The organism is Streptosporangium sp. NPDC050855 (assembly GCF_044456585.1).
GTDB classification, from domain to species: Bacteria; Actinomycetota; Actinomycetes; order Streptosporangiales; family Streptosporangiaceae; genus Streptosporangium; species Streptosporangium longisporum.
In genome coordinates, this window is sequence record NZ_JBITFY010000006.1 from 56299 (window position 1) to 170967 (window position 114669).

The window sequence follows — 114669 nt, forward strand, 5'->3', positions numbered from 1 at the left end:
TGCTGCTGGTGCGGCTGGGCGGTCACGCGGCCGGGATCTTCCAGGGGGAGGAGCTGGTCTCCTCCAAGGTCGGCTCGCGGCAGGTGCACGGGCGCAGCGCCGCGGGCGGCTGGTCCCAGCGCCGCTTCGCCCGGCGCAGGGAGAAGCAGGTGGACCAGGCGCACGAGGCCGCGGCCGAGGTGGCGCTGCGGATCCTGGTCCCGTACGCGGACGGGCTGGAGGCGGTGGTGCTGGGCGGTGACCGGCGGGCGGTGGACGCGCTGCGGCCCGACCGCAGGCTGGCGCCGGTCTTCGCGCTGGAGGCCGAGCCCTTCCTGACCGTCCCGGACCCGCGGCTGGTGGTGCTCAAGGACACCCCGGCCCAGTTCCGCGCGGTCCGCATCCGGGTGACCGACCCCGCCTAGCCCTCGCCCGGCCGGGTCCGCACCGGGACGACCGGTCCCGTAGGGCCGGGGCCGCGCGGGGACGGCCGGTTCCGCGTGATCGGGCCGTGTCCGGGTGAGGGCCTCCGCTTAATGGGGGGAAGAGGGCCGGTGACGCGCCGTACACTGATCGGTATGCGCACTCCCGATTGACCGTCGTCCGACGAAGGCGAGACGGCCGAGCCGAGAGCCGGGAGACACAGGGCGCGGCGGGTTCGGCCACAGTGAAGCGGACCTGTGTATTTCCTGCTGGGAGTGTTCTCCAACCATGATCGTAGCTTCTGACATCGAGCTGAGGGCCGGCGCGCGGCTGCTCATCGAGGGTGCCTCGTTCCGGGTCAACCCGGGCGACAAGATCGGGCTCGTCGGCCGCAACGGGGCCGGCAAGACGACGCTGACCCGGGTGCTCGCCGGGGAGGGGATGCCCGCGAGCGGCACGGTCTCCATCACCGGCGAGGTCGGCTACCTGCCCCAGGACCCCCGTACCGGTGACCTGCACGTGCTGGCCCGCGACCGGATCCTGTCGGCCCGCGGGCTCGACCAGGTGCTGAACGAGCTGCGCGAGGCCGAGCTCGGCATGTCCTCGGCCGACGACCGCACCCGGGACCGCGCGGTGCGCGCCTACGGGCGCCTGGAGGACCGGCTCCACGTGCTGGGCGGGTACGCCGCCGAGTCCGAGGCCGCCTCCATCGCCTCCAGCCTCGGCCTGCCCGACCGGGTGCTCGGCCAGCCGCTGGAGACCCTGTCCGGAGGGCAGCGCAGGCGGGTGGAACTGGCCCGGATCCTGTTCAGCGGGGCGGAGACTCTCCTTCTTGACGAGCCGACAAACCACCTAGATGCAGACTCAATCGGGTGGCTTCGTGATTTTTTACGATCTCACCAGGGCGGCTTGATCATTATCAGCCACGACGTGTCACTTCTTGAAGCGACGGTAAACCGCGTCCTGCACCTGGACGCCAACCGCGCGGTGATCGACACCTACAACGTCGGCTGGAAGGCCTATCTGGCCCAGCGGGAGACCGACGAGAAGCGCAGGCGTCGTGAGCGCGCCAACGCCGAGAAGCAGGCCTCGGCCCTGATGTCGCAGGCCGACAAGATGCGCGCCAAGGCCACCAAGGCCAAGGCCGCGCAGGACATGCAGCGCCGCGCCGAGCGCCTGCTCTCGGGCCTGGAGGTGGAGCGGCGCAGCGACAAGGTCGCCAAGCTGCGCTTCCCCCAGCCCGCCCCGTGCGGGCGCACGCCGATCATGGCCGAGGGGCTGTCGAAGTCGTACGGCTCGCTGGAGGTCTTCACCGACGTCGACGCCGCGGTGGACCGGGGGAGCCGGGTCGTGATCCTGGGCCTGAACGGCGCGGGCAAGACCACCCTTCTGCGCATCCTGGGCGGGATCGAGCAGCCCGACACCGGCGCGGTCAAGCCCGGCCACGGTCTCAAGCTGGGCTACTACGCCCAGGAGCACGAGACCATCGACCCCGAGCGCACCGTGCTGGAGAACATGCGCTCGGCCGGGGGAGAGCTTCCCGACGTGGAGCTGCGCAAGGTCCTGGGCTCGTTCCTGTTCACCGGCGACGACGTGGACAAGCCGGCGGGGGTGCTGTCCGGCGGGGAGAAGACGCGGCTGGCGCTGGCCACGCTGGTGCTGTCCGCGGCCAACGTGCTGCTCCTGGACGAGCCCACCAACAACCTCGACCCGGCCAGCAGGGAGCAGGTGCTTTCGGCGCTAACGTCCTATTCTGGGGCGATTGTGCTCGTCACGCATGATGAGGGTGCTGTGGAGGCTCTACGGCCCGATAGGGTGATCTTGCTGCCTGACGGAATCGAAGACGCGTGGAGCGAGGAATTTTCCGATCTTGTGGCACTTGCCTGATCTTAATTTGAGCGGGTACGGATCTTTTCCCATGGAGTAGGTAGCCGATCTCGCTGAAATGACTGATCATGGCGTGTGTAACGCTGCGGAAGTCTGGCACTACAGGAGGTACTCGTGGCCGACACACTGAAGAAGGGCACCCGGGTCACCGGGGCCGATCGTGAAAAACTGGCCTCCGATCTCAAGAAGCGATACAGCGCAGGTGAGAGCATCCGCGCCCTGGCCGCTTCGACCGGCAGGTCATACGGGTTCATCCACCGCATCCTGAGCGAGTCCGGTGTGACTCTGCGCGGGCGCGGCGGAGCCACCCGAGGCAAGTCAAAGCGCTGACCCCGCCTCGGAACGCGCGACCGCAGCCGCTCGATCCCCCACACGCCGACGCCGTCCCCGCCCGGACCTGTAGAACCTCATTCTGGAGAGTCGATAGGCTCGGGCGAGGCGGAGACGGAAGGCGGGAGAAGAGGCGATGGTGGGAGTGTCGTTCGGGGGGAGTGCGGAGGAGATCTCTCTGAAGGAGGTCGGTCTGCGCTACGAGGTGGACGGCGAGATCGCGACGATCACGCTGGACCGGCCGGACAAGCGGAACGCTCAGACGTTCGCGACCTGGTCGGCCCTGGCGGACATCGGTGACGGCCTGCCGCAGCAGGTGAGGGTCGTCGTGATCAGAGGTGAGGGGCCGTCCTTCTCGGCGGGGATCGATCTGAGGATGTTCACCCCGGAGGGGGTACCGGGGCAAGGGTCGTTCGCGTCCTCGGCGGCACTCGGAGAGGCGACGTTCGCCGACCGGGTGACGCAGGCCCAACGCGGTTTTCTCTGGCTGAGGCGTCCCGACATCGTCTCGGTGGCAGCGGTTCAGGGCCACGCGATCGGTGCGGGGTTTCAGCTGGCGCTCGCCTGCGACCTGCGGGTCCTGGCGGACGACGCCAAACTGTGCATGAAGGAGCCCGCCCTGGGACTGGTCCCCGACCTGACCGGCACCAAGCCGCTGGTCGACCTGGTGGGACTGTCCAGGGCCATCGAGATCTGCCTGACCGCCCGTGTCGTGGGGGCACAGGAGGCGGCGCGGATCGGGCTGGCCGAGCTGGTCGTGGCACCGGAGGAGCTGGACGAGGCCGTACGGGACCTGAGCGCCGCGCTGCTGGCCACGAACCGTGACGCCGCGACGGCGACCAAACGGCTGCTTCAGGGCGCCTCCGGCCGCACCCTGACCGAGCAGGCCGCGGCCGAGGGCCGCGAGCAGGCCGCACGGATCAGGGCGCTCTTCGGGGAGGGGGGCGGCAAGGCCCCCGCGTAGGCCCCGCGTGGCCCCCGGACGGGTACGGGGGGTCGCGTTCCCACCGGCTCCGGGTGTTCGCCCGGAGCTGATCGGGGAATGGGCGTGCCCCTCGCGGTGCTCGCATCGACGAAGGAGGCCGGATGACGATGATGGGCGGGGGCTTCGGGCCCCAGATGATGCGCTCGCTGCGGCGCGACAGCTCGGTGACCAAGGAGCGTCTGGCACCCGGCACCGTCCGGCGCATCGCCCGCTACGCCCGTCCCTTCTCCCGGCACATCGCGGCCTTCCTCGCGCTGGTCGTGGTCGGCTCGGTCATCGTCATCGCCAACCCGCTGCTGATGAAGGCGATCATCGACGACGGCATCGGTACCAAGCGCACCGGGGTCGTGATCGCCCTGGCGCTGGTCATCGCGGGCCTGGCGGTCGCCGACGCGGCGCTCACCCTGGCCCAGCGCTGGTTCTCCTCGCGGATCGGCGAGGGCCTGATCTACAACCTGCGCACCGAGGTCTTCGACCACGTCCAGCGGATGCCCGTGGCCTTCTTCACCCGCACCCAGACCGGCGCCCTGGTCTCCCGGCTCAACACCGACGTCATCGGCGCCCAGCGGGCCCTGACCAGCACCCTGTCCTCGGTCGTGGCCAACGTGGTCATGCTGGTGCTGGTGCTCGGCGCCATGCTGGTGCTGTCCTGGCAGATCACCGTCGTCGCCCTGGTGCTGCTGCCGATCTTCATTCTGCCGGCCAAGTGGGTCGGCAGGAAGATGTCCGGCCTCACCCGCGAGCAGATGGAGCTCGACGCCGAGATGAGCTCCATGATGACCGAGCGGTTCAACGTCGCCGGGGCCATGGTCGCCAAGCTGTACGGCCGCCCGGCCGACGAGGCCGCGGCCTTCGCAGGCAAGGCCGGCCGGGTGCGCGACGTGGGCGTCACCGTCGGCATGTACGGCACGGTCTTCCGCGCCGCCCTCGGCCTGGTCGCCGCGCTGGCCACCGCCCTGGTGTACGGCGTGGGCGGCGTGCTGGCCGTCTCCGACGTCTTCGAGCTGGGCACCCTGGTGGCGCTCGCCGCCCTGCTGATGCGCCTGTACGGTCCGCTGACGAGCCTGTCGAACGTGCACGTGGACGTGATGACCGCGCTGGTCAGCTTCGACCGGGTCTTCGAGGTGCTCGACCTGCGGCCCATGGTCGCCGAGCGGCCCGATGCCGAGCCGATCCCGCCGGGACCGGTCTCGGTCGAGTTCGACGACGTCCGCTTCACCTACCCCTCGGCCTCGGAGGTGTCGCTGGCCTCGCTGGAGGCGGTGGCCCGCCCCGACACCGGGCCGGGCCACGAGGTGCTGCGCGGGGTCACCTTCACCGCCCGTCCCGGCGAGATGGTCGCCCTGGTCGGCCCCTCGGGCGCGGGCAAGACGACCATCACCGCCCTGGCCTCCCGGCTGTACGACGTCTCCTCCGGCGCGGTCCGCGTCAACGGCCTGGACGTGCGCGACGCCACCCTGGCCTCGCTGCGCGACACCGTCGGGGTCGTCATGCAGGACGCCCACCTGTTCCACGACACCATCGGGGCCAACCTCCGCTACGCGCGGCCCGAGGCGAGCGAGGAGGAGATCTGGGACGCGCTGCGGGCCGCCCAGATCGCCGACCTCGTCCTGGACCTGCCCGACGGGCTGGAGACCGTGGTCGGCGACCGCGGCCACCGGCTGTCCGGTGGCGAGAAGCAGCGGCTGGCGCTGGCCAGGCTGCTGCTCAAGGCCCCCCGCGTGGTCGTGCTGGACGAGGCCACCGCCCACCTGGACTCCGAGTCCGAGGCGGCCGTCCAGCAGGCCCTGAAGGTCGCGCTGGCCGGGCGGACCTCGCTGGTCATCGCCCACCGGCTCTCCACGATCCGCGAGGCCGACCAGATCCTGGTGGTCCAGGACGGCCGGGTGGCCGAGCGGGGCCGCCACGAGGAGCTGCTGGCCATGGGCACGGTCTACGCCGAGCTCTACCGCACCCAGTTCAGCGAGACCTCCTGACGGGACCGGGACGCCGCCCGCCGTCCGTGCCCGGTCGTCCGGGCCCGTCCCGGACGGCCGGGCACGGCCCTGAGTGGATCTTCAAGCGCCGATGGTGTAGATCATGGGGTCGTGGAAGACCGCCTGAGACGCGATGACCTGACCGACGACGAGTGGGAGTCCCTGGCGCCGCTGCTGCCCGCTCACGCCCGGCAGGGAAACCGGTGGGCCGACCACCGCACGATCATCGACGGGGTGTTCTTCCGCACCAGGACCGGCTGTTCCTGGCGCAGCCTGCCGGAGACGTACGGGAAGTGGAAGACCGTCTACAACCGCCACCGCCGCTGGACGCTGGACGGCACCTGGGAGACGATCCTGAAGGTCCTGCACCCCGGCGGCGGAAGTGCCGGGAGCGTGGGAGGTGTCCCCGCCGCCCGGACGGGGCGCCGGTCCGTCCCACCGGAGGACATCCGGCCCTGGGCGACGTTCGAGGTGCCGAACCGGTGAGCGTCCCGCCGGACGGAGGGGGGCCGGACCGGTGGGCGTCCCGCCGGGCGGGCCGGCCCGGTCTCAGGAGGGCTGCACGTAGCCCAGGCGGGCGAGCTCCTCGCGGGCGACCTTGGAGACCAGCTCGGTGTCGGCCTCGCGCAGCCGGGTGCGCCAGACGCCGACCTTGGGCACGTTCCTGCCCAGCAGGGCGACCTTGGGCACCCTGGTCTCCAGGAAGCGGGAGAGGCCGTCCACGGTCTCGGCGGGGGAGGAGACCAGGTCCTCGTACCGCAGGGTGAGCAGCTGGTCGCGGGGCAGCTCGTGGTGCAGGGTGGCCGAGAGCCGGACCGCGCTGCGCCAGCGCAGCGCGCACTTGCCCGCCGTGGGCATCGCCTTCCAGCGCTCGCTGTGCTCGCCGGAGTTGACGCCGAGGAACGGGTTGGGGAACTCCGTCTCCTCGCTCAGCATGGAGGGCTTGAACCAGGCCAGGGAGGCGGGGTCGGCCAGCATGTCGGCGGCCACGTCGCGGCCGTCCCTGATCAGCTGGACGAAGCGGGCGTCGGGGAAGGCCTGCAGCAGCACCGAGGCGCTGTAGATCAGGTCGGGGCTGGCGTCGCCGAAGCGGGCCACGGCGTCCGAGGTCGTGCACGGGCCCGCCCCGGTCACGCCGCCGGCCTCCCGGCAGGGGGGCGGGCACTCCTCGCAGGCGCCGGGCAGGAGCTGCCAGGACTCGGCCAGGGCGTCGCGGAGCACGCGGGTCGCCCCCATGCCCCGTCCGGCGATCGAGGGACGCCGGGCGAAGGCGTAGACGACGTTCGCCACCGCCGCCCGCCCCATGGTGACGTGGAAGCCTGGGGAGCGTTTCAGGGCGCGGGCCAGCAGGTCCGCGCCGGAGTGCGGGGCGGCGAGCACGAAAACCGGCCGGCGGACCTTGATGCCGTTGACCACCAGGATGTGGGGCGGAGGTCGCATATGAAAGCCCAGTGTGGCACCGTTTGCGAGGTGAACGAACCGGCCGCCGGGTCACCGCTCCCACCCCCGCCGCGCCCGGGGGACACGGTGGCCGTGGTGGCGCCGTGCGGCCCCCCCGACCCCGAGCGGCTGGCGCGCGGCGTCCGCGTCCTGGAGGACCTGGGCCTGAAGGTCCGCGTCGGCCCGCACGTGCTGGAGCGGGACCGCTATCTGGCGGGCCCGGACGCCGCCCGCGCGGCCGACCTGCGGGACGCCTGGTGCGACCCCGAGGTGACCGCGGTGTTCTGCGCCCGCGGCGGCTACGGCGCCACCCGGATCCTCGGCCTGCTGGACTGGGACGCCATGCGGGCCGCCGGGCCCAAGGCGTTCGTCGGCTCCAGCGACGTCACCGCGCTGCACGCCGCCCTCGCCACGGAGCTGGGCATCGCCTCCTGGTTCGGCCCGATGCCGGCCTGCTCCACGATCAGCGACCCCGAGGGGCCCGAGCCGCGCACCTTCGAGAACTTCACCGCCGCCCTCGCCGGGACGCCACCGCGGATCACCGGTGACCGGGTGATCAGCGCAGGCACCGTCACCGCCCCGGTGACCGGCGGCAACCTCAGCCTGCTGGCCGCGCTCTGCGGCACCCCGTACGCGCTCTCGGCGCGGGGGAGGATCGTGCTGCTGGAGGACGTGGCCGAGGCGCCGTACCGGATCGACCGGATGATCACCCAGCTGTTCCAGGCGGGCTCGCTGGACGGGGCCGCGGGGTTCGTCCTGGGCTCCTGGGTGGGCTGCGCCGACCCCTATCCGGTGCTGGAGGAGCTCCTCGGGCCGCTCGGCGTGCCCGTCATCGCCGGTCTCCCGATAGGTCATGGAATGCCACAATTTTCCGTATTACTAGGGACACTTGGTGTTATTGATGCAGAATCGTGCTCTCTGGCCTACTCAACCGGGGGCGCGGGCACGGCACTCTAGGTGCGAACCTAGGAGGAAACCGGCAGAGGGGGCGCACGCGTGAGATTGTTTCGGCGGCACCGCGACCGGAAGACCGAGACGCCCAGGCGGCCGGTCGAAGACGTCGATCTCGACTCCCTGCTCGCCCTGGTCGCGGACAATCTCGGCTACGCCTGCGCCTTCGACCCGGACGGCGCCGCCCTGACGCTCACCGGCCCGCGCCGGCTCACGGTACGCCTGGCCGGGCTGCGCGCCGAGGCCCTGCGCCGCTCCCGCGAGGACTGGCCGGTCCTGGTCTCCGGCCACCTGACCCACGCGCTGGCCACCGCCGACGAGCCGTTCGACGCCTGCGACCTGAGGCAGGTCCGCCCGCTGCTGCGGACCCGCATCCAGCTCGACGACGACCTCGACCCGGCCCACGTGGTCGGCCGTCACCTCACCGCCGACCTGGTCGAGGTGCTCACCATCGGCCCCGCCGCCACCGCCCCCACCGCCACCGCCCCCACCGCCCCCACCGGCTCGGCCGCCCGCCCGGTCCGCCCGGAGGAGGTCGGCTGCTGGCCGATCACCGCCGGGCAGGCGCTCGACCTGGCCCTGGAGAACGCCCGCAGGGACGAGCGGCTCTCGGTCACCGAGGGCGACCTCGGCGGCGTGGCGGTCCGCAGGCTGACCGGCCCCACCGAGGGCGCCGCGGCCCACCTGCGCAGGCTGGGCGACTACCTGCCCGTCCCCTCCGACGGCGTCCTCGTCGCTCTGCCCGACCCGGCCACGCTGATCGTCCACCCGGTCGAGGGCATCGGCGTGGTCCGCGCGATCGAGCGGCTGCGGCTGTTCGCCCAGCGGGAGTTCGAACGACGGGCCGGGGCCCTCAGCCCGCAGGTCTACTGGTGGCACGCCGGCCGTCTCTCCCTGATCAGGGCCGACCTGATCGACCAGGACGGGCAGACCCGGCTGGTGGTCGCGCCCCCGCCGGACTTCGCCCGCGTCCTGGCCGCCCTGGCCGTACGGTCCGAGGGCGGCGCGGAGGGCTGAACCGCCGCGCGGCGGGCCCCGATGGACCCCGCGGTGGTCCCGGTTGGGTTCCGGTGACACCGGTGGTCCCGGGTGGGTTCCGTGGTCGTCCCGGCTCCCGCCGTACCGGATCCCGGACCGGTCCGCGCCTGCCCGCACGGTCCCGCACGGCCCCGGACGGGGGTGCCGGATACGGGATGATGGGGGCGGGATCAACGAGGGGTGGGACATGGCGCAGTGGTGCCTCGGTGTCGATCTGGGGACGAGTTTCTCCGCCGGGGTGATGGCGACCGAGGGGCGCTTCGACGTCCTGGAGGTCGAGGGGGAGCGGCGGATCCCCTCCGCCGTCATGCTGGACGAGCGGGGGACGCTCGTGGCGGGCCGGATCGCCCAGCGCGGCATCGCGATCAGCCCCGAGCGCGTCGAGCGCAACCCCAAACGCTATGTCGGGCGCGGCCGCATGCTGCTGGGCGGCGTCCCGGTGGACGTGGCCGACGCCCTGGCGGCCCTGCTGGAGCCGTTCGTCACCGAGGGGCGGCGCCGGTTCGACGGCGCCGACCCCGACTGCATCGCGCTGACCCACCCGGTGGCCTGGGGGGCCGACCGCAAGGCCGTCCTGCTGGCCGCGGCCAGGAAGGTCGTCCGCGGGGTGCGGATCGCGCTCGTCGACGAGCCCGTCGCCTCGGCCCGCTACTACGCCTCGGGCGGGTGGGCGGCCGGTGGGTCGCGGCTGGCCGTATACGACCTGGGCGGGGGCACCTTCGACGCGGCGGTGCTCGCCGAGGACGGCGGCGACTTCGCGGTCGTCGGCGAGCCGGGCGGAAGCGACGAGATCGGCGGGGAGGGGTTCGACGAGCAGGTGTTCGCGTTCCTCGGGAGCCAGATCGAACGGTTCGACGCCGACTGGTGGCTGCAGGTGACCACCAACCCCGAGCGTCGTTACGTGAGCTACGCCGCCGATCTGCTCACCATGGCCAGGGAGGCCAAGGAGACGCTCTCGACGTTCGACACCTCCTCGCACTACGTGGTGGGGATCAACGAGGACGTGCACATCACCCGGGCCGACCTGGAGGACCTCATCGGGGAGGAGATCGCCAGGACGGTCGGCATCCTGGAGCGGACGGTCCGCGGTGCCGGGGTGGAGCCGGACGAGCTGGCCGCGGTGTTCATGACCGGCGGTCCCAGCCGGATGCCGCTGGTGCAGAAGGCGGTGCGCGACCGGTTCGGCGACCGGGTCAGGACCTACGACGACCCGAAGGTCGTGGTCGCGTACGGTGCCGCGCAGCTGGCCTGGAAGCTGAAGGTGGAGCGCCGCGAGCCGGGCGCGCCGGTGCCGGGCGTTCCGGCCGGTGGGCACCGGGCGTCCGGCGGAGGCGGTGGGGGCGCCACCGGAGGGCACATGGTCACCGCTCCCGGGCTCGGTCCCGGTATCGGCGGTTACCGCGGCCCCGTCGGCGGAGGCGTCGCGGGGGCCAGGGGTGCGGCGGACGGGCCCGTCGTCCAGGGGATCGAGAAGGTCATGGACGGCGTGCTGGAGGCGCGCGTCGCGGCGGGCCGCGTCCTCGTCCACCAGGCCTTCGGCAACGGGCACGTCCTGCGCAGGCTCGACGGGATCGGCGGCCGTCACGACCGGGAGCTCGCCTTCGGCAGGCTCGTGGAGTGGGACGCCTCCCCGGAGGGCGTCGTGGCGGTGGAGCGGGTCGGGCCCGCCCAGGTGCTGGTCCGTACCCTCACCCCCGACCTGGCCGTCCGCGCCACCCACCCGATGCAGATGTGGGGCGACCCGGCCGTGATCGCCCACGGCCGTACCGCCTGGGTCTTCTTCCACTCACGGCCGGCTGTCCCGGTCGACGCCTCGGTGGGCCTGCCCTGGGGCGAGACCGGGCAGCTCGCCATGATCGAGCTCGACCTGGGCGGGGGGTTCGCCTTCCAGGCCCCCCGGCGGCACGAGCTGGGCCCGTACGCCCGGTGGTTCCTGAACGAGGGCGACAGGCGGCGCCGGTTGGTCGACCAGGAGGCGCCCAGCGGTACCGAGCCGTCGTCCTCGGTGGGCGCGCCGGGCTGCGCCGTGGTGCTCGGGCAGTTCAGCGGCGACAAGCCGGTGTTCCAGAACGCGCACCACGGCTTCCGGCCGTGGCAGGTGCTCTGCCTGATCGATCCCGGTGGCGTGGTCCGCCCGACGGTGCGGGAGCCGGGACGCGCCTGGCTGCACCAGGTGGTCCTGCACCGGGGCAGGTGGTTCACCTCCGGCTCGGCGGGACTGGAGGCCGACACCGCGGACGGCAGGACCCGGCTGGTCATGCCGCGCCCGCGCGGCGGCGCGCTGCGCTGGTTCCCTGCGGGCAACGAGATCTACGCGGTCGGCGCCGACCAGGTGAGTCCCGCCAGGGGCTGGTCGGTCGGCGTCTTCGACCGGCGCTCCCAGAAGCCGGAGTTCCTGATGGGCAAGCAGTCGGCGACCCTGGCGGGCCACCTCACCTCCCGGCACCGCCGGGAGCGTCCCCGGCTGGTCGCCGACGGCGACTCGATGTGGATGACCATGCTGGACGCGGGCCGCAGCAGGCTGCTGCACGTCACCCCCGCGGGAGCACGCGAGGTGCACCGCACGCCCGGCACGTTCGAGCCGGTCGTCCGGGTCCCCACCGGCCTGCTCTGCCTGCACCGTCCCGCCGATGCGGCCGGTGCCACCCGCGACCACCCGGCGACCCTGGTGCACCTGCCGCTCTGACGGCCCCGCGCCCGCCCTCGGTCTCCGGGAAGGTCGTTCCCGAGGGGGCGCACGCGAATGCGGGCCCCGGGGAGGGAGTCTCCCCGGGGCCCGCGTCCGACGACGCGCGTCCTGCGGCCGGTGCTCAGCCCTCGTCGGCGCGCAGCGAGGACACCGGGTGCGGGCCCTCCGTCTCCAGCCGGTACTCCCGGCCGGACTTGCTGCGGTTCTCGTCGATGACGATCTCGCTCGGCGGCTTCTCGCCACCGTGGATGGCCGCCTGCCAGCCCTCGAACCGCTCGTGCATGTCCCTGACGTAGCCGGTGCCGATCGTGGTGAAGTCGATCGTGTCGGTCAGCAGCTGGCGCAGGTACGCCTTGTTCGGCTCGAAGGTCACCGGCGCCGGCAGGACCGGTGCCAGGACCTGCTCGGGCTCGCGCCCGTCATGGCGCTTGAACATCTCCGCCGCGAGGCGCAGGTGCTCCAGCTCCATGTTCAGGTGCAGCTCCCAGATGGCCTTGACCTTCGGGTCGGACTCGGTCTCCATGAACGAGTGGTAGAGGTAGCACTCGTTGTACTCGTGGGTGAGCAGCTGCTCCCACCAGGTCTCGCCCGGGTCGACCAGTGACTCGTAGTGGGTGACGTGCTCCTCCTCGATCAGCCCGATCTCCTGGTACAGCTGACGGGCGATCGGCTCCATGTAGGTGGGGCCGACGTTCATGTAGAAGTTCATGGTCTGCTGCTCGGCCGCCATGATCGTCAGCGCGTGCAGCCGGGAGAGCGGGTCGACGACGTTCTTGTCGTAGGGCTCGCGCACGTTGTCGACCGGGTGGCGGTGGTGCAGGTAGGTCGGCCGGCCGGGGGTGACCTCGGTCAGGTTGTCGACGATCTTCTCGGCCTTGCGGTGCTCGATCATCTCGTACAGGTTGGCGTACCGGTACAGGTGGTCGAAGTCCTCCAGGACGCCGAACTCGTAGGCGCGCTTGAGGTAGGGGTCGGGCTCCATCCGGGCGACCCAGGCGGTCAGGTCCACCGCGACCTGCTCGTAGGCGATCGTGGTCTCCAGCACCGACGCCAGGCCGGGCAGCAGCCAGTTGACCACCTTCTGCTGCTGGGCCTCGATGTAGCGGACCTCGGCCAGCTGCTGCTTGACGGCCGGGTCCGGGCAGTGCCGGGCGAACTGGTGGCTGAACATGATCGACTCGACTTCGATGCCGTTCAGCGCGATGATCCGGCACCGGGTGTACGGGTCGCCGTGATCGGGGTCTATGGGGGTGACGTTGAGTTCACGCCAGTTGCGCAGTTGCCTGTCCAGCGGGATGCCCCGCTCCTGCAGGGGGTTGAAGGTCATACGTGCTCTCGCTCCTTCTAAAGCAGTGACGAGTGCGGAGAGCCTCCGATACCCCTCTTCTCAAGGGCCAATCCGGTTTCCGCAAAGGATGATTCGACGTGGCCCTCACGCTGGGGGTCAGCGGCCGAAGTCAGGACGCGCCGGTGACGGGGCAGCGGACCCGGGCCGTTCCGGGCATGCTCCCGACGGCCTTCCCGACGGTCTCCCGGCGGTGCTCCCGTCGTCGTGACCGCCCCCGGATCCACCCCCGGACCCCCTCGGGATCAAGGCCCGGACCAAGGACCGGATCAGGGGCCGCGCCGTCGGGCAGCGGTGCGAGCGGACACCGCCTCTCCCCGCGCCGTCGATGGTTTGGCAGGTCAGACACGGGGGAGTGCGACGCCATGACATACGACGTGGTGGTCGTCGGAGGCGGAGCCGCGGGGCTCAACGCGGCATCGGTGCTCGCTCAGGCGAGGCGGCGCGTTCTCGTGGTCGACGCCGGGACGCCTCGTAACGCCCCGGCCGCGCAGATGCGCGGCTACCTGTCCCGGGAGGGGACCAACCCCGCCGAACTGCTGAGGACGGGCCGCGAGGAGGTGCGCTCCTACGGCGGCGAGGTCATGGAGGAGACCGTCACCGGGATACGGCGGGACGGGGAGGACTTCCTGGTGGACCTCAAGGGCCGGGCGGGGGTGCGGGCACGGCGGCTGCTGGTGGCGACCGGCCTGCGTGACGAGCTCCCCCCGGTGCCGGGCCTCGCCGAACGCTGGGGCAGGGACGTGCTGCACTGCCCCTACTGCCACGGCCACGAGGTGCGCGACGAGCCGATCGGCGTGCTCGGCACCGACGAGGAGGGGCCGGAGCACGCGCTGATGCTGCGGCAGTGGTCGGACGACGTGACGCTGCTGCAGCAGGTGCCGATCGGTGACGAGGACCGGCGCAGGCTCGACGCCCGTGACGTGTCCGTGGTGGAGGGCCCCGTCACGGAGCTGGTGGTCGAGGACGACCGGCTGACCGGTGTACGCGTCGCCGACCGGGACGTCGTCCCGGTCGCCGCGATGTTCGTCACCCCCGGCTCCGCGGCCAACGACGACCTGCTGACCGCCCTGGGATGCGAGATGGACGAGAACGGCTGGGTGCGGACCGACCCCGACGGCCTGACCAGCGTGCCCGGCGTGTGGGCGGCCGGGAACGTCGCCCATGACACGGCGCACGTCATCACCGCCGCGGGAAACGGCCTGGTCACCGCGATCGCCATCAACGCCGACCTCGTCGAGGCGGACGTGCGGGCCGCGCTCGCCGCCCGGGCCGCGGCCTCGGCGGAGCAGGACGGGAGAAGGGCGTCCTGACCGCCGCGTCGCTCGCGCGACGGCCGTCTTCGTTATATTCAGAAAATGGTGAAATTGGATCGGCGCCTCACGATGACGACCGCGGACATCGCGTTCGCGGACCGGGGAGCCGGACGGCCCGCCGTGGTGCTCACCCACGGCGCGGGCGTCGATCATTCGATGTTCGACGCGCAGGCCGCTTCGCTCGATCGAAGAGGCGTCCGCGTGATCCTCTGGGACATGCGCGGGCACGGGCGGTCGGCGCTCGCGGACGGCACACGGTTCACGGCCGCCGACGCACTCGGGGATCTCGGCGCGCTGCTGGTCGAGTGCGGCGTCGACGCTCCGGTACTGGTCGGACATTCCCTCGGGGGCAACCTCGTGCAGGCCTTCGCCCGGAAGCACCCGGAGCGTGTGGGCGGGGTGATCGTGCTCGACTCCGCCTGGAACACCGGCCCGCTGTCGGGGCTCGAGCGTCTCGCGCTCCGGCTCGCCGCGCCGGTGCTCTCCCTGATCCCGGAGAGCGCTCTTCCCCGTCTGATGGCACGGGCCTCGGCCGAGTCTCCCGAAGCGATCGCACGCGCCGAAGCGGCGTTCGCGCGCATGCCCAAGCCCGTGTTCCTCGAAGGGTGGGGGCTCCTGCCCGCGCGACCGGAGGGGAACCCGCTGTGACCCCGGAGCAGGAGCGGTTCGTGAACGCCATGGGCGACACGCTCGCCGGATGGCGGCTTCCCCGGGCCACCGGAAGGATCTACGGGTACCTCCTGCTGCGCGACGGGCCTTCCGGCTCCGAGCAGCTGCGCGCCGACCTGTCGCTCAGCTCGGGGGCCGTGAGCACCGCGATCCGCGAGCTCGTGTCGTGGGGGCTGGCCCGTACGATCCCGCAGCCGGGCAGCCGTCGCCTGCTGGTGGAAGCGGCCGGTGGGTTCGAGCAGCTCCTCGCCGCCAGCCACGAACGCGCCCGGACCTTCATCCGCACGTTGCGTGCCGCCGAGGAACTCACCGAGAACGCCCGGGCCGCGACGCGCCTTCGCGACGTCACGAGCCTGTTCACCTCCTACGTCGACGCCGGTGAACACGTCCTCCGGGAACGCGCGCGACGGTGAGCCACGGCGACGTCCCGGCCTCGTGCGGCTAACCGCCGAGGAATCCCTCGACGGCCTCGGCGAAGGCCTCCGGAGCGGTGACCCAGGGGTAGTGGGCCCCGGGCAGCACGACGCTGGTCCCGCGGGGGAAGATCCCGGCCAGCTCGGCCGCGTGCGCGGGCGACGGTCCCGGGTCCTGCTCTCCCGCGATCACCAGGACCGGCGCGGTGACCTTCGCCAGGCCCGCCCGGGTCCGCTCGGGGGCGGGCATGCCGGTGTGGAAGCGCTTCGCCGCCTCGGCCGAGCGTTCGGCGAACCGTGTGGCGTGCGCCTCGGCGGTCTCGTTCCAGGGACTGTAGAAGAACGGCTGCGCCCTCAGGCGCCGGCTCTCGTCGCCCGCCTCCCACGCCTTGAGGTCCACCAGCCTGCTCTCGTACCAGCTCTCACCGGCCCGGCTCTCGATCCGGGCGCACCACTGCTCGTCGGTGATCTCGATCCCCGCCGGGTGCACGCTCGGTGTGACCAGCACCAGGTGCCCTATCCGTCCGGGGTACCGGGCCGCGTACAGCAGCGCCAGCCCTCCGGCCGCCGAATGCCCGAGCAGGTCCATCCGCTCGAACCCCAGGCGCACCCGAAGCGCCTCGACGTCCGCGACCATGCGGTCCATCGCGTACGTGTCCGGATCACGGGGCACCGCGGATTCGCCGGTTCCCCGGTTGTCCAGCAGGAGGAGCCGGCGCCGGGCCGACAGGCCGCCGAGATCTCCTAAGTATCCCGAGGACCGTCCGGGCCCGCCCGGCAGGCAGACCAGCGCCGGTCCTTCTCCCCGCTCGTGACAGACGAGCGCGGTCCCGTCGTACGACGTGAAACCGATCATTCCCTCATCCTCGCATCGCGGCCCGGGAGCCGTGATGCCAGGATCTCGATCTTCGGTCCGGAACCGGCCGGACGACCGCCTGCGCGCCTCGCCGCGATCGCGCACCGACTCGTTAAGGTGGTTCCGTCCATGTCGCGCGCTCAGTGGCGTCCGGCATGAGTGATCTTCCCCCCGTGTGCCGACATCGACGCCCGGGAGAGAAGTCATGGTCCGCAGGCCCGTCCTTGCCGCCGGATGCGTTCCGGTGATCGTCGCGCTCGCCCTCGGGGCCGTTCCGGCCCGCGCCGACCGGCCCGGCGGAGTCGTCCTCGCCCCGGCGGCCGCTCCGGCCGCTGCGGCCGTTTCGGCCGTCAAACCGCCGCCGGGCATGCTGGAGGCCATCGAGCAGGACCTGAACATGAGCAGGGAGGAGGCCGAGACCCGTCTGATCAACGAGAACCGGCTGCTCGCGGTCGCGGCCCGGCTGAGGGAGAGGCTCGGCGTCCGCTTCGGCGGTGCCTGGCTGCGCACCAAGACCGCGCACACCCTGGTGGTGGCCACCACCAGCGCCGCCGACATCCCCCAGATCATCGTCGAGGGCGCCCAGGCCGAGGTCGTCCCGCGTTCGCTGGCACAGCTGGTGGCGATCAGGAAGAAGCTGGACGCCGCCCTGCCCCCGGATCCGCTGATCTCCAGCGTGCGCTACGTCGACGTCAAGCGCAACAAGGTGATCGTCCTGGCCCCCACCCCCCAGCGGGTCGAGATCTTCGTGCAGAAGGCCGGCGTGAACCGGGCGGCGGTGACCGTGCTGCCCTCCGTCGAGGTCCCCCTGCCCCTGAGCGCCCCCGCATACGAGCTGGTGGGCGGCGCCGCCTACTACGTCGGCCCGGTCAACCGCTGCTCGGTCGGCTTCTCGGTGCTCAAGGGCACCCGGCCCGGTTTCGTCAGTGCCGGCCACTGCGGCAGGCAGGGGGACGTCACCACGGGCTTCAACCGCGTCGCCCAGGGCGTCTTCCAGGCTTCGACGTTCCCCGGCAGCGACCACGCCTGGATCACCGTCAACGAATCCTGGAGGACGATCCCCGCGGTGGACAGCGGCGCGGGCTCCACCGTGCCCGTCTCCGGTGCCCGGCCGGCGGTCGAGGGCGCCTCGGTCTGCCAGTCCGGCTCCACCACCGACTGGCAGTGCGGCCGTCTCCAGCAGCTCAGCGCCAGCGTCACCTACCCCGGGGGCGTCGTCAGCGAGCTGACCCGTACCAGCATCTGCGCCGAACCCGGCGACTCGGGCGGCCCGATCATCTCCATCGACCAGGCGCAGGGCGTCACCTCCGGAGGCTCGGGCGACTGCGCCTCGGGCGGGACCACCTACTTCCAGCCGATCGCCGCGATCCTCACCGCCTACGGCCTGACCCTGAAGACCACCGAGGACGACCTGCTGCCCGGGGCCTCCCGGACCTGCACGGGGTACCCGCGGCAGGTGACCGGCACCCTGGTCAAGGGACAGGACGACTACCAGCCGGCCGAACCGTACCGCTCGGCCGTCGCGGGCCTGCACGTCGGGTGCGTGGACGGCCCGGAGGGTGCCGACTTCGACCTGTACCTGGAGAAGTGGACGGGCCTGAAGTGGCTGACCGTGGTACCCGGTGACAGGGTGACCTCCGACGAGATGGTCAGCCACCAGGGCACGCCCGGCTCCTACCGCTACCGGATCACCGCCACGGTCGGCTCCGGTCCCTACGTCCTGGGATTCACGGCGCCCTGAGCCTCCGGCTCCGCGGGTGCCGCCGGTGGTGCCGGTGCCGCCGGTGGTGCCGGTGGCGCGGTCTCGCGGCCCGTCCCGGCGTCACACGGGATTCCCCGGACCGTCACGGCCGACCTATACTCGCCTCGACGACTCATGACGACATACGCCGACTCCTCACCGGACGCCTTCGCGAAGCTGCCCGACGTGTTCAGGGCGCTCGCCAATCCCGTGCGGCTCCAGGTGCTCCAGTGGTTGCGCGACCCCGAGCGTCATTTCCCGGTGGAGGGCGCGGTCGCGGACGAGGTCGGCGTGTGCGTGAGCCACATCCAGGCCAAGACCGGGCTCGCGCAGTCGACCGTCTCCGCCTACATGGCCGAGCTGCAGCGTGCCGGGCTGGTCCGCTCCACCCGCGTCGGGAAGTGGACGCACTACCGGCGCGACGAGGAGCGCATCGCCAGGCTCGTCGACGAGCTCGGACGCTCGCTCTAGCGGCATGTGACCCGCGGGGGAGACCCCGGTCCGGCCGGACCCGACTTGCTTCATATCGACATTATGCGATACTTCGATTCACTTGGAGATCACGAGAGACGGTCCCGGACCGTCGTCCGGGAGGGGAACATGGGCGCGATCGAGGGGATGGACCTGGGCCGTTTCGGGGTCTGGACGTTCGACTTCGAGGACCAGCCGGCGAGCATGATGCGGGACTCCGTCCAGGAGCTGGAGGAGCTCGGCTGGCGGGCGTTCTGGATCCCGGAGCGCGACGGGCGCGAGGCGATGACGCACGCCGGGTTCCTGCTGTCCTGCACCGAGCGCATGACCGTCGTCAACGGCATCGCGCAGATCTGGTCCCGGGGGGCGCGGTGGACCCGGGGCGCGGCGACGCTCCTGGCCGACGCCTACCTCGACCGCCACCTGCTCGGCCTCGGCTTCGGGGGCGAGCGCCCCGGGGTCACCAGCCCGCTGCGGGCGATGGGCGAGTACCTGGACGAGATGGACGCGGCGACGAGCGCCAACCCCGCGCCGCGGGCACCGATGCGGCGCCTGCTGGCGGCGTACGGGCCGAAGATGCTCGAACTCGCCCGCGACCGGGCCGAGGGCGCCCACACCTACCACGTGACGGTGGAGCACACCGCGCGGGCGCGCCAGGTGCTGGGGGAGGGCCCGTTCCTCGGCGTCGAGCACGCGGTGCTCTTCGAGACCGACCCGGCCAGGGCGCGCGAGATCGCACGCGAGCACCTGCACGTCTACTTCGGCACGACGTACAACATCGCCAAGTTCCTCCGCCTGGGCTACACCGAGGCGGACATCGACGGCGGCCGGGGCAGCGACCGGCTCGTCGACGACCTCGTGTTCTGGGGGGACCTCGACACGATCGCCCGCAGGCTGCACGGCCACCTCGACGCCGGGGCCGACCACGTCGGCGTCCAGGTCATCGGCGTCGAGCCCGGCCGGTCGGCCATGCCGCAGTGGCGGCTGCTCGCCGAGGCGCTGCGGCCCGGACCGGCCGCGGGGTAGGGGCGACGGCCCGCCCGGAGTCCGGGCCCACCCGGCTCCGGGCGTCCGGGGCCGCGGCCGGTCCCGCCTCCCCGGCGAGTCGGCCGCGCGAGCCTGTGAGGTCACGGCCCGGGATGGAACAATCGCCGTATGCCACGCTTCACATGTCTCACCGTCGAGGAAGCACGGACCCTGAGCCGTAACCAGCTCCTTCCCCGCATCGAGGACGAGCAGAAGTACTGGTACGGGCGGATGAACCGCGGGGAGATGCGCGTCGGCGACGACGAGGCGTTCAAGACCTTCAACCGGATCCTGCACGTCGTCACCGGCCCCGGCCGTTCCGCCGCCGACGCCGCCGACGCAGGGTCACTGCTCGACGACGACCCCCGCGACCGGGACCACTGGACGAAGCCGCTCGGCGAGCTCGGCGACCTGTAGACGGAACGCCGGAAAGCCGGAAAGCCGGAAAGCCGGAACGGCCGCGGGCCCGGCAAGGTCCCTAGAGTCCCTCAGGCCCCCTGGGGATGACGCCGGTGGAGCAGGCAGAACTCGTTGCCCTCGGGGTCGGCCAGCACGACGAAGCCCTCCTCGCCCGTCTGGCCGACGTCGACGCGGGTGGCGCCCAGCCCGACCAGCCGCTCGACCTCGGCCTGCACGTCGCCTCCGTCGGGGACGTGCAGGTCGGGGTGGTTGCGGTTCTTGTCGCGCTTGGGGGCGTCCGTCTGCTGGAGCCAGACGGTGAGCGAGCCGCGCGGCGCGTCCGCCGGAGGCCACAGGTGCGGGCTCTCACCGTCGTGCTCGATCTCGTACCCCAGCGCCGCCGACCAGAACGCCGCCATCCTCCGGCTGTCGTGCACGTCGAGTGTCCACTGCGCGAACCGGCTCGTCACGTGTCTCCTCCTCGTGGTCCCTGCTGATCCCTCGTGTTCCCCCGCAGTCCGGCCTACCCGGAGGCGCCGGAGATATCTGCGCGCCCGGCGCCCAGGGCGGCCACCGCGGCGGCCAGCTCGGCGCGGAGCTCCCGTCCCCGGGTGGTGAGGGTGCCGATCGCGGCGATGCGGTCCTGGCCGGACCGCCGGGCCTTGAGACGGTCGGCGGCCGAGCGGGCCGAGGCGGACCTCAGCTCGGCGCGCCTGGTCTCCAGCTCCTTGCGCCGCCGGGCCAGGCTCTCGTCCGCGGTCTGCTCGACGCCCACCCGCCAGGTCGCCACCATGCGCTCCAGGTCGAGCGTCATCTCCCGGGCGACCACCGAGAACTGGTCGCGCAGCGCCCCCCTGATCGCGGCCTGGCTGCGCTGCACCTTCTCCATCGAGCGGCGTCCCATGAAGATGGCCGCCCCGATGGCCGGGGCGACCAGGACGAAGCCCACCGGGCCGAGCAGCGCCGTGGCGAAGCCGCCCAGCGAGAGGCCGATCGAGGCCGAGGGCAGCACGTCCCGGATCAGGTCCACGTCGCCCGCGTCGTCGGCCGCCAGGTCGCCCCTCACCTGGACCTGCGACAGGCCCGGCATCGCACGTCCCCTTCCGGCCAGGTCGACCGGGTCCATGCCGAGGTCGCGGGCGAAGGCGTCCAGGGTGGTCCTGGCCAGCCTCTCCACGTCGTGGACGATCTGCGACCAGGCGGCCTCCAGGGAACGCTGGACGCTCTCGGGCAGCTCCGCCATGTACCGGTCGATCTGGTCCTGCTTCTTCAGCGTGGCGATCGTGTTCTCGTACGGCCGGCGGATCTCGGCGACCCGCGCGGCCACGATGCCCGCGACCTCGCGTCCGAGGAAGGTGTTGGCCACCGCGCCCGCCCTGCGGCGGCCGGAGAGCTCGGCCAGCTCGACCAGCCCGGCGTCCACCTCCGCCAGGCGCGCGGCCACGTCGCCCTCGTCGTCGGAGCCCGCGGCGACGTCGTCCCCGGCGCCGGTCGCCAGCGTGCCCAGCACCGACAGGGCGGCGGCGACCACCGTGGCACCGCGCGCGGAGTCCCTGCCTTCGGCGAAGCCGCGCAGGTGGCGTTCGAGCGCGTCCATCCCGCTGCGCGCCCGCAGCGAGTCCGCCCGTTCGGCGCGTCCCTCGCGCCGCTTGGCCTCGGCGGCCTCGGCCAGCTTCGCGCTCACCGGGAACCAGGGCGCCTCCAGCAGCGGCGCCAGCGTCGCCGCCCTTCCGGGATCGGCCGCGATCGCCTCGGTGACGAACGTCCTCAGCCGCGTCCTGTTCTCCTCCATCAGGCTCCGCCAGTTGGCCGAGTCCTCCACCTTGGTCAGCACGAACGCGATCGCCTGCACCCGCTCGGCCGCCTCGGCGAGGAACTCCAGCTCGTGCCGGAGCACCGGCTGGTCCTGGGCGCTGAGCGTGAACAGCAGCGCGTCGGCCCGCTGCAGCATGGCCACGGTCACCTGCCGGTGCCCCACCGTCAGGCTGTCCACGCCCGGGGTGTCGAGCAGCCGCAGGCCGTCCAGGAGGGGGGAGTCCACGGTGACGTCGACGCTGACGACGTCGCGGCGCCTGCCCGCGTCGCCGCGCATCGAGGCGTGGTCGGGGATCGACTCGACGGTGATCGGCGTCCGGACCGGGCCCGCGCCGGTGCTGCGGTGCACGACCGCGGTCAGGCGGGGGCCGCGCCGCAGCGACAGGAAGCAGTTCGTGGCGACGTCGGCGTCGACGGGCAGCAGGTCGGGGTGGCCGACCAGGGTGTTGAGCAGGCGGCTCTTGCCGCGTTTCTGCGCACCGGCGACCACGACGTCGGTGCACTCGTCCTGCCAGCGGCCCGCGCAGGCGGCCAGCACCTCCGCCAGGTCCGGCCTGCCGCACCGCCCGGCCAGCGCGTGGACCTCGTTGGCGTAGCGCAGCAGCCGGGCCACCGGGCCGTTCGGGTCGGGGCTCGTCATCGGACACCTCCAGCGTGAGGGGGCGGGACCTCGGTCCCGGGGAAGGGCGGCGGGCCGCGGGGTGGGGTCGCGGGGCCGGGGGAGCGGCGGCCGGGCGGGCGCGTCCCGGGGACGGCGGCTCAGGAACCGGTCCCGTAGCGCGACCAGATGGTCTCGTACGCCTCGCAGAGGGTCTCCGCCGCGCGTCGCTGCCGCAGCGGGAGCGGCCGGTGGGTGAGGATCCGGAACCGGGCGCCCAGGGCCGCGGCGTGACCGGCGACCTCGACGGGCGGCGCGCCGGGCGGTGCGCCGAGCTGGGTGGCCAGCTCGGTCCCGGTGACCAGGAGCTCCAGTGCCCGCCGGTCGTCGGCCGGGACCAGGGGGGAGGCGCGCAACGCCTCGATCGCGGCCGGGTCCACCCGGACCGCCGGAAGCGGCCCGCCGTTCCCGGGTCCGCCACCGGGGCCGTTCCCGGGGAGGCCGTCGGCGTCGTCGGCGCCGTCGGCGCGCTCCCGCTCGTCCAGCGCCGCCGCGACCATGTCCTCCAGCACGGTCAGCACGTCCCGGGCCCGCTGCCCGCCGGTGCGGCCCTCGCTCATCATGGCGAGCGTGCGCCAGCGCATCGCCGCCGCCGTGGCCGCGGCGGCGATCTCGTCCGGGGACGCCTCGGCGGGCAGGCCGAGCCGCCCGGCGGGCTCGTCGTGACGGGCCAGGCGGAGCAGCTCGCCGGTCATCTCCTCGTTCAGGACCAGCGTCCCGCGGCCGAGCGCCTCGGCGGCGGTGAAGATCCGCAGGCCGCCCAGGGCGGTCGCGATCGGGCGGTTCTCGTCGAGCTGGGCCGCCAGCGCGTCCAGGGTGACGCGGTCGGACCCCAGTGCGGGCGTCCGGGCGATCGCGCGCAGCCGGGTCAGCGCGTCGAGCGCCTTGAGCTGGTCGGCGCGGCGGGCGAAGTGGGCCAGGCCCGCGGCCACGGAACCGGTCGCGGCCCGTCCGGCCGAGGCGTACCCCGAGCGCTCCAGCAGCAGCGTGGTGAGCGCCCCGGGATCGGCGGTCCCGGCCTCGCGCACCGCCCGCACCGCGACGGTGAGGCCGTAGCGGTGCAGCCGCTCGACCAGCCGGTGCCGCACCCTCGCCGGTACGGGCAGCTCGGGCGCCGTGCGGAAGTCCTCCAGGTCCAGCAGGTGGTCCTCCAGGTCGTCCTCGTCCATCGCGGCCAGCGCCTCCAGCGCGGCCGTCTCCTCGGCGTCCAGCGGCCGGGCCCGCGCGGTCTCGGCCAGCAGGCCGATCACCGGGACCACGTCGAAGACCGAGGTGCGCAGGTCCCGGTACCCCTGGGCGGCCAGCCTCCTGGCGGTCGGCCAGGGGTCGTCCTCGTCGCCGCGCCGGTCGACCTGGCCGAGCACGGCCAGGGTGTTGACGCAGCTCATGCCGGAGGCGTCGGTCAGCGCGCGGAACTCCGCCAGGGTGGCGTCGTCGAACCTCTGCACGTAGCGGAGCACGTAGATCATCGCCTGCGCGCGGTCGTCCTCGTCACCGGAGCCGAACAGCATGCTCCTGGCCGCCCGCTCGTTGGCCGCCGTCACCGTGTTCATGCCCGGGGTGTCGACGACGGTGACCGTGCGCAGCGAGGGCAGGTCGAGCGCGACCCGCAGCCTCCGGATCCGGGACACCTCGACGCCGAGGTCGGCGGGGAGACGATGGCCGGACAGCAGCCGGGAGTGGGCCACACCGCCGTCGGTGAGCTCGATCGTGATGCGGCCGTCGTCCTCGCCGTACTCGTACCGGGTGACCACGAACGTGCACTCGCCGGCGTCCACCGGTGCGACGGGCAGCCCGAGCAGCGCGTTCACCAGCGTGGACTTGCCGCTGCTGACCGCGCCCGCCACCGCGACCCGTAGCGGCGCGTCCAGGCCGGCGCGCACCTGCGCCACCCGCTCGCGCAGGTGCGAGCCGGCCAGCCGGGCCGCGGTGGTGTCGCACAGGCGGCGCAGCAGCTCCGCGGGCCCGGTCCTCATGGTGTCTCCATAATCAGCCTGAATCCAGGATTGTTACGGTCCAATATCATGACGCGGTACTTCGCGCCCTATGTCATGGGACGTGGTGTCATTAGCTGATTTTTCGCCCGGTGAGAAGGGACGACCGGATGACGACCGTGGCGCCGGGCGCCACCGTGGCCGACGACCTCCCCGCCGGGACATGGACCGGAGCGGGGAGCGGGACATGGACCGGAGCGGGGAGCGGCGCGGTGGCCGGGGCCGAGGAGGTCCTGCTGCTCGTCCGCGCGAGGGCGGGTGACGAGGGCGCCTTCCGCGCGCTCTGGGACACGGCCCAGCGCCAGGCGTCCGGCCTCTGCCACCAGCTGACCGGCAACCGGGCCGACGCGCTCGACGCGCTCCAGGAGACGCAGTTCGCGGCCTGGCGCGGCCTCGCGGCCTTCGAGGGCAGGTCGTCCTTCCGCTCCTGGGTGATGGTCATCGCGCGCAACGCCGCGTACACGGTGGTGCGGCGCCGCTGTCCCGCCGGGGTGGTCTTCGCCGAGGTGGACGAGGCGTCGGCCGTCACCGAGCCCTTCGAGGACTCCGTGGCCCGGCTGGCGGACCTGCGCCGGGCGATGGACGCGCTGCCGCCCTCCCAGCGCCAGGTGCTGCTGCTGTGGGCGGGCGGCCTCACCTACGAGCAGGTGGCGGTCTCGCTCGGCGTGCCGCTCAACACGGTACGGGTCTGGATCCACCGGGGCAGGCGGCGGCTGCGGGCCGGGCTCACCGACGGCTGACCACCCCTCCGGCCCGCCCGGGACGGGACGGCTCACCGCTCCGCCCCCGTGGAGGGCGGGGAGAGCGGGGCCGGGCGGCTCCGGTGCCACAGGTACGGGCCCGCGGCCACGGCGGCCGGCACGACCACCACCGCCACGGGCGTCAGCGGCAGCGGGAGCGGCAGGGCGAGGAGCGCGCCTCGGTCCCTCATCGGTCGCCTTCCTGGTCGACGGCCCGCGTGACCCCGGTCCGGGTTCCCCCCTCGGTGCGGGTCGGGCGGGCTCACGCCGGTTCGCGTGATCGGACGGTCGGGTCAGACGGCCGGGAAGGGGCCCGCGGTCTCGGTGTAGTCGGAGACGCCGTCGCCGTTCAGGTCGACCCGCGTCTCGTCGACGTAGCCGTCACCGTCGTTGTCGAGGTAGACGACGTCGGTGACGCCGTCGCCGTCGGTGTCGTAGCGCTCCTCGTCGGCGAGACCGTCCCCGTTGACGTCGATCAGCTGGGCATCGGTGCCCCCGTCGCCGTCATAGTCGATGAAGTCCGTGGTCACGTCGAAATCGCTCATTGGTCCGTCCCTTTCCGGTGGTGTTCCACCGGATGAGAGTCGCGATCGCCCCGGATTGTTGCGGCCGTCCGCCGACTTTTCCGCATGATTTTTCCGAAGGCCGGTCCTGCCGGTCCCCCCGGCCGGGGGAGACCGGCCCTCCCGGCCGCGTGACCGCCCGCGGGCCGCCCCGGACGGCTCAGCTGAGCGCGCGGGCGGTGTGGATCAGGGGCACGTGGCTGAACGCCTGCGGGAAGTTGCCCACCAGCCGCCTGTAACGGGGGTCGTACTCCTCGGCCAGCAGGCCCACGTCGTTGCGCAGCGCGAGCAGGCGCTCGAACAGCTCGACGGCCTCGTCCTTGCGGCCGATCATCGCCAGCGCCTCGGCCAGCCAGAAGCTGCACGCCAGGAACGCGCCCTCGCCGCCGGGCAGGCCGTCCACGTCGTTGTCGGGGGAGACCGGGTAGCGCAGCACGAAGCCGTCGACCATCAGCTCGCGCTGGATCGCCTCCACCGTCCCGACCACGCGCGGGTCCTCCGGGGGCAGGAAACCGACGATGGGGATCAGCAGCAGCGCCGCGTCCAGCTCCTGCGAGCCGTACGACTGGGTGAAGGTGCCGCGTACCGGGTCGAAGCCCTTGTCGCAGATCTCGGCGTGGATCCGGTCGCGCAGCTCCTTCCAGTGCTTCAGCGGGCCGGGCTTGCCGAACGCCTCCACCTGCCGGACGGCCCGGTCCAGGGCGACCCAGCACATGACCTTGGAGTGCACGAAGTGCCGGCGCGGCCCGCGGACCTCCCACAGCCCCTCGTCCGGGTCCCCCCAGTGCTGCTCGACGTAGGAGATCAGCTCGAACTGCAGGGTCCACGCCCGCTGGTCGGCCTCCAGCCCGGAGACGCGGGACAGGTGCAGGGAGTTCATCACCTCGCCGTAGACGTCCAGCTGGAGCTGCTCCACGGCGCCGTTGCCGATCCTGACCGGCCGGGAGTTCTCGTACCCGGGCAGCCAGTCGAGCTCCAGCTCCGTCAGCCGCCGCTCCCCGGCGACGCCGTACATGATCTGCAGGTCCTGGGCGCGGCCGGCGATGGCCCGCAGCAGCCACGAGCGCCAGGCGCGGGCCTCGTCGAGGTACCCGGCGCCGATGAGCGCGTCCAGGGTCATGGTGGCGTCGCGCAGCCAGCAGTAGCGGTAGTCCCAGTTGCGGACGCCGCCGATGTCCTCGGGCAGCGAGGTGGTGGGGGCGGCGACGATGCCGCCGGTGGGGGCGTAGGTGAGCGCCTTGAGCGTGATGAGCGAACGGACCACGGCGTCCCGCCACGGCCCCCGGTAGGTGCACTTCTCCACCCACTCGGCCCACAGCGCCTCGGTCTCGGCGAGCTGGTGGTGCGGGTCGATCTCGTCGGGCCGGGGCTCGTGCGAGGGGTGCCAGGTGAAGACGAAGGCCATGCTGTCCCCCTCCGACACCGTGAACGTGGCGTGGTGGGCGTAGTCGCCGCCCTCCAGCGGGACGGGGGAGTGCAACCAGACCGAGTCGGGCCCGCCGACGGCCTGCAGGATGTCCCCGTCACGGCGCACCCAGGGCACGATCCGGCCGTAGTCGAAGCGGATGCGGATCTCGGTGGCCATCTCCACCGCCCCCGACACGCCCTCGACGATCCGTACCAGATCGGGGTTGGTGTGACGGGTGGGCATGAAGTCGGTCACCCGGACGGTGCCGGTCGGGGTGTCCCACTCGCTCTCCAGGACGAGGGTCTCCCCCCGGTAGCGCCGCCGGGTGGCGCGCGGGCGCTCGGCGTGCGCCGGCCCGATCCACCACTGCCCGTTCTTCTTGTCGCCCAGCAGCGCCCCGAAGCACGAGGGCGAGTCGAACCGCGGCAGGCAGAGCCAGTCGATGGAGCCGTTCCGGCCGACCAGGGCGGCCGACTGCATGTCGCCGATGAGCGCGTAGTCCTCGATCCACATGCCTCGACGCTAGTGCCTCACCCGAGGTGCGCGCTCCCCCCGGAGGGGCGTCAGGGGGACGCGACGGCCCGTTCCGCCGGATGCTCGCGCATCATCGCGTGCAGCCGGCCGGCGAACGCCAGCAGCACCAGCGACGCCACGATGGCGATGCCCGCCAGCGTGAGGAAGTACGCGGGCTCGGACATGTACCGTCTCAGCCGCCAGGTCTGCCCGCCCACCGCGTCGCCCACCGAGAACGAGATGAACCACAGTCCCAGCATCTGGCTCTTGAACGCCTCGGGGGCGAGCTTGGTGGTGACCGAGAGCCCGACCGGGCTCAGCGCCAGCTCCCCGAAGACCTGGACGAAGTAGACCAGCACCAGCCACCACACCGAGATCCTGCCGCCCAGGGCCAGCCGCGCGGCCAGGGCCATGAGCACGAAGCTCACCCCGTTGAGGAACAGGCCCGCGGCGAACTTCTGCGGGGCGCTCACCCGGTTGCCCAGCCTGACCCACAGGGCCGCGAAGACCGGCACCAGGAGCATGATGAAGAACGGGTTGAACGCCTGGGTGGTCGCGGGGGTGATCCGCAGGCCGAACAGCGACAGGTCCGTCCTGTTCTGCGCGAAGAACAGCAGCACGGTCGGCGCCAGGTCGTAGATCATCCAGAAGATCGCGGAGGCGATGAAGAGCCAGACGTAGGCCTTCACCCGCGAGCGCTCGTCGCCGGTCAGGTTGTGGCTGCCGAGCAGCACGTAGCCGAAGTACAGCACCGGAACGGCCACGATGAACAGCGTCATCACCAGCGCGAAGGCGTCCAGCGTGAACGTGCCGGACGCCACCCAGGCGGCCAGCGCGCCGGCGACCACCACGACGGCGACGGCGACGGCGATCAGGAAGTGCCCGCGCTCGGCCGAGGTCATCCGGTGCCCCGGCCGCTCGCCCACCCCCCGCAGGTGGCGCCCGCCCAGCACGTACTGCGCCAGGCCGAGCGCCATCCCGACCGCCGCCGCGCCGAAGCCCAGGTGCCAGCGGTCCCCCGAGGCCAGCCAGCCGACGACCAGGGGGGCGACGAAGGCTCCGATGTTGATGCTGAGGTAGAAGATCGAGAAGCCCGCGTCCCTGCGCCCGTCCTCGTCCGGCGGGTACAGCCTGCCGACCATCGTGGAGACGTTCGGCTTGAGCAGGCCCGTCCCGACGATGATCAGCAGCAGCCCGAGCACCACGAAGACGCCGCCCCGCACCGGGACGGCCATGCTGATGTGACCGAACATGATCACAAAACCGCCCCAGAGCACCGCCCTGCGGGCCCCGAGCACCCGGTCGGCGATCCAGCCGCCGGGCAGGGCGACCAGGTAGATGAGGGCGCCGTAGATGCCGATGACCGCCTGCGCGGTCTGCTCGCTCAGGCCCAGGCCACCGGTCGCGGGGGAGGCGGCCATGAAGGTCGCGAGGATGGCCCGCAGCCCGTACCAGCTGAAGCGCTCCCACAGCTCGGTGCCGAACAAGGTGGCGAGGCCGCGCGGATGCCCGAAGAAGGTCCTCTCGCGAGCCGGTCCCTGCGATGACATGCGCCCCCCTGACGATGTGTGATCGAATGGACACTCTACGTACGAGATCCGGCGACACGCGGGCGCGGCCGGGCACGGTGGCGTTTCTTCTCCCTTTCAGGGGCTTGTCCGGAGGGAACGGCGTGTGGTGCGATGCATGCCACTTGCGCAAGCGAACACTTTCTGGAGGAGCGCCATGGCCGGTGTCCTTGATGAGCGCGCGGAGATCGAGCGGGAGATCGCGGGCCGCACGGTCTGCGATCAGCTGAAGGAGGCCGCCGACGGCAATCCCGACGCCCCCGCCTACTCTGACCCGGTCGAGGGGGGCTGGTCGACGCTGACCTACTCGCAGGCGCGGCAGCGGGTCCTGGAGATCGCCGCGGGATTCGCCGCCCTCGGGCTGGAGCCCGGCGAGGCCGTCGCGCTCATGATGGTCAACCGCAGCGAGCACGTGCTGGCGGACCTGGGCGCGGTGCACGCCGGCGCGGTGTCCTGCTCGGTCTACTCGACGTTCGCCCCCGAGCAGGTCGCCTTCGTCGCCTCCGACGTGCAGGCCAGGGTCGCGGTGCTCGGCGGCCCGGCCGAGCTGTCCAGGTGGGAGCCGGTCCTCGGCGACCTCCCCGAGCTGCGCACGATCATCATGCTGGACGGCGCCCCGGCCGGTGACCGCTTCATGAGCTGGGACGACTTCCTGGCCCTGGGCCGCGAGCGGCTCGCCGCCGACCCCGGGGCCGTCGACGCCCGCTGGCGGGCGGTGAACGCCGACGACGTCCTCACCGTGCTCTACACCTCCGGCACCACCGGCAACCCCAAGGGCGTGCCGCTGACCCACGCCAACGTGTTCTTCGAGGTCGTGGCCACCAACCGGATGGCCGACCTGCCGGTTCGGGGCACCCAGATCTCCTACCTGACCTACGCGCACATCGCCGAGCGGGTGCTCAGCCTCTACCTGCCGCTGTTCAAGTTCTCGCACACCCACTTCTGCACCGACCTCGCCCAGCTCGGCGCCACCCTCGGGCAGGTCAAGCCGGTGCTGTTCTTCGGCGTCCCGCGGGTGTGGGAGAAGATGATGGCCCGCCTGCAGGCGCTGCTGGCCACCCAGTCCGAGGAGCAGCAGGAGAACGTGCGCGCGGCCATGGCCGCGGGACTGGCCTACGTCGAGGCCAACCAGTACGGGCGCACCCCCTCGCCCGAGGTGACGGCCGCCTACGAGCAGGCCGACGCCTCCCTGCTGGCGATCATCCGGTCGATGATCGGCTTCGAGAACGCCGGCTGGCTCGCCACCGCGGCCGCCCCCATGCCGCTGGAGGTGCAGCGCTTCTTCGCCGGTCTCGGCCTGCGGATCCTGGACGTGTACGGCATGACCGAGACCACCGGCGCGTTCACCGCCAACGCCCCCGAGCGCTTCAAGCTCGGCACGGTCGGCCAGGCAGGGCCGGGCGTCGAGGTCCGCATCGCCGAGGACGGCGAGATCCTCACCCGCAGCCCGGCCAACACCCGCGGCTACCTGCGCCGTCCCGAGGCCACCGCCGAGCTGATCGACGCCGACGGCTGGCTGCACACCGGCGACGTGGGCTCCATCGACGAGGACGGCTTCGTCAGCATCGTCGACCGGAAGAAGGAGCTCATCATCACCGCCGGGGGCGAGAACATCTCCCCGGCCAACATCGAGAACTACCTCAAGGAGCACCCGCTCATCGGCCAGGCCCTCGCCTACGGCGACGGCAGGCCGTACCCGGTGGCGATCCTCACCCTCGACGGCGAGGTGGCCCCCGGCTGGGCCCAGGCGAACGGCATCACCTTCACCACCCTGGCGGACCTGGCCGAGCACCCCGACGTGCTCAAGGCCGTCGAGGGCGCGATCGCCGTCGCCAACGAGAAGCTGGCCCGCGTCCAGCAGATCAAGCGCTGGCGGCTGCTGCCGGTGGAGTGGACGGCCGAGACCGCCGAGCTCACCCCGAGCCTGAAGCTCAAGCGCCGGGTCATCCACGCCAAGTACGCCGAGATCATCGACGAGATGTACCGCGACTGACCGCGGCCCGCCGCGCGCCACCCCCGTGAAGGGGCCCGCCCGCGAGGGGTGGCGCGTGGCGGGGGCGGGGACAGGGGACGCCGGGCGGGGCGCCGTTTTGCCCAACGGGGCGTGTGTCCTCTACCCCCCTGTTACCGCCGTCCTCCTAGCGTCGTGATCATGACGATCAGAGTTCTTCTCGCCTCCCTCGCGGCGGGGGCCGCGGCCCTGCCGGCCGGGGCCGTGCCCCCGGCGCCCCCGGCGCCCCCGGCTTCCCAGGCTTCCCCGGCTTCCCAGGCATCTCCGGCCCTGACCGGCGCCCCGGCCGCCGCCGTCGAGGACCTGACGATCCGCTCGGTGACCCTGCGCCCCCCGGCCCCGGTGGTCGGCCCCGCCGACTCGGTGCGCATGGTGGTGGAGGTGGTGGCCCGGGGCGTCGCCGGCCCCGAGGGAGTGACGATCAAGGTCGAGCCGGGCCTGCCGCCCGGCTCGGTGGACACCTTCTTCCCCCTCACCGCTCCCCACCGGCAGGCCCGTCCCGGCAAAACCCCCGCGCCCCGCCCGGGAGGCGGCCCCGGCGGCGCGCCCGGTCCCGCACCCCGGCCGGGCCACGGTCACGGTCACGGTCACGGTCACGGCCATGACCGGGGCCCGGCCCTCGCGCCCGGTCCGGCACCCGTCCGGCCCGCCCCCGCGCGCCTGGCCCCCGCCCGTCCCGGCACGGGGACCGGCGCGCCCGCGCCCGGTGAGGGCTGGGAGACCTGGCGCTTCGTACCGGAGAAGAGCCTGAGCCGCTGGTACCCGGCCGGGCCCTGGACGGTCACGGTCAACGCCGGCGCCGCCGACGGCACCCGGCTCACCGGCTACCGGGGATTCCTGCTGAAGCGCCTGACCAGGTTCGGCGGGGTCCAGGTGGCCAGGCAGGGACCGGCCGTGCGGGTGACGGGCGTGCTGAACCGGGTCGATCCGCAGGGGGACCTCGACTACGCGCCCTTCCCCGGCCAGCCCGTCGAGATCCTGCACCGGCCGGGACGGGAGCACGACTGGACGACGGTGGCCGAGGTGATGACCGACGACCACGGGCGCCTCGCCCGGACCGTGCAGGGCCGCACCGGCGGCGAGTGGCGGCTCCGGTTCGAGGGGACGAGCCGCTACGCCCCCAGGGTGGGCGTCGTCCACCGGGTGGCCGCGGGATAGCGTCAGGCCAGCGCGTGGACCGCGGCGCCGAACAGCGCGGGCATCCGCCGGGCGGCCGGGACGATCAGCCGTCCCGCCGTCCGGTAACGGCGGGTGCCCACCAGCGCTCCGGTGAGCATCCGGTGCCGCCGGGACAGGCGCCGCCAGGCCGGCTCGTACGCCTCCGGGGTGCCCGCCCGCAGGCAGTCCACCAGCAGCCGCGCGGACGTCAGCGCGAGCGACACCCCCTCACCGGTGAGCGCGTCGACGTACCCCGCCGCGTCGCCGACCAGCAGCACCCGCCCGGCGACCCGGGAACGCACCCGCTGGCGCAGCGGCCCCGCGCCGCGCACCGGGGTCGCCGCCGGGCCGTCCAGCCGTTCCAGCAGCGCGGGGAAGTCCGCCAGATGCTCGGGGTAGCCGCGCCGCCGCGAGCTCAGCACCGCGACGCCCACCAGGTTCTCGCCCACCGGCGTCACGTACGCCTCGCCGTCGGCCGCCCAGTGCACCTCGACGAAGTCCGTCCACGGGGCGATCGGGTAGTGCCTGCGCAACCCGTACCTGCGCGGCCCGTGAAAGGGCAGCTCCAGGCCCAGCCGGGCGCGCAGCGGGGAGTGCAGGCCGTCGGCGGCCACCATCCAGCGGGCCCGCAGCCCCGCGGCCTCGACCAGGTCGCCGTCCTGCCGTACGTCCTCCACCCTGCCGCGCACGACCCGCACGCCCAGCTCCCGCGCCCGCAGGGCCAGCCCGGCGTGCAGCGTGGTCCGCCGCACGCCCAGGCCGAACCCGTCGCGGAACTCGGCCTCGACCGCGTGACGCCGGTCGAGGTAGCGGATGCCGCGCAGCGGCCTGCCCTCGGCCAGCACGCCCAGCTCCCGCAGGGCCGCGGCGCCGCTGGGCATCAGCCCCTCGCCGCACGCCTTGTCCACCGGTACGGGCCTGGGCTCGACGACCACCGCCTCCATCCCGGCCATGGTCGCGTGGATGGCGGTGGCCAGCCCGGCCGGTCCGCCGCCCGCGATCAGGACGTCGATCACCCGGTTTCCCGCCCGCCGGCCGGTGCCGACGTGCCGGGCGACGCGCCCGATGACGCGCCGGCCGGCGGGCCCGCCGACGCGGCCAGGGCCTCCTCCTCGCAGCGGATCCGCACCACCATCAGCGCGGCGTTGAGCACGGTGAAGGCCAGCGCGGTGATCCACGCGCCGTGCACCAGGGGCAGCGCGGCGCCCTCCACGGCGACCGCGACGTAGTTGGGGTGGCGCAGCCAGCGCAGCCGGTAGGGGCCGCGCTCCACCAGCGGCATCCCGGGGACCACGACCACCTGGGTGTTCCACTGCGGCCCCAGCGCGGTGATGCACCACCAGCGCAGTCCCTGCGCGGCCACCACCAGGGCGAACATCGGCCAGCCGAGCGCCGGGACGAAGGGCCGGTCGGCCAGCCCCGCCTCCAGCAGGCATCCGGCCAGCAGGCCGGTGTGCAGGGCGACCATCCACGGATAGTGGCCCCGCCCGTAGGTCACTCCGCCGCGCTCCGCGCTCCAGCGCGAGTTGCGCCGGGCCACGACCAGTTCGGCGACGCGCTCCAGCCCGACGAGCAGCAGGAGCAGCAGGTACCAGGACGACAGATGCCAGGACATCGGGCTCCTACCAGCGCAGCAGTACGAGTTCGGAACAGAAGCCCGGCCCCATCGCCAGCAGGAGCCCCGGGGTGCCGGGCGGCGGCGGCCGCAGGGCCAGGGTATCCCGCAGGACGTGCAGGACCGAGGACGAGGACAGGTTCCCGATCGTGGCGAGCGAGCGCCAGGTGAGGTCCAGCGCGCCCTCCGGGAGCTCCAGCGTCTCCTGCACCGCCTCCAGCACCTTGGGGCCGCCGGGGTGGCAGACCCACGCCGTCACGTCCGCGCCGGTCAGCCCGTGGTCGGCCAGGAAGTCGCGCACGTCGTCGGCCAGGTAGGTGCGCACCACCTCCGGGACGCTGGCGTCCAGCACCACGCGGAAACCGCTGTCGCCGACGTCCCAGCCCATCACGTGCTCGGACCCTGGATACAGGTGGCTGCGCGAGGCCACCACCTGGGGACCGGGCGCCGGGGACGCGGCCGCGGCCGCGGAGAGCCGGGACGTCCCGGACGCGGGGGAGGTCCCGGCGGGACCGGAGGGGCCGGGTGTCCCGGGCGCCCCGCTCGCCGGGGAGGACCCGGCAGGACCGCAGGGCCGGGTCGTGGCCGCGGTCACCGCGCCGGTGCCCGCGCCTGTGCCTGTGCCCGCGGCACCGGACGGCTCGTCCTGGCCGGGGACGCCCGCGGCGTCCGTCCCGTTCCCCGGGGACGACACCGGCGCCGACGGCGGGCCGTAGAACACCCCGGCGCGGCGCGGACGCCACTCGTCGCCGCAGGCCACCACGGCCGTCGCGCCGTCACCGAACAGGGCGCTGGCCACCATGTTGGCGATGGAGGCGTCGCCGCGCTGCAGGGTCAGCGAGCACAGCTCGACCGAGAGCAGCACGGCGAGCTGGTCCGGCCAGCCGTGCAGGTAGTCGTGCAGGCGGCCGATCCCGGCTGCGCCCGCGACGCAGCCGAGCCCGAAGATCGGGGTCCGCTTGACGTCCGGGCGCAGCCCGAGCCGGCCGGCGATGCGCGCGTCCACCGACGGTGCCGCCAGGCCGGTCACCGAGGTGAAGATGATCATGTCCACGTCCTCGGGCGCCACCCCGGCGTCCTGGAGCGCGCCGCTCACCGCCTCGACGCCCAGTTCCATCGCCGTCTCGACGAAGGCGGCGTTGGCCGCACCGAAACCGTCCAGCTTGGCGTACCGTTCCAACGGCAGCGCCAGGTGGCGGGACTCCACCCGCGCGGAGGCGTGCAGCCGGTCGAGCAGCAGGCGGCTGGATCCCTCGGGCAGGCACGCCCGCGCGAACGCGTCGGTGATGTCCGCCTGGGAGTGCCGGTTCGGTGGAAGCGCGCCGCGGACAGCGACGATTCGCGTCATCTGAACAACCACCCCCGGCTTACGAAACATAGACACCTCCCTTTTGCCCAGCCGAGTCCTTCGCATGCGTGGCGACGACCGCGATGCCCGCTTTCCGGGACGGCCCGGCTTACCATCGGTCCGTGACGACGAGCCGGTCCTCGAATCCGCGCCCGGGGCCGGTGCTCCGGGCCGCGCCGGCGTTGCTGCTGGCCTGCCACCCGGTGCCGACCGTGGCGGTGACCGTCCTGGTGACCGCGCTGGCCGTGGCGAGCGGGCGCGACGCGGCCGGGTGCGTCCTGGTGGCCGCGGCCGTGCTGACCGGGCAGCTCTCGGTCGGCTGGTGCAACGACGCGGTGGACGCGGCGCGCGACGCCGCCGCGGGCCGTACCGACAAACCCGTCGCCGGTGGCGCGGTGAGCGGGCGCGCGGTGTGGGCCGCCGCGTTCACCGCGCTGGCGCTCTGCGTGCCGCTCTCGCTGGCCTCAGGGCCGGTGGCCGGCGCCGTCCACCTCGTCGGCGTCGCCGCGGCCTGGGCCTACGACCTCGGGCTCAAGGCGACGGTGCTCTCCTGGCTGCCGTACGCGGTGGGGTTCGGCTCGCTGCCGGCGTTCGTGACGCTGGGCCTGCCGGGACAGCCCTGGCCGGCCTGGTGGGCGATCCCGGCCGCCGCGCTGCTGGGCTGCGGGGCGCACCTGGCCAACGTGCTCCCCGACATCCCGGCGGACCTCGCGGGCGGGATCCGGGGCTGGCCGCAGCGGCTGGGCGCCGCCCGCGTCCGCGCCCTGATCCCGGTGCCGCTGCTGGCGGCGACGGCCCTGCTCGTCCTGGGGCCCGGGGGATCGCCGGGGCCGGGAGGCTGGGCGGCCCTGGCCGTGGCCGGGGCCTTCACCGCGGGCGGGCTGGCACTGGGCCGCGGCTCACCGCGCGTGCCGTTCGCCGCGGCGATCGCGGTCGCCGCGGTCGACGTCGCGCTGCTCCTCGCCGGCGGTACCGCCCTCACCGCTGCCTGACCCGCGCCCCGGCCCCCCGGGCTTCCGCTCCCGGGGCTTCCCGCTCCCGGGTCTCCCGGCCCGTTCCCCGGGCCCCCCGCCCCTTCCCCCCGCCCCTTCCCGCCTCCCGTTCCCGCTTCCCGCTTCCCGGGCTCCCGGGCGGGAGAGCGCTCAGCGCGCCGCCGTGGACACCGGGGTGTCCCAGGAGACGCGGTAGTCGTACATCCAGGCCATCGCGTTCCCCTTCGCCACCTGACGCATGACCACCGGCAGCACGAGGTCGCGGACGAAGGCGCCCGCGACCCCCGGGGCCTTGCCGCTCCCGTTCCGCCTGCCCTGCGCCACGATCCGCTCCACCCGGTCGCGGCGCAACCGCTCGAAGGCGGCGAACGCGTCCCGGGTCCCGGGGACGTCGCGCAGGCACGTGGCCAGCACGACCGCGTCCTCGATCGCCATGGAGGCCCCCTGGCCCGCCGAGGGCGAGGTGGCGTGCGCGGCGTCGCCCACGATGACCATGCGGTCGTTGAACCAGCGCGGCACCGAGGGGAAGTCGTAGGTGTTCCAGGCGGGCGGGATGTCGCCGGCCGCGCGGATGATGTCGAGCATCGGCCCGGTGTCGTCCCGGAAGAGCTCCTCCAGCCGGGCGCGCCACTGGTCCGGGGTGATCGCCGCGAGCTCCTCGCGGGTCGGCTCCCTGGGGCTCGGCGGGTTGGCGAACCACCACACCTGGCCGTCGGGGTGGACCAGGTAGCCGAAGAAGCACTTCTTGCCGAAGATGAAGTGGCTCGTCCCCGGCTCGCCCGGCACGGTGACGCCCGTCGCGAAACCGCCGGTGTTCAGCAGCCCGACGTGCCGCGCACGGGGAGCGCCCGGGTCGATGAGCGTGCGGGTGCGCGAGCGCAGCCCGTCGGCGCCGATCAGCAGGTCGCCCTCGGCCGTGCCGCCGTCGGCGAAGACCGCCCGCACCCCGTCGCCGGTGATCGAGGCGTCGACCAGGCGCCTGCCGTAGGTGATGCGCACGCCGCGCCGTACGGCCTCGTCGCGCAGCGTGCGGTAGAGGTCGGCGCGCTTCACCGTCCGGCCGGGCTGCGCCAGGGAGGCGAGCCGCCTGCCGCGGCTGTTGAAGATCAGCATTCGGGGCGAGTCCATGCCCAGGGAGGCGACCTGCTCGCGCAGGTCGAGGACGCGCAGGGCCTCGAGCCCGTTGATCGCGATGGTGAGGAAGGCCCCCACGCTGTCGGAGCCGCGGTCGTAGGCCTCGAAGACCTCCACGTCGAGGCCGGCCCGCTGCAGGGCCATGGCCGTCACCGGGCCGGCGATGCCGCCACCGATGATCAAAGCTTTCTTAGTCATGAGATGACTATACATAGAATGACTATGGTTCGTCGCCCCGTACGATGGGTCCCATGTCCACGAGGCGCTCACCCCTGGCCATGGCCCTGCTCTCCCTGGTCTCCGAGGCGCCGATGCACGCCTACCGGATGCAGCAGCTGATCAAGGAGCGGCACAAGGACGACGTGGTCAACGTCGCGCAGCGCAACAGCGTGTACCAGACCATCGACCGGCTGCTGCGCGACGGCCTCATCGCGGTGCGCGAGACCCTGCGCGAGGAGAACCGCCCCGAGCGGACCGTCTACGAGCCCACCGAGACGGGGCTGGAGACGCTGCGGGCGTGGATGCGCACGATGCTCTCCACCCCGGCCCGGGAGTTCCCGGAGTTCCCCGCCGCGCTCGCCTTCCTGCCCGTGCTGCCGCCCGACGAGGTCCGGGCCGCGCTCGACGAGCGCCTGGAGGCGCTCGCGGCGCAGCTGGCGAGGCTGGAGGGCGACCTGGTGGAGGGGGCGGCCTTCCTGTCCCGGGTGTTCCTGGTGGAGTCGGAGTACCAGCGTGCCGTGCTGCGGGCCGAGCTCGACTACGTCCGCGAGCTCGCCGACGACCTGCGCGCCGGGCGGATCACCTGGCACCGCCCGCAATAGGAAAGGGCGTTTCGGATAGCCGTTCGGTCGTCATCCGGCTGGAAACAAAAGCGGATCGGCGGGCCCGCCGACGTCCGGAAAGCTTTTTCTCAAACCGTGTTAAGGGAATGACCGAAACGCCGGGTCAAGGGCGGGAAGCGCCTACTTCTCTCGCCGGGAATGCCTTTTCTCGCCATTCTCCTATTTCGTTATTGGTTTTGTGGGTTTTCATGGCGAGACCGGCGTCCCGGCGTCGGCCTGCATCCTTCCTGCGGCCGGACGGCCGCGTATCCGCGCCGCTCCGGGGCGTGACCGCCCTGTGGGCGGGGAACGAGGCGCAGGTGGCCGCGGGCGTTCCGGGAGGCCGCTCGTCCGCCCCGGACCAATGATATTTCCCCCCATTGACACCTTCTGGACATTTAGGGAATATGCAGAAGGTTTTCATTCGGCCCCCACATGATCGAAAAACTCGCCGGGTCTTCCGGACGGGTTCCTGAAGCGATTCAGTCCTCTTTTCCGACCGATGCGGGCCTTTTCCGGTCCGCCGACCTTCCGTGCCCGCGACGGGCGCCCTCCACGTTCACCGCCGCCACCCCCGACGCCACCGGCACCGCGTGACCGCGACCGCGCCGGTGGTGTGACCGCGCCTGCCCCGACGCCCCCGACGCCCCGACGTTTCCGACGAGAAGACCAGCCAGCCCAGCACCGAGGAGCCCGACGGTGAACACAGACGAGGAGGGGGCGGCGCCCACCCTGCCGTCATCGCAGACCCCGCAGACCGGGAAGGCCCGCCTGGCCCTGCACGGCGGTGACCCCGTCCGGCGCACCCCCTGGCCGACCTACGACAAGGGGGCCGTCTTCGTCCACCCCGAGGACGAGGAGGCGGCACTGCGCGCCATCCGCAGCCACCTGTACTTCCGCTACGACTACCGGGCCCAGCACGACACCGAGTGCGGCAGGTTCGAGGAGGACCTGTGCCGCTACCTCGGCAGCAGGCACGCGCTGGCCGTGTCCAGCGGCACCACCGCGATCGCGCTCGCCATCATGGCGGCCGGCATCCCGCCCGGCTCCCTGATCGCCTGCCCCGGCTTCACCTTCGTCGCCACCCCCAGCGCCATCGTGCTCGCCGGATGCACCCCGCTGCTGGTGGAGGTGGACGAGAACCTGCAGATGGACCTGGACGACCTGCGCCGCCGCTGGACGCCCGGGATCAAGGGGATCCTGGTCGTCCACATGCGCGGTTTCGCCGCCGACGTGGAGGCGCTGACGCGCTTCGCCGCCGAGATGGGCGTACCGCTGTTCGAGGACGCCGTCCCGGCCTTCGGCGCCGAGCTGAGGGGCCGCAAGCTCGGCACCTTCGGCCTCGCGGGCGCCTTCAGCACCCAGTCCGACAAGTCGCTCAACTGCGGCGAGGGCGGGTTCCTGGCCACGGACGACAGCGTGCTCTTCGCCCGCGCGGTGGTGCTCTCCGGAGCGTACGAGGGGCGTTTCCGCAGGCACTTCCCGGACGGCGACCCGCCGATCGCCACCGACCTGGACCTGCCGCTGCTCAGCTTCCGGATGGACGAGATCCGCGCGGCCCTGCTGCGCGCGGAGATGAAACGGCTGCCGCTCCGGCTGGAACGCTTCCGGACCAACTACGCCTACGTGGCCCAGGCGCTCGCCGACCTCCCGCAGATCGCCATCCGCCGGCCCGTGGCGCCCGGGGCCTACCTGGGCGAGGCGTTCATCTTCCGGGTCCCCGGCGCGGACGCCGGGTGGTTCGCCCGCGCCCTGTGCTGCGAGGGCGTCGACGCGCGCAACCTCGGCTCCGACAAGGACACCAACGTGCGGGTCTTCTGGAACTGGCGGTTCCTGTTCGGCGACCAGGACGTCGAGGAGATCAAGGCGCTGCTGCCCGCGACCACCCGGCACCTGCGGGAGGCGGTCGACGTCCCGCTCTCCTCCAGCCTCTCGACCGAGGACTGCGACCACCTGATCAGGGCGGTCCGCAAGGTCGCGGGCGCACTCGGCACGAACCGTCACGCGCCCGATCCGGTACGCCCCGATCCGGTAGGCCCCGATCCGGTGCGGTCCGGGCCGGTCGGCACCGCTCCCGCCGGGCAGTAGCGGTGGACGCCTCCGCCGGGGGGAGCCGGATCCCGCGCCTGGCCCTCTTCGGGGTCTTCGGCGGCCTGTTCTGCGGCTACCTGGGACTGACCGCGGCGATCCCGGTGCTGCCGGGCTTCGTCCGGGAGCGCTTCGGCGCCGGGGACCTCGCGGTCGGGCTGGTGGTCACGGCGACGGCGCTGACCGCGCTGCTGGTGCGTCCCGTCTCCGGCCACCTGGCCGACAGGTACGGCCACCGGCGCGTCATGGGCGCGGGCGCGCTGCTCGTCGCCGCGGGCGGCCTGCTGTACTTCCTCCCGCTCGGCCTGGGCGGTCTCGTCGCCGTCCGCCTGCTGGTCGGCGTCGGCGAGGCGTCGCTCTTCACCGCGGGCGCCGTCTGGGTCGTGTCGCTCGCGCCGCACGAGCGCCGCGGGCAGCTGATCGGCCTCTACGGCGTCAGCATGTGGGGCGGGATCTCGGCCGGGACCTTCCTCGGCGCGACGCTGCTGAACCTCGGCTACGGCGCGGTCTGGGGTTTCACCGCCGCCGCCGCCCTCCTCGGCCTGCTGCTGATCCTCTCCGTCCCGGCGGCCACCCGCACCGGCCGGCCCGCCGCGCAGGCACCGGCCGCGCGGGCACCGGGCGACGGGAGGGGGCGGCCGGGCCGGTGGCAGACCCTGCTGCCGCGCCCGGCCCTGCTGCCCGGCCTGGCACTCGCGCTCGCCTCCGCCGGATACGCCGGCGTCGCCGCCTTCGTCGTCCTGCACCTGCAGACCAGGGGCGTGGGCTCGGGCGTCGTGGCGCTCAGCGTCTTCAGCGCCGTCTACGCCGGCACGCGGCTGGTCATCGGCCACCTGCCGGACCGGCTCGGGGCACGCCGGGTCGCGACCTGGTCCGGCGTCGGCGAGGCCACCGGGCTCGCGATCATCGCCCTGGCACCGAACCTGCCCGTCGCCGTGCTCGGAAGCGTGGTGATGGGGGTCGGGTTCTCCCTGCTGCACCCCTCGCTGGCCCTGATGGTGATGGACCGCGCCGACCCCTCCGCGCAGGGGGCCGCGCTCGGCGCCTACACCTCCTTCTGGGACCTGGGCCTGAGCGTCTGGGGACCGCTGACCGGGGTGGTCGCGGCCGTCTTCGGGTACCCCGCCGTCTTCGTCGCCGGCGCCTGCTGCGCGCTGGCGGCCGTGGCGGTGGCGCTGAGCGTACGCCCGCCGGACACCGAGCCGGCGGCGGTGAGTCGAGTCAGGAGCACGCCTTGAACACATCGGACCGGTCACCGCTCACGATCCTGTGCATCACCGGCTGGTGCCGCAACGGCAGCACCATCATCGGCAACATCCTCAACGAGGTCCCGGGGGTCTTCCACGTCGGGGAGCTGCACTTCCTGTGGAGGAACTCCGTGGGCAGGGGCGCGAACGGTTCCTGCGGCTGCGGCAGGCCGCTGACCGAGTGCGCGCTCTGGTCGGAGGTCCTGCGGACCGTCCGGCCCGACGGGCTCTCGGCGAAGGCCCACGCCGACGCCGTCATCCGCCGCCAGCGCTCCTGCGTGCGGACCCGCCACACCTGGCGCGTCCTGCGCCGCGGCCTGTACCGCGACGACGTCCGCGAGCACGCCGCCCTGATGACACGGACCTACCACACCGTCGCCGGGCTGACGGACGCGCGCGTGATCGTCGACACCACCAAGATCCCCGGCGAGGCGGCCCTGCTGCCGTACCTGGACGGGGTGCGGCCCTACTACGTCCACCTGGTACGCGACCCGCGCGCGGTCGCCCAGTCCTGGAGCAGGGAGAAGGACTACTGCTACGTCATGTCGTCCCCGAAGAGCACGGCCTACTGGCACGGCTTCAACGTGGCCTCGCAGGCCATCCTCCGGCACCACCGGGAGCGGTCGGTGTTCCTGCGCTACGAGGACTTCATCGCCGACCCCGAGACGACGATCGGCAGGCTGCTCCGGTTCTGCGGCGCCGACCCGGCGGGCAACCCGGTGCGCGGCCGGACGGTCGAGCTGCACACCAACCACACGGTCACCGGCAACCCGGACCGCTTCAACACCGGCACCACCCTCATCAGGGACCGGGACGACTCCTGGACGACCCGGCTGCCCCGGCGGGCCCGGCTGGCCGCGACGACGCTGTCGTGGCCGCTGTTCGGAAGCTACGGCTACACCCGGGGCGGCCCGCTCCACGCCGTCCCGCGTACCGGGACCACCAGGCCACCGGTGAACGAGGAACGCCAGAAGGAGGACGGTTGGACCTGGGACTGAACGGCAGGGTGGCGCTCGTCGCCGGTGGATCGAGCGGGCTCGGTCTCGCCGCGGCCATGGAACTGGCCCGGGAGGGCGCGCACGTCGCGATCGGCGCGCGAGACCCCGGCCGGCTCGCCGAGGCCGGGCGAAGGCTGAAGGAGGTGGCGCGCGGACGCGTCCACACCACCGTCGTCGACATCACCGACGAGGCTGCGGCCCGCCGCTGGGTCGGCGACGTCGCCGCGGACCTCGGCGCGCTCCACGTCGTCCTGGTCAACGGCGGCGGCCCGCCGATCGGCACGGCCTCCCGGTTCGAGCCGTCCGAGTACCGGGAGGCCGTCGACAGGGTGCTGCTCCCGGCGGTGACCCTCGCCCTGGCGGCGCTGCCGCACCTGCGGGCCGCGCGCTGGGGACGGCTGCTGTTCGTGACCTCGGAGACGGCGAGCGTCCCCGTCGCCCAGCTCGCGCTGTCGGGGGTGACCCGCGCCGCCGTCGTGCGCTTCGCCCAGTCCCTCGCCACCGAGGTCGGCCGCGACGGGATCACCGTCAACGTGCTCGCGCCGGCCGCCACCCGTACCCCACCGGTGGAGCGGGCCGCGGCCAGGCTGGCCGGGGACGGCGGCGACCCCGAGGCGGAGCTGCGCGCCATGGGACGGCACAACGCGCTGGGCCGCATCGCGACCCCGGAGGAGTTCGCCGCGGTCGCCGCCTTCCTCGCGGGGGAGCGGGCCTCGTTCGTCACCGGCGTGGTCCACCTGATCGACGGCGGCGCCAGCGTGACGGGGGCCGAACCGGACCACCTCACCTCCGCCACCAAGGACACCTACACCTGACGCCCGGCACGCCCGCCGGGTCCCCGCGAGGGTCCTGGCGGGCGCCGGACCGCGCGGCACCGAGAACGAGAAAGGAACCCGTGATGTCAGCCACCGGCCACGTGTACACCGAGAGGGACGTCGAGGACTTCTTCGACGAGACCCTGCACACCTACCTGAGCTTCTGGGACGGCGACGGAGTCCTGCACACCGGGTACTTCGCCGGCGACACCGACGACGACTACCGCGCCGCCGCCGAGCGGACGTCGGAGATCCTGGCCGCGGACGCCGGGATCGACGGCTCGTCCCACGTCCTGGACGTCGGCTGCGGCTGCGGCAACTTCCTGTTCCACCTGGCCGGGCGGTTCGGCTGCCGAGGCGAGGGACTCGACCTCAGCGCGGAGCGCGTCGCGTTCGCGCGGCAGGCGCTCGACGCGCGCGACGGCCTCGACCTGGCGTTCCGCCAGGGATCGGTGACGCGGATGCCCTACGAGGCCGGCACCTTCAGCCACGTCGTCAGCCAGGACGCGCTCTGCCTGGTACCGGACAAGCCGGCCAGCCACGCCGAGATCCACCGCGTCCTGCGGCCCGGGGGGATCTTCGCCTTCTCCGACTTCCTCCAGCCCAGGGAGGAGATCGGCGAGCGCGCCCGCAGACACGTCTACGACCGGGTGAGGTGGAACGGGGGCTACTCGTTCGTCGGGTACCAGGCGGCCCTGGAGCGCGCCGGTTTCGAGATCCTCCTGGCCCGCAACCTGGAGAGCCACATCCGCCAGACCTACCGCGTCCTGGGAAGGACGGCCGCCGAACGCGCCGAGGCGACCACGGACACCGCGGCCCGCGACTGGATGCTGGCCTTCTCCGAGTCCTGCGCGGAGATCCAGGTCGCCATCGACGACGGCGAGTTCGGCTGGGGCATGTTCGTCGCCCGCAAGCCGCGCACCGCCACGCCCTAGTGCCGGAGACAGTGCCGGAGACAGTGCCGGAGACAGCGACGGGAACGGCACCGGAGACGGTGCCGGAGCAGTGCCGGAGCAGTGCCGGAGAAGCGCCCGTCAGTACCTGCCGCACCGGTGCCCGCCGGTGCCCGACCACCAGTGAGCGAGGAAGCCATGCAGCGCGCCGAAGGCGTGAAACGGACGATGGCCGAGGTCGTCGCCCAGCGGAAGAACGAGATGTCACCGGGCCGGATGTTCGTGGAGGCCTGCGCCGCCAAGGGACTCGAGGCCTCCGTCGAGTACGACGTGACGATCACCGACTCACTGACCAGCTCGCGCAGGAAGCCCCGCTACCCGGCGCGCAACATGCTCAAGGTCGTCGACCTGTCCAGGGACCCCCGGCGCTTCTACTGGCACGAGAGCCCGCCCCGGCCGGGCGACCCCGAGGTCGACGACGCCGACCTGAGGCGGGAGGCGGCCAACCGCTTCCACCGGTCGCCGATCCCGGAGCTGTGCACCACCACCGCGTGGGTGCAGGTCCCGCCCGACCTGTGGGAGGACCCCGAGACCTTCGAGTCCTTCATCAACTACCGGCTGATCGTCCGGCTCGGCACGGCCGAGAACCACACCATCATCCGCGGTGAGGGCGGGCTGCTGAACATCCCGGGAATCCCGCGCATGACGTCGAGGGGACCGTTCGGCTCGACGATCCTCGCGGCCTGCAACGAGGCGGAACAGATGGGCGGCACGGCCGACGGGCTCATCATCAACCCCGTCGACTACTACCGGTTCATGGGACAGGGCGGCCTGATGGACGACCTGGAGAGGAACGGCGTCTTCATCGTCCGGACCCGCCTGGTCGACCCGGGGACCGCCATCGTCGGCGACTTCGGGCACGGCGCCCAGCTCTTCGACGCCGGACGCTCGGTGATCCGCTTCGACGAGCCGCCGCCCGGCACGTTCGCCGAGCCCGGCATCGCGCTCAAGGCCGAGATCTACGAGCGGGTCGTGGTCAACCTGCTGACCAACTTCTTCATCGTGACCCTGTAGAGGACGCCACCATGCCGGCGATGCCCGCCCCGAACACCCCCGTCCCCCTCCGACACGACCCGGACGTCCTCGTCATCGGCGGCGGCATCGTCGGCCTGTTCTGCGCCTACCACCTGCGCCTCGCGGGCCTGAGCGTGACCGTCGTGGAACGCGGGCCGGTCGGTGGCCCGCAGTCCTGCTCGTACGGCAACACCGGCTTCGTCGGGACCCAGGGCTCGCTCCCGCTGGCCGAACCCGGCGTGATGGCCCAGGGGCTGCGCTGGCTGCTCGACCCGGAGAGCCCCTTCCACATCAGACCCCGCCCGGACCCCGCCCTGCTGTGGTGGCTGTGGCACTTCCGCCGCGCCTGCAACGAGCGGGACGCCCGGGCGGGGTTCCGCGTGCTCGTCGACATGAAGAAGCGGAGCCTGGACATCCTCCGCGAGCTCTGCTCCTCCGGCGACCTCGCATCGGCCTTCACCGCCCAGGGCATGCTGCTCACGTACCGGACCCGGCAGGGGTTCGAGAAGGCGTGCCGGTCGGTGCCCGCGACGGTGGCCGGTGGCGTGCCGCTGCGCGTGCTGGAACCGGGGGAGCTGCGCGAGCTCGAACCGGACACCGAGTTCGACGTCCACGGCGCCCTGTACAACGAGGAGGGCGCCTACCTGCGCGTACCCGAGTTCCTCACCGGCCTGGCCCGCACGCTGCGCGGGATGGGCGTCGAGATCCACGAGCGGACGGAGGTCGTCGGCTTCGGGACCGGGGGAGGCGAGGTCAGGCGGGTCAGGACCACGCGCGGAGACCTCACCCCCGCCGAGACGGTCGTCGCCGCGGGAACGTGGTCGGCGGAGTGCGCCCGCGGGCTCGGCGTCGGCCTGAACCTCCAGCCCGCCAAGGGCTACTCGATCACGGTCAAGGCACCGGCCGGCGGCCCCCGGCTGCCGGTCCTGCTCGGCGAGGGAAAGGTGGCGCTCGTACCGCTCGGCGACCGCCTGCGCTTCGGCGGGACCCTGGAGCTGTCCGGCATGGACGCCACCGTCTCCCGCCGCCGGGTGGACGGCATCCTGCGCACCGTCCGCACCTACCTTCCGGGGATGGAACGGACCGAGATCCTGGAGACCTGGAGCGGGTTCCGGCCGTGCAGCCCGGACGGCCTCCCCTTCCTGGGGCGGGCCGGCTCCTACCGCAACCTCTCCGTCGCGTGCGGCCACGGCCACATCGGCATGGGTCTCGCACCGGTCAGCGGCAGGCTGATCGCCCAGATCGTCACCGGGGAGCCACCCGAGACGGACCTCGCGCCGCTGCGCCCCGGACGCTACGGCGGCCTTGCGCGCCGGCTCCGGCGCTGACCTCGGGCCGTCCACGCCGATCCGGCGGGCCGTCCATGCCGATCGGCCCGGAGAGGGAACCCGCACGCCCCCGACACGACACGGAACCGCACGGGAGAGGACCGCCGTGAAAGCCGAGACCGAGACCGGAGCCGCGAGCAGGACCGGAGCCGAGACCGAGACGGGACGCGAGGTCGCCATCGGTGTCATCTGCATGGACACCTCGTTCACCAAGATCCCCGGGCACATCCGCAACCGGGCCACCTTCGACTTCCCCGTCCTCTACCGGGTCGTGGAGGGCGCGACCGCCGAACGCGTGGTGACCCAGGCCGACCCCCGGCTGCTCGGCCCGTTCGTCGACGCGGCCCGGGACCTCCAGGCGCGGGGCGCGGCGGCCGTCACCAGCGGCTGCGGCTTCCTCGCCATCTTCCAGCGGGAACTGGCCGACGCGGTCACGGTGCCGCTCTACTCCTCCAGCCTGATCCAGGTGCCCATGGTCGCCCGCATGATCGGCTCGGACCGGAAGGTCGGCCTGCTGGTCGCCAAGGAACGCTCCCTCACCCGGCGCCATCTGGAGGGGGTGGGAGCCGAGAACGTCCCGGTCTGCGTGGCGGGCATGGAGGAACAGCCGGAGTTCCGCGAGGTCATGCTGGAGGCCCGGCGCCCGGACCTGGACGCCGCCCGCCTGGGCCGCGAGGTGCTCGGCCAGGCCGAACGGCTGGCCCGGGACAACCCCGACATGGGGGCGCTCGTCATCGAGTGCACCGACCTGGTGCCCTACGCCCACGCCGTCCAGGAACGGATCGGCCTGCCGGTCTTCGACATCGTGACGCTCACCGAGATGGTCCACAGCGGCCTCACCCGCCGACCCTTCGGCACCCCCTGAGCACCGACCGAGCACCCACCGAGCACCCACCGAGCACCGGCCCGAGCAGGTGCCGCCCGGCGACCCGGCGGCGGGCCGGGGAGCACCCCGGTCGCTCCCGGCTCCTCCTCGTGGCCGGAACGCCGTCCCGGCCACGAGGAGGGCGGGCTCACCCCTTGTAGTTGAACACCTGGCGCAGCGTGTGCTGGACCGCGACCAGGTCCTTCTGGTCGGCCATCACCTGGTCGATCGACTTGTACGCCTCCGGGTGCTCGTCCACCAGGGCGGCGGCCCGGTCCGCGTTCCAGGTGCGGCCGCGCATCGCCTCGGTCAGCGACGCCGCCGACAGCTCCTTCTTGGCCCTGGTACGCGACATCCTGCGGCCCGCCCCGTGGGAGCAGGAGTTGTACGACATCGGGTTGCCCAGACCGCGCACGATGTACGAGCGCGTCCCCATCGAGCCCGGGATCACGCCCTCGTCACCGGTGTCGGCCTTGATGGCCCCCTTGCGGGTGATCCACAGCTCCTTGCCGTCGTGGCTCTCCCGCTGGGTGAAGTTGTGGTGGCAGTTGATGGTCCTGACCCGCTGTCCCTTGCCGACGACGCGGAACAGCGCGTCGCTCAGCACCTTGTCCATCCGGGCACGCGAGGCCATGGCGTACGCCTGCGACCAGAGCATGTCCTCGATGTAGGCGGTGAACTCCGGGCTGCCCTGCACCAGGTAGGCCAGGTCCGGGTCCTCCAGGCCGATCGCCTGCCTCTTCATCAGCTTCTTGGCGTCGACGATGTGCTTGGTGGCGAGCAGGTTGCCGATGCCGCGCGACCCCGAGTGCAGCACCGTCCAGACCCGGTCACGCTCGTCCAGGCAGACCTCGACGAAGTGGTTGCCGGACCCGAGGGTGCCGAACTGCAGCGAGACCTTCTTCTCCTGCTGGGGGGTCAGGCCGGTGTGCGGGCGGCCGAGGTCGCTCAGCGCGCGGTCGAGCGACGGGTCGTCGTGACCCTTGCCGACACCGGCCGGGATGCGCCTCTCCACCAGCGGCATCAGCGCGGCGAGGGTGTCGGGCAGGTCGGAGGCGGTGAGCGTGGTCTCGGTCGCGACCATGCCGCAGCCGATGTCGACGCCCACGGCGGCCGGGATGATCGCCCCTTCGGTGGGGATCACCGATCCGACCGTCGCGCCGATACCGATGTGCGCGTCGGGCATGAGGGCGACGTGGCCGGAGACGAACGGCAGGCGGGCGGCGCGCGCGGCCTGCATGATCGTACCCTCGTCGATCTCGCTGGCCCACGACACCAGGTTCGGTGCGGGATGGTTCGGCATGATGATCTCCTTCGTTGCGAGATCCAGTCTGCCCATCGACGATGCGATATCCCACTCATTTTACCGGGACCTGCCCGGATGCGACGCGTGCCGCAGGGGAGCGCCCGTGCGAGGAATCAACCGTCCCGCGGTGATGTTGGACCGGTGGAGGCCCGTCCGGGGCCGGGCGGGTGACAGGCCGTAGGCTGGTCCCTGTTCGCACACACAGGCGACCGACCGGAAGGTGGCACTCCGTGTTGCAGGACTCGTTCGGGCGTGTGGCGACCGATCTGCGGGTGTCCCTCACGGACCGCTGCAACCTGCGCTGCTCGTACTGCATGCCTCCCGAGGGGCTCGAATGGCTGCCCAAGCCCGAGCTGCTGACCGCCGACGAGATCGTCCGCCTGGTCACCATCGGGGTGGAGCGGCTGGGCGTCACCGAGGTCCGCTACACCGGCGGTGAGCCCCTGCTCCGCAGGGAACTGGCCGACATCGTCTCCCGCACCACTGTGCTGACCCCCGCCCCGCAGGTCTCGCTGACGACCAACGGGATCGGCCTGAGCCGGATGGCCGCCTCCCTGGCCGACGCCGGCCTGAGCCGGGTCAACGTCTCCCTCGACACCCTCGACCGCGAGACCTTCAAACGGCTCGCCCACCGCGACCGGCTGGACGACGTCCTGCGCGGCCTGGAGGCCGCCGACGCCGCCGGGCTCCGGCCGGTGAAGATCAACACCGTGCTGATGCGCGGGATCAACGACCACGAGGCCGTGCCGCTGCTGCGCTACTGCCTGGAGCGGGGCTACGAGCTCCGGTTCATCGAGCAGATGCCCCTGGACGCCCAGCACGGCTGGACCCGGGAGAACATGATCACGGCCGACGAGATCCTCGCCCGGCTGGGGGACGCCTTCCGGCTGACCGGCGACGACCCGGTGGAGCGCGGCAGCGCCCCGGCCGAGAGCTTCCTCGTCGACGGCGGACCGGCCCGGGTCGGCGTCATCGGCTCGGTCACCCGCCCGTTCTGCGGCGCGTGCGACCGGGTACGGCTCACCGCCGACGGGCAGATCCGCAACTGCCTGTTCGCCACCGACGAGTCGGACCTGAGGGCCGCGATGCGCTCCGGCGCCGGAGACGACGAGATCGCCGAGCGCTGGCGCTCCGCGGTCCGGATCAAGAAGGCCGGTCACGGCATCGACGACCCCTCCTTCCTGCAGCCGTCCCGCCCGATGTCCGCCATCGGCGGATGACGATCCGGTACGACGCCTGCGTCCTGGCGGGCGGGCTCGCGCGACGGCTCGACGGCCGCGACAAGCCCGGCCTGCGCGTCTCGGGCCGCCCGCTGGTCGAGTCGGTGGCCGCCGCGGTGTCCTCGGCGGAGCGGCTGGTGATCGTGGGGCCGTCCCGTCCCGGGCTGCCGCGCGCGGTGTTCCGCCGGGAGGATCCGCCGGGCGGCGGCCCGGTCCCGGCGCTCCGGGCGGGACTGGCCGAGATGACCGCCCCGTGGACGGCGCTGCTCGCCGCCGACCTGCCGTTCCTGACGGCCGGGCACGTCACGGCGCTGCTGGAGGCGGCCACGGGACGGCCCGATCCGGAGGAACCGGACCTGGGGGAGCGAGGCGCAGGGGAGCCGGGCGCGAGGGAGGCCGTACGGGAACCGGCTCCGGGGAGATCACCGGCGGCCGGGGCGGTGCTCCTCGACGACGAGGGCCGCGAGCAGTGGCTCGCCGGGGTGTGGCGGACGGAGAGCCTGGCACGGGCGCTCGCCCGCTACGAGGGCCGGTCGCTGCGCGGCCTGCTGGCCCCGCTCTCCCCGATCACCCTTCATCTCCCCGGCAGGCCGTGGTTCGATTGCGACACCATGGACGATCTACAGCGGGCCCGTGCGATGGAGCCGGGCTCCGACGGCGAGGACGCGAATCCGTCCCGGGCACCGCGCGAGCGGCACCCGCACGGGACGGCCGCGACCGCGGACGAGGAGTGACGGATGAACGTGCTGGCGGAGTGGACCGCGCTGGTCTGCCGGGAGCTGGGCATCGACCCCGCGACGATCGATCGTGACGAGCTGCTGGACCTGACCAAGGAGGTCGCGCACGGTGTGACCCGGCCGGCCGCGCCGCTGACGGCGTACCTGCTCGGCCTGGCTCAGGGGGCGGGAACGGCGCCGCCGGAGGTGGTGGAGAGGCTGACCACGCTGGCGCGCAACTGGGAGCAGGCGACGACCGAGACGCTGGGCGATAAATAGCCAAGAAAGAGGATAAAAACAAAGGTTCGATAAAAGGGCAACGCCGGGTGGTTACGGGGGCAAACCACCCGGCGTTGCTTCATCGGCGTTCCGACGGGGGCCCGGAACGCCGGCAACAGTGCCCCGACGGGGGACCAGGGCACTTGGTTAAAGCGTACACCTACTACCCTTGGGATGCGTCAAGACTTAGTCACGACCCGATCTCGCGTCGATGGAGCGGGATCTCGCTCTGTGTGGAATCTCCCACGTCAGGGGCAATGGACGGTCCTCGCGGCGGCGCGTTGGCCCCGATGACGGCAATGTATGGTAAAAAGATCGCTCCGGCGAAGAGCAACAGCCTGACGGGCATCGGGGCGGGCACGGTGAAGGCGAGGATCAGGCACAACAGCCGGATCCCCATCTTGATGAAGTAGCTCTTCTCGCGCTTGCCGATGTCATCACTCAGCGAGGGCTGGGCGTCGGTCACCTGATGGACCACCGGACGTCTACGCCATCCGTTCACGATTCCCAATCTAGGCCTCATATCAGCCTGCTGCGAACGGTCATGCGGTCACCGCTTTCTGGGAACAAGCATGAGATGACAGATCGAACGTACCGGGTGACCGAAGTGGTCGGAACGTCGGGGGACAGCGTCGAGGCGGCCGTGCGCAACGGTGTCCGCCGCGCCGCCCAGACCCTGCGCCACCTCGACTGGTTCGAGGTGACCGAGATCAGGGGGCACATCGAGGGCGGGGAGGTCGGCCACTTCCAGGTCTCGATGAAGGTCGGATTCCGCCTGGAGGACGACGAGGCCGGCTGAGCCTGTACGCCGGGCCCTCCGGTGACGCAGACTGCCGGGGTGGAAGAGAGACGAACCGCGCAGACCGGACGTGGCGCAGGACCGGCCGGGACGCCCGGGAGGCACGGGAACCATGGGTCGCGCGGGTCGCGCGGGCCGCGCCGGACGCAGGGAGCGTCGGGAACGCCGGTGGCGCCGGTGGCGCCGGTGGCACGGCTCGCGCTGGCCGCGGCGCTGATGCTGGCGACCGGCTGCGCGGCCTCGGCGGGCGGGACGTCCACAGCTGTCACCCCGCCTGCCACCGCGCCTGCCACCGTGCCCGACGACGCGCCCGCCGACGCTCCCACCGCGTCGCGCCCGCCGGCGACCGGGCTCACCACGACACCGGACGCCGGGCCGGACGCGAGCCGTCCCGGCACGAGCCGTCCGGGTACGACGCCGCGGCCCGTGACGGCCCCGCGGTCCGGGACAGGAGGGGAACCACTGCTGCGCCAGAGCGCCACCGAGGTCGAGCGGACGATCCGCAGCATCCGGAAGATCGACGACCTTCCGCTGTACGAGATGACCTTCCACGGCTCCTACGACCGTCAGGCGCCCCTGGGTGAGGAGGAGCTGGCCGCCCCCGCCGACGGGTGGGCCTGCTCGCTGTTCGCCCTCGCCGGTGACCGGCCGCTGTTCGGCCGCAACTTCGACTGGGAGCCCAACCCGGCGCTGATCGTGCACGCCGACCCGCCCGACGGCTACGCCTCGGTCTCCGTCGTGGACCTGTTCCACCTGATCGGCGGTTCCGACCCGCCCGACCTGACCGCCGCCCCCGACCGGCGCAGGATGGCCCACGCCGTGCTCGCCCCGTTCGACGGCGTCAACGAGAAGGGCCTGGCGATCGGGATGGCCACGGCGCCCGAGGGCGGGCTGCCCGAGCCCTCACCCGACCGTCCCGACATCGGCAGCGTGCGCGTCATCCGGATGATGCTCGACGAGGCGGCCACGGTGGACGAGGCGGTGGCGATCATGCGCCGCCACGACGTGGACTTCACCATCGGGCCGCAGGTCCACTACCTGATCGCCGACGCGACGGGCAGGTCGGTCGTGGTGGAGTACGCCCGGGGCAGGCTCAACGTCATCAACGACCGGATGCTCACCAACTTCACCATGACCGGCACCTCCGCCGCCCAGCGCCGGGCCGACGGCCGCTACGGCACGCTCGCCCGGGGGTTGCCCGCCGCCAGGGACTGGCGCGACGCCATGGGCCTGCTGCGCCAGGTGGCCCAGACCCACACCCGCTGGTCGGTCGTGTACGACCTCACCGACGCCACCGCCCGGGTGGTGACGGGCCAGCGCTGGCAACGCGTGCACACCGTCCCCCTGGTCCAGCGCTGATCGAGACCGTGCGGCGAGGCCCGGTGCGGGGAGGCCCGGTGCGACGGGGTCCGGCGCGACGGGGTCCGGCGCCGGGCGAGGCCGCCCGGTTCCGCGGGATCACCCGGTGAGGATGCCGCGTCCGAGGTTGTCGACGAGGGCGTCCGCGAACGCCAGGGTGAGCGGTTCGTCGGGAAGGAGGAGGCGGTGGTAGCAGGCGCCCCAGAGCTGGTCGACGACGACCTGCGGATCGACGTCCTGACGGATCTGCCCGGCGTTCCGAGCCTCGAAGAGGCGATCGACGGCGAGCCGCCTGCGGTCCCGTGAGTAGTTCTCCGACCACGCCGTGGCGAGGTCGGGGTCGTCCTGGTCCGCGCCGATGAGGTGGGCGATCGCCTTTCCCACGTCGGGCTGCATGAGCAGCGTCACGAAGGCGCGCAACTGGGCGCGGAGGTCGTGCTCGATGTCGCCGGTGGAGTCGAAGTGGAGTCGTTCCTCGACGTGGGCGAAGTACGCCTCGGCCGCCAGCGCTCCCGGTGAGCGCCACCACTTGTAGATCGTGGCCTTGCCGGCGGGGGCCGCCTGCGCGACCCTGTCGAACGTGACGGCCGACATTCCGCCCTCCAGGAGGAGCCGGGCCGTGGTCCGGAGGACGGTCGCGCGCACCTCGTCCGCCGACCGTCTTCTGCGGCCCTCGGAGGACCGTGCCGGAGCCTGTGCCGTCATGGGGTTCTTCTCGTCCGATGGTCCGCCGATGGAGCTCACCCGCATGGGGTCCCATGATAGGCACCCCCGCGCGGTGCTCTCACGGGCACGTCGGCCGGTGATCGGCCCGGGGGGCGTTCCGTGTCGCGGTCTCGCGCATGCCGGCGTGGACGACGATGTCGCCGTCGTCGGCGAGGCGGCGGGCCGCTCCCGCGCCGAGGCCGCTGCCGGCTCTGCCGCTGACGACGACCTTCCCTGCCATGTCCGATCCTCTCGTGTGCGAACGCGTGGTCAGGCGATGCCGCCGTTGACGTACACGACCTGGCCGTTGATCCAGCGGGCGTCGATGAGGCCGAGCACCGAGCGCGCGATGTCGTCCGGGGTGCCCAGCCGCTCCAGGGGGGCCAGGGAGGACAGGTGGTCGACGACCTCCTGCGGCTTCCCGTCGAGGAACAGCGGCGTCGCGGTCGGGCCGGGTGCGACCGCGTTCACGGTGACGTCGCGCCCGCGCGGCTCCCGCGCCAGGATCAGGGTGAGGGCCTCGACGGCGCCCTTCGACGCGGCGTAGGCGCCGTAGGTGGGCTGCTGCAGGCGGGTCACGGACGTCGAGAAGTTCACGACGCTCCCACCGGCGCGGACCACCCGGGCCGCGGCCTGGTTCACGACGAACGTCCCGCGGACGTTGGTCCGCTGCACCCGGTCGAACTCGTTGAGGTCCATGTCCGCGATCGGCGCCAGGGGCATGACGCCCGCGGTGTGGACGACGACGTCGACGCCGCCGAAGGCGGTGCGCGCCCGCTCGAACAGGCCGGTGACCTCCCCGGTCACGGCACTAGCTGGCCTGGCTGACCGTCGACATGTTGAAGTCGGGCACCCGGATCGCGGGCATGATCGCACGGTTGAAGTAGTCGCCCCACTCGCGCGGCAGGGTCTGCTCCGAGGCGCCGACCTCGGTCAGGCGGCGCAGCAGGTCCACCGGGCTCTCGTTGAAGCGGAAGTTGTTCACCTCGCCCACCACCTCGCCCTTCTCCACCAGGTAGACGCCGTCCCGGGTCAGCCCGGTCAGCAGCAGCGACTGCGGGTCGACCTCGCGGATGTACCACAGGCAGGTCAGCAGCAGGCCGCGCTCGGTGGAGGCGATCATCTCCTCCAGCGACCTGCCCCCCTCGGGCCCCCGCATGATCAGGTTGTCGACGGCCGGGGTCGTCGGAAGGCCGGTCAGCTCGGCCGTGTGCCGGGTCTGCAGCAGGCCGGCCAGCCTGCCGTCGGAGATCCAGTCGGTGGGCGCCAGCGGCATCCCGTTGTCGAACACCGAGGTCTGCCGGCCCGAGGCGTGCGCCACCACGAACGGCGGGCACTCCACCCCGGCCGCCCCCGGGTCGGAGTACAGCCGGACCGGCAGCGAGGAGAGCGTGTCGCCGACGCGGGTGCCGCCGCCCGGCCGGGAGAAGACCGTGCGTCCCTCCAGGGCGTCGCGGGCCCCGGCCGTCCAGTACAGGTAGATCATCAGGTCCGCCACGGCCGACGGCGGCAGCAGCGTCTCGTACCGGCCCGCGGGCAGGTCCACCCGGTTCTCCGCCCACGCCAGGCGCCGGGCCAGCTCGGCGTCCAGGGCCATGACGTCGACATCGGCGAAGTCGCGGGTGGACACCCCGGTCCAGGCCGAGCGCCTCATGTCGGGGGACTTGGCGTTGAGCTCCAGGCGGCCGGTGGGCTGGGCGTGCCGGAGCCGCGCGCCGGCCGAGGTCCCCACGAAGGTCGTGGTGACCTCGTGCTCGGCGAACCCGTACAGCCTGCGCCCGCCCGCCTCGGCCGCGGCGAAGGCCTCTCCCAGGGCCGGGGCGAAGGCGCCGAAGACCCCGATCGAGGTCGGCTCGGCCGGATCGTCCCAGCCGTCGGAGCGGGTGCCCTCCAGGAGCGGCCGGGCGTCCTCGGACGGCCGCGCGTCCTCGGCGGCGTGGTCGGCGGCGGCCACCACGTCGTCGAGCCCGTCCGCCCGCACCGCCGACCGCGACACCACGCCCACGCCCCGGCCCACGACGGAGATCACGGTCAGCTGGGACGAGCGCGACACGCCGTTGGTGGTGAGGGTGTTGCCCGCGAAGCGCAGGTTGGCGCTCGACCCCTCCTCCACGATCACGACGGTGTCGTCGGCCGTGGAGAGCTCCAGTGCCTTCTCGATCATCTCCTGGGGGCTCATCCCGATCCTCTCCCGCCGCTCACTCTCTCCGGTCCGCCCCTCATGGGTGTTCAACTTCCACTCTCCTGGACGGTGTTGAGGACGCGCACGCCGCGGAAGAGCGCCGACGGGCAGCCGTGGCTGACCGGGGCGACCTGCCCCGGCTGGCCCTTGCCGCAGTTGAACGCCCCGCCCAGCACGTACGTCTGCGGCCCGCCGAGCGCCGCCAGCGACCTCCAGAAGTCGGTCGTGGTGGCCTGGTAGGCGACGTCGCGCAGCTGGCCCGCGAGACGGCCGTTCTCGATCAGGTAGAACCGCTCGCCGGTGAACTGGAAGTTGTACCGCTGCATGTCGATGGACCAGCTCCGGTCGCCCACCACGTAGATGCCCCGGTCGACGCCGGAGATCAGCTCCTCGGTGGAGGGGCCGTCCGGCGCCGGGCGGAGCGAGACGTTGGCCATCCGCTGGATCGGGGTGTGGCCCGGGGAGTCGGCGAAGGCGCAGCCGTTGGAGGCGCCCAGGCCCTTCAGCAGCGCCATCCGCCGGTCGAGCTGGTAGCCGACCAGGACGCCGTCGGAGACGATGTCGAACTCCCGGGTGGCGACGCCCTCGTCGTCGTAGCCGATGGTGGACAGGCCGTGCTCGACGGTACGGTCACCGGTCACGTTCATCGCCTCGGAGCCGTACACCAGCTCGCCGAGCCGGTCGAAGGTGGCGAAGCTCGTCCCGGCGTACGCCGCCTCGTACCCCAGGGCGCGGTCCAGCTCGGTGGCGTGCCCCACCGACTCGTGGATGGTCAGCCACAGGTTCGACGGGTCGATCACCAGGTCGTACGGGCCCGCCTCGACCGAGGGGGCCCGCAGCTTCTCGGCGAGCAGCTCCGGGATGCGGGCCAGCTCGGCGGGGAAGTCCCAGCCGGTGCCGGTGAGGTACTCGTACCCCCGGCCGACCGGAGGGGCGAGCGTCCGCGCCGAGTCGAAGCGGCCGTCCAGCACCCGCATCGCCTGGACGCGGGGATGGACGCGCACCCGCTGCTGGGTGGTGACCGTCCCGGCCGTGTCGGCGTAGAACTTCTGCTCCTTGACCTGCATCAGCGACGCCTGCGTGTGGTCCACGCCCGGGTCGCGCAGCAGGTCGCCCGACCAGTCGGCGAGCAGCGCCGCCTTGTCGCGCATCGGCACCTCGAACGGGTCGAGCTCGTAGGAGGAGACCCAGGTGACGTCGGCGTGCACCGGCTCGGGGGCCAGCTCGACCGGTTCGCGGTTGATCGCCGCGCTGACGACCGCCACCGCCAGCGCCTGCTCGGCGACCGCGGCGGCGGCCTCCGCGGTGAGCTCGATGCCCGCGGCGAAACCCCACGTGCCGTCCTTGACGACCCGCACGGCGTACCCGAGGGTGTCGGCGTCGATGGCCCCCTCCAGCGAGGTGTCGGACAGGCGCACGGTCTGGCCGCGGATCCGCTCCAGCCGGAAGTCGGCGTGCTCGGCGCCCAGGTCACGGGCGCGCTGCAGGGCCGCGTCCGCCAGCCGCCGCAGCGGGAGGGCGAGGAAGTCGGCATCGATCTGGCGCATGCCGACGATCCTAGCGCCGTGATCTTGTCCCTCTCGGACAACAGAGTTACCGCTCGGTAGCCGATACCTTCGGACCATGGCTCGCTCTGTTCTCGTAACCGGCGGCAATCGCGGCATCGGCCTCGCGATCGCCCGCGAACTCGCCCAGGCAGGCGACGACGTCGCCGTGACCTACCGATCCGGACAGCCCCCCGAGGGACTGTTCGGCGTGCGCTGCGACGTGACCAGCACGGCGGACGTGGACGCCGCGTTCGCGAAGGTCGAGGCCGAGTACGGCCCGGTCGAGGTGCTCGTGGCCAACGCGGGCATCACCCGGGACACGCTGCTGCCGATGATGAAGGAGGAGACCTTCACCGACGTCATCGACGCCAACCTCACCGGCGCCTACCGGGTCGCCAAGCGCGCCACCCGGGGCATGCTCCGGCTCAAGCGGGGACGCATCGTGCTGATCTCCTCGGTGGTGGCGATGCTCGGCTCGGCCGGGCAGAGCAACTACGCCGCCTCCAAGGCGGGCATGATCGGCTTCGCCCGGTCGGCGGCCAGGGAGCTCGGCTCGCGCAACATCACCGTCAACGTGGTCGCCCCCGGTTTCGTGGAGACCGACATGACGGCCGAGCTGGACGAGGCGTACCAGGAGCAGATCAGGAAGAACATCCCGCTGGGCCGGTACGCCAGCGCGGAGGAGATCGCACGCGTGGTCAGGTTCGTGGCCGGCGAGGACGCCGCCTACATCACGGGGGCCGTCATCCCCGTCGACGGCGGCCTGGGAATGGGACACTGACATGGGAATCCTCGACGGCAAGCGACTCCTGATCACCGGTGTGCTCACCGACGCCTCCATCGCCTTCACGGTGGCCAAGCTGGCCCAGGAGGAGGGCGCGCAGATCGTGCTCACCGGCTTCGGCCGGCTCAGCCTGGTCGAGCGCATCGCCAAACGGCTGCCCGAGCCGCCCCCGGTGCTGGAGCTCGACGTCACCAGCGAGGAGCACCTCGGCTCGCTGGCCGACCGGGTCGGCGAGCACCTGGGCGGACTGGACGGGGTGGTGCACGCCATCGGCTTCGCCCCGCAGAGCGCCCTGGGCGGCAACTTCCTGAACACCTCGTGGGAGGACGTGGCGACCGCCCTCCAGGTCTCCACGTACTCGTTCAAGTCGCTCGCGACGGCCGCGCTCCCGCTCATGAAGGAGGGCGGCGCGATCGTCGGCCTGGACTTCGACGCGACCAAGGCGTGGCCGGTCTACGACTGGATGGGCGTGGCCAAGGCCGGGCTGGAGTCCTGCTCGCGCTACCTGGCCCGCGACCTCGGCAAGCACGGCATCAGGGTCAACCTGGTGGCGGCCGGGCCGATCCGGACGATGGCGGCCAAGAGCATCCCCGGCTTCGTCGAGTTCGAGGACAGCTGGCCCGCCAAGGCCCCGCTCGGCTGGGACGTCAACGACCCGGGCCCGGCGGCCAAGGCGTGCGTCGCCCTGCTGTCGGACTGGTTCCCCGCGACGACCGGTGAGATCGTCCACGTCGACGGCGGGGTGCACGCCATCGGGGCGTGACGTTCCCCGGCGTTCCCGGGGGCGTCCCCGGGGCCTTCGGTGCCCCTTCCGTGCCGTTCTCGCGTCCCGGCCGTGCCTCGCCGCCCGGCCGGGACGACGGCGTTCCCGGGGTCACGCCACCCGGTGGTGGTGTCCCGGCGGGACCGGCTCGAACGGTATCGACTCCTTGATCTTCCGCCTGCTGTAGAGCAGGCGGACCGCGAGGATGGCCCCGACGAGCACCACCGTGGTGAGCACGGTGCCCGCGGTGTCGGACGACCTGGTCGGCGTCACCGGCCGCTCGTTCCTCATCTGCCGCTGCAGCTCCTGCATCAGCGGGGCCGGCCAGAGCAGTTCCACCCGGGGGGCCTCGGCGTCGACCACGGGCGACGGGCGGGGGGACGGTCTGCGGTCCTCGCCGACGGTGAGGGGGTGCGGGTCCGGCGGCCGTGACGGCGCGTGCCAGGTCACCGCGGGCAGCGGGGTCCTGCGGGTGGGCGCGGGGCTCGGGCTCCGGGAGGGCTTCGGGGTCCGCGAAGGGCTCGGGGAGGCCTGCGGCGAGGCCGTCTCCTCCGGGAGGGCGTCGGCCGACGGGGCGGTGCATCCGGGGGAGGCCGACGCGGACCGGCAGGGGGCGTCGAGGGTCTTGGGCGCGTCCTGTGACGTCCTGGCGGTCTGGTCCTGGCCTGAGGAGTCCTGCGGCCTGTCGGGGGCGGGGGCCTTCGTGGGCGCGGCGTCCGGTGCGCGCGTCGGCTGCCCGGTCGGCGGCTCCTGCTCGGCGGGCGGCTCCTCCTGTACCGGGGGGACCTCCTCGCCGCCGTTGCGCTTCTCCTTGTGCTCCTTCTCGTGACCCCTGCCGCGGTCGTCGGAGGGCGACGAGGGCGGCGGCGTGGCGAACGAGAACGGGGAGGACAGCAGCGGGGCCGGAGGGACGCCGACGCCGCCGACGCCGCCGACGATCCTGTCCGTGACCCCGTTCACCGCACGGCAGAGACCGCCGGTGACGGCGCCCAGCAGCCCTTCGTGGTCACAGCCGTCCGCCCGCGTGCCCGTGTCGCCTCGCGGGTCCGTGCCGTCCCGCGTGGTGTGCGCGGGGGTGAGGGGCACGGGCGTGACGTTCGAGGGCATGACGGCGGTCCGCGCGGCGCTCACGGGCGCGATGGCGGCCGCCGGGATTCCGCTCCCCAGCGCCAGCGCCAAGATGCCCGCGGACATCGCAGCTCGCACTCGTCTCCTTCCCCCGGTCCCGGCAACGGCCGTGGCACCTCGCCGATGTCCGGACCCCCTGCCCGTCTGTCAGACAGTTTTGTAGGGGGGCTCGCTTTTTCCACGGAAAGTCGTCCTTCGGTATCGACTAGTGATACGTGAGACGAATTCTCGTTCTGCTCTTTCCCGTTCGCTTCACCGGGAGCGGCCCTCCCGTCGAGGCCGCCCGTCCCGTCCGGTACCGTGCCGCCCTCCCGGCCCGCCGTCACGGCCCGTCACGGCCCGTCACGTGCCCGTGCGGCTCGTACACGTTCTGTACGCGCTGTACGCGGCGCGTGCCGCCCCTCAGTCGGCCGAGACGTCGTCGAGCGCCTCCCTTATCTCCACCGGCAGCGTCAGCTCCTCGGCCTGGAGCACCCCGGACAACTGGGCGTGGGTACGGGCCCCGACGATGGCGGAGGTCACCCCCGGCTGGTCGCGTACCCACGACAGGGCCACCGACAGCGGGGAGACGCCCAGCCCCTCGGCCGCGGTCGTCACCGATTCGACCACCCGGCGGCACCGCTCGTCCAGGTAGGGCGTGACGAAGTCGGCGAAGTGCGGGGTCGCGGCCCGCGAGTCCGCGGGGATCCCGGTGCGGTACTTGCCGGTGAGCACCCCTCGCCCGAGCGGGGACCAGGCCAGCACGCCCGCGCCCACGTGCTCGGCCGCGGCGATCAGCTCGCGCTCGGCCTCGCGGGCCAGCAGCGAGTACTCCACCTGGGCCGCGACGATCGGCACCCGGCCGGGGACCGCCCGCTGCCCCACCGCGGCGGCGGCGAGCTGCCAGCCCGCGTAGTCGCAGACCCCGGCGTACGCGGCGCGTCCCGAGGACACGATGGCGTCCACCGCGGCCAGGGTCTCCTCCAGCGGGACGTCGGGGTCGAAGGCGTGCAGCTGCCACAGGTCGACCTCGTTGACGCCCAGACGGGTCAGGGAGGCGTCGATCGCGGCGATCAGGTGCTTCCTGGAGGCGTCGCGGGGACGGCGGCCGGCCGGGGTGAGCACGGCCTTGGTGGACAGCACCAGCTCCGAGCGCGGCACCGAGTCGCGCAGCAGCCGCCCGAGCAGCCGTTCGGCGTCACCGCCCGTGTAGACGTCGGCGGTGTCGATGAGCGTGCCGCCGGCCTCGGCGAACGTGCGGAGCTGCGCCGCGGCCTCCTCGGCTCCGGTGTCACGCCCCCACGTCATCGTCCCGAGACCCAGGCGGGACACCGACAGGCCGCTCCGGCCCACATAGCGCTGCTCCATGATCCGGCCAGATTACCGCCCGGCCACTTAAAAGTAGTGGAGTGAGGGCTGCAAGACTTGGCCCCGTGACGACCTTGTTGCTGGCCAGACACGGCCTTACCCATCTCACCGGCCCGGTGCTCGCGGGCTGGACCCCCGAGGTCCACCTCAGCGACGCGGGACGGGCCCAGGCGGAGGGGCTCGCCGCGCGGCTGGCCGGCCTGGAGCTCGACGCGATCGTCTCCAGCCCGCTGGAGCGCTGCCAGGAGACCGCGCAGGCGGTCGCCGGGGGGCGGCCGGAGGCCGAGGTGCTGACCGACGAGCGCTTCGGCGAGTGCCGCTACGGCGACTGGACGGGCCGCCCGATCGCCGAGCTCGTCAAGGACCCGCTGTGGCCGGTCGTCCAGGCCCACCCGAGCGCGGTGACCTTTCCCGGGGGCGAGTCGCTGGCGGCCGTGCAGCACCGCGCCGTGACCGCCGTCAGGGAGTGGAACGAGCGGCTGGGCCCGAAAGCGACCTACCTCGTCTGCAGCCACGGAGACGTGATCAAGGCCATCGTGGCCGACGCCATGGGGCTTCACCTGGACCAGTTCCAGCGGATCACGGCCGATCCGGCCTCGCTCACCGCCGTTCGCTACACCCCCCTGCGTCCCTTCGTGCTCAGGCTCAACGACATCGGGGGAGATGTGAGCGGATTGCGGCAAAAGGAGGGTTCGGAGGGCGAGGAGGGGGGAGAAAATTCCACCGGGAGCGATGCCGCAGTCGGCGGCGGATCCGGGACCACGTAAGGTCGGGCTATGCCGGTCTTCGACTACGATCCACCCGAGAGATTCGTGGCCGGTGCCGTGGGGCAACCGGGATCACGAGCCTTCTTCCTGCAGGCTCGGGGCCAGGGCAGGCTGACCACCGTGGCGCTGGAGAAGTTCCAGGTCGCGGCGTTGGCCGACCGTCTCGACGAGCTGCTCGACGAGGTGCTGCGGCGGGGCGAGGGCGACGTCCCGATGCCCGCCGTCCAGGCCGCGCCGGCGGACAACGCCCCCCTGGACGTGCCGATCAGCGAGGACTTCCGCGTGGGCGCCATGGCGCTCGCGTGGGACTCCGAGGCGGCCCAGGTGGTCATCGAGGCCCAGGAGGCGGTCGCCGAGGAGGAGGAGTTCGACCCCTCGGAGACGGACGAGCCCACGGTACTGCGCGTTCACATCAGCCCCGTCGCCGCACGGGCCTTCACCAGGCGGGCCCTGGCGCTCGTCGCCGCCGGGCGCCCGCCCTGCCCGCTCTGTGCCCAGCCCCTCGACCCCGAGGGGCACATCTGCGTGCGGCTCAACGGTTACCGGGGTAATAGCGCTTCAGCTGCTGGAGGAGGCGAATGAGTGCTGAGAGCGAGCCGACGCTGAGTGCGGCGCCGGCCACGGGGCTCGACGAGGAGACCGCGACGCGTCTGCTCCGGAACGGAAGGCTGGAGGTGGCGGGCCGCCTGGTCGAGGCGACCAACATGACGCTCTACTGCTCGATACGGCACGCCGGGCTCTCGGCGGCCTGCGTGTACAAACCCGTGCGGGGCGAGCGCCCCCTGTGGGACTTCCCCGACGGCACCCTGGCCGCCCGCGAGGTCGCCGCCTACGAGGTGTCCGCGGCCATCGGCTGGCGGATCGTGCCGCCCACCGTCTACCGTGACGGCCCCTTCGGTCCCGGCATGTGCCAGCTGTGGGTGGACACCGACCCCGAGATCGACCTGATGGTGCTGATCCGCAGCCGCCACCCCTCGCTGCGGCGGATGGCGGTCTTCGACGCGGTCGTCAACAACGCCGACCGCAAGGGCGGCCACCTGCTGCCGCTCGCCGACGGCCACATCTACGGGGTCGACCACGGGGTCTCCTTCTCCGCCGAGGACAAGTTGCGCACCGTGCTGTGGCAGTGGCGCGGCAAGCCGCTGTCGCGCGAGGCCATGAACGTCCTGACCCGCCTCGAACGCGACCTAGAGGAGGGCCGCCTCGGGAACCGCCTGCGCGAGCTCCTCACCTCCCACGAGGTCGAGGCCACCTGGGCCCGGGTCCGCAGGCTCCTCGACACCGGCCTGCACCCGATGCCCTCCAAGGACTGGCCCGCCATCCCGTGGCCGCCGATCTGAGCCCTTCACCCCCTGCACCACCGCGCGACCCTCACCACCGCGCGACCCTCGCCGCCCCGCGGCCCCACCGTCCCCGCGACCGGCCCGCCGGGACGATCCCACCGGGAGAGCCGTCCCCGGACGACCGTCCCCGGACGACCGTCCCCGGACGACCGTCCCCGGACGACCGTCCCCGGACGACCGTCCCCGGACGACCGTCCCCGGACGACCGCGCCCGGACGACCGCGCCGTGACGCCGGGACGGCCTCGCCGTACGGACCCTCGCCGTACGCACCCCCGCCCCGACGGCGTGCCCGCCGAGGGCGTAACCTCCCGGCATGTGCACGGTTGTCGTCAGCATCGATCCGAGCGCCGAGATCCCCCTGATCGTGGTCGGGGTGCGCGATGAGTTCACCGACCGTCCATGGGTCCCCCCGGGCGAGCACTGGCCGGGGGAGCGTCCCGGCCTGATCGGCGGGCGTGACCTGCGGGGCGGCGGTACCTGGCTGGCGGTCGATCCCGGGAGCAGGAGGGTCGGGGCCGTCCTCAACGGGCACGGCCTGCCCGCCCCGGACGCGACCCGCCGATCGCGGGGCGACCTGCCGCTGATCGCGGCGGCCGGGGAGGACCTGCCCGAGAGCGGCCTGGGCGGCTACGACCCCTTCCACCTGCTCCGGGCCGACCTCGGCGGGGCCCGGCTGTGGCACTGGGACGGGGTCGCGCTGGGGCGGGAGGACCTCCCCCCGGGAACCCACATGATCGTCAACAGCGGCTGGGAACGGGGCGAGGAGGACGAGCGCGTCGCCTTCTTCCGGCCGCTGTTCGCCGCCGCGGAGCGCCCGTCCGGGCTCGACGGCCCCTGGGAGAGGTGGCGGGAGCTCGCCACCGGCGCGGGAGTGCCGTCCGGCGACCCCCGTACCATGATCGTCAATCGTGATCTGCCCGAGGGCCGGGTCTTCGGGTCGGTGTCGGTCACCCTGCTGGGGCTGGCGCCCGGGGGTGTCCGCTACGAGTTCACCGCCGACCCCCGGGACCCGGCCGCCTTCGGCGTGATCCTGCCGGAATGATCTGGTGAGCCCCCGGGGTTGAGGTGAATGTCCTTGTTCACCACCCCGGGGTGACCGGGATGGTCGGTTCGCTGGATAGGCTCCTTTTTTGACGTCCTCCCATGGCCGGCGCCGGGACCACCGGCCTCCCGCGGTCCGGATCCCCGCCGGCACCGGGCGGTCCGCTCCGCTTCCCCTCCCGGGGTTAGAATCCGGGGTCCCCACGCTGGAGGTATGTGATGAGATCGTGGTCGGCGCCGACGGTTCCCGGGCTTCCCGGTGCCGGTGTCCCGCTGCGGCTGTTCGACACGGCCGCGCGCGAGGTCGTCACCACGCGGCCGGGTGCCACGGCACGGATGTACGTCTGCGGCATCACCCCCTACGACGCCACCCACATAGGGCACGCGAACACCTATCTCGCCTTCGACCTGGTCAACCGGGCCTGGCGGGACGCCGGGCACGAGGTGCACTTCACCCAGAACGCCACCGACGTGGACGACCCTCTGCTGGAGCGCGCGGAGCGGACCGGCGTGGACTGGCGTGAGCTGGCAGAGCGTGAGATCGAGCTGTTCCGGACCGACATGGAGGCGCTGCGCATCCTCCCGCCGCGCGACTACGTGGCCGTGACCGAGGTGATCGACCAGGTGGCGGACCTGGTCGAGGTGCTGCGCGACAAGGGCGCCACCTACGAGCTCGACGGGGACGTCTACTTCGACGTGTCCGCGGCCCCCAAGTTCGGCGCCGTGTCGGGCTACTCCGAGGAGCGGATGCTGGCCCTGTTCGGCGAGCGCGGGGGAGACCCCGGCAGGCAGGGCAAGAAGCACCCCCTGGACTGGCTGCTCTGGCGCGCGGAGCGCCCGGGGGAGCCGTCCTGGCCCTCGGTGTTCGGGCCGGGCAGGCCGGGCTGGCACATCGAGTGCACCGCGATCGCCCTGGCGAACCTGTCCGGAGGCTTCGACGTCGCGGGCGGCGGCTCCGACCTGATCTTCCCGCACCACGAGTGCGGGGCCCACGAGGGCCATGTGGCGTCCGGCGAGTGGCCCTTCGCCAAGGCCTACGTCCACGCGGGCATGGTCGCCCTGGACGGCGAGAAGATGTCCAAGTCCAAGGGCAACCTGGTCTTCGTCTCCCGCCTGCGCCGGGAGAGCGACCCGATGGCCATCCGGCTGGCGCTGCTGGCCCACCACTACCGCTCGGACTGGGAGTGGACGGCCGGCCTGCTGGCCTCGGCCGAGGCGCGGCTGGCGCGCTGGCGCTCGGCCGCGGCGCTGACGGCCGGCCCGGACGCCGGTGCCGTGCTGGAGCGGGTACGCGACCGGATGGCCGACGACCTGGACGCCCCGGGGGCCCTGGCGGTCGTCGACGACTGGGCCGAGCGGGCCCTGTCCGGGGGCGGGACCGACCCGGACGCCCCGGCCCTGGTCGGGCGGATCACGGACACGCTGCTGGGGATCGCCCTGTGACCCCCTGACCCCCTGACCCCCGGGACCGCGCTCTGTGCTCCGGGCTGCTCCCCGGCGCCCCTGTGGACGCCGGGGAGCCCCGATCTCCCCTGAGCACCGGGGGATCCGAAGGCCCGGCGGGGAGCGGCGCGACCGGGGAAAGAGCGGGTGAAAACGAGCGAGCCCGCCCCGCTCGCGCGGGACGGGCTCGATCTGAAGTCTTTGTCAGACCATCAGACCAGGTCAGATGACCTGAACCTGGTCGGCCTGCGGGCCCTTCTGGCCCTGCGTGGTGACGAAGCTGACACGCTGGTTCTCCTCCAGGCTGCGGTAGCCGCCGGAGTTGATTGCCGAGTAGTGCACGAAGACATCGGCGGTGCCGTCATCCGGTGCGATGAATCCGAAGCCCTTTTCGGCGTTGAACCACTTAACGGTGCCCTCAGACAAAACTACTTCTCCTCATTGGGAGCCTCACCGAACCGCCAGGTCGGCGGCACGGGGCTGCGTTGCGGACCCTACCATGCACCCGCGGAGACCATCCGGAGAAACCTGTAACGTCCGCTGTCGGCGGACTCTCATAAGCACTTGAGATGATAAGGCTAAGCGAGCATTACGACTGCAACAACCTAACTCTATCGCCCCGCATCGAGACGCACAACTCACGAGATGGAGGCGAGGAACCGCTCCCGATCCTCGGCGGGCAGGCGGTCGACGAACAGGGTTCCCTCGAGGTGGTCGGCCTCGTGCTGCAGCACCCGGGCGAGCATGCCCAGCGCCCGGACCGTGACGGGTCTGCCGAACATGTCGCGGCCACGCGCCGTGACCATGTAGGAGCGTTCCAGTGGCCACCAGTGGCCCGGCGCCGACAGGCAGGCCTCGTCGGCGGTGATCCTGCGCTCGGACAGCTCCAGGCGGGGGTTGACCAGGTGACCGGACCTGCCGTCCAGCTCGTAGACGACCACCCGCAGCGGGACCCCGATCTGCGGCGCGGCCAGACCGGCACGGCCGGCCCCCGCCCGCATCGTGGCCTGGAGCGACTTGACCAGGACGCGCAGCTCCCGGTCGAAGACGGTCACCGGCTCGGCGACCGTCCGCAGCACGGGATCGGTGAAGGGTCGGATCGGCTGGACGGCCACGCACACTCCCCGCAGAGGTCGAATCGGCATCGAGGACGGTTCCCGCTGCCGCCGTGGCTCAACCGTCACCCTCCGGGACCCCGTGTTTCGGTCATGTTGCCGGAGTGCGGCGTGTGCATTGCATATTTCCACGGTTAGTCACATGTAACCGGCGCACCATCACACATAGTGAATGTGCGTAACCGCCCCCTCGTAGTTTTCGGACCGAAGCCCCGAAAACCCGCAGGAGGAACGATGGCGAAGCCCTGGATCAGTGACTGGCGGCCCGACGACCCGGACTTCTGGCAAGGCCAGGGCAAGAGGGTGGCCCGGCGGAACCTGATCTTCTCCATCTTCGCCGAGCACCTGGGGTTCACGCTGTGGACCGTGTGGAGCATCGTGACCGTGAAGATGGGCTCCTACGACTTCTCCACCGACCAGCTCTTCTGGATCGTCTCACTGCCCAACCTGGTCGGCTCGGCCCTGCGCATCCCCTACACCTTCGCCCCCGCCAGGTTCGGCGGCCGGAACTTCACCGTGGTCAGCGCCCTGCTGCTGCTGATCCCCGCGGTGCTGCTGGCGTTCGCGGTCGGTGACCCGAACACCCCGTACTGGGTGTTCCTGGTGATCGCGGCCACCGCGGGCCTGGGCGGCGGCAACTTCGCCTCCAGCATGGCCAACATCACCCACTTCTACCCTCAGGGCAGGCAGGGGACGGCGCTCGGCCTCAACGCGGCGGGCGGCAACATCGGGGTCAGCTCCGTGCAGCTCGTCATGCCCCTGGTGATCGGCGCGTTCGGGCTGGCCGCGGCCGGGCTGTTCTGGATCCCGTTCATCCTGGCCGCCGCGCTCGGCGCCTACTTCTTCATGGACAACCTGACCTCCGCCAAGGCCAGCCCCGCGGACCAGCTCAAGGTCGCCGGACGGGCCCAGACCTGGATCATGTCGCTGCTGTACATCGGCACGTTCGGCTCGTTCATCGGCTACGCCACGGCGTTCCCGCTGCTCATCAAGAGCCAGTTCCCCGAGCAGGCCTCCCTGGTCGCCCTGGCCTTCCTCGGCCCGCTGGTCGGCTCCCTGATCCGCCCGGCCGGAGGCTGGCTGTCGGACCGGCTCGGCGGCGCCCGGGTGACGCTGGTCAACTTCGGCGCCATGGCCGGCGCGGCGGCGCTGGTCTGGCAGGGCCTGGCCCAGCACGCCTTCCCGCTCTTCTTCTGCGCCTACATGCTCCTGGTCGCCACCACCGGAATCGGCAACGGCTCCACCTACCGCATGATCCCGGCGATCTTCCGGGCCAAGGCCGTCGCGGGCCTCGCCCCGGGCACGACGGCCTACGAGGCGGCGCTCGCGGTCGGCAGGCGGGACTCCTCCGCGGCGGTCGGGATCATCTCCGCGATCGGCGCGTTCGGCGGGTTCTTCATCAACCGCGGGTTCGGCAGCTCCATCGCCGCGACCGGGGGAGCCGGTGCCGCGCTGGGTTCGTTCGCCGCCTTCTACGTGCTGTGCGCGATCCTCACCTGGGCCTGCTACCTGCGTACCGCGGGTTCGGTGCCCAGCCTGGCGGCGGCCCGCGTGTGACCGGCGGCGCGCCGGGCACCCCGGGCCCGCCGGGCGAGCCGGGCACCCCGGCACGTCCGGAAAGCCCGGCACGCCCGGGACCCGGTGCGCGGCGCGCCCTCACATCCGGCGCGGGCCCGGCCGACGGACCACTCACACCCGCCTCATCGCGCATGTGAACGCGGTTAGCGGCTTGTAGCACATCGGTAACAGGGGGGACCTCGCGGTGAAACCGCCTGAAAGCACCATCGGATCCATGCCGGTCTCACTTCCCGCCCCGCCGCCTGTGAAGGCCGGGACGGCGACCCACTGCCCGTACTGCGCCCTGCAGTGCGGCATGAACGTCGCGACGGGTGAGACGATCACCATCACCCCGCGCCAGGACATTCCCGCCAACGCGGGAGGACTGTGTCAGAAGGGCTGGACCGCCGGTGAGCTCCTCACCGGTGACCGGCTCACCACCCCCCTGCTGCACGGTGAGGAGGTCGGCTGGAACGAGGCGCTGGACTTCGTCGCCGACCGGATCCGCGCCGTCCAGGCCGCCCACGGCCCCGACGGGGTGGCCGTGTTCGGCGGCGGCGGGCTGACCAACGAGAAGGCCTACCAGCTCGGCAAGTTCGCCCGGGTGGTGCTGCGGACCAGCCAGATCGACTACAACGGCCGGTTCTGCATGTCCTCGGCCGCCGCGGCCACCGGCCGCGCCTTCGGCATGGACCGCGGCCTGCCGTTCCCGATCACCGACCTGGCCCGCGCCGACGCGGTGCTGCTGGCCGGCGGGAACGTGGCCGAGACCATGCCGCCCTTCGTCCGGCACCTGGCCGCGATGCGCGAGGCCGGCGGGCGGCTGATCGTCATCGACCCCCGCGTCACCCCGACCGCCCGCCAGGCCGACCTGCACCTGCAGCCCACCCCCGGCACCGACCTGGCGCTGGCGCTGGGCCTGCTGCACATCGTCGTCGCCCAGGGCGACGTCGACGAGGACTACGTGGTCGCCCGCACCACCGGGTTCGAGGCGGTCCGCACCTCGGTCGCGGCCTGGTGGCCCGAGCGGGTGGAGCGGATCACCGGCGTGCCGGTCGCCCGGATGCGCGCCGCGGTGGCGATCCTGGCCGCCGCGGACCGGGCCGCGATCCTCACCGGCCGCGGGGCCGAGCAGCACGCCAAGGGCACCGACACGGTCGGCGCGTTCGTCAACCTGGCCCTGGCCCTGGGCCTGCCCGGCCGCGAGGGATCGGGGTACGGCTGCGTCACCGGCCAGGGCAACGGCCAGGGAGGCCGCGAGCACGGACAGAAGGCCGACCAGCTCCCCGGCTACCGGAAGATCGACGACCCGGCCGCCCGCGCGCACGTCGCCGCGGTATGGGGCGTCGACCCCGACGAGCTGCCCGGCCCGGGCCGTTCGGCCTACGAGCTGCTGGACGCGCTCGGCACCCCCACCGGTCCCCGGGCGCTGCTGCTGTTCGGCTCCAACCCGCTGGTCTCGGCGCCGCACGCCGGGCGGGTGGCCGAACGCCTCGGCGCGCTGGACCTGCTGGTGGTCTCGGACATGGTCCTGTCGGAGACGGCCGCCACGGCCGACGTGGTCCTGCCCACCACCCAGTGGGCCGAGGAGAGCGGCACCATGACCAACCTGGAGGGACGGGTGCTCTTGCGCCGCCGGGCGATCGACCCGCCCGCGGGGGTGCGCAGCGACCTGGAGATCCTGCGCGGCCTGGCCGCGCGGCTGCGCGGCACGGACGGCTTCTCCGCCGACCCCCGCGAGGTCTTCGACGAGCTGCGCCGCGCCTCGGCCGGCGGGATCGCCGACTACGCGGGCATCACCTACGAGCGGATCGCGGCCGAGACCGGCGTGTTCTGGCCGTGCCCGGCCGAGGACCACCCCGGCACCCCGCGTCCGTTCCTGGACCGCTTCCCCACCCCCGACGGGCGCGCCCGCTTCCTGCCGGTCGAGCACCGCCCGCCCGACGAGGACGTCGACGCCGAGTACCCGCTCTACCTCACGACCGGGCGCGTGCTGGCCCACTACCAGAGCGGCGCGCAGACCCGGCGGATCGCCGCGCTCAACGCGGCTGCACCGGAGGGCTTCGTGGAACTGCACCCAGACCTGGCCGAACGGCTGGACGTGACGCACGGCGAGAGGCTGCGGGTGATCGGCCGGCGCGGCGAGACCGAGGCCCCGGCCAGGGTCAGCGCGGCCATCCGGCCCGACACCGTGTTCATGCCCTTCCACTGGCCGGGCGTCAACCTGCTCACCAACCCCGCCCTGGACCCGGTGTCGCGGATGCCGGAGTTCAAGGTGTGCGCGGTCAGAGTGGAGCGTGCCCGATGACCCGGATCGTGGTGGTGGGCAACGGCATGGCCGGCGCCCGCCTGGTGAGCGAGATCCGCGCCCGTGACCGGCACGTGGGACTGACCGTCTTCGGCGCCGAGCACGGCCAGCCCTACAACCGGGTGCTGCTGTCGAACGTGGTGGCCGGGACGATGCCCCCCGACCAGGTGCGGCTGCTGGACCCGGCCTGGTACGCCGACCACTCGGTGACGGCCGTGCCCGGCGTCGAGGTGGTCGCGGTGGACCGGGAGAGCCAGTTCGTGATCACCGCGACCGGCAGGCGCGAGCCGTACGACGTCCTGGTCCTGGCGACCGGCAGCGAGGCCGTGGTGCCGCCGGTGCCGGGCGCGGAGCGGGCCGTGACGTTCCGGACGATGGACGACTGCCACGCGATCCTGCGGGCGGCCGGATCGGCGCGGCGCGCCGTGGTGGTCGGCGGCGGGCTGCTCGGCATCGAGGCGGCCAGGGGCCTGGCCGGGCGCGGGCTGCCGGTGACGCTGCTGCACCTGGCCGGGCACCTGATGGACCGCCAGCTCGACGCCGAGGCCGGGCTCGTGCTGGGCCAGACCCTGGGCGGGCTGGGCGTGGAGATCAGGACCGGCGTCACCGTCGAGGAGATCGCCGACGACGGCGTGCGGCTCTCCGCCGGCGAGCTCGTCGAGGCCGACCTGGTGGTGCTGGCCTGCGGCGTCCGCCCGGTGACCGCTCTGGCCAGGGACGCGGGCCTGGAGGTGGCGCGCGGGATCGTCGTCGACGACGAGATGCGCACCGACGACCCCTCGATCTTCGCGATCGGCGAGTGCGCCGAGCACCGGGGCAGGGTCTACGGGCTGGTCGCCCCGGCCTGGGAGCAGGCCGCGGTGGTCGCCGACCTCGTCACCGGCACCGACAAGACCGCCCGCTACCGGGGGTCGCGGCTGGTGACCCGGCTCAAGGCCAGGAGCGTGGAGCTGGCCGCGATGGGCGAGACCCACCTGACCGAGGACGACGCCGAGGTCGTGCGGTTCAGCCACCGGGCCACCGGCACCTACCGCAAGCTGGTCATCCGGGACGGCCGCCTGGTCGGCGTGATCCTGCTGGGCGAGACCTCCACGGTGGGCAACCTCACCCAGCTCTTCGACCGGGGAGGGCCGCTGCCGGGCGACCGGGCGGGGCTGCTGTTCCCCGGCCTGTCGGGCGGAACGGTCGCCGAGAGCCCGGTCAGGATGCCCGACGCGGCCAGGGTCTGCCAGTGCAACAACGTGACCAAGGGCCAGATCAGGGCCTGCTGGGAGTCCGGTGCCCGGGACGTCGCGGCCGTGGCGGCCGCCACCCGGGCCACCACCGGCTGCGGCGGCTGCCACGACGCGGTGGAGGGCATCGTCGACTGGCTCTGCGAGCAGGAAGGGGTCTCGGCATGACCGGCGGGACGGGCGCGGGGCGGACGGACGAGATCGACGAGAAGGGAAGGACGACCATGTCACGGCTTGTCGTCGTGGGACACGGACCGACATCGCACCGCCTGGTCGAGGCCCTGATCGCCAAGGGTTTCGCGGGCCGCATCACCGTGCTGGGGGAGGAGCCCCGATCGGCGTACGACCGGGTGGCGCTGACCTCGTACCTGACCGGGAAGAGCGTGGAGGACCTCAGCTACCCGGTGCCCGACGGCGTCGTGCTGCGCCTGTCGTCCCGGGTCGTCGAGATCGACCGCCGGGCGCGGGAGGTCGTCACCGCCGACGGCCACCGGGAGCCCTACGACACGCTGGTGCTGGCCACCGGGTCCAGCCCGTTCGTGCCGCCGGTGCCCGGCAGGGAGCTGGAGGGCTGCTTCGTCTACCGCACGATCGACGACCTCGACGCGATCAGGCGGGCCGCCGCGGACGCCACCGGCGGCGTGGTGATCGGCGGCGGGCTGCTCGGCCTGGAGGCCGCCGACGCGCTGCGCGGCCTGGGCATGGACACGCACGTGGTCGAGATGGGCGGCTGGCTCATGCCCCGCCAGGTCGACGAGGGCGGCGGCTCCGTGCTCCGGGGCCACGTGGAGGCCCTCGGCCTGACCGTGCACACCGACGCCGGCGCGAAGGAGATCGTCGCCGGCCCGGACGGGCGGGTCGCCGGGCTCCTCAAGCCCGACGGGGAGACCATCGACGCCCAGATCGTGATCTTCTCGGCGGGGGTCAGGCCCCGTGACGAGCTGGCCCGGCAGTCCGGGCTGGAGGTCGGCGCGCGCGGCGGGATCGCGGTGGACGACGGCATGCGCACCGGCGACCCGGCGATCTACGCGATCGGCGAGTGCGCCCTGCACGACGGCATGGTCTACGGGCTGGTCGGCCCGTGCTTCACGATGGCCGAGGTCGCCGCCGACCGCATCTGCGGCGGCGAGGCGGTCTTCACCCGCGCCGACCTGTCCACCAAGCTCAAGCTGCTCGGTGTGGAGGTCGCCCAGTTCGGCGCCATGGAGGGCGCCCTGGACGTGACGTTCATGGACCCGGTGGGCGGCGTCTACCAGAGGCTCTTCGTCAGCGACGACGCCCGCACGCTGCTCGGCGGGATCTGCGTCGGCGACGCCACCCCGTACAACACCCTCAAGCCGTTCGTCGGCCGCGAGCTGCCGGGATCGCCGAGCGAGCTGCTGTTCACCGGCGGCCCGTCGAACATGGAACTGCCCGACGACGCCCAGGTCTGCTCCTGCAACAACGTCACCAAGGGGCAGGTGTGCTCGGCCATCGCCGACCACGGCCTCACCGACGTGCCCGGCATCAAGGCGTGCACCCGCGCGGGCACCACCTGCGGCAGCTGCGTCCCGATGCTCAAGCAGCTCCTCGTCTCCTCGGGCGTGGAGGTCTCCAAGGCCCTGTGCGAGCACTTCGCGCAGAGCAGGGCCGAGCTGTTCGACATCGTGCGGGTCCGCGGGCTCACCACGTTCTCGCAGATCATCGCCGAGCACGGCACCGGGCGTGGCTGCGACGTGTGCAAGCCCGTCGTCGCCTCGATCCTGGCCTCGCTCGGCAACGGCCACATCCTCGACGGCGAGCAGGCCGCGCTGCAGGACACCAACGACCACTTCCTGGCCAACATCCAGCGCAACGGGACCTACTCGGTGGTGCCGCGCATCCCCGGTGGGGAGATCACCCCCGAGAAGCTGATCGTGATCGGCGAGGTGGCCCGTGACTTCGACCTCTACACCAAGATCACCGGAGGGCAGCGGATCGACCTGTTCGGGGCCCGGGTGGAGCAGCTGCCGCTGATCTGGAAGCGCCTGGTGGACGCGGGCTTCGAGTCCGGCCACGCCTACGGCAAGGCGCTGCGCACGGTCAAGTCGTGCGTGGGCTCCACCTGGTGCCGCTACGGCGTGCAGGACGCGGTCGGCCTGGCGGTGGCGCTGGAGCTGCGCTACCGGGGGCTGCGCTCGCCGCACAAGCTCAAGTCGGCCGTGTCCGGCTGCGCCCGCGAGTGCGCCGAGGCCAGGGGCAAGGACTTCGGCATCATCGCCACCGAGCAGGGCTGGAACCTCTACGTGGGCGGCAACGGCGGCTTCACCCCCCGCCACGCCGACCTGTTCGCCTCCGACCTGGACACCGAGGAGCTGATCCGCGTCATCGACCGGTTCCTGATGTTCTACATCCGCACCGCCGACCGCCTGCAGCGCACCTCGGTGTGGCTGGAGAACCAGGGGCTGGCCTACGTCCAGGAGGTGATCCTGGAGGACTCCCTGGGGATCTGCGCCGACCTGGACGCCCAGATGGCGCGGCACGTGGCCGGTTACGCCGACGAGTGGCGCGTCACGATCGAGGACCCGGACAAGCTGCGGCGGTTCGTCTCGTTCGTCAACGCCCCCGGGACCCCGGACCCCTCGATCGCCTTCGAGACCGAGCGCGACCAGGTCAAGCCGGTCCTGATCCCGCTGGAGGCGATCCGCTCCTGAGCCGGGCGCCCGGCCGCCCCGGCCACCGAGACCACCGAGACCACCGAGAGCACCGAGAGCACCGAGAGCACCGAGAGCACCGAGAGCACCGAGAGCACCGCGCCGGGCGGCCCCGGCACCCCGGGAAACCCGAGCACTCCGAGCAGATCGAGCAGACCGAGCAGAAAGGCCCGCACCGATGACCGCCGTACGCGAAGACCTGGAGACGCTGGAGACGACCGTCTGGACGCCGGTCTGCTCCTACACCGACCTGCTGCCCGAGCGCGGAGCCTGCGCGCTCGTCGGCGGCCACCAGATCGCGGTGTTCCGCACCTTCGACGGTGCCCTGTTCGCGGTCGGCAACCGCGACCCGTTCAGCGGGGCCCACGTGCTGTCCCGCGGCATCGTGGGCACCCGCGCGGGCGAGCCCATCGTCGTCTCGCCCATGCACAAGCAGGCGTTCTCCCTGATGACGGGGGTCTGCCTGGACGAGGCGTCGGTGGCCGTGCCGATCTACCCGATCCGGCTGGCCGGCGGGACGGTCGAGGTGAGCGCCGGATGAGCGCGAGAGGGGCCCGCGGCCGCCCGGACACCCACGAAGGAGTGGTGAACGACAGATGAGCATCACCGCCGCCGACGACCAGGCCGGCTCCCCGGAGACCGCGCCCGACGCGCTGGCCGGGTTCACGATCGGGGTCACCGCCACCCGGCGGCGCGAGGAGTTCTGCGCGCTGCTGGAGCGCAGGGGGGCCAGGGTGGTGAGCGCGCCGGCGATCCGGCTGGTGCCCGTGGCCGAGGACGCGGAGCTGCTGGCCGCCACCCGGGCCGGCCTGACCGCCCCCATCGACGACGTGGTGATCACCACCGGGGTCGGTTTCCGGGGCTGGATGGCCGCGGCCGAGGGCTGGGGGCTGTCGGGGGAGCTCGCCGAGCACCTGGCCGCCGCCCGGCTGCTGACCCGCGGCCCCAAGGCGCGCGGCGCGGTCCGGGCCGCGGGCCTGACCGACCACTGGACCCCGCCCACCGAGTCGTGCGAGGAGGTCAAGCAGTACCTGCTCGCCCAGGACCTGCGCGGCCGCCGCATCGCCGTGCAGCTGCACGGGGAGCCGCTGACCGGCTTCGTGGCCGCGCTGCGCGAGGCCGGGGCCGAGGTCATCGAGGTGCCGGTCTACCGGTGGCTGCCCTACCGCGACGTGTCGCCGCTGCGCCGCCTGGTCAGTCAGGCGATCTCCGGCGGGGTGGACGCGGTGGCGTTCACCAGCGCCCCGGCCGTGCTGGCCATGCTCAACTCCGCCCGCGCCGAGGGGCTGGAGGACGCGCTGATCGCGGCGTTCGCCGGTCCGGTGGTGGCCGCCTGCGTGGGCCCGGTCACCGCGGCGCCCCTGGAGGCGCGCGGGGTGCCCACCGTGCAGCCCGAGCGCTCCCGGCTGGGCACGCTGGCCCGTACGCTCGCCAGGCACCTGCCCCGGCACAGCGTCACCCGGCTGACCGCCGGCGGCCACCGGCTGGAGATCCGCGGCCACGCCGTCGCGGTGGACGGCGAGCTCAAGCCGCTGCCCCCGGCGCCGATGGCGGTCCTCAAGCGCCTGGCCGACAAGCCGGGCCACGTGGTGGCCCGCTCGGACCTGCGGACGGTGCTCCCGGGCGGACCCTCGCGCGACTCGGCCGAGCACGCGGTCGAGATGGCCATCACCCGCCTGCGCCGAGCCCTCGGCCCCTCGGGGATCGTCGAGACGGTCGTCAAGCGCGGCTACCGCCTGGCCTGCGACCGGGGCGAGGGCCTGTGACGACGCTGGTCCTGGCCGGGCACGGCACGCGCAGCGCCCGGGGGGAGGAGACCCTGGCCGGACTGTGCGACCTGGTACGCGCCGGGCGTCCCGGGACCCGCGTCGAGCAGGCGTTCCTGGAGATCAGCTCGCCCCCGCTGGCCGGCGTGCTCGCCGGCCTGACCGGTCCCGTCGTGGTGGTCCCGCTGCTGCTGGCGGGCGGCTACCACGTGCACATCGATCTTCCCTCGGTGGTGGCCGCGGCCGGTTCGGACGCCGTGGTCGCGCCCCCGCTGGGGCCCCACCCGCTGCTGGCCGCGGTCCTGGCCCGCCGGCTGGCCGCCGCCGGCCTGCGGGCGGCGGACTCGGTGATCCTGGGCGCCGCGGGCTCCTCCGACCCCACGGCCCTGGCCGACGTACGGGCGGCCGCCCGGCTGCTGGCGGCCCGGCTCTCCCGCCCGGTCGTCGCGGCCTTCGCCGCCGCGGGCACCCCCACGGTCGCCGAGGCCCTGGAGCGGCTGCGCTCGGGACCGGCGCCACGGGTCGCGCTGGCCTCCTACCTGCTGGCGCCCGGTTTCTTTCAGGGCCGCCTGGAGGCCGCGGGAGCCGACCTGGTCGCCGCGCCCCTGGGGGTGGACACCGACCTGGCCGCGCTCATCTGGACCCGTTTCGACCAGGCCCGCCGCACGGCGACGGCCGCCGGCACCGGCCGGGTGCCGCGGGGCCCGCGGGAGATGTCGCACCGGGCCTGACTGCGGGGGACGTCACCGCGGGCGTCCCGAGGCACCCTGGAGGCACCGGGAGACGCCGTGGGCCCGATCATGCGGAGCCCCCGGGCGGCCGGACCCCCGGCCCCGGAGGTCTCAGCCGTCGGAGTCGCGGTCGCGGCGGCGCAGGTAGCGCTCGAACTCGGCCGCGATGGCGTCGCCGCTCGCCTCGGGCAGCTCGGCGGCGTCCTTGCGCTCCTCGAGCTCCTTGACGTACTCGGCGACCTCGCTGTCCTGCGAGGCCAGCTCGTCCACGCCGTGCTCCCAGGCCCGTGACTCCTCGGCCAGCTCGCCCAGCGGCATCGGGATGTCGAGCAGGTCCTCCATCCGGCTGAGCAGCGCCATGGTGGCCTTCGGGTTGGGCGGCTGGGCCACGTAGTGCGGCACCGAGGCCCACAGCGAGACGGCGTGCATCCCGGCGGCGCCCAGGGAGTGCTGGAGCACGCCGACGATGCCGGTCGGGCCCTCGTAGCGGCTCAGCTCCAGGTTGATCGCCCTGGCCAGGCCCTCGTCGGTCGCCGACCCCACGATCGGCACCGGCCGGGTGTGCGGCGAGTCGTTGAGCAGGGCGCCCAGCAGGACGGCCAGCTCGACCCCCAGCTCGCGGCAGACGAACACGATCTCCTCGCAGAACGCCCGCCAGCGCATGTTGGGCTCGATGCCGCGCAGCAGCACCACGTCGCGGTCGACGCCCGGGGGCCTGGCCACCGAGAGCTTGGTGGTGGGCCAGGTGATGGAGCGGGTCAGCCCCTCACCCATCTCGACGATCGGGCGGGTCACCTGGAAGTCGTAGTAGTCCTCCGGGTCCAGGGCGACCAGCGGGGTGGCCTTCCACTCGTCCTCCAGGTGCGCGATCACTCCGCTCGAGGCCTCACCCGCGTCGTTCCACCCCTCGAACGCGGCGATCATCACCGGGTCGACGAGCTCGGGCAGACCTTCGATTTCGATCACGCGCCCCTCCTTTTCGCCGTACCGTCCTATCCGGCTAAGCCTATGCGGTGAGGGGGGCTTCACGTCACCTTCCCGACGTGGTGCGGACGATCAGGACGTGACCGCCGGGAACGGTGTGGCGCGCCGCGCGGTCACCTCCCGCGAACGGCGGGGCCGCCGGGGGCCGCGCACGGCCGAGGGCGGCGATCATGGCGCTCGATGGCGCCGGACGGGCCCCGGTATTCTTGCCCCCATGACGAGCACCCCGTCCACCCCCTCTACCTCTACCCCCACCCCTTCCTTCCGTGACGTCCTGGCCGAGCGTGTGATGGTGGCCGACGGGGCGATGGGGACGATGCTGCAGGCCCATGACGTGACCATGGACGACTTCCAGGGTCACGAGGGCTGCAACGAGGTGCTCAACGTCACCCGTCCCGACATCGTCCGCGCCGTGCACGAGGCCTACTTCGAGGTGGGCGTCGACTGCGTGGAGACCAACACCTTCGGCGCGAACCTGTCGGCCCTCGGCGAGTACGACATCTCCGACCGCGTCTTCGAGTACTCCGAGGCCGGGGCCAGGGTCGCCCGGCAGGCCGCCGACGCCTGGTCCACCCCGGACCGGCCGCGCTTCGTGCTCGGCTCCATCGGCCCCGGCACCAAGCTGCCCACCCTGGGCCACAAGCCGTACGCGGAGCTGCGCGACGCCTACCGCGACAACGCCGCCGGGCTGATCTCCGGCGGCGCCGACGCGCTGATCGTGGAGACCTCCCAGGACCTGCTCCAGGTCAAGGCGGCGGTGATCGGCGCCCGCAGGGCCATCACCGACGCCGGGCGGGACGTGCCGGTCATCGCCCAGGTGACCATCGAGACCAACGGGGCCATGCTGCTGGGCTCGGAGATCGGCGCCGCCCTGACCGCGATCGAGCCGCTCGGCGTCGACGTGATCGGCCTCAACTGCGCCACCGGCCCGGCCGAGATGAGCGAGCACCTGCGCTACCTGGCCCGGCACGCCCGGGTCCGCCTGTCGTGCATGCCCAACGCCGGGCTGCCCGTGCTCACCTCCGACGGCGCCTACTACCCGCTGAGTCCCGACGAGCTGGCCTCGGCGCACGAGAACTTCACCCGCGACTACGGCCTTTCCCTGGTCGGCGGGTGCTGCGGCACCACGCCCGAGCACCTGCGCCGGGTCGTCGAGCGGGTCCGCGGGCGCGAGACGGCGCCGCGCCGCCCCCGCCCCGAGGCCGGGGCCTGCTCGCTCTACCAGAGCGTCCCCTTCCGCCAGGACACCTCCTACCTGGCCATCGGCGAGCGCACCAACGCCGTCGGCTCCAAGGCTTTCCGCGAGGCGATGCTCGCCCAGGACTGGGAGGAGTGCCTGGAGATCGCGCGCGGCCAGGCCCGCGACGGCGCGCACATGCTCGACCTGTGCGTCGACTACGTGGGACGCGACGGCGTGGCCGACATGAAAGAGCTGGCGTTCCGCTTCGCCACCGCCTCCACGCTGCCGATCGTGCTGGACTCCACCGAGCCCGCCGTGCTGGAGGCCGGGCTGCAGATGCTCGGCGGGCGCGCGGTCGTCAACTCGGTCAACTACGAGGAGGGCGACGCCCCCGGGACGCGCTTCCACCGGAACATGACCCTGGTCAGGGAGTACGGCGCGGCCGTGGTGGCCCTGACCATCGACGAGGAGGGCCAGGCCCGTACCGCCGAGGCCAAGGTCCGCATCGCCCGGCGCCTGGTCGAGGACCTGACCGGGAACTGGGGCATGAACGTCGAGGACATCCTCGTGGACGTGCTCACCTTCCCCATCGCCACCGGCCAGGAGGAGACCCGGCGCGACGCGCTGGAGTCGATCGAGGCGATCAAGGAGCTCAAGCGCCTGCACCCGGGCGTGCAGACCGTGCTGGGCCTGTCGAACGTGTCGTTCGGCCTCAACCCGGCCGCCCGCATCGTGCTCAACTCGGTCTTCCTCAACGAGTGCGTCAACGCCGGCCTGGACGCGGCGATCGTGCACGCCTCCAAGATCCTGCCCATGGCGCGCATCCCCGAGGAGCAGCGCGAGGTCGCCCTGGACATGGTCTACGACCGGCGCCGGGAGGGCTACGACCCGCTGCAGCGGTTCATGGAGCTCTTCGACGGCGTCGACGCCGCCGCCCTCAAGGCGTCCAAGGCCGAGGAACTGGCCGCGCTGCCGCTCTGGGAGCGCCTCAAGCGCCGCATCGTCGACGGCGAGCGCAAGGGCCTGGAGGCCGACCTGGACGAGGCCCTCGCCCGGCGCCCGGCCCTGGAGATCGTGAACGACGTACTGCTCGACGGCATGAAGACCGTGGGGGAGCTGTTCGGCTCCGGCCAGATGCAGCTGCCCTTCGTCCTGCAGTCGGCCGAGGTGATGAAGACCTCGGTGGCCTACCTGGAGCCGCACATGGAGCGGGTCGAGGGCGAGATCAAGGGCCGCATCGTGCTGGCCACCGTCAAGGGCGACGTGCACGACATCGGCAAGAACCTGGTCGACATCATCCTCTCCAACAACGGCTACGAGGTCGTCAACCTCGGCATCAAGCAGCCGATCTCGGTCATCCTGGAGGCCGCCGAGGAGACAAGGGCCGACGTCATCGGCATGTCCGGGCTGCTGGTGAAGTCCACGGTGATCATGAAGGAGAACCTGGAGGAGATGAACTCCAGGGGCATCGCCGGCAGGTTCCCCGTGCTGCTCGGCGGGGCCGCGCTCACCCGCGCCTACGTCGAGCAGGACCTCGCCGACCTCTTCCAGGGCGAGGTCCGCTACGCCCGCGACGCCTTCGAGGGCCTGCGCCTGATGGACGCCTTCATGGCGGTCAAGCGCGGCGAGAAGGGCGCGAGCCTGCCGTCGCTGCGCGAGCGCCGCGTCAAGGGCGGCGCCACGCTGGTGCGGACCCCGGTGGAGGAGCTGCCCGCCCGCTCCGACGTGACCGCCGACAACGCCGTGCCGGTCGCCCCCTTCCTCGGCGAACGCGTGATCAAGGGCATCCCGCTCGCCGAGTACGCCGCCTTCCTCGACGAGCGCGCCACCTTCATGGGCCAGTGGGGCCTCAAGGCCGCCCGCGGCGGTGACGGGCCGAGCTACGAGGAACTGGTCGAGACCGAGGGCCGGCCGCGGCTGAGGATGTGGCTGGAGCGGATGCAGACCGAGGGGCTGCTGGAGGCGGCGGTCGTCTACGGCTACTTCCCGTGCGTCAGCGACGGCGACTCGCTGATCGTCCTGGACGAGGGCGGCGCCGAGCGCACCCGGTTCACCTTCCCGCGCCAGCGCCGCGACCGGCACCTGTGCCTGTCGGACTTCTTCCGCTCCAAGGACTCCGGCGAGGTCGACGTGGTCGCCTTCCAGGTCGCCACCATGGGCAACCGGGTCTCCGAGGCGGCGGCCGAGCTGTTCGCCAAGGACGCCTACCGCGACTACCTGGAGCTGCACGGGCTGTCGGTGCAGCTCACCGAGGCCCTGGCCGAGTACTGGCACGCCCGGGTCCGCTCCGAGCTCGGCATCGGCGGCGACGAGTCCCTGGAGGACATGCTCAAGGTCAACGTGGCCGGCTGCCGCTACTCGTTCGGCTACCCCGCCTGCCCGAACCTGGAGGATCAGGTCCAGCTGATGGGGCTGCTGGACCCGGGCCGGATCGGCGTCGAGCTGTCGGAGGAGTTCCAGCTCCACCCCGAGCAGTCGACGTCCGCGCTGATCGTGCACCACCCCGAGGCGAACTACTTCAACGTATGACCGGCGACCGGGGGGACGAGACGATGCAGGCGGTCCTGTTCGACATGGACGGGCTTCTCGTGGACAGCGAGAAGATCTGGTTCCAGGTCGAGGCCGAGGTGATGGAGCGGCTGGGGGCGGGCTGGACGCCCGCCGACCAGGAGAACCTGGTGGGCGGCTCCATGGCCTCCAGCGTGGCGTACATGCTGCGCGTCTCCGGTTCCGGCGCGGCGCCGGAGCAGGTGGAGACCTGGATGGTGGACGGCATGATCGCCCGCCTGTCCGGCGGGGTGGAGATGATGCCCGGCGCCGCCGCCCTGCTGACCGAGGTGCGCGGGCAGGGCCTGGCCACCGCCCTGGTCACCTCCTCGTCCCGGCCGATCGCCGAGGCGTGCCTGCGCGGCATCGGCGCCCACCACTTCGACCGGATCGTCACCGGCGACGACGTGACCAGGCACAAGCCCGATCCCGAGCCGTACCTGCGGGCCGCCCGGCTGCTGGGCGCCGATCCGGCCCGCTGCGTCGCGCTGGAGGACTCGCCCAACGGGGTGACGGCGGCGACCGCCGCGGGGTGCCGGGTGGTGGCGGTGCCCAGTGTGCTGCCGATCCCCGGCGCCTCGGGACGCCTGGTGGTCGCCTCGCTGCTGGAGGTCGACGTGGCCACCCTGCGCGAGCTGGCGGCGGCCCGACCCTGAGGCGGCGTCCCTGAGCCGGAGCGCCACCGGGGGCGTGATCCCTTAGGGGATGATCCCTCCTCAGGAAGGAGACCTCGTCCCGATTCCGCGTGCCAGGATGGAGGACGGGTACGCCGATACGAGGGATGGTCCGCCATGTCGTACGACCAGATCGCGTGGTTGCCGCTCTGCGCCGGGATCACCGGGGTGGGGCTGGTGCTGAGTTTCCTGACGATGCGCCGCCGGGGGGCGGCCGCCGGGTTGCGCGTCATGGCCTGGTCGCTGCTGCCGGTCGCGGCCTACCTGACCGGCGCGCTGCCCACCCTGTGGCAGATCGGCACGGCGATCGCCGGCTTCGTCGCCGGCGTGGCGTTCAACCCCATGGTGTGGGCCGGGGTGGGCGTGGCCGGGCTGTCCGTGCTGCTCTTCCTGATCTCGGGCTTCCTGCGCGGCCGCCGTCTCAGGGCCGCCGCGGGCTCCGCGGGCTCCGCGGGCTCCGCGGGCTCCGGGGCTTCGTCCCCGGCGCGGTCCGTCCCGTCCGCAGCGTCCTCGTCCGGCACCGCGCTGCCGGGGGCGACGGCCGTCACCCAGCCGCTGCCCAAGCGGACCCCCAAGGGGCAGCCCTCCCCGGCCGCGCCCGCGTCCCCGGCGTCCCCGGCGGCTCCCGCGGCACGGTCCGGCGCTCCCCGGCACGCCGCCCAGCCGGCCGCAGACGATGACTTCTCGGACATCGAGGACATCCTCAAGCGCCGCGGAATCGGATGACGCAGGGTGACGGCCTCGTTTCAATGTCACAGATCCGAGACAGAAGCGGAACGAGGTACGGACATTCTTCGCGGGATCAAAACAAATGAATTTCGCGTGAATCACAGTTAAGCCACATAGCGCCTCAGGGGACTGGTCAGCGCAGTTCAGCCCATAGATTCTGCGCACGGGCCACGAAATACCGGCCCGTAGACTCACGGCGCGTCACCCCGACCCGGGGGGCGCCGACGGACGACGTCGTCTGGGATCCAGGGGGCCAACTGTATGACCGCACCGCTCGACGTTCCCGACGCGGCCATGGAGGCCAAGCCGGAGTCCGTTCTCGAAGGAGTGGGCGGCAAGGCCATCGAGGGCCGCTCGCTCGGTCAGATCGCCTGGATGCGCCTGAAGCGTGACAAGGCAGCGATCATCGGCGCCTTCGTCGTGGTCTTCCTGACCCTTGTCGCGATCTTCGCGGAGCGCCCCTTCGGCGGGCTCATCGCGTTGTTCGGGGACTCGCCGAACATCCCCAACAACGACCTCATCGATCCCATGACGAGCGCCCCGATGGGGGCGTGGGGCGGGATCAGCCTGGAGCACCCGTTCGGCCTGGAGCCGGTCAACGGCCGTGACATCTTCGCCCGGATCATCTCCGGCGCGCAGATCTCGCTGCTGGTGGCCTTCCTGGCCACGCTGCTGTCGGTGGTGCTCGGCTCGCTGATGGGCGTGCTCGCCGGGTTCTTCGGCGGCTGGGTCGACACCCTCATCAGCCGGGCCATGGACGTCTTCCTGGCCTTCCCGCTGCTGCTGTTCGCGATCGCGATCGTCGGCGCCGTCCCCGACCAGGCCCTGGGCCTGAAGGGCAACGCCCTGCGGATCGCGGTGATCGTGTTCATCATCGGGTTCTTCAACTGGCCCTACATCGCGCGTATCGTGCGCGGCCAGACCCTGTCGCTGCGCGAGCGCGAGTTCGTCGACGCGGCGCGCTCCCTCGGGGCCCGCAACGGCTACATCATCTTCCGCGAGGTGTTCCCCAACCTCGTGGCGCCCATCCTCGTCTACGCGACCCTGCTCATCCCCTCGAACATCCTGTTCGAGGCGGCCCTGTCCTTCCTCGGGGTCGGCGTCAACGAGCCCCAGGCCTCCTGGGGAGGCATGCTCACCACCGCGGTGACCTACTACACGATCGCGCCTCACTTCATGATCGTCCCGGGCCTGGCGATCTTCGTCACCGTCATGGCCTTCAACCTGCTGGGCGACGGGCTCCGGGACGCCCTCGACCCGCGAGCCCGGTAGCCCCCAAGCGACCGCGTCCTTATATCACCGTCACTCATGACAAGGGGTGGACCACCACGATGAGGAAGACCAATGCCCTGGCGCTCGCAGCGCTGGGTACAGCGCTGACCATGGGACTGGCCGCCTGTGGCGGAACGGCCGGTGGCGGTGGCAACACGTCCTCCGGCGGCGGCCAGGGGACCGGTGCCGCGGCTTCGGCCGCCAAGCACAACGACGGTTACACCAAGGTCGTCAACGCCTCGGACACCAAGGGCGGCACCCTGAAGTTCGCCCTGTCCGACGAGCCCGACTCGATGGACCCGGGCAACACGTACTACGCGTGGAACTGGAACTTCACCCGCCTGTACGCCCGTCCCCTGCTCACCTACTCCCCCGAGCCCGGTGACGCCGGCCTGAAGCTGGTGCCGGACCTGGCCGAGGCCGCCGGCGAGGCCAGCGAGGACGGCAAGACCTGGACGTACAAGCTCAAGAAGGGCATCAAGTACGACGACGGCACCGAGGTCAAGGCCGCGGACGTCAAGTACGCCATCGCCCGCAGCAACTTCACCTCCGAGCTCACCGACGGCCCGAAGTACTTCGCCGAGTACCTCGACGCCGGTGACTACAAGGGTCCCTACAAGGACAAGAACCTCGACAACTTCAAGGGCATCGAGACCCCGGACGACCACACCATCGTCTTCAAGCTCAAGAAGCCCTTCGCCGAGTTCGACTTCCTGGTGGCCAACCCGCAGTCCGCGCCGGTCCCGCAGGCCAAGGACACCGGCCTCGACTACGAGAAGGCGCTGGTCTCGACCGGCCCCTACAAGCTCGACAGCTACGAGGTCGGCAAGCAGTTCAACCTGGTCAAGAACGAGAACTGGGACCAGGCCACCGACACCACCCGCAAGCAGCTGCCCGACCGCATCGAGGTGCAGTTCAAGCAGGCCGCCGACGACATCGACCAGCGGCTCATCAACGGCCAGATCCACGTCGACCTCGGTGGCACCGGTGTCCAGCCGGCCGCCCGCGCCAAGATCGTCGGGGACCCCAAGCTGAAGGACTCCACGGACAACCCCTTCACGCCGTTCAACCGCTACGCGATGATGTCGACCGCGGTGAAGCCGTTCGACAACATCGACTGCCGCAAGGCCGTGCAGTACGCCACCGACAAGACCGCCACCCAGGCTCCCTGGGGCGGCCCGCTCGGCGGCGAGATCGGCACCACCGCGATGACCCCGACCACGGTCGGCTACAAGCAGTTCGACCTGTACCCCAACGGCGCCGACCACAAGGGCGACCTGGCCAAGGCCAAGGAGCACCTGACCGCCTGCGGCCAGCCGAACGGCTTCGAGACCAACATCGCGGTCCGTGGTGACCGGGTCAAGGAGGTCCAGGTCGCCGAGGCGCTCCAGGCCTCCCTCGACCGGGTCGGCATCAAGACCACCATCAAGAAGTACCCCTCCGGTGACTGGAGCGCCCAGTACGCCGGCCGTCCGGACTTCGTGCACAAGAACGGCCTGGGCATCATGATCGCCGGCTGGGGCGCCGACTGGCCGTCCGGCTTCGGCTTCCTGTCGCAGATCGTCGACGGCCGCTTCATCAAGGACTCCGGCAACTACAACATGATGGAGCTCAACGACCCGACGGTGAACGAGCTGCTGGACAAGGGCATCCAGACGACCGACGCTGCCGCCCGCAACGAGATCTGGGCCCAGGTCGACCAGAAGGTCATGGAGTCTGCCGCCTTCATGCCCTTCGTCTACGAGAAGACCCTGATCTTCCGTCCGTCGACCCTGACCAACGTGTACGTGCACCCGGCCTACGGCATGTACGACTACACGTGGCTCGGCGTCCAGCAGTAGTCCTTCCCTAGTTAGCCAAAGGCAGGTGAAGGCCTGACGGTGCCCGGGAGCGACCCTCCCGGGCACCCCGGCCGAACGATCGTGGTCGCTTTCATCGTCCGCCGCGTGATCGCCGCCGTGCTGATGCTCGCCATCGTCAGCATGGTCACCTTCGCGATCTTCTTCCTCATCCCGCGTGCCCTGGGCCAGACCCCCGAGGGCATGGCGTCGCGCTACGTGGGGCGAGACGCCACCCCCGAGGCGATCCAGGGTGCCGTCGAGCGACTGCACCTGGACGATCCGATCCTGGTCCAGTACGGCCGGTTCGCGCAGGGCATCGTCGCCGGCCAGGACTACTCCCTGGGCCCGCGCAAGGCCGAGTGCCCGGCCCCCTGTTTCGGCTTCTCGTTCAACAACAACCAGCCGGTCTGGCCGACACTGCTCGACCGGCTCCCCGCGACGATGTCCCTCGCCCTGGGCGCCGCGATCACCTGGATCGTCGTCGGCGTCAGCGTGGGCGTCATCTCCGCGCTGAAACGCGGGACCCTGGCGGACCGGGCGGCGATGACGTTCGCCCTGGCCGGTGTCTCGCTGCCCATCTACTTCACCGGCCTGGTCTCGCTGTCGGTGTTCGCGTACACGCTGGGGATCTTCCCCGGCGGTGGCAGCTACACCGCCTTCAGCGACAACCCGATCATGTGGTTCCAGGCGCTCGTGCTGCCCTGGATCACCCTGGCGTTCCTGTACGCCGCCCTGTACGCCCGGCTCACCCGGGCGGGCATGCTGGAGACCATGGGTGAGGACTACATCCGCACGGCCCGCGCCAAGGGCCTCAAGGAGCGGACGGTCGTGACCAAGCACGCCCTGCGGGCCACGCTCACCCCGATCCTCACCATCTTCGGCCTCGACCTCGGACTGCTGCTGGGCGGCGCGGTGCTCACCGAGAGCACCTTCTCCATCCCCGGCATCGGCAAGCTGGTCATCGACGCGATCCGGGGCAACGACCTCCCCGTCGTCCTGGGCGTGACCCTGTTCGCGGCGATCTTCATCGTCGTGGCCAACCTCATCGTGGACATCCTGTACGCGGTGATCGATCCGAGGGTGAGGATCTCATGACGGCTCCCGCACCGGAGTCCTTCCTGGAGCTGCGCGACCTGCGCATCCACTTCCCGACCGACGACGGCCTGGTCAAGTCCGTCGACGGCCTGTCGTTCAGGCTCGACCGGGGCAGGACCCTGGGCATCGTGGGCGAGTCGGGCTCGGGCAAGAGCGTGACCAGCCTCGGCATCCTGGGCCTGCACAAGGGCGGCAGCGCCCGGATCTCCGGCGAGATCTGGCTGGACGGCGAGGAGCTCGTCAGCGCGAGCGCGGACCACGTGCGGACCCTGCGCGGCAAGAAGATGGCGATGATCTTCCAGGATCCGCTGTCGGCCATGCACCCGTACTACACGGTGGGCGCCCAGATCATCGAGGCGTACCGGATCCACAACGACGTCAGCAAGGCCGTCGCCCGCAAGCACGCGATCGACATGCTCGGCCGGGTGGGGATCCCGCAGCCCGACAAGCGGGTCGACGACTACCCCCACCACTTCTCCGGCGGCATGCGCCAGCGTGCGATGATCGCGATGTCGCTCTCCTGCGACCCCGAGCTCCTGATCGCCGACGAGCCCACCACGGCCCTCGACGTGACCGTCCAGGCGCAGATCCTCGACCTGATGCGCGACCTGCAGAGCGAGTTCAACTCCGCGCTGATCGTCATCACCCACGACCTCGGCGTGGTCGCCGAGCTCTCCGACGACATCCTGGTGATGTACGGCGGCAAGGGCGTCGAGTACGGCACCGCCGAGGACATCTTCTACCGGCCCGAGCACCCCTACACATGGGGTTTGCTGGGATCCATGCCCCGCCTGGACCGCGAGCCCACCGAACGGCTGCTCCCGATCAAGGGCTCCCCGCCCTCCCTGATCAACGTGCCGTCCGGCTGCGCCTTCAACCCCCGCTGCACCTTCGCCGGTCGCACCGAGGGCAAGGCCACCACGGAGGTGCCGCAGCTGCTGGAGACCGACGGCGGCCACCTGGTCCGCTGTCACATGCCGCGCGCGGAGCGGCGGTCCATCTGGGAGAACGAGATCAAGCCGATCATGGAGAGCACGTGAGCGAGCGAGCCGGCCGGCACGGCATGTCCCAGGGCACGCGACGGGTAGGGGAGGACGCGTGACCGCGGCCGACGCCACCGAGGACAGGAGCGGCGCGACCGAGGCGGCCGCCTCCGACGCCCTGCTGTCCGTCCAGGGGCTGGAAAAGCACTTCCCGGTGACCAAGGGCCTGCTGCGCAGGCAGGTCGGCGCGGTCAAGGCGGTCGACGGGATCAGCTTCGACGTCCGCAAGGGCGAGACGCTCGGCCTGGTCGGCGAGTCCGGCTGCGGCAAGAGCACCACCGGGCGCCTGATCACCCGCCTGCTGGAGCCGACCGGCGGGAAGGTCGTCTTCGAGGGCCACGACATCACCCACATGTCGCAGGGCAGGCTCCGCCCGCTCCGCCGCGACATCCAGATGATCTTCCAGGACCCGTACTCCTCGCTCAACCCCCGGCACACGGTCGGCGCCATCGTCGGCGCCCCGTACCGGATCCAGGGGGTCCAGACCGAGCAGGGGACCAAGAAGGCGGTCCAGGAGATCCTGGCGCTGGTCGGGCTCAACCCCGAGCACTACAACCGCTACCCGCACGAGTTCTCCGGCGGGCAGCGCCAGCGCATCGGCATCGCCAGGACGCTCGCGCTCAAGCCGAAGCTGATCATCGCCGACGAGCCGGTGTCCGCGCTGGACGTGTCGATCCAGGCCCAGGTGGTCAACCTCCTGGAGGACCTGCAGAACGAGCTCGACCTGACGTACCTGATCGTCGCGCACGACCTGTCGGTCATCCGGCACATCAGCGACCGGGTCGCGGTCATGTACCTCGGCAAGATCGTCGAGCTGGCCGACCGCAAGGACCTGTACGAGTCGCCCATGCACCCGTACACCACCGCGCTGATGTCCGCGGTGCCCGTCCCGGACCCGGCCCGGCGCAGGGACCGCGAGCGCATCCGCCTGACGGGCGACGTGCCCAGCCCGCTCAACCCGCCGCCCGCCTGCCGGTTCCACACCCGGTGCTGGAAGGTCCAGGAGATCTGCAGGACGGTGGAGCCCCCGCTGGCCGAGCTGGCCCCCCGCCACCGGGTCGCCTGCCACTTCCCGGAGAACGCCCCCGCGGGACACTCCCCGGGGAACGCCGGGACCTCCGGCGGCACGACCCCGGGCGACGGTCAGGGCCCCGCGGTCCTCACCGGCTGATACCCCTTTCGGAGGCCCGCACGGCCCCGCACGCGGCTCCGGCCCGTGCGGGGCCGTGTGGGTTTCCGGAGGGACCGCAGGGCTTCTCAGGCGCCCTTCACGGGCCCTGCGGCGCCCCGGTCAGGGCAGCGCGCCCGGTGTGATCAACCCGGTCTCGTACGCGAGCACGACGGCCTGGACGCGGTCGCGCAGGCCCAGCTTGGTGAGCACGTTGCCGACGTGCGTCTTGACGGTCGTCTCGCTCACCACCAGCTCGGCCGCGATCTCCGCGTTGGACATGCCCTTGGCGATCAGGCGGAGCACCTCCAGCTCACGCTCGGTCAGCCGGTCCAGCCGCGCCGGCGTGGACTGCTGGTGGGCCGACGGCAGGTGCGCCCCGAACCTGTCCAGCAGGCGCCGGGTGACGCTCGGCGCGACGATGGCGTCACCCGCCGCCACCACCCGGATCGCCTGGACCAGCTCCTCCGGCGGGACGTCCTTGAGCAGGAAACCGCTCGCCCCGGCCCGCAGCGCCTCCACGATGTACTCGTCGAGGTCGAAGGTCGTCAGCACCAGCACCCGCGGCACGTGCGCGCCGCTCACGGCCTCGCGCACGATCCGCCGGGTCGCCTCGATGCCGTCCACCCCGGGCATCCTGATGTCCATCAGCACCACGTCCGGCAGCAGCGCCCGCGACTGGTCCTGGGCCGCCTTGCCGTCCCCCGCCTCGCCGACCACCGTCAGGTCGGCCTCGGCCTCCAGGATGAGCCGGAAACCGGTGCGCAGCAGCGGCTGGTCGTCCACCAGCAGCACTCGGATCGTCATCACGCGTCCTTGAGGGGGAACCGGGCATCGACCTCGAATCCGCCCCCGGGACGCGGGCCGATCCTCAGAAGTCCACCATAGAGGGCCACACGCTCGCGAATGCCCGCCAGTCCGTGACCTGTCACCTCCCGGTCGGCGTCCCCGGCCCCGGGGCCGAGACCGTCGTCGGAGACCTGGACGGCCAGAGCGTCCGGCTCGTGGCGCACCGTCACCCAGGCCCGCGCCCGCGGCCCGGCGTGCCGCAGGCTGTTGGTCAGGGCCTCCTGGACCAGCCGGTAGGCGGCCAGGTCCACCCCGGGCGAGAGCGTCTCCCGCTCGCCCTCGATCCACAGCTGCGTCCGCAGCCCGGCCTCGCGCATCTGGTCGACCAGGGCGGGGATCTCCCGCACCCCCGGCTGCGGGCCGCGCTCGGCCGGGGTGGCGTCGGTCCTCAGCACCCCCACGATGCTCCGCATCTCCGACATCGCGGTCCTGCCCAGCTGCTCGATCGCGGACAGGGCCTCGCGCGCCCCGTCGGGGTCGCTGGCCAGCACCCGGCGCGCCGCCGCCGCCTGGACGGTCATCACGCTCACGTGGTGGGCGACCACGTCGTGCAGCTCGCGGGCGATCCGGGAGCGCTCCTCGGCCCTGGCGGCCCGGGTGTCGGCCTCGCGGGCGCGCTCCATCCGCCGGTCCCGGTCGCGCAGCTCCGCCTGGTAGGCGCGGCGCAGCCGCACGCTCCGGCCGGCCACCCAGAGCGAGGCGGTCAGGACGGTCACCAGCAGGTGGGTGCTCCACCGGCCGCCTTCGCCGTCCGCCACGGACGACAGCAGGTAGGCGGTCACGGTCAGCACCGGGGCGCACAGGCTGAGCGCCAGCCCCCGCCGGGAGGCGATCGTGTAGACCAGCACCAGGGCGGCCCCCCAGAGCGGCCACGCGCCCCGCCCCGCCACGGTCAGCGCCCCACCGGCCAGGCAGACCAGGCAGAGAAGGAGGAGGTGTGCCCATGGCTGTGTCCATGGCGACGCTTCGCGTCGCGGTGAGGCCGCTCTTACCCGGCGACTTCCCTCGTCGCTCATCCGCTTCGCTCCTTCGCTCCTCGGTCCGGTCGCCGGCGCGGCCTCACGGGTCCATGGCGACGCTGGCGCGTCACGGTGAGGCCGCTGGGATCCGGCGACTTCCCTTGTCGAGGAGGATCGTTCGTTCCTCACGACCCTCCTCTTCTCGGTCCGGTCGCCGGCGCGGCCTCACGGGACTCCCCGGGAACGCTTCGAGGGTACGTCCCTTGCGGCGGCATTGCCCGCGTGGCCTCCCGCTGCGTCGGCGAGGGGCGGACGACAGGGCGGTGCGAGCTTCTCCGGAGTTTTCGTTATCCGCGTGCGGCCCGGGGGTCTCCTGTGTGGCGGCGCGTGCGAGCGCCGTCGGACCTTCCCTGCACGGCTTCCCAACAGGACAAGGACTTCATTCACTATGAGCACAACCGCCTCGCGCGGCATCCGAGCCGGACGCGCGTCCGTCGTACGCCGGGTCCGCCGCCTGTCGCTGGCCGGTGTTCTCGTCGGCCTCCTGAGCACCTCCGTGGTGAGCGTCGCCTCCTCGGCCGCCGCGGCCGAGGTGCCCCTTTCGCAGGGCCGTGACGCCGTCGCCTCCTCGGCGGAGCGCGGTGACCTGTCGGCCGCGGCCGCCGTCGACGGCAGGCCCGGTACCCGCTGGGGCAGCGCGTTCGGCGACCCGCAGTGGCTCGCGGTCGACCTCGGCAGGTCCACCGCCATCAAGAAGATCGTCATCAACTGGGAGAACGCCTACGCCACGGCGTTCCAGATCCAGACCGCCGCCGACGGCGACGGCCCCTGGAAGACGGTGTACGGCACCACGGCGGGCAAGGGCGGCGTTCAGACCATCGACGTGTCGGCCACCGGCCGGTTCGTGCGGCTGTACGCGACCAAGCGGTCCGGCCGGTACGGCGTCTCGCTGTGGGAGTTCCAGGTCTTCGGCACCGGCTCGGGCACCCCGGCCCCGACTCCGAAGCCGACCTCGACGACCAGGCCGACCCCGAGCGCCACCCCGACGTCCACGACCAGGCCGACGCCCAGCGCCACCCCGACCACCACCGCGCCCGCGGGCGGCTGGGTACCGGTGGACCAGGCCGCGTGGAAGAAGGCCCTGGACGCGTACCACAAGGTCGCGCCCCGGCCGGTCCCCGCGGGGATCGTGAGGGTCCCCGAGTTCCAGACCAACTGCGAGGTGGCCAACCTGGCCAAGGACGACCCGATCGTGCTGCCCGGCCTGTCCGGCGCCTCCCACATGCACACCTTCTTCGGCCCGAAGGTGACGGCGACCACCACGACGGAGGACCTGCTCGCGGGGTCCACGAACTGCGACGCGCCCGGGGACAACAGCGCCTACTGGGTGCCGACCCTGATGCGTGACGGCAAGCCGGTCCCGATGAAGAACTTCCGCGTGTACTACGGCGCCCGGCTCAAGGACCCGTCGGAGGTCGTGCCCTTCCCGCCGGGCCTGGTCGCGGTGCAGGGCGACGCGAAGCGGCAGGTGGCGACGCCGAAGAACGCCAGCGGCCAGTTCTGGTGCGCCGGCAGCGCGGAGACCGGCCGCAGCGCCGACGGCAACTGGCCCGTCTGCGCGCGGGGCGGCAACCTGATCTACCAGATGACCTTCCAGGACTGCTGGGACGGCAAGCACATCGATTCGCCCGACCACAAGTCGCACATGGCGCCGATGAAGGACGGCCGCTGTTCCGGCTCCCACCCGGTCGCGGTCCCCAGCGTCTCGCTCATGGTCGGCTACGACTCCCTCGGCGGTGACGGCCTGACGCTGTCGTCGGGCCTGCCGTCCTCGATGCACGGGGACTTCATGAACGCGTGGAAGCCGGAGACGCTCGGCGCGCTCGTGAAGATCTGCATCAACGCGAAGGCCAAGTGCGGCACCACGCCGGGCTGGGACCGCTGACCGGTCCCCGCCGCCACCTCGCCTGACCTCGCACGACCTTGCCTGACCTCGCCGTGCCGGTGTCCCCGCGTCCCGCGGGGGCACCGGCACCGTCAGACGATCACGGGGCGCGCTCCGGGGCCGTCGCCCCCAGGCCCCGCGCGGCCCGGGACCGTCATGCCGGCGATCTGTCGCCGTGCTCCTGGGCGGGTTCGTCGCGGGCGCCGGCCCGGCCGTCGGTGCGGCCGCCGGTGCGGCGGACGGTGTCGCCCGGCTGGCGGGCCGGGACCGGCGGGGGGGTGCCGCCGAACTCCGGGCACAGGTCCTTGTAGTTGCACCAGCCGCACAGCCTGCTGGGGCGGGCGCGCCACTCGCCCGTCTCCAGGGCCCGCTCGATCGCCTGCCACAGGGCCCAGACCTTGCGCTCGGTGGCCAGCAGGTCGGCCTCGTCGGGGGTGTAGCGCAGGATCTCGCCCTCGCCGCCCAGGTACATCAACTGGAGCAGGCGGGGCACCGAGCCGCGCAGGCGCCAGATCACCAGCGCGTAGAACTTCATCTGGAACAGCGCCCTGGCCTCGAAGGCGGGCCCGGGGGCGCTGCCGGTCTTGTAGTCGACCACGCGGATCTCCCCGGTGGGCGCCACGTCCAGCCGGTCGATGTAGCCCCGCAGCATCAGGCCGTTGCCCAGCACCGCCTCCACGTACAGCTCCCGCTCGGCGGGCTCCAGGCCGGTGGGGTCCTCCAGGGCGAAGTAGCGTTCCAGCATGACGCGGGCCCTGGCCAGCCAGGCGGCCCGCTCCTGCTCGTCGGTGAACATCTCGGCGTAGGACGGCTCCTGCTCCAGGAGCTTGCGCCACTGCGGCTCCAGCAGGTCCCAGGCGGCGTCGACCGTCCGCTCGGGGGCGGGCAGGTCGTACAGGCGTTCGAGAACCGAGTGGACCATCGTGCCGCGCACCGCGGCGGGCGACGGGGGCTCGGGAAGCCGGTCGATCACCCGGAAGCGGTACAGCAACGGGCACGTCATGAAGTCGCCCGCGCGCGACGGCGACAGGGCTCCGATGATCGTGGGCTCGGACGTCGACATGACCGCACTGTAGGTCACGGTGACGACAGTTCGCGCCCGGACGGACCCGTGGCGTCTGCCGGAGGCGCGCCGGCGCGTACCATCGAGGCCTGAGGGCGGACCGAACGAGGAGTGGTGAGCCAGCGGTGAGCAGCGAGAGCCCGCGCCGGGAGAGCCCGGGACTGAGGATGGGGCGTCCGTTCGGCATCCCGGTCTACGTCTCGCCGACCTGGTTCATCGTGGCGGCGTTCATCACCTACGTCTTCCAGCGCGTCGTGGCCTCCTGGCTGCCCGAGCTGAGCGTCCCGCTGACCTATCTGGTCTCGTTCGTCTTCGCGGTGCTGCTGTACGTCTCGGTGCTGCTGCACGAGCTGGCGCACTGCGTGGTCGCCAGGATGTACGGCCTGCCGGTCCGGCGCATCACGCTCTACCTGCTCGGGGGCGTCTCGGAGATCGAGCGCGAGCCGGAGACCCCGGGCCGGGAGTTCATGGTGGCCTTCGCCGGGCCGCTGCTCTCGCTGGGGCTGGCGGCCGTCGGCTTCGCCGTCTACCAGGTCGTCCCGCCGGACACGATCGCCGGTGTCCTGATCTTCCAGCTCTGGTTCGCCAACCTGATCGTCGGGATCTTCAACCTGCTGCCGGGGCTGCCGCTCGACGGGGGCCGCATGCTGCGGGCCGGCGTGTGGAAGGTCACCGGCAGGCCCGGCGCCGGCACCGTCGTGGCGGCCTGGGTGGGCCGGGCGCTGGCCGTGGGCCTGGTCGCGATCCCCGTCGGGCTGGCGCTGGTGACCGGCCAGGCGCCCGACGTGACCAACCTCATCTGGTCGCTGGTGCTGGCCTCCTTCATCTGGTTCGGCGCCACCCAGGCGCTGCGCGGCGCCCGGGTGCGGGCCCGCATCCCCCAGGTCAACGCCCGCGCCCTGGCCCGGCGGGCCATCGCGGTGACCGGTGACGTGCCGCTGGCCGAGGCCCTGCGCCGGGCCGCGGAGGCGCGGGCCGGGGCGATGGTCGTGGTCGACCACGAGGGCCGTCCCACCGGGATCGTCAACGAGGTCGCGGTGGAGGCCACCCCGGAGGCCCGCCGTCCCTGGGTGACGGCGGGCTCGCTCTCGCGGAGCCTGGAGCCGTCGCTGGTGCTGGCCGCCGACCTGGAGGGCGAGTCGCTGATCGACGCCATGCGCGAGTCCCCGGCGGGGGAGTACCTCCTGGTGGAGCGCGGGGGCGAGATCTTCGGGGTGCTCGCCACGTCCGACGTCAACAAGGTGTTCAGCGGAGTTTAAGCGAACCGCAGGTCGTTCACAGGCGTCCCACTGAATACTCGCCGGCAGAGGGGCCGGACGGCGCATCCCGCCGCCCGTTCCCTCGTTCCCGGCCTGTACCAGGACCAGATCTCCGACCAGCGAACGGGCTGGTCACGTAGCTCAAGGGACGCATCCATTGGCACCCCCCCACACCCCGGCCCCGCCCGGTGACCTGACACCGGACCTGCTCGGCACCCCCGAGTGGACCGACCAGATGGTCGCGGCCGCCGGCATCCCCATGTACGACATCCCGTTCCTCAGCGTCGGTGGTGGCATCGGGTCCTTCGTGACCCTGGACTACCTGCGCATCTACGGGGTCCCGACCTCGCAGATGCGGGTGGTCTCCAACATCGACCACCCGTGGCAGACCTACGAGTTCCTCACCCGGTGCTCGCAGATCCCCCGCGGGGAGCGGATCCGCTCCGACTCCTCCTCCCGCCCCGACAACCTGTGGGGGTTCCCCTCCTACGCGCTGGAGGAGGCGTGGAAGGAGAAGAAGCCGTCGTACCTGTGGCAGATCCTCACCGAGCCGCTGCTGAACGACTACTGGACCCCGCGCGCCGGCACCGTCTTCGAGAACCTGGAGCGCGAGGCCAGGCGCATCAACTACTGGGACATGCTGGTCAAGGGCCAGGTGCGGATGGTCCGCCGCCGGGCGGGCGGCGGCTACTTCACCGTGGTCACCCCGCCCGAGGGCGCCGCGCCCACCAAGCGCATCGTCTTCCGTTCCCGCTTCGTGCACATCGCGGTCGGCTACCCGGGCCTGAAGTTCCTGCCCGACCTGCAGAAGTTCCGCACCGAGCACGGTGACTACCAGCACGTCGTCAACGCCTACGAACCGCATGAGCAGGTCTACGAGTTCCTCAAGACCAGGCCGGGCACGGTGGTCATCCGGGGCGGCGGCATCGTGGCCTCCCGGGTGCTGCAGCGGCTCTTCGACGACCGGGAACGGTACGGCCTGCAGACCCAGATCGTCCACATCTTCCGCACGTTCGTCACCGGCTCGCACGGCCCGCACGTCTGGTCGCGCCGCAAGGGCGGTCACGGCTGGGCCTACCAGGGCTTCAACTACCCCAAGTCGGTCTGGGGCGGCCAGCTCAAGGCGGAGATGCGCAAGCTGGAGGGCGCCGACCGGGCGAGGAAGTACAAGGAGATGGGCGGCACCAACACCCCTTTCCGGCGGCGCTGGCAGGAGCAGCTGCGCGCGGGCCGCGAGGGCGGCTACTACCACGCGGTGCAGGGCACCGTCGACCGGGTGGAGCACTCCGCGGACGGGCGGCTGGTCAGCTACGTGCGCAGCAAGGACGGCATTGTCCGTGAGCCGGTCTCCGACTACATCATCGACTGCACCGGCCTGGAGGCCGACATCGCCGAGCACCGCGTCTTCGACGACCTGCTGCGCAACACCGGGGCGGGCCGCAACCCGGTCGGCAGGCTGGACGTGGAGCGTCACTTCGAGGTGAAGGGCACGGCCAGCGGCGACGGGGTGCTGTACGCCTCGGGGTCGGCCACGCTCGGGGGCTACTTCCCCGGTGTCGACACCTTCCTGGGCCTGCAGATCGCCGCCCAGGAGATCGCCGACGACCTCGCACGGCGCGGGTTCGTCAAGAGGATGGGGCCGCTGCGCTCGACCGCGCAGTGGTTCAAGTGGGCCCGCAACTCGCCGGTGTAAGGAGTACTTCCCGTGGTTCCGACCCTGCTGGGCCGTGTTCAGACGCGCCTGTTCATGCTCGCCACCCTCGGCGTGCTCGTCACCCTGCTGATCGTCCCCGTGCTCCCGGGCTCCTCGGGGCCGCTTCCCGGGCGCTACGCCGACGGGCTGCTGCTCGTCGCGGCGGTCGCGGTGCTGGGGGTCGTCTGGGAGCTGATATATCACTTCCTGATGCAGTTCAGATGGGAGAAGGACTGGCCGACATCGTTCGGCCTGCTGACGCTCATCCCCGAAGGCCTTGTGCTGTACTTTTTGCTACGGTCCGGTGCAGTCGGTTTCATCGATCCGATTCCGCCGGCCGCCTTCTGGACGCACTTCACCGTCGTCTGGGTATGCATCTGGCTGGTGACGAACGGGCCCATGCGGGTGCCGTTCATCCGGTGGCGTTTCCGGGGAGGGAGAGTTCTGTGACCGACCAGGGCTTCGGGGTGGTGCGTCCGCTTCCGGGCAACGGGCTGGTGGCCCATGTGGGCGGCCTGCTGCTGGTGTGCGACGCGGCCGAGGCCGTCGTCGGGGATCTGCTGGGAGCGCTGCGGGAGACCGCGGGCTCCGGCGGCGACGGCAGGGCGCTGGCCCGCCGGGTCGCCCAGATCCTCGCCGTCTCGATGGGGGAACCGGTGGCGTGCGCCGTCGCCGGTCCCGTCGGTGACGGCGTGGCCGTCCTGGTCAGTGGTCCGGCGTTCGCGTCGGTGACCGGTTCGGCCGGAGAGGTCCGGCTCGCCGGGCGCGACGCGCTCACCTGGTCCGACCGGCTGGTGCCCGGCCCGGTGACCCGGGTCGAGCTGCGCCTGCCGGACGCCGGGGCCGTGCACCCGCTCTCCACCCTGGACGCCGGGGTGATCGTCGCGGGCGGGGTCGAGTGCGACCTGACCGAGACGCCCACCTGGACCCCGGCGCCGCGGCGCACGGAGCCCGCCGCGCCCCAGGGCGCGCAGGAGGCGCCGCGGATGCAGTCCGCCGCGCCCCGGGGGGTGCACGAGGCGCCGCGGATGGAGTCGTCCGCACCCGCGTCCATCCCCATGCCCGCGCCGCCCGAGCGGGTGGCGTCCCCGGAGCGGCCGTCCGTCCCCGAGCGGCCGTCCGTGCCGGACACCGGCGCCCCCGCGCCCTACCCGATGGGGCAGGCCGAGTCCCACCCGTCGGTACCCTCGCCCGTGGAGCCGCGGCGTGAGCCGCAGGCGCAGTGGCACGCGGCCCCGGACCGCGACCACCCCGCGGAGACGCCGTCCGGGCCCTCACGCGCGCAGCACGCCGACATCGACACCGCCATGGCGAGCGGGATGGGCGGCGACCCGGTCGACGTCCGCGAGCAGCCGTTCGAGTACGAGCTGCCGGCGCCCGGCGGCGCGCAGCCCGCCGACGAGCCGCCCCCGGCCGCCGAGCCCGAGGCCCGGCCGCTGGTCTACGGGGTCGACTGCAAGAACGACCACTTCAACGACCCCCGCGTGCCCTACTGCGCGGTCTGCGGCATCGCGCTGGTGCAGCGGACCCTCGTCCCCTACAAGGGTCCGCGCCCGCCGCTGGGGGTGCTGCTCCTCGACGACGGCCTGACGCTGCGCCTGGACACCGACTACCTGATCGGGCGCGACCCGGAGAGGGCCCCCGAGGTGGCCGACGGATCGGTACGCCCGGCCAAGGTCACCAGCCCCGACGGTTCGGTCTCCCGCCGCCACCTGCGGGTGGCGCTGGACGGGTGGGACGTGAACCTGGTCGACCTGGGATCGGTCAACGGCACCCAGATCCAGCCGCCCGGCGACCCCAACTTCTACGACATCCCGCCGAACGAGCCGGTCGCCATCATGCCCGGCACCACCGTGCGGATCGGCGTCTCGCGCACCATGCGCTACGAGTCGCACCGCAACCGCTGAGCGCCCCCGCTCCTCCGGCTTTTCCGGGCGGTACGGCCGTGGCCGTGCCGCCCGTGCCGCCCGGGACGTGGACGGCCGGCTCCACGCCCTACCGGCTGAGGCGTTCCAGCTCGGCGCCGAGCATCCGCTCCAGCCGCTCCGGGCCGAGCCTGCCCGGGTACAGCAGGCGGTGCACGCTCAGGCCGTCGACCAGGGCCAGCAGCCGCTCGGCCACGTCGTCCAGGTCCTCCCCGGTGACGATCTCCCCGTCCGCGGCCGCCGAGCCGAGCAGGCTGCGTACCAGATAGCGCAGTTCCTCGGCCTCGGCGCGCTGGGCCTCCAGCAGCGCGGGGCTGGTCATGCTGCGGCTCCAGAAGCCGACCTCCAGCCCGCTCTCGGCGACGCGCTCCTCGTCCAGCGGCAGGTTGTCCAGCAGCAGCTCGCGCAGGGCGGCCAGGCCGGTGAGGCCCGCCAGCTTGCCGCGCAGCCGCTCCACGATGCGCCGGTGCGAGGAGCGCAGGGCCGACAGCATGATGTCGTCCTTGTCGGCGAAGTAGTGGGTCAGCACGCCGTTGGAGTATCCGGCCTCCCTGGCGATGGCCCGGGTGGTGGCGGCCTCGATGCCCTCGCGCAGGATGATGCGGCGGGCCGCCTCGACGACCTCCTCGCGGCGCTCCTCGTGGTCAACGATCTTCGGCATCTCGTCCCCTTCCCCGTACGGCATCCGTTGACATTTTAGTCGGTCGCCCGTCTATCATCCGCTGAAGACATGAGGAGGACCCGTCATGACCGTCGTCACCCTCGGGGTGCACATCGTCGACGTGCTCGCCAGGCCGGTGGAGTCCATCCCCGCCGGGCAGGACACCCACCTGCTGGAGCAGATCCGGGTCACCGCCGCCGGGGCCGCGGCCGGGACCGCCGTCGACCTGGCCGCGCTCGGCGTCCCGGTCGCCTCGGTGGGCGCGATCGGCGACGACGAGCTCGGAGACCTGCTCGTCATGATCATGGAACGGCGCGGCGTCGACGTGTCCGGGATCGTCCGCAGGACGGGGGAGCAGACCGCCGCCTCGATCCTGCCCATCCGCCCCGACGGCGGGCGCCCGTCCTTCCACGTGCCCGGAGCCAACCTGGGCCTGTCGACGGCCGACGTCGGCCGCGAGCGGATCCTCGGCGCGCGGATCGTGCACCTGGGCGGCATGGACGTCACCTGGGGCCTGTACGACCCGGGGTTCCTCGCCCTGCTGGACGAGGCGCGGGCCGCGGGCACGATCGTCACGATGGACCTGCTGTCCAACATGCCGGACCTGATGCAGGGGGTACGGACCTTCCTCGGCCACGTCGACTACCTGCTGCCCAACGAGGAGCAGGCGCTGATGATGAGCGGTGCCTCCGGCGCCGAGGAGGCCGCGACCGCGCTGCTGGCCGAGGGCCCTTCGGCGGTGCTGGTCACGCTGGGCGCCGAGGGAAGCCTGATCGCCTCCAAGGAGGGGATCACCCGCGTCCCCGCCCTCGACGTCCCGGTGGTCGACACCACCGGGTGCGGCGACGCCTACTGCGCCGGGTTCATCGCCGGGCTGGCCGACGGCCTGGACGTGGCCGGGGCGGCCCGGCTCGGCACCGCGCTGGCCGCCCGGGTCGCCGGAGGTCTCGGCTCCGACGCCGGGCTGACCGGCGCGCGGGAGCTGCGCGGGGCCCCCGGGCCCCGTGACCCGGCGTGACCCCGTGACCCGCGTGACCCCGTGTGGTCCCGTGACCCCGAGCCCCTTTTCCGACCGTGATCTCCCGACCGCGACCTTCCCGACCGTGAAAGGACGACGCATGTCCATCGACGCCGAACTCAGGGAACGGGCCGCCAAGGTCGTCCCCGGAGGCATGTACGGCCACCTCAACGCGGCCCTGCACGGCCCCGCCTACCCGCAGTTCTTCGTCGGCGGCGAGGGCTGCCGCCAGCGGGACGCCGACGGCCGCGAGTACGTGGACCTCATGTGCTCCTGGGGACCGGTGGTGCTCGGCCACCGCCACCCCGCGGTCGAGGCGGCCGTCGCGGCCCAGCTCGCCGCGGGCGACTGCCTCAACGGTCCCGGCCCGGTCTACGTCGAGCTCGCCGAGCTGCTGGTGGAGACCGTGCCGCAGGCCGACTGGGTGATGTTCTCCAAGAACGGCACCGACGCCACCACCCAGGCGCTGATGGTGGCCCGCGCCGCCACCGGCAGGGACAAGGTGCTGATGGCCCACGGCGCCTACCACGGGGCCGACCCCTGGTGCACGCCGAGCACCGCGGGCACCACCCCGGCCGACCGCGCCGACCTGACCGAGTTCACCTACAACGACCTGGCCTCGGTCGAGGAGGCCGCGGCCCGGATCGAGGGCGAGGTCGCCGCGATCATCGTCACGCCCTTCAAGCACGACTCGTTCGAGGACCAGGAGCTCGCCACGCCCGAGTTCGCCCGGGGGGTGCGGGCCCTGGCCGACCGGATCGGTGCCGCGCTGGTGATCGACGACGTGCGCGGTGGCTGGCGGCTGGACCTGGGCGGCTCCTGGGAGCCGCTGGGGGTACGCCCCGACCTGTACGCCTTCAGCAAGGCCATGGCCAACGGCCACCCGATCGCGGCCGTCACCGGCGTGGACTCCCTGCGCGCTCCGGCCCAGACGCTCTACACCACCGGCTCGTTCTGGTTCAACGCCGCCCCGATGGCCGCGGCCAAGGCCACGATCGAGACGCTGCGCGACATCGGCGGCATCGCCCTGATGGAGCGGGCGGGCACCCGCCTCCGCGAGGGCCTGGCCGCCCAGGCCGCCTCGCACGGCTTCACGGTCAACCAGACCGGCCCGGTGCAGATCCCCTGGCTCTCCTTCGAGGGCGACGCGACCCTGGAGAAGGGCATGTTCTGGGCCGCGGCCTGTGTCGGGGAGGGCGTCTACCTCCACCCCTGGCACAACTGGTTCCTCTCGGCCGCCCACACCGACGCCGACATCGACCGGGCGCTGCAGGGCACCGACGCCGCCTACGCCAAGCTCAGGGCCCACTTCGGGGCCGACTGAGACCCGGCCCGGACCCCGCGAGAAAAACCCGGAGGGCCCCGAGGGGCCGGAGGCGAGCCCGACAGGGAGCGGTCCGGCCCTCCCGGGCGGGCTCAGCGGCCCCCGGACCCGTCCGGTCCGCCCGGCCCGCCCGGCCCGTCCGGGGTCTCCCGCAGGCGGTACCACTGCAGGTCGTCCAGGCGCGTGCCGTCCGGGCCGGGCAGCAGCCCGCGCATCAGCGCCTCCCTGGTGAACCCCGCCCGCTCCAGCACGCGTTGCGAGGCGAGGTTGTCCGGGGAGGTGCCCGCGATGATCCGTTCCAGGGGGGTGTGCTCGAAGGCCCAGCCCACCAGCAGGTTCACGGCCCGGGTGGCGAAGCCCCGGCCGCGGAACTCCGGCAGCACGCTGTAGCCCGTCATGGCCTGCCCCAGCGGGGGGATCACCCCGCTGAGCTGGATGTCCCCGGCGAACGCGCCGGTCGAGGCGTCCAGGATCACCGCCTGGACCATCGTGCCGGCCAGCCAGTCCGCGCCCGCGGAACGGCACCGCTCGGCGGCCTCCTCCACCCCGGGCGCCTCGGGCGGGACGCTGTGCTCGACCACGTCCGGCAGGACCTGCAGTGCCAGGTAGTCCTCCGTGTCGGCCGCGGTGAGCGGCCTGAGCCGTACCGTCCCGTCGGTCAGCGAACCCCCGGGGAACCACGGCAGGTACGGCCGCACGCGCTCGCCGGAGTCGCCGCGCAGGCGCGCGAAGGAGACCAGGTCTCGGCGGGTGCCGTCGCGCCGCTCCTCGGCCCCGCGGCGCACGCCCTCGCGCCGGAAGCCCGCGGCCATCGCCACGCACTGGCTGGGCAGGTTCTCCACGTCGGCGAGGAGCTCGACGCGTTCCAGCCCGTGGGCCAGGCCCCAGCCGGTCAGGGCCGAGGTCGCGGCCGTGGCCACCCCGCGGCCCCGGGCCCAGGGCGCCACCAGGTAGCCGATCTCGGCGGTGTCGCGCGGCAGCGGGGGCTTGAGGCCGATGTTGCCGAGCCACTCGCCGGTCTCCGGGTCCGCGATCGCGAACTCGGCGCCCCCGGCCTTCCAGGCGGCGCGGGCCGCCTCCAGGTACCGCAGCGCGTCGTCGTGGGTGTAGGGCGAGGGGACCAGGGGGATGAACCGGACGATCTCCGGGTCGGCGCAGGCCCGCACGATCGACTCGGCGTCGGCGTCGGTGTGGGGCCTGAGCGTGACGGGGCCGGCGGGGATCACTTCTTCTGGGAGCACACGGCAACAGCTACCAGGTTTCGGCCCGTACCGGCGAACCGTTTACCCCGACCCTCGGTCGGACCCGTCCCCCGTCCCGGCCCGGTCCGGCAGGCCGGGGGGGCAGGTGCGGCCCGCCGGGGCGGGATCGGCCGCCGCCGGGCGCCGTTAACCTTGCGCTCATGGGTTTTCGCAGGCATGGGCCGTTTCAGGCCGGGGATCAGGTTCAGCTCACCGACCCCAAGAACAAGCGTCACACGGTGACGCTGAAGGAAGACGGCGTGTTCCACACGCACAAGGGCGGGATCCCGCACAGTGAGCTGATCGGCCGGCCCGAGGGCTCGGTGGTGCGTTCGTCCGGCGGCACCCAGTATCTGGCGTTCAGGCACCTGCTCCAGGACTACACGCTCTCCATGCCGCGCGGCGCGGCGGTGATCTACCCCAAGGACTCGGCGCAGATCGTGGCCATGGCCGACATCTTCCCCGGTGCCCGGGTGGTGGAGGCGGGCGTCGGCTCCGGCGCGCTGTCCTGCTTCCTGCTGCGCGCCGTGGGCGCCGAGGGCACGCTCACCTCGTACGAGCGGCGCCAGGACTTCGCCGAGATCGCCACCAGGAACGTCGAGAAGTTCTACGGCGGGCCGATGGAGCAGTGGCGCCTGGTGGTCGGCGACTTCGTCGAGTCCCTCGACGAGAGCGACGTCGACCGGATCGTCCTGGACATGCTCGCCCCGTGGGAATGCGTGGACGCCGCGGCGAAGGCGCTCACCCCCGGGGGTGTGATCTGCTGTTATGTGGCGACCACGACTCAGCTGTCGCGGACGGTGGAAACTCTCCGGGAGCACGGGAGTTTCACCGAGCCCCATGCGTGGGAGACCCTGGTTCGTGACTGGCATGTCGAGGGACTGGCCGTGCGGCCCGACCACAGGATGGTCGGCCACACCGGTTTCCTGGTCACGGCGCGTCGCATGGCGGACGGCGTGACGCCGCCCCCTCGACGCAGACGCCCGGCGAAGGGGGCCAATGCCGAGGACTCCACGGACTCCACCACCTCCACCACCTCCACCGGCTGATGACGATTCGGACACGAGGATCCGTGTACAGAGTGACGCGCGAACCGACCCTCATGTTCATATACTTCTAGTACTAAAAGCACTAAAAGGGATTAATCATCACGCACTTAATGTAGTCATACGAACACTGCTCGACCAGGTAAGGGACAGCCCCCAGATGGGTAGGGTTTTGAGTAGTCGGTCTCGACTGGGAAGGAGGTGACGCCGTGGCAGCTCGCGACGACGCTGAGGCTCGTGCCGCGCAGCGCGAACGGGAGGTCGCCGACCTCACAACACAGGTCTCCTTCTTGCAGGAGGAGATCACGGCGTTGCGCAGGAAGCTGACGGAGTCTCCCCGGCAGGCCAGGATCCTCGAAGAGCGTCTCCATGACGTGCAGGCGAACCTCGCGGCCGTGACGGGCCAGAACGAGCGTCTGGTGGCCACCCTCAAGGAGGCCAGGGACCAGATCGTCGCCCTGAAGGAGGAGGTAGACCGGTTGGCGCAGCCGCCATCCGGATTCGGTGTTTTCCTCGAAGCACGAGAAGACGGCACGGTGGAGGTCTTCACCGGTGGCCGCAAGCTCAGGGTGAACGTCAGTCCCGCGGTGGAGGTCGAATCGCTGAAGCGTGGCCAGGAGGTCATGCTCAACGAGGCGCTCAACGTGGTCGAGGCCCTCGGGTTCGAGGACCTCGGCGAGATCGTGATGCTCAAGGAACTCCTTGAGGACGGCCGGCGCGCGCTGGTGATCTCGCATGCCGACGAGGAGCGGGTGGTGAAGCTCGCCGAGTCGCTGATGGACCAGCCGATCCGGGCGGGCGACTCCCTGCTGCTGGAACCGCGTTCGGGCTACGTCTACGAGCGCATCCCCAAGTCCGAGGTCGAGGAGCTCGTCCTGGAGGAGGTGCCCGACATCTCGTACGAGGAGATCGGCGGGCTGATGCGGCAGATCGAGCAGATCCGGGACGCCATCGAGCTCCCGTACCTGCACGCCGACCTCTTCCGCGAGCACAAGCTCCGCCCGCCCAAGGGCGTGCTGCTCTACGGTCCCCCCGGTTGCGGTAAGACGCTCATCGCCAAGGCCGTCGCCAACTCCCTGGCCAAGCAGGTCGCGGAGAAGACCGGCCAGTCCGGCAAGAGCTTCTTCCTCAACATCAAGGGCCCGGAGCTTCTCAACAAGTACGTCGGCGAGACCGAGCGGCACATCCGCCTGGTCTTCCAGCGGGCCCGCGAGAAGGCCTCCGAGGGCACCCCCGTGATCGTCTTCTTCGACGAGATGGACTCGATCTTCCGTACCCGTGGATCGGGCGTCTCCTCCGACGTCGAGAACACCATCGTCCCGCAGCTGCTGAGCGAGATCGACGGCGTCGAGGGCCTGGAGAACGTCATCGTGATCGGCGCCTCCAACCGCGAGGACATGATCGACCCGGCGATCCTGCGGCCCGGCCGCCTGGACGTCAAGATCAAGATCGAGCGGCCGGACGCCGAGGCGGCCAAGGACATCTTCTCGAAGTACCTCATCGAGGAGCTCCCCCTGCACCCCGAGGACCTGTCCGAGCACGGTGGCGACCGCCGGGAGACCATCTCCGGCATGATCCAGCGGGTCGTCGAGCGGATGTACACCGAGAGCGAGGAGAACCGCTTCCTCGAGGTGACCTACGCCAACGGCGACAAGGAGGTCCTGTACTTCAAGGACTTCAACTCCGGGGCGATGATCCAGAACATCGTCGACCGCGGCAAGAAGATGGCGATCAAGCAGTTCCTGGAGACCGGGCAGAAGGGCCTGCGGATCCAGCACCTGCTGGCCGCCTGCGTGGACGAGTTCTCCGAGAACGAGGACCTGCCCAACACCACCAACCCCGACGACTGGGCCCGCATCTCCGGCAAGAAGGGCGAGCGGATCGTCTACATCCGCACCCTCGTGACGGGCAAGCAGGGCACCGAGGCGGGACGCTCCATCGACACGGTGGCCAACACCGGTCAGTACCTGTAACGGCGCCCCGCCGGTCCGCGCGGACCGGCGGCACCCGCTGCGGACCGGCGGCGCGGTTCCCCTCCCCGGGGAGCCGCGCCGCCGGCGTTCCCAGGCCCGCTCCGCGTTCCCGTGGCCGCTCTACGTTCCGGGGCCCGTTCCGCGTTCCGGGGCTCCCCGGGATCACCCGGCGCCGTCCTCGTGGCCGCCCCCCGCGCCCGCCTCCCGCCGTGACCGACCGGCACGTCACCTCGTTCCCACAGGTCACAGGGGTGTACGGGAACAACCCCCCGTCACGGGGAACCCAGGTGATCGAAAAGCCGTCCAAGTGGCGTGCGTGAACACTGCGGCCCGGCCCCCGGGTGAACGGCACGGCCCCTCGCGAGACGCCCCGGGAAGGCGGCCGTCTCGCCGAACTGGACCTGCTGAGGTTCACCGCCGCGCTGGCGGTGCTCGCCTTCCACTACTTCATCGCCTTCGCCTCGGTGTGGGGCGACCGCCCGGCCGAGCTGTTCCCGGCGATCTCCACGATCTCCGGGCTCGGCATCCTGGGCGTCGAGCTGTTCTTCATGATCAGCGGCTTCGTGATCCTGATGAGCATCTGGGGCAGGAGCCTGGGCGCGTTCGCGCTCTCCCGGCTGGTCCGGCTCTTCCCGGCGTACTGGGTCAGCGTGGCCGTCACCGCCGCGGTCTACGGCCTGACCGCCGCCACGGCCCTGGACCCCAAGCTCAGCCCGGGGGAGTACGGCGTCAACCTGACGATGCTCCAGCGGGCCTTCGGCGTCTACGACGCCAACGGCGTCTACTGGTCGCTCTGGGTGGAGCTGCGCTTCTACCTGCTGATCTCGATCCTGGTGATCGTCGGGGTGACGTTCGCCCGCTGCCTGGTCTTCATGGGCGTCTGGCTGCTGGCGGCCGGGTTCTTCGCCGGGAGCGAGGAGGCCTGGGTCGATCTCGTGATCATGCCCAAGTACGCGGCGTACTTCGTCGGAGGCATGGCGTTCTTCCTGATGACCAGGTTCGGCCCCCGGCTGGTGCTGTGGTGCCTGGCCGGGATCAGCGGCGGCCTGGCCGTCAGCGCGGCGCTCGACCGGGTGGCCGGGCGGGTGGAGAGGGTCGGCTACGCCGCGATGCCGGTGCCCGACTGGGCCGTGGTCGCCACCGTGATCGGTTTCTACGTGCTGATGGCGATGGTGGCGCTGGGCTGGCTGCGGTGGCTGCGCTGGCGCGGCCTGGTCGTCCTGGGCGCGCTCACCTACCCGCTCTACCTGTTCCACACCGCGGCCGCGGTCGTGATCGTCCCGGCCCTGCGGGACACGCTGCCGCCCCCGCTGACCGCGCTGGTCACGGTGCTGGCCGCCGTCGCCTTCTCCTACCTGGTGTACCGGGTGGCCGAGCGGCCCCTGCAGGAGCTCGTCAGGGCCCGCAGGCGCGGAAGGTCTCCTGACACCCCCGGGACGCCCTCCCCGGCCTCAGGACCGCTCTCCACGATCCCTGCCGCATCGGGCGAAAAGGCTTCGGTGCCATAACTGTCCGACCACCGGGCATAGTGAAGGGTCTAGGGTCGGGAATAGACACCAGGCAGAGAAACAGTCCCTGATGAACAGAGGGTGCGCATGACGGTACGGCGGGTGATGGGCATCGAGACCGAATACGGCATCTCCGTGCCCGGACAGCCGGGGGCCAACGCGATGGTGACCTCCTCTCAGGTCGTGAACGCCTACCTGGCGGCCTCGGCGGCCCGGGTCCGGCGCGCGCGATGGGACTTCGAGGAGGAGAATCCGCTGCGCGACGCGCGCGGGTTCGACCTCGCGCGAGAGGTGGCCGACCAGAGCCAGCTCACCGACGAGGACCTCGGCCTTGCGAACGTGATCCTCACCAACGGGGCCCGGCTGTACGTGGACCACGCCCACCCCGAGTACTCCACGCCCGAGTGCACCAATCCCCGGGCGGCGGTGATCTGGGACAAGGCGGGCGAGCGGGTCATGCACGACGCGGCGGTCCGCGCCTCGGCGATGCCGGCCAACGCCCCGATCCAGCTCTACAAGAACAACACCGACAACAAGGGCGCCTCCTACGGCTGCCACGAGAACTACCTCATGCGCCGGGCCACCTCCTTCGCCGACATCGTCCGGCACCTGACGCCGTTCTTCGTCTCCCGGCAGGTCGTCACCGGAGCGGGCAAGGTCGGCATCGGCCAGGACTCCCGCGGCGAGGGCTTCCAGATCAGCCAGCGCGCCGACTTCTTCGAGGTCGAGGTGGGGCTGGAGACCACCCTCAAGCGGCCGATCATCAACACCCGGGACGAGCCGCACGCCGACCCGGAGAAGTACCGGCGCCTGCACGTCATCATCGGCGACGCCAACATGTCGGAGATCTCGACCTACCTCAAGCTGGGGTCGACCGCGCTCGTCCTGGCGATGATCGAGGACGGCTACTTCACCCGGGACCTCACCGTCGACAACCCGGTGCAGGCGCTACGGGCGGTCTCGCACGACCCCACGCTCAAGTACGAGATCTCGATGCGCGACGGCCGGAAGCTCACGGCCGTACAGCTCCAGATGGAGTACCTGGAGCTGGCGCGCAAGTACGCCGAGGAGCGCAGCGTCAACGGCCTGGACGAGCCCACCAAGGACGTCCTGGAGCGCTGGGAGTCGGTCCTCACCCGCCTGGCGGACGACCCGATGCAGCTGGCCGGGGAGCTCGACTGGGTCGCCAAGCTGGAGCTCCTGGAGGGCTACCGCACCCGGGACGGCCTGCCCTGGTCGCACCCGCGCCTGCAGCTCGTCGACCTGCAGTACTCCGACATCCGCCCCGACCGGGGGCTGTACAACCGGCTGGTCGCCCGGGGCCGCATGAAGCGCCTGGTCACCGAGGAGGAGGTGACCCGGGCCATCGAGGTGCCGCCCAACGACACCCGGGCCTACTTCCGGGGCCGTTGCCTGAGCCAGTACAGCGAGTCGGTGGCCGCGGCCTCCTGGGACTCGGTCATCTTCGACATCCCGGGCAGGGAGTCGCTGCAGCGCGTCCCGACGATGGAGCCGCTGCGCGGCACCAAGGCGCACGTGGGCGAGCTGTTCGACCGCTGCCGTACCGCATCGGAGCTGGTGACGGCGCTGACCGGCGAGCAGTGAGCCCTGCCGAGGGGGAGGCGGCCCGGCCGGGCCGCCGCCCCCGCGGCGGGGCCCGGGGCGGGGTTTTATAATATTTTAGTTTTTTGTGGTTTGCGGGAGATGGGAAACCGGGATACGTTCCGGGTGTTTTGTGGCGGTGCGAGGGAAACCGGTGAGATTCCGGTACGGTCGCGCCACTGTAACGGCCCTCACGGGCCGCAAGTCAGGTCACTCGGCCGCCACCGACCTACGAAAAGGGACGCGTGATCCCGGAGGAGGTAGCCGTGAGCCAGATTTCGGCTCCGCACACCCAGCCCATCCCCTGGACGTCGCTCACCCGCTGGCTTCTCGCCGTGCCGGTGCTGCTGCTCCTGGCCTACCTGGTCACCTTCGACCAGGGAGCGGTCTCCCAGGCGGGTGACTACCTGCACGAGCTCATGCACGACGGGCGCCACCTGCTCGGCGTCCCTTGCCACTGAGCCGCATGTGATCACCAAACTGATCGTCCGGGGACTCGTCGCCGGACTGCTCGCAGGGCTGCTCGCAGCCGTCTTCGCCTACGCCGTGGGCGAGCCGGGCATCGACCGGGCCATCGCGCTGGAGGAGGCGGCCGCGGCCGCCGCCCCGGCCCACGACGGCACGGCCTCCGGGACGCACTCCCACGAGGCCGGCGCCGCCGAGGCCGCCCACTCCCACGGGGAGGAGGCCCTGGTCAGCAGGGACGGGCAGCGGTTCGGCCTGTTCCTGGCCCTGGGCCTGTACGGGACGGCGGTCGGCGGCCTGTTCGCCCTGGTCTACGCGGCCGTGCGCGGCCGGGCCGGGCCCCGCTCGGAACCGGCGCTCGCGGTCACCCTCGCGGCCGCCGGGTTCGTCGCGGTGGTCCTCGTCCCCTTCGTGAAGTACCCCGCCAACCCGCCCGCCGTGGGCGATCCGGAGACCATCGGCCAGCGCACCCTGCTCTACCTCATCGCGGTGGCCATCGGCATCCTCGCGGTGGCCGCCGGAATCCTCGCCCACCGGTACGCCGCGGGCGGCGAGCCGTGGGTGCGGTGGCTGGTCGCGGGCGCCGCGGTGCTCGTCCCCGTCGTCGCGGTCTGGGCCCTCCTGCCGGAGATCGCGGAGGTGCCGCGAGGCTTCCCCGCGGACCTGCTCTGGGACTTCCGGATGGCCTCCCTGGGCACCCAGGTGGTCCTCTGGACCGGCGTCGGCGTGCTGTTCGCCTTCGCCGCGCGCAGGCGCAGCCCGGTGTGACGGCCCCCTCGGGGGTCGCTCGGCTGCTGCTGGTCTGCCACGCCTCCACCGTGGCGACCGCACGGGCCGCGTTCCCCCTCGACGAACCGCTCGACGAGCGCGGCCTGCGCCGGGCGCGCGGGCTGGCGGACGAGTTCGTCCCCGGCCCGGCGGCCTGCCCGCCCGAGCTGCGGTGCCTGCAGACGGCGGCGGCGCTCGGCCTGCGGGCCGAGCCCGACCCGCTGCTGGCCGACTGCGACCACGGCCGCTGGGCCGGGATGACGCTCGCCGAGGTCGAGGCCGCCGAACCCGAGGCGCTCGCGTCCTGGCTCGGCGACCCCGCCGCGGCGCCGCACGGAGGTGAGCCGGTCACCGCGCTCCTGGCGAGGGTGGCCGGCTGGCTCGCCGTCCGCGCGCCGGGCCGGACGGTGGCGGTCACCCACCCGGCGGTCATCCGCGCCGCCGTGGTGCACGCCCTGGGGGCCCCGGCCCGCGCCTTCTGGCGCGTGGACGTGGCACCGCTGGCCCGGGTGGCGCTCACCGGGCGCGGCGTGCGCTGGCGGCTGACGTACTCCCCGTGACGGTGTTCTCGCACGACGACCTCCCCGCACGACGACGCAAGGAGACCCCGAAGGTGCCCGACTCCCGTTATCCGTTCACCGCGATCGTGGGGCTGGAGGACCTCAAGCTCGCGCTGATCCTCAACGCCGTCTCCCCGCGGGTCGGGGGCGTGCTGGTCAGGGGGGAGAAGGGCACCGCCAAGTCCACCGTCGTGCGGGCGCTGGCCGCCCTGCTGCCCCCCGTCGAGGTGGTGCCCGGCTGCCGCTTCTCCTGCGACCCGGCGGCGCCCGACCCCGGCTGCCCCGACGGGCCGCACGAGGTCCCGTCCGCGGAGGGGGCGCTCCGGCCCGCCCGCCTGGTCGAGCTGCCCGTCGGCGCCTCCGAGGACCGGCTCGTCGGCTCCCTCGACATCGAACGCGTCCTGACCGAGGGCGTGAAGTCCTTCGAGCCCGGCCTGCTGGCGGGCGCCCACCGGGGCGTCCTCTACGTCGACGAGGTCAACCTCCTGCACGACCACCTGGTGGACCTGCTCCTCGACGCCGCCGCCCTGGGCACCTGCTACGTCGAGCGCGAGGGAGTGTCGGTACGGCACGCGGCGCGCTTCCTGCTGGTCGGCACCATGAACCCGGAGGAGGGCGAGCTGCGCCCGCAGCTGCTGGACCGCTTCGGCCTGACCGTGGAGGTCCGCGCCTCGCGGGAGCCGTCCCGGCGGGTCGAGGTGGTACGGCGGCGCCTGGCCTTCGAGGCCGACCCGGACGGCTTCGCCGCCACCTGGGCGGACGAGGAACGCGAGCTGGCCGCCCGGATCGCCGAGGCCAGGGCCCGGCTGCCGCGGGTCGTCCTGCCCGACGCGGCACTGCTGCGGATCGCCACCGTGTGCGCGGAGTTCGAGGTGGACGGCCTGCGGGCCGACCTGGTCACGGCGAGCGCGGCGATCGCGCACGCCGCCTGGCAGGGCCGCACCCGGGTCACCGCCGACGACGTACGGGAGGCCGCCCGGCTCGCGCTCCCGCACCGCCGCCGACGCGACCCCTTCGACGCGCCCGGCCTGGACGAGGCGAAACTCCAGGACCTCCTGGACCGCGTCCCCGACGACCCCGACGACCCCGACGACCCCGACGACCCCGAAGACCCCGAAGACCCCGAAGACCCCGACGGCCCCGACGGCCGAGGTGGCCCGGACGGCCGAGGTGGCCCGGACGGCCCCGACGGCCCCGGTGGCGGGGATCCCGGCGACGGCCCCGAGACCCCCGGGAGCCGGGAGCGGGCCCCGGACGCCCCGGACGCCCCGGACGCCCCGGACGACCCCGGCGTCCCCGGTGGCGCCGATGACCCCGGCGGTCCCGGAGAGACGGACGTCCCGGGCGTACCCGGGCCCCGTGGCGCCGCCGACCCCGCCGACCCCGGCGCGGAGCGGGGAGAGCCCGGCTCCGCGACCGAGGACCGGGGACGGGGCGGGCGTGAGCGGACCTTCGGCGCAGACCCGGGCGGCAGGACCAGGCTGTTCACCGTCCCCGGCGTCGGCGCCGGAGCCCCGGGGCGGCGCTCGCGCGCCAGGACGCCGCTGGGCCGCACCACCGGGGCCAGGGTCCCCGAGGGCCGTACCGGCTCGGTGCACCTGAGGGCGACGGTCGGCGCCGCCGCCCCGCACCAGGCGGCGCGGGGCAGGAGCGGACCCGGCCTGCTGCTGCGGCGCGGCGACCTCCGGGAGGCGGTCCGCGAGGGCAGGGAGGGCAACCTGGTGCTGTTCGTGGTGGACGCCAGCGGTTCCATGGCCGCCAGGCAGCGCATGCGCGCGGTCAAGACGGCCGTGCTCGGCCTGCTGCTCGACGCCTACCAGCGCCGGGACAAGGTCGGGCTCGTCACCTTCCGCGGCACCCGCGCGGACCTGGTCCTGCCGCCGACCTCCTCGGTCGAGGCCGGGGCGGCCCGGCTGCGCGAGCTGCCCACCGGGGGGCGTACCCCCCTGGCCGCGGGCCTGCTTCGGGCCGCCGAGGTGCTGCGCGTCGAGCGGCTGCGCGACCCGTCCCGGCGCCCGCTGCTGGTCCTGGTCACCGACGGCAGGGCGACCTCGGGAAGCGTCGAGGACTCCCGGCGGGCGGCCGGGCTGCTGGCCGGGGTCGCGAGCGTGGTGGTCGACTGCGAGGACGGCCACGTGCGCCTCGGCCTGGCCTCCGCGCTGGCTGCGCGGATGGGCGCCGAGACCGTGCGCCTGGACGACCTCACCGACCTGGCCGGAATGATCCGCGAGCGGCGCGGTGCCGCGTGAGGACCGGACCGGCACGACTCACCCGCGTGTCACCCGCGTGTCACCGCGCGGAGAACGACACCGGAACGATCCGTGAGCGGCACGACGCCGCGTGAGAACGAGGGGAGGACGAGGATGCCGCAGGGCAGACCCGTCAGCGTGCCCGAGGACGGCCTGACCACCCGGCAGCGCCGCACCCGGCCGCTGCTGATCGTCCACACCGGCCCGGGGAAGGGCAAGTCCACCGCGGCCTTCGGCCTGGCGCTGCGCGCCTGGAACCAGGGCTGGCCGATCGGGGTCTTCCAGTTCGTCAAGTCCGCCAAGTGGCGCATCGGCGAGGAGCGCGCCCTGCGGGTGC

Annotated in this window: 103 protein-coding genes and 1 riboswitch (2 of these 104 cut by a window edge); of the genes, 72 read left to right on the top strand and 31 right to left on the bottom strand. The window is 72.5% G+C overall.

All coding sequences use genetic code 11. The features are described from left to right. The 6 genes from ACIBCT_RS14505 to ACIBCT_RS14530 all read left to right on the top strand — a co-directional run. Positions 1–404, top strand: the 3' portion of a protein-coding gene (locus ACIBCT_RS14505) for an acVLRF1 family peptidyl-tRNA hydrolase (protein WP_399188463.1). 253 nt of this gene lie to the left of the window's left edge; only the last 404 of its 657 coding nucleotides appear in the window; the start codon falls outside the window, past its left edge; the stop codon is at positions 402–404. A 286-nt stretch (positions 405–690) separates the two neighbouring features. After that, positions 691–2289: an ABC-F family ATP-binding cassette domain-containing protein gene (locus ACIBCT_RS14510; RefSeq protein WP_399188465.1), complete on the top strand. Its 1599-nt coding sequence runs from the start codon at positions 691–693 to the stop codon at positions 2287–2289. A gap of 114 nt (positions 2290–2403) precedes the next feature. After that, on the top strand, positions 2404–2619 hold the full coding sequence (locus ACIBCT_RS14515; RefSeq protein ID WP_344903296.1) for a helix-turn-helix domain-containing protein: 216 nt from the start codon (positions 2404–2406) through the stop codon (positions 2617–2619). 136 nt (positions 2620–2755) lie between these two features. After that, positions 2756–3583 (top strand): enoyl-CoA hydratase/isomerase family protein, encoded by an 828-nt coding sequence (locus ACIBCT_RS14520; RefSeq protein ID WP_399188467.1) that lies wholly within the window; start codon positions 2756–2758, stop codon positions 3581–3583. Between the two features lie 122 nt (positions 3584–3705). Further along, the gene (locus ACIBCT_RS14525; protein ID WP_399188469.1) at positions 3706–5580 is read left to right on the top strand and encodes an ABC transporter ATP-binding protein; all 1875 of its coding nucleotides are present in this window, start codon (positions 3706–3708) and stop codon (positions 5578–5580) included. A 111-nt stretch (positions 5581–5691) separates the two neighbouring features. Next, positions 5692–6066 (top strand): transposase, encoded by a 375-nt coding sequence (locus ACIBCT_RS14530; protein WP_399188471.1) that lies wholly within the window; start codon positions 5692–5694, stop codon positions 6064–6066. 63 nt (positions 6067–6129) lie between these two features. On the opposite strand, the gene ACIBCT_RS14535 is transcribed toward ACIBCT_RS14530, so the two are convergent. Beyond that, complete coding sequence (locus ACIBCT_RS14535) at positions 6130–7020, bottom strand: sulfotransferase family protein (RefSeq protein ID WP_399188473.1); 891 nt, start codon at positions 7018–7020, stop codon at positions 6130–6132. Positions 7021–7050: 30 nt separating this feature from the next. On the opposite strand from ACIBCT_RS14535, the gene ACIBCT_RS14540 reads away from it, so the two are divergent. The 3 genes from ACIBCT_RS14540 (at position 7051) to ACIBCT_RS14550 (ending at position 11695) form a co-directional block, all read left to right on the top strand. Then, positions 7051–7977 (top strand): LD-carboxypeptidase, encoded by a 927-nt coding sequence (locus tag ACIBCT_RS14540; protein WP_399188475.1) that lies wholly within the window; start codon positions 7051–7053, stop codon positions 7975–7977. Positions 7978–8016: 39 nt separating this feature from the next. Further along, positions 8017–8988: a hypothetical protein gene (locus tag ACIBCT_RS14545; protein ID WP_399188477.1), complete on the top strand. Its 972-nt coding sequence runs from the start codon at positions 8017–8019 to the stop codon at positions 8986–8988. A gap of 208 nt (positions 8989–9196) precedes the next feature. Continuing rightward, the gene (locus ACIBCT_RS14550) at positions 9197–11695 is read left to right on the top strand and encodes an Hsp70 family protein (RefSeq protein ID WP_399188479.1); all 2499 of its coding nucleotides are present in this window, start codon (positions 9197–9199) and stop codon (positions 11693–11695) included. Between the two features lie 124 nt (positions 11696–11819). Here the strand turns inward: ACIBCT_RS14550 and ACIBCT_RS14555 are convergent, their stop codons facing one another. Next, positions 11820–13025 carry a hypothetical protein gene (locus ACIBCT_RS14555; RefSeq protein WP_399188481.1) on the bottom strand — a complete coding sequence of 402 codons (1206 nt, stop codon included), beginning with the start codon at positions 13023–13025 and terminating at the stop codon, positions 11820–11822. A 383-nt stretch (positions 13026–13408) separates the two neighbouring features. Here ACIBCT_RS14555 and ACIBCT_RS14560 point away from each other — a divergent pair, with 383 nt between their 5' ends. The 3 genes from ACIBCT_RS14560 to ACIBCT_RS14570 all read left to right on the top strand — a co-directional run bounded on the left by ACIBCT_RS14560 (position 13409) and on the right by ACIBCT_RS14570 (position 15441). Then, positions 13409–14356 (top strand): NAD(P)/FAD-dependent oxidoreductase, encoded by a 948-nt coding sequence (locus tag ACIBCT_RS14560; RefSeq protein ID WP_399188485.1) that lies wholly within the window; start codon positions 13409–13411, stop codon positions 14354–14356. A gap of 72 nt (positions 14357–14428) precedes the next feature. Next, on the top strand, positions 14429–15007 hold the full coding sequence (locus ACIBCT_RS14565; RefSeq protein WP_399188487.1) for an alpha/beta fold hydrolase: 579 nt from the start codon (positions 14429–14431) through the stop codon (positions 15005–15007). Further along, positions 15004–15441 carry a GbsR/MarR family transcriptional regulator gene (locus ACIBCT_RS14570; protein ID WP_399188489.1) on the top strand — a complete coding sequence of 146 codons (438 nt, stop codon included), beginning with the start codon at positions 15004–15006 and terminating at the stop codon, positions 15439–15441. Before ACIBCT_RS14565 ends, ACIBCT_RS14570 begins: the two co-directional genes overlap by 4 nt. A gap of 28 nt (positions 15442–15469) precedes the next feature. Here ACIBCT_RS14570 and ACIBCT_RS14575 read toward each other — a convergent pair whose 3' ends face one another. Continuing rightward, positions 15470–16297: an alpha/beta fold hydrolase gene (locus tag ACIBCT_RS14575; RefSeq protein ID WP_399188491.1), complete on the bottom strand. Its 828-nt coding sequence runs from the start codon at positions 16295–16297 to the stop codon at positions 15470–15472. A gap of 205 nt (positions 16298–16502) precedes the next feature. On the opposite strand from ACIBCT_RS14575, the gene ACIBCT_RS14580 reads away from it, so the two are divergent. From ACIBCT_RS14580 to ACIBCT_RS14595, 4 genes are all read left to right on the top strand, one after another. After that, positions 16503–18038, top strand: a complete 1536-nt coding sequence (locus ACIBCT_RS14580) for a S1 family peptidase (RefSeq protein WP_399188493.1) — start codon at positions 16503–16505, stop codon at positions 18036–18038. A 135-nt stretch (positions 18039–18173) separates the two neighbouring features. Continuing rightward, a complete protein-coding gene (locus ACIBCT_RS14585) occupies positions 18174–18509 on the top strand; it encodes an ArsR/SmtB family transcription factor (RefSeq protein ID WP_399188495.1) in 336 nt (111 codons plus the stop codon). 129 nt (positions 18510–18638) lie between these two features. After that, positions 18639–19535, top strand: coding sequence for a TIGR03620 family F420-dependent LLM class oxidoreductase (locus ACIBCT_RS14590; protein WP_399188497.1), 897 nt, complete (start codon positions 18639–18641; stop codon positions 19533–19535). Positions 19536–19664: 129 nt separating this feature from the next. Then, on the top strand, positions 19665–19952 hold the full coding sequence (locus tag ACIBCT_RS14595) for a hypothetical protein (RefSeq protein ID WP_399188499.1): 288 nt from the start codon (positions 19665–19667) through the stop codon (positions 19950–19952). Positions 19953–20023: 71 nt separating this feature from the next. On the opposite strand, the gene ACIBCT_RS14600 is transcribed toward ACIBCT_RS14595, so the two are convergent. From ACIBCT_RS14600 to ACIBCT_RS14610, 3 genes are all read right to left on the bottom strand, one after another. Then, on the bottom strand, positions 20024–20404 hold the full coding sequence (locus ACIBCT_RS14600; protein ID WP_344903251.1) for a VOC family protein: 381 nt from the start codon (positions 20402–20404) through the stop codon (positions 20024–20026). A gap of 53 nt (positions 20405–20457) precedes the next feature. Next, entirely contained in the window at positions 20458–22389 is a 1932-nt protein-coding gene (locus tag ACIBCT_RS14605; RefSeq protein ID WP_399188501.1) for a dynamin family protein, read from the bottom strand. 119 nt (positions 22390–22508) lie between these two features. After that, a complete protein-coding gene (locus tag ACIBCT_RS14610) occupies positions 22509–24383 on the bottom strand; it encodes a dynamin family protein (RefSeq protein ID WP_399188503.1) in 1875 nt (624 codons plus the stop codon). Between the two features lie 128 nt (positions 24384–24511). Here ACIBCT_RS14610 and ACIBCT_RS14615 point away from each other — a divergent pair, with 128 nt between their 5' ends. Further along, on the top strand, positions 24512–25141 hold the full coding sequence (locus tag ACIBCT_RS14615) for an RNA polymerase sigma factor (protein ID WP_399188506.1): 630 nt from the start codon (positions 24512–24514) through the stop codon (positions 25139–25141). 32 nt (positions 25142–25173) lie between these two features. Here ACIBCT_RS14615 and ACIBCT_RS14620 read toward each other — a convergent pair whose 3' ends face one another. The 4 genes from ACIBCT_RS14620 to ACIBCT_RS14635 all read right to left on the bottom strand — a co-directional run bounded on the left by ACIBCT_RS14620 (position 25174) and on the right by ACIBCT_RS14635 (position 29175). Then, the gene (locus tag ACIBCT_RS14620; protein ID WP_399188509.1) at positions 25174–25332 is read right to left on the bottom strand and encodes a hypothetical protein; all 159 of its coding nucleotides are present in this window, start codon (positions 25330–25332) and stop codon (positions 25174–25176) included. 102 nt (positions 25333–25434) lie between these two features. Continuing rightward, on the bottom strand, positions 25435–25686 hold the full coding sequence (locus tag ACIBCT_RS14625) for a hypothetical protein (RefSeq protein WP_344903238.1): 252 nt from the start codon (positions 25684–25686) through the stop codon (positions 25435–25437). A gap of 178 nt (positions 25687–25864) precedes the next feature. Continuing rightward, positions 25865–27625 carry a glycoside hydrolase family 15 protein gene (locus ACIBCT_RS14630; protein WP_399188511.1) on the bottom strand — a complete coding sequence of 587 codons (1761 nt, stop codon included), beginning with the start codon at positions 27623–27625 and terminating at the stop codon, positions 25865–25867. A gap of 50 nt (positions 27626–27675) precedes the next feature. Then, complete coding sequence (locus ACIBCT_RS14635; RefSeq protein WP_399188513.1) at positions 27676–29175, bottom strand: peptide MFS transporter; 1500 nt, start codon at positions 29173–29175, stop codon at positions 27676–27678. Positions 29176–29350: 175 nt separating this feature from the next. Here ACIBCT_RS14635 and ACIBCT_RS14640 point away from each other — a divergent pair, with 175 nt between their 5' ends. Then, entirely contained in the window at positions 29351–31186 is a 1836-nt protein-coding gene (locus ACIBCT_RS14640; protein WP_399188515.1) for an AMP-dependent synthetase/ligase, read from the top strand. Between the two features lie 159 nt (positions 31187–31345). Next, on the top strand, positions 31346–32362 hold the full coding sequence (locus ACIBCT_RS14645; protein ID WP_399188517.1) for a hypothetical protein: 1017 nt from the start codon (positions 31346–31348) through the stop codon (positions 32360–32362). Between the two features lie 2 nt (positions 32363–32364). Here the strand turns inward: ACIBCT_RS14645 and ACIBCT_RS14650 are convergent, their stop codons facing one another. Genes ACIBCT_RS14650 through ACIBCT_RS14660 form a run of 3 tightly spaced genes read right to left on the bottom strand, consistent with a single transcriptional unit; the run spans position 32365 to position 35325 of the window. Continuing rightward, the gene (locus tag ACIBCT_RS14650) at positions 32365–33378 is read right to left on the bottom strand and encodes an NAD(P)/FAD-dependent oxidoreductase (protein WP_399188518.1); all 1014 of its coding nucleotides are present in this window, start codon (positions 33376–33378) and stop codon (positions 32365–32367) included. After that, a complete protein-coding gene (locus ACIBCT_RS14655) occupies positions 33375–33977 on the bottom strand; it encodes an isoprenylcysteine carboxyl methyltransferase family protein (RefSeq protein WP_399188520.1) in 603 nt (200 codons plus the stop codon). Before ACIBCT_RS14655 ends, ACIBCT_RS14650 begins: the two co-directional genes overlap by 4 nt. 7 nt (positions 33978–33984) lie before the next feature. Beyond that, the gene (locus ACIBCT_RS14660) at positions 33985–35325 is read right to left on the bottom strand and encodes a type III polyketide synthase (protein WP_399188522.1); all 1341 of its coding nucleotides are present in this window, start codon (positions 35323–35325) and stop codon (positions 33985–33987) included. Positions 35326–35447: 122 nt separating this feature from the next. On the opposite strand from ACIBCT_RS14660, the gene ACIBCT_RS14665 reads away from it, so the two are divergent. After that, the gene (locus ACIBCT_RS14665) at positions 35448–36317 is read left to right on the top strand and encodes a UbiA family prenyltransferase (protein WP_399188524.1); all 870 of its coding nucleotides are present in this window, start codon (positions 35448–35450) and stop codon (positions 36315–36317) included. 150 nt (positions 36318–36467) lie between these two features. Here ACIBCT_RS14665 and ACIBCT_RS14670 read toward each other — a convergent pair whose 3' ends face one another. Continuing rightward, a complete protein-coding gene (locus ACIBCT_RS14670; protein WP_399188526.1) occupies positions 36468–37649 on the bottom strand; it encodes an FAD-dependent oxidoreductase in 1182 nt (393 codons plus the stop codon). 53 nt (positions 37650–37702) lie between these two features. Between ACIBCT_RS14670 and ACIBCT_RS14675 the strand changes: the two genes are divergently transcribed. From ACIBCT_RS14675 to ACIBCT_RS14715, 9 genes are all read left to right on the top strand, one after another. Then, a complete protein-coding gene (locus tag ACIBCT_RS14675) occupies positions 37703–38272 on the top strand; it encodes a PadR family transcriptional regulator (RefSeq protein WP_399188528.1) in 570 nt (189 codons plus the stop codon). 699 nt (positions 38273–38971) lie between these two features. Then, complete coding sequence (locus ACIBCT_RS14680) at positions 38972–40360, top strand: DegT/DnrJ/EryC1/StrS family aminotransferase (protein WP_399188530.1); 1389 nt, start codon at positions 38972–38974, stop codon at positions 40358–40360. Between the two features lie 2 nt (positions 40361–40362). Continuing rightward, positions 40363–41598 (top strand): MFS transporter, encoded by a 1236-nt coding sequence (locus ACIBCT_RS14685; RefSeq protein ID WP_399188532.1) that lies wholly within the window; start codon positions 40363–40365, stop codon positions 41596–41598. After that, positions 41595–42605, top strand: coding sequence for a sulfotransferase (locus ACIBCT_RS14690; RefSeq protein ID WP_399188534.1), 1011 nt, complete (start codon positions 41595–41597; stop codon positions 42603–42605). Before ACIBCT_RS14685 ends, ACIBCT_RS14690 begins: the two co-directional genes overlap by 4 nt. Continuing rightward, positions 42590–43420, top strand: coding sequence for an SDR family NAD(P)-dependent oxidoreductase (locus ACIBCT_RS14695; protein WP_399188536.1), 831 nt, complete (start codon positions 42590–42592; stop codon positions 43418–43420). The genes ACIBCT_RS14690 and ACIBCT_RS14695 overlap by 16 nt, the downstream gene beginning before the upstream one ends. A gap of 83 nt (positions 43421–43503) precedes the next feature. Further along, positions 43504–44355, top strand: coding sequence for a class I SAM-dependent methyltransferase (locus ACIBCT_RS14700; protein ID WP_399188538.1), 852 nt, complete (start codon positions 43504–43506; stop codon positions 44353–44355). 156 nt (positions 44356–44511) lie between these two features. Further along, positions 44512–45387: a family 3 encapsulin nanocompartment shell protein gene (locus tag ACIBCT_RS14705; protein WP_399188540.1), complete on the top strand. Its 876-nt coding sequence runs from the start codon at positions 44512–44514 to the stop codon at positions 45385–45387. Between the two features lie 20 nt (positions 45388–45407). Next, positions 45408–46715, top strand: coding sequence for an NAD(P)/FAD-dependent oxidoreductase (locus tag ACIBCT_RS14710; protein ID WP_399188542.1), 1308 nt, complete (start codon positions 45408–45410; stop codon positions 46713–46715). 106 nt (positions 46716–46821) lie between these two features. Further along, complete coding sequence (locus ACIBCT_RS14715) at positions 46822–47580, top strand: aspartate/glutamate racemase family protein (protein WP_399188544.1); 759 nt, start codon at positions 46822–46824, stop codon at positions 47578–47580. 148 nt (positions 47581–47728) lie between these two features. On the opposite strand, the gene ACIBCT_RS14720 is transcribed toward ACIBCT_RS14715, so the two are convergent. Next, the gene (locus ACIBCT_RS14720) at positions 47729–48883 is read right to left on the bottom strand and encodes an RtcB family protein (RefSeq protein ID WP_399188546.1); all 1155 of its coding nucleotides are present in this window, start codon (positions 48881–48883) and stop codon (positions 47729–47731) included. A 233-nt stretch (positions 48884–49116) separates the two neighbouring features. Here ACIBCT_RS14720 and moaA point away from each other — a divergent pair, with 233 nt between their 5' ends. The 3 genes from moaA to ACIBCT_RS14735 are packed head-to-tail and all read left to right on the top strand — an operon-like array spanning position 49117 to position 51101. Continuing rightward, complete coding sequence (gene moaA, locus ACIBCT_RS14725) at positions 49117–50106, top strand: GTP 3',8-cyclase MoaA (protein WP_399188548.1); 990 nt, start codon at positions 49117–49119, stop codon at positions 50104–50106. Continuing rightward, positions 50103–50840, top strand: a complete 738-nt coding sequence (locus tag ACIBCT_RS14730; protein WP_399188550.1) for a molybdenum cofactor guanylyltransferase — start codon at positions 50103–50105, stop codon at positions 50838–50840. Before moaA ends, ACIBCT_RS14730 begins: the two co-directional genes overlap by 4 nt. Before the next feature lie 3 nt (positions 50841–50843). After that, positions 50844–51101 carry a DUF6457 domain-containing protein gene (locus ACIBCT_RS14735; protein ID WP_344903175.1) on the top strand — a complete coding sequence of 86 codons (258 nt, stop codon included), beginning with the start codon at positions 50844–50846 and terminating at the stop codon, positions 51099–51101. A 190-nt stretch (positions 51102–51291) separates the two neighbouring features. On the opposite strand, the gene ACIBCT_RS14740 is transcribed toward ACIBCT_RS14735, so the two are convergent. Then, positions 51292–51603, bottom strand: a complete 312-nt coding sequence (locus ACIBCT_RS14740) for a DUF3099 domain-containing protein (RefSeq protein ID WP_399188552.1) — start codon at positions 51601–51603, stop codon at positions 51292–51294. A gap of 75 nt (positions 51604–51678) precedes the next feature. Here ACIBCT_RS14740 and ACIBCT_RS14745 point away from each other — a divergent pair, with 75 nt between their 5' ends. Next, positions 51679–51900 carry a dodecin gene (locus tag ACIBCT_RS14745; protein ID WP_399188554.1) on the top strand — a complete coding sequence of 74 codons (222 nt, stop codon included), beginning with the start codon at positions 51679–51681 and terminating at the stop codon, positions 51898–51900. Positions 51901–52068: 168 nt separating this feature from the next. Further along, positions 52069–53259, top strand: a complete 1191-nt coding sequence (locus ACIBCT_RS14750) for a linear amide C-N hydrolase (RefSeq protein WP_399188556.1) — start codon at positions 52069–52071, stop codon at positions 53257–53259. Between the two features lie 99 nt (positions 53260–53358). On the opposite strand, the gene ACIBCT_RS14755 is transcribed toward ACIBCT_RS14750, so the two are convergent. The 5 genes from ACIBCT_RS14755 to ACIBCT_RS14775 form a co-directional block, all read right to left on the bottom strand. Beyond that, entirely contained in the window at positions 53359–53964 is a 606-nt protein-coding gene (locus ACIBCT_RS14755) for a TetR-like C-terminal domain-containing protein (RefSeq protein WP_399188559.1), read from the bottom strand. A gap of 79 nt (positions 53965–54043) precedes the next feature. After that, the gene (locus ACIBCT_RS14760; protein WP_399188561.1) at positions 54044–54205 is read right to left on the bottom strand and encodes a hypothetical protein; all 162 of its coding nucleotides are present in this window, start codon (positions 54203–54205) and stop codon (positions 54044–54046) included. A 29-nt stretch (positions 54206–54234) separates the two neighbouring features. Then, positions 54235–54771 carry an SDR family oxidoreductase gene (locus ACIBCT_RS14765; protein WP_399188563.1) on the bottom strand — a complete coding sequence of 179 codons (537 nt, stop codon included), beginning with the start codon at positions 54769–54771 and terminating at the stop codon, positions 54235–54237. Between the two features lie 4 nt (positions 54772–54775). After that, positions 54776–56143 (bottom strand): metallopeptidase TldD-related protein, encoded by a 1368-nt coding sequence (locus tag ACIBCT_RS14770; RefSeq protein WP_399188565.1) that lies wholly within the window; start codon positions 56141–56143, stop codon positions 54776–54778. Between the two features lie 50 nt (positions 56144–56193). Next, the gene (locus ACIBCT_RS14775; protein WP_399188568.1) at positions 56194–57693 is read right to left on the bottom strand and encodes a TldD/PmbA family protein; all 1500 of its coding nucleotides are present in this window, start codon (positions 57691–57693) and stop codon (positions 56194–56196) included. A gap of 76 nt (positions 57694–57769) precedes the next feature. On the opposite strand from ACIBCT_RS14775, the gene ACIBCT_RS14780 reads away from it, so the two are divergent. Together ACIBCT_RS14780 and fabI are read left to right on the top strand one after the other, a co-directional pair. Further along, the gene (locus ACIBCT_RS14780) at positions 57770–58474 is read left to right on the top strand and encodes a beta-ketoacyl-ACP reductase (RefSeq protein WP_399188570.1); all 705 of its coding nucleotides are present in this window, start codon (positions 57770–57772) and stop codon (positions 58472–58474) included. A gap of 1 nt (position 58475) precedes the next feature. Further along, complete coding sequence (gene fabI, locus ACIBCT_RS14785) at positions 58476–59240, top strand: enoyl-ACP reductase FabI (protein ID WP_344903142.1); 765 nt, start codon at positions 58476–58478, stop codon at positions 59238–59240. Positions 59241–59351: 111 nt separating this feature from the next. Here the strand turns inward: fabI and ACIBCT_RS14790 are convergent, their stop codons facing one another. Beyond that, positions 59352–60446: a hypothetical protein gene (locus ACIBCT_RS14790; protein ID WP_399188572.1), complete on the bottom strand. Its 1095-nt coding sequence runs from the start codon at positions 60444–60446 to the stop codon at positions 59352–59354. A gap of 324 nt (positions 60447–60770) precedes the next feature. Next, entirely contained in the window at positions 60771–61715 is a 945-nt protein-coding gene (locus tag ACIBCT_RS14795) for an aldo/keto reductase (protein WP_399188574.1), read from the bottom strand. 65 nt (positions 61716–61780) lie between these two features. Here ACIBCT_RS14795 and ACIBCT_RS14800 point away from each other — a divergent pair, with 65 nt between their 5' ends. The 5 genes from ACIBCT_RS14800 to mshC all read left to right on the top strand — a co-directional run bounded on the left by ACIBCT_RS14800 (position 61781) and on the right by mshC (position 66310). After that, positions 61781–62482, top strand: coding sequence for a histidine phosphatase family protein (locus ACIBCT_RS14800; RefSeq protein WP_399188576.1), 702 nt, complete (start codon positions 61781–61783; stop codon positions 62480–62482). A gap of 9 nt (positions 62483–62491) precedes the next feature. Next, positions 62492–63064 (top strand): DUF3090 domain-containing protein, encoded by a 573-nt coding sequence (locus tag ACIBCT_RS14805; RefSeq protein ID WP_399188578.1) that lies wholly within the window; start codon positions 62492–62494, stop codon positions 63062–63064. Continuing rightward, positions 63061–63822 carry an SCO1664 family protein gene (locus ACIBCT_RS14810; protein WP_344903126.1) on the top strand — a complete coding sequence of 254 codons (762 nt, stop codon included), beginning with the start codon at positions 63061–63063 and terminating at the stop codon, positions 63820–63822. Before ACIBCT_RS14805 ends, ACIBCT_RS14810 begins: the two co-directional genes overlap by 4 nt. A 317-nt stretch (positions 63823–64139) precedes the next feature. Continuing rightward, a complete protein-coding gene (locus ACIBCT_RS14815; protein ID WP_399188581.1) occupies positions 64140–64868 on the top strand; it encodes an NRDE family protein in 729 nt (242 codons plus the stop codon). A 218-nt stretch (positions 64869–65086) separates the two neighbouring features. Then, on the top strand, positions 65087–66310 hold the full coding sequence (gene mshC, locus ACIBCT_RS14820) for a cysteine--1-D-myo-inosityl 2-amino-2-deoxy-alpha-D-glucopyranoside ligase (RefSeq protein ID WP_399188584.1): 1224 nt from the start codon (positions 65087–65089) through the stop codon (positions 66308–66310). Positions 66311–66532: 222 nt separating this feature from the next. On the opposite strand, the gene ACIBCT_RS14825 is transcribed toward mshC, so the two are convergent. Continuing rightward, positions 66533–66736 carry a cold-shock protein gene (locus ACIBCT_RS14825; RefSeq protein ID WP_344903117.1) on the bottom strand — a complete coding sequence of 68 codons (204 nt, stop codon included), beginning with the start codon at positions 66734–66736 and terminating at the stop codon, positions 66533–66535. A gap of 212 nt (positions 66737–66948) precedes the next feature. Then, the gene (locus tag ACIBCT_RS14830; RefSeq protein WP_399188586.1) at positions 66949–67455 is read right to left on the bottom strand and encodes a peptide deformylase; all 507 of its coding nucleotides are present in this window, start codon (positions 67453–67455) and stop codon (positions 66949–66951) included. Positions 67456–67659: 204 nt separating this feature from the next. On the opposite strand from ACIBCT_RS14830, the gene ACIBCT_RS14835 reads away from it, so the two are divergent. The 7 genes from ACIBCT_RS14835 to ACIBCT_RS14865 all read left to right on the top strand — a co-directional run bounded on the left by ACIBCT_RS14835 (position 67660) and on the right by ACIBCT_RS14865 (position 77691). Next, a complete protein-coding gene (locus tag ACIBCT_RS14835) occupies positions 67660–68982 on the top strand; it encodes an MFS transporter (RefSeq protein WP_399188588.1) in 1323 nt (440 codons plus the stop codon). A 235-nt stretch (positions 68983–69217) separates the two neighbouring features. Continuing rightward, positions 69218–71290: a molybdopterin oxidoreductase family protein gene (locus ACIBCT_RS14840; RefSeq protein WP_399188590.1), complete on the top strand. Its 2073-nt coding sequence runs from the start codon at positions 69218–69220 to the stop codon at positions 71288–71290. Beyond that, positions 71287–72690 (top strand): FAD-dependent oxidoreductase, encoded by a 1404-nt coding sequence (locus tag ACIBCT_RS14845; protein WP_399188592.1) that lies wholly within the window; start codon positions 71287–71289, stop codon positions 72688–72690. Before ACIBCT_RS14840 ends, ACIBCT_RS14845 begins: the two co-directional genes overlap by 4 nt. A gap of 56 nt (positions 72691–72746) precedes the next feature. Then, a complete protein-coding gene (gene nirB, locus ACIBCT_RS14850; RefSeq protein WP_399188594.1) occupies positions 72747–75194 on the top strand; it encodes a nitrite reductase large subunit NirB in 2448 nt (815 codons plus the stop codon). 178 nt (positions 75195–75372) lie between these two features. Further along, on the top strand, positions 75373–75735 hold the full coding sequence (gene nirD, locus ACIBCT_RS14855; RefSeq protein WP_399188596.1) for a nitrite reductase small subunit NirD: 363 nt from the start codon (positions 75373–75375) through the stop codon (positions 75733–75735). 55 nt (positions 75736–75790) lie between these two features. Beyond that, complete coding sequence (locus tag ACIBCT_RS14860) at positions 75791–76960, top strand: uroporphyrinogen-III synthase (RefSeq protein ID WP_399188598.1); 1170 nt, start codon at positions 75791–75793, stop codon at positions 76958–76960. After that, a complete protein-coding gene (locus ACIBCT_RS14865; protein ID WP_399188600.1) occupies positions 76957–77691 on the top strand; it encodes a sirohydrochlorin chelatase in 735 nt (244 codons plus the stop codon). Before ACIBCT_RS14860 ends, ACIBCT_RS14865 begins: the two co-directional genes overlap by 4 nt. A 111-nt stretch (positions 77692–77802) precedes the next feature. On the opposite strand, the gene ACIBCT_RS14870 is transcribed toward ACIBCT_RS14865, so the two are convergent. After that, positions 77803–78657 (bottom strand): PAC2 family protein, encoded by an 855-nt coding sequence (locus ACIBCT_RS14870; RefSeq protein WP_344903097.1) that lies wholly within the window; start codon positions 78655–78657, stop codon positions 77803–77805. A gap of 232 nt (positions 78658–78889) precedes the next feature. Here ACIBCT_RS14870 and metH point away from each other — a divergent pair, with 232 nt between their 5' ends. The 8 genes from metH to ACIBCT_RS14910 all read left to right on the top strand — a co-directional run bounded on the left by metH (position 78890) and on the right by ACIBCT_RS14910 (position 90227). Continuing rightward, complete coding sequence (gene metH, locus ACIBCT_RS14875) at positions 78890–82384, top strand: methionine synthase (protein WP_399188602.1); 3495 nt, start codon at positions 78890–78892, stop codon at positions 82382–82384. Next, positions 82381–83058, top strand: coding sequence for an HAD family hydrolase (locus ACIBCT_RS14880; protein WP_399188604.1), 678 nt, complete (start codon positions 82381–82383; stop codon positions 83056–83058). Before metH ends, ACIBCT_RS14880 begins: the two co-directional genes overlap by 4 nt. Before the next feature lie 135 nt (positions 83059–83193). Next, a complete protein-coding gene (locus ACIBCT_RS14885) occupies positions 83194–83802 on the top strand; it encodes a cellulose synthase (RefSeq protein WP_399188606.1) in 609 nt (202 codons plus the stop codon). A 264-nt stretch (positions 83803–84066) separates the two neighbouring features. Then, complete coding sequence (locus ACIBCT_RS14890; protein ID WP_399188608.1) at positions 84067–85077, top strand: ABC transporter permease; 1011 nt, start codon at positions 84067–84069, stop codon at positions 85075–85077. Positions 85078–85136: 59 nt separating this feature from the next. After that, on the top strand, positions 85137–86918 hold the full coding sequence (locus ACIBCT_RS14895) for an ABC transporter substrate-binding protein (protein ID WP_399188610.1): 1782 nt from the start codon (positions 85137–85139) through the stop codon (positions 86916–86918). A gap of 81 nt (positions 86919–86999) precedes the next feature. Further along, positions 87000–88013, top strand: coding sequence for an ABC transporter permease (locus tag ACIBCT_RS14900; protein WP_399188612.1), 1014 nt, complete (start codon positions 87000–87002; stop codon positions 88011–88013). Beyond that, complete coding sequence (locus ACIBCT_RS14905) at positions 88010–89053, top strand: ABC transporter ATP-binding protein (protein WP_399188614.1); 1044 nt, start codon at positions 88010–88012, stop codon at positions 89051–89053. The genes ACIBCT_RS14900 and ACIBCT_RS14905 overlap by 4 nt, the downstream gene beginning before the upstream one ends. 58 nt (positions 89054–89111) lie before the next feature. After that, positions 89112–90227: an ABC transporter ATP-binding protein gene (locus tag ACIBCT_RS14910; protein ID WP_399188616.1), complete on the top strand. Its 1116-nt coding sequence runs from the start codon at positions 89112–89114 to the stop codon at positions 90225–90227. Between the two features lie 120 nt (positions 90228–90347). Here ACIBCT_RS14910 and ACIBCT_RS14915 read toward each other — a convergent pair whose 3' ends face one another. Continuing rightward, positions 90348–91031 (bottom strand): response regulator transcription factor, encoded by a 684-nt coding sequence (locus tag ACIBCT_RS14915; protein ID WP_344903073.1) that lies wholly within the window; start codon positions 91029–91031, stop codon positions 90348–90350. Next, a complete protein-coding gene (locus ACIBCT_RS14920; protein WP_399188618.1) occupies positions 91031–91963 on the bottom strand; it encodes a sensor histidine kinase in 933 nt (310 codons plus the stop codon). The genes ACIBCT_RS14915 and ACIBCT_RS14920 overlap by 1 nt, the downstream gene beginning before the upstream one ends. A 517-nt stretch (positions 91964–92480) precedes the next feature. Between ACIBCT_RS14920 and ACIBCT_RS14925 the strand changes: the two genes are divergently transcribed. Next, positions 92481–93977: a DUF1996 domain-containing protein gene (locus tag ACIBCT_RS14925; RefSeq protein WP_399188620.1), complete on the top strand. Its 1497-nt coding sequence runs from the start codon at positions 92481–92483 to the stop codon at positions 93975–93977. Positions 93978–94131: 154 nt separating this feature from the next. On the opposite strand, the gene ACIBCT_RS14930 is transcribed toward ACIBCT_RS14925, so the two are convergent. Further along, positions 94132–95040, bottom strand: coding sequence for a RecB family exonuclease (locus ACIBCT_RS14930; protein WP_399188622.1), 909 nt, complete (start codon positions 95038–95040; stop codon positions 94132–94134). A gap of 167 nt (positions 95041–95207) precedes the next feature. Between ACIBCT_RS14930 and ACIBCT_RS14935 the strand changes: the two genes are divergently transcribed. The 4 genes from ACIBCT_RS14935 to ACIBCT_RS14950 all read left to right on the top strand — a co-directional run bounded on the left by ACIBCT_RS14935 (position 95208) and on the right by ACIBCT_RS14950 (position 99899). After that, positions 95208–96299 carry a site-2 protease family protein gene (locus ACIBCT_RS14935; RefSeq protein WP_399188927.1) on the top strand — a complete coding sequence of 364 codons (1092 nt, stop codon included), beginning with the start codon at positions 95208–95210 and terminating at the stop codon, positions 96297–96299. 157 nt (positions 96300–96456) lie between these two features. Then, positions 96457–97992, top strand: a complete 1536-nt coding sequence (locus tag ACIBCT_RS14940) for a hypothetical protein (RefSeq protein ID WP_399188624.1) — start codon at positions 96457–96459, stop codon at positions 97990–97992. A 12-nt stretch (positions 97993–98004) separates the two neighbouring features. Continuing rightward, positions 98005–98442, top strand: coding sequence for a hypothetical protein (locus ACIBCT_RS14945; protein ID WP_399188626.1), 438 nt, complete (start codon positions 98005–98007; stop codon positions 98440–98442). Continuing rightward, positions 98439–99899 (top strand): FHA domain-containing protein, encoded by a 1461-nt coding sequence (locus ACIBCT_RS14950; RefSeq protein WP_399188628.1) that lies wholly within the window; start codon positions 98439–98441, stop codon positions 99897–99899. The genes ACIBCT_RS14945 and ACIBCT_RS14950 overlap by 4 nt, the downstream gene beginning before the upstream one ends. An 88-nt stretch (positions 99900–99987) precedes the next feature. On the opposite strand, the gene ACIBCT_RS14955 is transcribed toward ACIBCT_RS14950, so the two are convergent. Further along, complete coding sequence (locus ACIBCT_RS14955) at positions 99988–100578, bottom strand: TetR/AcrR family transcriptional regulator (RefSeq protein ID WP_399188630.1); 591 nt, start codon at positions 100576–100578, stop codon at positions 99988–99990. An 85-nt stretch (positions 100579–100663) separates the two neighbouring features. Here ACIBCT_RS14955 and ACIBCT_RS14960 point away from each other — a divergent pair, with 85 nt between their 5' ends. Both ACIBCT_RS14960 and ACIBCT_RS14965 read left to right on the top strand, forming a co-directional pair. Further along, positions 100664–101596 (top strand): carbohydrate kinase family protein, encoded by a 933-nt coding sequence (locus tag ACIBCT_RS14960; RefSeq protein ID WP_399188632.1) that lies wholly within the window; start codon positions 100664–100666, stop codon positions 101594–101596. Between the two features lie 100 nt (positions 101597–101696). Further along, positions 101697–102920 carry an aminotransferase class III-fold pyridoxal phosphate-dependent enzyme gene (locus ACIBCT_RS14965; protein WP_399188634.1) on the top strand — a complete coding sequence of 408 codons (1224 nt, stop codon included), beginning with the start codon at positions 101697–101699 and terminating at the stop codon, positions 102918–102920. A 92-nt stretch (positions 102921–103012) separates the two neighbouring features. On the opposite strand, the gene ACIBCT_RS14970 is transcribed toward ACIBCT_RS14965, so the two are convergent. Further along, positions 103013–104161 (bottom strand): GNAT family N-acetyltransferase, encoded by a 1149-nt coding sequence (locus ACIBCT_RS14970; protein WP_399188636.1) that lies wholly within the window; start codon positions 104159–104161, stop codon positions 103013–103015. Positions 104162–104322: 161 nt separating this feature from the next. Here ACIBCT_RS14970 and ACIBCT_RS14975 point away from each other — a divergent pair, with 161 nt between their 5' ends. From ACIBCT_RS14975 to cobO, 9 genes are all read left to right on the top strand, one after another. Next, a complete protein-coding gene (locus tag ACIBCT_RS14975; protein ID WP_399188638.1) occupies positions 104323–105210 on the top strand; it encodes a tRNA (adenine-N1)-methyltransferase in 888 nt (295 codons plus the stop codon). 206 nt (positions 105211–105416) lie between these two features. Next, positions 105417–107180, top strand: coding sequence for a proteasome ATPase (gene arc / locus ACIBCT_RS14980; protein ID WP_399188640.1), 1764 nt, complete (start codon positions 105417–105419; stop codon positions 107178–107180). Positions 107181–107521: 341 nt separating this feature from the next. Beyond that, the gene (locus tag ACIBCT_RS14985) at positions 107522–108688 is read left to right on the top strand and encodes an acyltransferase family protein (protein WP_399188642.1); all 1167 of its coding nucleotides are present in this window, start codon (positions 107522–107524) and stop codon (positions 108686–108688) included. An 87-nt stretch (positions 108689–108775) separates the two neighbouring features. Next, positions 108776–110293 (top strand): depupylase/deamidase Dop, encoded by a 1518-nt coding sequence (gene dop / locus ACIBCT_RS14990; protein WP_344903034.1) that lies wholly within the window; start codon positions 108776–108778, stop codon positions 110291–110293. A 130-nt stretch (positions 110294–110423) separates the two neighbouring features. Continuing rightward, positions 110424–110515: riboswitch (adenosylcobalamin (AdoCbl) riboswitch) on the top strand. A 41-nt stretch (positions 110516–110556) separates the two neighbouring features. Continuing rightward, positions 110557–110751, top strand: a complete 195-nt coding sequence (locus ACIBCT_RS14995) for a CbtB domain-containing protein (protein ID WP_344903031.1) — start codon at positions 110557–110559, stop codon at positions 110749–110751. A gap of 7 nt (positions 110752–110758) precedes the next feature. Continuing rightward, a complete protein-coding gene (locus ACIBCT_RS15000; protein ID WP_399188645.1) occupies positions 110759–111523 on the top strand; it encodes a CbtA family protein in 765 nt (254 codons plus the stop codon). Next, on the top strand, positions 111520–112083 hold the full coding sequence (locus ACIBCT_RS15005; RefSeq protein WP_399188647.1) for a histidine phosphatase family protein: 564 nt from the start codon (positions 111520–111522) through the stop codon (positions 112081–112083). The genes ACIBCT_RS15000 and ACIBCT_RS15005 overlap by 4 nt, the downstream gene beginning before the upstream one ends. Before the next feature lie 53 nt (positions 112084–112136). Next, positions 112137–114332, top strand: a complete 2196-nt coding sequence (locus ACIBCT_RS15010; protein WP_399188929.1) for a VWA domain-containing protein — start codon at positions 112137–112139, stop codon at positions 114330–114332. 114 nt (positions 114333–114446) lie between these two features. After that, positions 114447–114669, top strand: partial view of a cob(I)yrinic acid a,c-diamide adenosyltransferase gene (cobO, locus tag ACIBCT_RS15015; RefSeq protein WP_344903022.1) — the 5' end (the start) only. The gene runs 380 nt beyond the window's last position; the window shows 223 of its 603 coding nt (coding positions 1–223); the start codon lies at positions 114447–114449; its stop codon lies beyond the right edge, outside the window.

Coding starts and splice junctions, on each gene's coding strand:
- ACIBCT_RS14815 (WP_399188581.1), top strand. CDS start 64,140: ATGTGCACGGTTGTCGTCAGCATCGATCCGAGCGCCGAGATCCCCCTG.
- dop (WP_344903034.1), top strand. CDS start 108,776: ATGACGGTACGGCGGGTGATGGGCATCGAGACCGAATACGGCATCTCC.
- ACIBCT_RS14560 (WP_399188485.1), top strand. CDS start 13,409: ATGACATACGACGTGGTGGTCGTCGGAGGCGGAGCCGCGGGGCTCAAC.
- ACIBCT_RS14670 (WP_399188526.1), bottom strand. CDS start 37,649: ATGACTAAGAAAGCTTTGATCATCGGTGGCGGCATCGCCGGCCCGGTG.
- mshC (WP_399188584.1), top strand. CDS start 65,087: ATGAGATCGTGGTCGGCGCCGACGGTTCCCGGGCTTCCCGGTGCCGGT.
- ACIBCT_RS14835 (WP_399188588.1), top strand. CDS start 67,660: ATGGCGAAGCCCTGGATCAGTGACTGGCGGCCCGACGACCCGGACTTC.
- ACIBCT_RS14645 (WP_399188517.1), top strand. CDS start 31,346: ATGACGATCAGAGTTCTTCTCGCCTCCCTCGCGGCGGGGGCCGCGGCC.
- ACIBCT_RS14795 (WP_399188574.1), bottom strand. CDS start 61,715: ATGGAGCAGCGCTATGTGGGCCGGAGCGGCCTGTCGGTGTCCCGCCTG.
- ACIBCT_RS14700 (WP_399188538.1), top strand. CDS start 43,504: ATGTCAGCCACCGGCCACGTGTACACCGAGAGGGACGTCGAGGACTTC.
- ACIBCT_RS14810 (WP_344903126.1), top strand. CDS start 63,061: ATGAGTGCTGAGAGCGAGCCGACGCTGAGTGCGGCGCCGGCCACGGGG.
- ACIBCT_RS14840 (WP_399188590.1), top strand. CDS start 69,218: ATGCCGGTCTCACTTCCCGCCCCGCCGCCTGTGAAGGCCGGGACGGCG.
- ACIBCT_RS14620 (WP_399188509.1), bottom strand. CDS start 25,332: ATGAGGGACCGAGGCGCGCTCCTCGCCCTGCCGCTCCCGCTGCCGCTG.
- ACIBCT_RS14550 (WP_399188479.1), top strand. CDS start 9,197: ATGGCGCAGTGGTGCCTCGGTGTCGATCTGGGGACGAGTTTCTCCGCC.
- ACIBCT_RS14635 (WP_399188513.1), bottom strand. CDS start 29,175: ATGTCATCGCAGGGACCGGCTCGCGAGAGGACCTTCTTCGGGCATCCG.
- ACIBCT_RS14925 (WP_399188620.1), top strand. CDS start 92,481: ATGAGCACAACCGCCTCGCGCGGCATCCGAGCCGGACGCGCGTCCGTC.
- ACIBCT_RS14565 (WP_399188487.1), top strand. CDS start 14,429: ATGACGACCGCGGACATCGCGTTCGCGGACCGGGGAGCCGGACGGCCC.
- ACIBCT_RS14660 (WP_399188522.1), bottom strand. CDS start 35,325: ATGACGCGAATCGTCGCTGTCCGCGGCGCGCTTCCACCGAACCGGCAC.
- ACIBCT_RS14610 (WP_399188503.1), bottom strand. CDS start 24,383: ATGAGGACCGGGCCCGCGGAGCTGCTGCGCCGCCTGTGCGACACCACC.
- ACIBCT_RS14960 (WP_399188632.1), top strand. CDS start 100,664: ATGACCGTCGTCACCCTCGGGGTGCACATCGTCGACGTGCTCGCCAGG.
- ACIBCT_RS14805 (WP_399188578.1), top strand. CDS start 62,492: ATGCCGGTCTTCGACTACGATCCACCCGAGAGATTCGTGGCCGGTGCC.
- ACIBCT_RS14555 (WP_399188481.1), bottom strand. CDS start 13,025: ATGACCTTCAACCCCCTGCAGGAGCGGGGCATCCCGCTGGACAGGCAA.
- ACIBCT_RS14830 (WP_399188586.1), bottom strand. CDS start 67,455: ATGCCGATTCGACCTCTGCGGGGAGTGTGCGTGGCCGTCCAGCCGATC.
- ACIBCT_RS14745 (WP_399188554.1), top strand. CDS start 51,679: ATGACAGATCGAACGTACCGGGTGACCGAAGTGGTCGGAACGTCGGGG.
- ACIBCT_RS14580 (WP_399188493.1), top strand. CDS start 16,503: ATGGTCCGCAGGCCCGTCCTTGCCGCCGGATGCGTTCCGGTGATCGTC.
- ACIBCT_RS14640 (WP_399188515.1), top strand. CDS start 29,351: ATGGCCGGTGTCCTTGATGAGCGCGCGGAGATCGAGCGGGAGATCGCG.
- ACIBCT_RS14720 (WP_399188546.1), bottom strand. CDS start 48,883: ATGCCGAACCATCCCGCACCGAACCTGGTGTCGTGGGCCAGCGAGATC.
- ACIBCT_RS14935 (WP_399188927.1), top strand. CDS start 95,208: ATGGGGCGTCCGTTCGGCATCCCGGTCTACGTCTCGCCGACCTGGTTC.
- ACIBCT_RS14625 (WP_344903238.1), bottom strand. CDS start 25,686: ATGAGCGATTTCGACGTGACCACGGACTTCATCGACTATGACGGCGAC.
- ACIBCT_RS14860 (WP_399188598.1), top strand. CDS start 75,791: ATGAGCATCACCGCCGCCGACGACCAGGCCGGCTCCCCGGAGACCGCG.
- ACIBCT_RS14895 (WP_399188610.1), top strand. CDS start 85,137: ATGAGGAAGACCAATGCCCTGGCGCTCGCAGCGCTGGGTACAGCGCTG.
- ACIBCT_RS14965 (WP_399188634.1), top strand. CDS start 101,697: ATGTCCATCGACGCCGAACTCAGGGAACGGGCCGCCAAGGTCGTCCCC.
- ACIBCT_RS14705 (WP_399188540.1), top strand. CDS start 44,512: ATGCAGCGCGCCGAAGGCGTGAAACGGACGATGGCCGAGGTCGTCGCC.
- ACIBCT_RS14675 (WP_399188528.1), top strand. CDS start 37,703: ATGTCCACGAGGCGCTCACCCCTGGCCATGGCCCTGCTCTCCCTGGTC.
- ACIBCT_RS14655 (WP_399188520.1), bottom strand. CDS start 33,977: ATGTCCTGGCATCTGTCGTCCTGGTACCTGCTGCTCCTGCTGCTCGTC.
- ACIBCT_RS14735 (WP_344903175.1), top strand. CDS start 50,844: ATGAACGTGCTGGCGGAGTGGACCGCGCTGGTCTGCCGGGAGCTGGGC.
- ACIBCT_RS14775 (WP_399188568.1), bottom strand. CDS start 57,693: ATGCGCCAGATCGATGCCGACTTCCTCGCCCTCCCGCTGCGGCGGCTG.
- ACIBCT_RS14905 (WP_399188614.1), top strand. CDS start 88,010: ATGACGGCTCCCGCACCGGAGTCCTTCCTGGAGCTGCGCGACCTGCGC.
- ACIBCT_RS14885 (WP_399188606.1), top strand. CDS start 83,194: ATGTCGTACGACCAGATCGCGTGGTTGCCGCTCTGCGCCGGGATCACC.
- ACIBCT_RS14590 (WP_399188497.1), top strand. CDS start 18,639: ATGGGCGCGATCGAGGGGATGGACCTGGGCCGTTTCGGGGTCTGGACG.
- ACIBCT_RS14615 (WP_399188506.1), top strand. CDS start 24,512: ATGACGACCGTGGCGCCGGGCGCCACCGTGGCCGACGACCTCCCCGCC.
- ACIBCT_RS14930 (WP_399188622.1), bottom strand. CDS start 95,040: ATGTCGACGTCCGAGCCCACGATCATCGGAGCCCTGTCGCCGTCGCGC.
- ACIBCT_RS14755 (WP_399188559.1), bottom strand. CDS start 53,964: ATGACGGCACAGGCTCCGGCACGGTCCTCCGAGGGCCGCAGAAGACGG.
- fabI (WP_344903142.1), top strand. CDS start 58,476: ATGGGAATCCTCGACGGCAAGCGACTCCTGATCACCGGTGTGCTCACC.
- ACIBCT_RS14890 (WP_399188608.1), top strand. CDS start 84,067: ATGACCGCACCGCTCGACGTTCCCGACGCGGCCATGGAGGCCAAGCCG.
- nirD (WP_399188596.1), top strand. CDS start 75,373: ATGACCGCCGTACGCGAAGACCTGGAGACGCTGGAGACGACCGTCTGG.
- ACIBCT_RS14915 (WP_344903073.1), bottom strand. CDS start 91,031: ATGACGATCCGAGTGCTGCTGGTGGACGACCAGCCGCTGCTGCGCACC.
- metH (WP_399188602.1), top strand. CDS start 78,890: ATGACGAGCACCCCGTCCACCCCCTCTACCTCTACCCCCACCCCTTCC.
- ACIBCT_RS14520 (WP_399188467.1), top strand. CDS start 2,756: ATGGTGGGAGTGTCGTTCGGGGGGAGTGCGGAGGAGATCTCTCTGAAG.
- ACIBCT_RS14730 (WP_399188550.1), top strand. CDS start 50,103: ATGACGATCCGGTACGACGCCTGCGTCCTGGCGGGCGGGCTCGCGCGA.
- ACIBCT_RS14975 (WP_399188638.1), top strand. CDS start 104,323: ATGGGTTTTCGCAGGCATGGGCCGTTTCAGGCCGGGGATCAGGTTCAG.
- nirB (WP_399188594.1), top strand. CDS start 72,747: ATGTCACGGCTTGTCGTCGTGGGACACGGACCGACATCGCACCGCCTG.
- ACIBCT_RS14845 (WP_399188592.1), top strand. CDS start 71,287: ATGACCCGGATCGTGGTGGTGGGCAACGGCATGGCCGGCGCCCGCCTG.
- ACIBCT_RS14595 (WP_399188499.1), top strand. CDS start 19,665: ATGCCACGCTTCACATGTCTCACCGTCGAGGAAGCACGGACCCTGAGC.
- ACIBCT_RS14510 (WP_399188465.1), top strand. CDS start 691: ATGATCGTAGCTTCTGACATCGAGCTGAGGGCCGGCGCGCGGCTGCTC.
- ACIBCT_RS14760 (WP_399188561.1), bottom strand. CDS start 54,205: ATGGCAGGGAAGGTCGTCGTCAGCGGCAGAGCCGGCAGCGGCCTCGGC.
- ACIBCT_RS14955 (WP_399188630.1), bottom strand. CDS start 100,578: ATGCCGAAGATCGTTGACCACGAGGAGCGCCGCGAGGAGGTCGTCGAG.
- ACIBCT_RS14630 (WP_399188511.1), bottom strand. CDS start 27,625: ATGTGGATCGAGGACTACGCGCTCATCGGCGACATGCAGTCGGCCGCC.
- ACIBCT_RS14575 (WP_399188491.1), bottom strand. CDS start 16,297: ATGATCGGTTTCACGTCGTACGACGGGACCGCGCTCGTCTGTCACGAG.
- ACIBCT_RS14770 (WP_399188565.1), bottom strand. CDS start 56,143: ATGAGCCCCCAGGAGATGATCGAGAAGGCACTGGAGCTCTCCACGGCC.
- ACIBCT_RS14780 (WP_399188570.1), top strand. CDS start 57,770: ATGGCTCGCTCTGTTCTCGTAACCGGCGGCAATCGCGGCATCGGCCTC.
- ACIBCT_RS14535 (WP_399188473.1), bottom strand. CDS start 7,020: ATGCGACCTCCGCCCCACATCCTGGTGGTCAACGGCATCAAGGTCCGC.
- ACIBCT_RS14710 (WP_399188542.1), top strand. CDS start 45,408: ATGCCCGCCCCGAACACCCCCGTCCCCCTCCGACACGACCCGGACGTC.
- ACIBCT_RS14605 (WP_399188501.1), bottom strand. CDS start 22,389: ATGACGAGCCCCGACCCGAACGGCCCGGTGGCCCGGCTGCTGCGCTAC.
- ACIBCT_RS14525 (WP_399188469.1), top strand. CDS start 3,706: ATGACGATGATGGGCGGGGGCTTCGGGCCCCAGATGATGCGCTCGCTG.
- ACIBCT_RS14880 (WP_399188604.1), top strand. CDS start 82,381: ATGACCGGCGACCGGGGGGACGAGACGATGCAGGCGGTCCTGTTCGAC.
- ACIBCT_RS14585 (WP_399188495.1), top strand. CDS start 18,174: ATGACGACATACGCCGACTCCTCACCGGACGCCTTCGCGAAGCTGCCC.